This window comes from Ochrobactrum sp. S1502_03 (assembly GCF_044435015.1).
In the GTDB taxonomy this organism is placed as follows: Bacteria; Pseudomonadota; Alphaproteobacteria; order Rhizobiales; family Rhizobiaceae; genus Brucella; species Brucella chromiisoli.
Genome location: NZ_JAYEXN010000010.1, coordinates 1 through 104,465, shown reverse-complemented (window position 1 = coordinate 104,465; position 104,465 = coordinate 1). Strand labels below are relative to the sequence as shown.

Genomic DNA, 104,465 nt, shown 5'->3' with positions numbered 1-104,465 from the left:
GCTTCTTCCGAAGCGTGGGTCTACATCGCAAACATACGCTTCCTCACGCGGCGCATCGCAAGAGCCTGATATCGTTAAATTCATTATGATTCAGGCTCTTATGGAATCGGCTTGATTATGCACGTATGACTGCAAAGCTGCCTTCCCTATTAATTTTATTTGAAAGCACGACTGAATAACTGATGTTCTCAACGCCCTCGATTTGCGCAAGTTCTTCTATGAGCGCTTCAAGATCTTCAAGAAAGCCAACATGTACATGGCAGAAAATATTTGCAGGTCCACTGACCGCGTCAGCCGTCAAAATTTCTGGATAAGCTCGCAGGGTTTTAAAGAGCCTTTGCAAAACTCGCTGCGATGCATTGATAAACATATAAGCCGAAATGCTATTGTCATCTCGCGCGCGACGAACAATCGCCCGATAGCCAAGGATAACGCCGCGTCGCTCAAGACGGCCAATCCGCTCCTGAACGCTCGACCGAGCAAGACCCACGCGCCGGGCTAGCTCGCTTGCAGGCAAACGCGCGTTTTCTTCCAGGATACTGACCAGATTTCGGTCGATACTATCACCGTAGTCCATCGTGTTCCCTTATGTTTATTTTTTAGAGAGAATGCGGCTCTTTTTCATCAAATAAAAGCATTGAAAATTGGATTAAGCATGACTTAAACTCATGACGAAATTCCGAGGAAATCCGATGCGCCGCTTTCTTCCATCTCTTTCTGCGCTACACGCTTTTGATGCTTCCGTGCGTTATCTAAGTTTCACACGTGCATCCGAAAATCTCGGCATGACGCAAAGCGGCGTTAGCCGCCAGATTCAAAATCTTGAATTGTTTCTAGGGCTTAAGCTTTTTGAGCGCGCGGGCCCACGTCTGGTTCTGACGGAAGAAGGGCAGAGCTATTACGAAGAAGTGTCACGCATCCTGGCAAAGCTTGAAGAAGTCTCAATGGACGCGGTGCGTGGATACAAAACGCAAAGCTTGCTCAAGATCGGGCTACCGCCAACACTGATGCGGAAATGGGCGCCGGGCATTATCAGCGCCATCGCCAAAACGCATCCGCAAATATGGTTTGAAGTGTTTCCCTGCACCCATGACCTAGATTGGAGCAAATCCGACCTTGATCTCGCTCTCCTGCGTGGTATCGGAAACTGGGTGAATGTCCGCAGCCACCTGCTCTTCCCTGAAGAACTTGTGGTCGTCGGTTCTCCGGATATTGTTCCTGAAAACGGACTGGCAGGAGATGTCGAACTGCTCGACTTTCCGCTCATTCAAAACTCAAACCGGCCAAGCCTTTGGCTACACTGGCTGCGCGGTGCCGGCATCCATTACAATAAGCGTATTTTTGGACCGCGTCTGCCAACGCATGACATCATTATCGAATGTGCTGTCGCCGGTATGGGCCTTGCCATAGCGCCCAGAATTTTCGTGCAGGATGAGTTGCGATCAGGAAAACTCAAGCTTGCGCTTGATCGTGTGCAAACATCGGGAGAAAGCTATTTCCTCTGTGTGGCACAGGCCCGTCAGGGTTCCAAAAATGTTCACCTGTTTCGCGACGGTTTCATAGCAGAAGCGAAACGCCACAGACACTCTCTGGCTGCGGCGTCGCAAATTCAGGCGTAAGAACGCTCAACAGGCTTAAAATTGAGCGGGTCTTCGCCGCGTTTTAGAAGCCATGAATAGACCGGCGGCACACGCTCGGCGATCGATTCAACATGGACATCTATAAAACAGGGGCCGTCATTCCAAGCAAACGCTTCCGCCATCGCATTATCGAGTTGATCTGCCGTCTTGGCAGTCCAGGCCTTCAGGCTATAGGCCTCTGCAATTGCCTGCCCCTTCGGTGCCAGAAAATCCACGCCGAAACATTGATTGTGCCCTTTGAGACGATGCAGACCTTTGATCCAGCCAAAAGTGCCATTGTTAAATAGGATAAGGATCGCTGGTACCTGTAAACGCACCAGCGTTTCAAGCTCGCCTACCGTCATCCCAAAAGAACCATCGCCAAACAGCCCGATGGGGCGTTTGTTGGGATCGGCGCGCCATGCACCCACCGTTGCAGGGAGAGCTGAGCCCAGTCCGCCGAAAGCGCGGGGAATGGCAAAACGTGTTTCGCTGTCGTTGATCTTGAGAAAACGGGTCATATAGGGTGTGGGCGTGCCTGCATCCGAATAGATCAGTGCCGGTTTTCCAGACTGGCGCAGCGCTTCGTTGAAGGAACGCACGGCGCGCTCAGGGCGCAAGGGAACACGTTCATCGCTAAGAGCTTCTTCGGCATGTTCCCAGAACTCGCGGCGATGCGCATTCAGCTCCTCAATCCAGCGATCGTGTTTTTCAGGCTCAATAGTCAGCTCAATTTGCAGTAACTCATCCATAACCAGCAACGCATCACCTTGAATGGAGAGCAGGTTTTCATAGTTGTTAGCCATAATTTCTGGCGAAATATCAATCTGCGCGAGGCGTCTATTGAGTGTGATCTTCGGGAAAGTCCAACCGATTGTCACCACAGAACCGATGCGCGAACCGACAAAAAGCGTGAAGTCGGAATGTTCCAGAGCCCAGTTGGCATGCGGATGATAACCGTTATCCCCAATCACGCCGATGGCGAGACGGTGATCGTCATCAATAGCCCCCTGACCGGTCATCGTCGTGCACATGGGAATACCATAACGTTCGGCAAACTTGGTAATCAACCCGCCCGCATGGGCACGGTTGACACCGCCGCCTGCAACAATCAAAGGACGCTCAGCCCTGGCAATCAGTTCCACTAGTTCGTAGAGCTTCTTTTTTGGCGGCAGCGTCGGGAAAGCCGGGAAGGTTTTGCACTCTTCTTCCACATGCAAGGATATTCGGGTCGGATCGACATCCGCAAGCAGCATATCCTCAGGTATTTGGAGATGCACCGCGCCCGGTTTTCCGGAACAGGCGACACGGAACGCACGACGGATGATTTCTGGCAGTTTCTCGGCTGATTTTACTTGCACCGAGAGCTTTGTCACCGGTTCAAAGAGTTTGGCGCAGTCAAGTTCGGTCAGAACACCACGCCCTTCGCCCGGCAGCGGGATGTCGATCGTCAGCAGGATAACCGGGATAGACGAGCCGTTTGACTCAGCAACGGGCGGCAGCGAGTACATGGCACCTGCGCCCGACGGACATTCGAAGACCCCCGGCTTATTGGAGAAGCGTCCATAGGCATCAGCCATGTAGCCGGCAGAACGTTCATCGCGTGCCATGATATGACGGATTTCGCCTTCGCGTTGTTGCAATGCTTCATAGAATGGAACGTTGGTATCACCGGGCACCCCGAAGATTGTCTCAACTCCGTAGCCAACCAGCATTTGCACCAAAATATCCGCGCCACGCATTCCACCACTCCTTCAGAATCTGATGAGCTGAGAATAGACGCAATCGCTTTCGGCATGGACCGTCGTATCGCCGGCCATGTCCTATCGACACCGACGAAACGCAGGCACTGGCGGAAATAAACGGCTAACGTATTTCCAGCGAAAATGCGAAGCAGTTTGTGTTTCTATCGCCAGCGAAATCAGGTTTTTGCTGGCGATAGATTCTTCTGGGTGGGGATTAGAACTTTACGCTGAGCCTGGCTTTGCCAGAGTTCTGAGTAAAGTTCGAACCATATTGCCCGGAATATTCGAGCCCCAGCGTCGTCTGTTTGCCGAGATCGATATCAAACCCTGTCTTGATGATTGCAGCATCCTTGGCAATTGGATCACCTCCCACTTCAAATACTGTTCCGGCATCAAAGGCGGCTGCCACCGTTGGGACGGTATCGCCATAGGCATGCTGCCAACCAACCGTAGCGTTTAGCTTGGCATTCATGCTGTGGAACACGACTGGAGCAGAAGCGCGAAGACCAAGCGTGGTGAACGCGGCCGTCGTCGTTTCTTTTCCAATATGGAGGGCTGCATTGCCGCCATGCTCATTGAACCGGTCGGTCTGCAGACGAACCACCGCAACATTCGCAAATGGCTCTATCGCTGTTCCGTCCAGATCGAAACGGTGAGATAATTCACCAAATGCTTGGAATGCATTTGCATTGTAATCAGCATCAAGGCTTTCAGAGAACCCAGGGAATGCAACGAAGCGGTCGGTTTCGATCTTGTACCAGCTATGGGCGAGACCTGCCTTGAGCATGGTTTGGTCCCATTGCGTACCACCATAAATACCAAGATGATAATTGTCGCTGTGGCCCGACGAGCTGCGATCATTCACATCAAAACTGGTACGACTATAGCTCGCAAGTGCGCCTAGTCTCCAGTTTTCAAAGACTTCTGCATCATAACCAGCGACAAAGCCGCCGGTCGATTGCTTCAACTTGCCAGCATTTCCATCGGCTCCGGTTTCACTCCATTGACCGAGCGCTTGCCCCCAAATTGCGGCGCGCTGCGCAGAATCCGCATCCGTTGCAATAGCAGACGTATTTTCATCTCTGCCAAAGGCCGCGCCGATACGATCCATAGCAGCATTGCGAATGATGGAGCTGTCGTTAATAAGTGCAGTTCTGGTTGATGCGTGGATTTCTCCTGAAAGCGCATTGAATGCGCGCCGTGCATCGTCTGCGCTCTGTTGCATGACCACCGTATCGTAAACAGCATTACCTGCGCCAAGAGCCTCGACCGTTACCGCTACAGACTTCTGATTGCTTGTCTTTGCTGGGGCAGTGAAATCGACAGCGTTACGAGCAATGTCGAGGTAAACTTTGTTAGCATCGTAAGCCAAACCAAGGTCCACAAATGGCATGTTCTGAGTGAAATCGCTAAACGAGCCCATGATGCCGCCTTCAGCACTCAAAATGATATAGCGTTTACCCGGCATATAGGTGCCTGCTGCTTTTTCGACATAGACCTTTGCGCCGCCAAGCGTTGCAGTTCCACTGACATCGATACGATCGCTTTTACCGGAAGCGTCGATTTCAGCGACATAAGTGGCTGCTGCATCAAATGTCAGATCGCCAGCAACCTTCAGTGTACCAATGGAATTGCCAGGGGCAATGACGCTGCCAGCTCCGGCATAAAGTCCGCCGACAATGCCTTCACCGCCAAGATAAGCCCCTTTTTCCACGCTGACCATGCCGCCAAGGAACGCATTGGAATGGGATGCATCGCCAATGATGAGCCCACCCTCTTTCACAGTGGTTCCACCCGAATAAGTATTGACGCCGTTCAGAACCAAAACACCTGCGCCTGATTTGCTAAGACTGCCTGTACCATCGATATCGCCGTCGAAGCGCGTATTGACTGACTGGTTTATGGCCACTGCTGCTGAGCCAAGGCTCAAAGCACCGCCCTCGCCCGTGAGTGATGACATGGTCACATCAAAATTGTTGAGATCAAGCTTTCCGCCATTCACAACAAAGGCAGTATTGTTGACAAACGAGCCTGCAGCGCCAGCCTGAAGCATGCCAGCTTCAACCAAAGTACCGCCCGTATAGCTGTTGGCCTCACCGAGAACCAGCGTACCGGCTCCGCGCTTGAGCAAAGCGCCTTCGCCCGTGGCTTGCTGCAACAGCGTAACGCGATTATTCGCGTCAGCAATATCAATCCAGCCAAGCCCTTCAAGGGACACTGTGCGATCAAGTGTTTTCATGTCGCTACCAGTGATACGCAAGCCACCGTTGATCAGGCGCAGACGAGCATCAGCATTTCCCAAGGCTGCATCTTCATTGACAAGGATCGTCCCTCCGTCGGTTACGGCTGTTTCCCCGATGAACGAGTGATCATCAATGCAATAGTCCTTGATTGCCTCCTGGAAACGTGCATCCGTACTGTTGCAGTTAAGCAGCGTCTTCTTTTCTTCAAGTGTCAAACCATCGATGATTGGTTTGCCGTCGTCATCCGAAATCTGACCGAGATAAAGATCTGTGCGCTGATTGTTTCGGGTAAGAATGAATTCTTTGTTCTTGTCTTCGAAACCATAAGCTCCCGCCCCCCAGACAAGACGCGTTTTGCTGGCGCCGTTTTCTGTATAGGTTTGAAGCTGTGGGCCAACCCAGCGAAAATCATGTGCGACCGGCTCGTGATCGGAAATTGGTGTCTTGGTGCCATCCGGCCTGGTAACAAAGATATCCTTGACCACACCTGTATAAGGATCATTGGGATCATCGACGATTGCGTACCACTTGCCGAACGGTCGCGAAGCAAGGAAATGATCGATTTTGGCGCGGTCCCAGCTTGCCCAAACATTGGTCGCGTCTTCGCCTGCCGACGGCCATGTGGTGCTGCCATCATTAAGTTCGTGAGGCTTGAAACCTTCGCGGATCGCATCGGTCTGAAGCAGCATATACTGCTTTTTGAGCACATTCATCGTAACAGGCGTGTTGTTATCAACCGGGTAGGTTTCCTCTAAGAGACCAACATCCTTGCCTGCTTTATAGGCGCTAGAAAGAGCATCGCCCCACTCCTTCCATGACAGATTGTCGATGTTTTGTCCGGGATACGCGTCCTGAATCACTGCACGCATCGTCGACTGGTTGGCATTGAGAACGTACTGCCGCGACAGGTCACGATAAAAAGTATTGCCGTCTGACTGCTGCATCAGCCGGATCTGCGCATCAACGTGATGAAGGCCACGCTCAGAAACGTCACCCGCGTTAAAATCACCCAGCACGATAATTGGCTGCGTGGAACCTTTCGCCCAGTCATTGAGCGCTTTCGCTTCGCTAACGCGACTGTTCGAGCTGTCAGCGTAATCGAGATGAACCGTACCGATCATCGTCTGCGGGCGGGAACCTTGAGCATCAAGCTGGGTATAGCTAACGTAGCGGCCTTGCGTTGTCCCTCCCAGATTAATTGTACCGAAGGACCCCGGCAAACGGGATATAATACCTACATCACTGACCTGCACATTCCCATACTTACCGCGACCGGCAGTTTCGAGAAAATCTGGTATGCGGGTGACGTAGGTGCTGTTATTGACTTCCTGCATTCCAAGAACATCGAAATTAGCGGCAGCCATGAAATCCGCTATCAACTCCGGATTTTGCTTGAATTTATTCCAGATGTTGAGCGTCATGACGCGAATGTCATAGTTTTCCGCGGCATGTGCTGGAGCAGCGGCAATGCCTGCAATTGCGACACCACATAAGAGCCGTCCAGTCAAACCCAGAAATTTTCGGCTACTCTTTGTTGTTCCCTGTGCCATCCCTCAGTCCTTTTCTAGGAAAATTCTTCCCATCCATCACTGTGACAGCTGAATTGATCATTCAACGTCACCTGATGCTGAAATGACAGAGTTCAATGTCACTTTTATCACATTTCTCTCGCCATCTGGATTTCGATATTGGGATTTTGATATTTTCGAACAATAAATGTCATTAATATTACATTTTTATTTGCTACCAATTCAGTTAGATGCTTGCTGTCTAACCCTACAATTTCCTTGCCTATTTCAACCCGAGAATGACAGATGGATCTGAGCAACCAACCGCAAAAGGATGCGACGGCGAGCATGAGCGAACTTTCTGGATCCGGTGGCACGAAGAAGGAAATACGGCAGCAGATGCTGCTGCAATGGATTGAGAACAGCCATTATGTTTCTCTTGAAGAGATCGCCGGGCGATTCCGCGTCACCACACAGACGGCGCGGCGTGACATTGCTGATCTGGAGCGTCAGGGCAAAGTCAGAAGGCTGCATGGTGGCGTATCGCAACTCGCTCCGCTTGATCCGATAACCTATCGTCAGCGCAGACATGACAGAACAGATGAGAAGGCGCGCATTGCCGAAGCTGTTGTGGCGCTCATTCCTGACAACGCCACTATTTTTCTTGACACCGGCACCACATGCGAAGCCATTGCCAATGCGCTTATCGGCAAAACACAGCTACACATCGTCACTTACAGCCTGCGATCAGCCGCCATTATTAGTGAGAAAACGGATTTCACGCTCGCTGTTCCCGGCGGTTTCGTAAGGCCTATCGATGGTGGAATGTTTCAGGAAGATACGCCGGATTTCATCCGGCGCTTCAAGTTTGACTATGCAATCATTTCCGTCAGTGGCGTCGATGATGACGGCGACCTTTGCGACGACGATCACACAGAAGTAGCTGTCGTTTCGGCAGCTCTCCGACAGGCTGCGCACAAACTGCTCGCAGTAGACAGCTCGAAATTTGGCAAACGCGCCATGGTGAAACTCGGTTCAGTTTACGACATTACAACGGTCATCACAAATGAGAGACCGTCCCCGAATTTATCCAGTATACTTGAGCAAGCCAACATCCCGGTAATCCTCTCATCATAAGGGCACTTCTGGATTGCACTGTAAGCAACCGAACGTGAACGCCAATTATGAAAGGGAATGTAAGCCGGAACAGGCTGTTGGTACGGGGATGGGTTTTGCGTTGGGTAGTGCGTAAAAACAGGTTGATCATCTCTTGATCAAATAAAATTGTGATTAAAATTCTGGTCTTTAGTCAAAATCGTTGAAGGAAGCAACAATTCAAAAAATAAAGACCAGCATTTTAGCCTTACAGATTGATCAAACTCTTCTGGCGTCCCTATATGCCTTTTATTTTTAGTAAATTTTCATACAGGTCTACCAAAGATTTATCTACACCGCCGTCATGTATACGTTGATGAAGCTTATCAAGCTCATCCCATTGACTGACCTCGCCATCCTTTGGATTGGCAATCCCCTCCAGCATATCTGCTAACTCACTGGCGATTTCAGAATCTGATGTTCTATCGCCACTGTCACTGACAAGAGCGTAATTGGTAACGCACTCGCATATTCTGTCGGCAGTGGCAATTGCCGGCAACCATGCCAGCGCTTCCGTACTCGCAGGCGGAGGCTCTGAGGTTGAACGCTGAAGTTGAACGCGCAAATTGGACAATGCGCTGTAAGCGGCATGCCGTTTTATCGCGCTTTGATCAAAAAATTGAGGCGCGGCATCAGCTGTATCCGTTGAATTCAAAGCGGTACTGCGCAGATAATCTGCAATCATCACAAGAGCTTTGGAGAAGTTGGACTTAATTGATTTATCTATCGATTTTGGCCAAATGAGATAACCAAAAACCAGAACTATGCCCGCGCCAAGTACTGTATCGGTAAGACGCTGGACCCCATAATTGACAGTCGGGCCCGCCACGATCAAATCCATCAGGATAAGTATCAGCGGTGTCAGGAAAGTGCATTGCAAAGCATACCCTTTAAGCGCCGCCCACGGCATAACAGCGCTCAGAATTGCGATCACAAAAACCAGATAAAAATCCTTCGGCAAGATCATAAAGATCGCCGTCGCAATCAATACGCCAATAAATGTCCCTGCACTTCGCTGCACCGCCCGCACAAAAACCGATCCAAAATCCGGCTTTAGAATAACGGCCACGGAAAGCGGTATCCAATAAGAACGATAACCGGGCGCTGTAAACTCAGCCACCATCGCGATCAACATGCAGATTGCAAGCCGGATCGCAGCACCCACAACTTCAGGCCCCAGCAGCAATCGAGCCTTCAATCGGGAAAAACTGAAACCCGGCTTAGAGCGATCAAGCGAAAATAAATGCAGCAGAGAAAGTGATTGGGCAGATTGCTTAGGTGACCATATAATGTCGGATAACTGCGAGACATTATACATCAGCGGATTATTGTTCTGACTATCAATCTGCATCGGGTTCGGCGCGGCCTTATACATGATCGCTTTCGCCAGAAATTCCAATCGATCCGCAACGTATTTCAATAGAGTGGTGTTGTCGGAGGATGCACTTAAAAGAGCGGCTATCCGATCCGTTATGGAAAGAATATTCGCGCTCCAGTCTCTGGCAACCGAACGCCCATCCGCCTGAAGCTGATTATGCATCAGGGCTGCATATGCTTTTGACTGCGCATTATGGACATCGCGAATAGCCGTTTCAACACTGGTGTCACCTGGCCTTGCCTGGATGAGGGTCCGTGCAAGATTAGCCAGTGCGTCAAGCAGGCCTGATACGATCTCACGCTCCGGTCTCTTGGGACTCACAAGTGCTTCGACTGCAAGCAAAGTGGCGGCAAAGGCTGCGCCGCTGGCAAAAAGCGATGGCATCAGCCAGACTGACGCTGTCGAATGAACATGTGCCGCCACAATGGTCATAACGAGCATTTGAAGAGCACCAGCCGAAACCGCTGCGCCATAGCCACTGATCAAGCCCGACAGCAACGCAACCACCACAACACCTGCAATTGTCGCAATACCGTGACCGCCAATCAGCGAACCCATGAGATAACCGCTCATCCCCATAGGGGTCGTGATAAGCATGCGGCGAAACCGGGCAAGATAAGGATCGTTCTTTTCACTTATGCCCGTAAGCAGGCCACCCAGACAAACGAGCATTGCCGGCACAACATGCCCAGTCAAAAAGCCGATGCTCATCGGCACAGTGGTTAGCAAAGTCAATCGCAGCGAATGTCGCCACGGCCAATAAGGCGCGGGCGAAATCTGAGCCAGATTGCGTAACCATTGCGCCGGTTGATATGCCATGAATTACAACACTTCGTTTTTATCGTCGTAGAGCGGATTGAGAGCATTTCCAGCAAAAGCGCGAAGCGGTTTGCGCGGGATAATGCGTGAAAACAAAAAGATAGAGCATTTCCAATGATTCAATCAAAGCAGAAAATGCTCCAAGAGCGCCAAGCGGATTGAGCCGGAACGGCGCTCTATTGTTTGCGCTACCGATTAATGCCGATGATTAATCGGTAATCTGATTGATACTGCTACTTGAGCAGCATATCCGTTGCATCAAGCGTGTCTATTGATGAGATTTTATCCAGTGGCGCAACCTTAAGGTCCCCCTGCGCAAAAAGGCGATTCAGATCAAACTTGATAAAATTGATTGCATCATATGTGCGCACATAGAAGTCATTGTTGGTCAGATCGCCAAGCACCGTCCATGACGTATATTCGGTTTTGTATTCCTGACCACCTGTCGCTGAGAAACCTTCAATATCCAGTCCACCCGACTGCGGAGGATCAATAGTGATGCCGCGCGGACGATCAAAGTTATTCATGATATGGCCAAGCGCACGGATTGCTTTTTCTGGCGCAGTTTTTTCTGCAAAGGTTGAATAATAAGCAGCGCGCACAAAACGTCCCACGGATGTATTGGAAGCCGGCAATCCAGCCGTTGCAATCCCTGAATCCGGCTGCGAAACCTGCAAGTCCCCAAACTTGCCTGTCGACTGATCAAGATTATTCAGGAACGTATAATTGTTAAGATTGGTCAAATGCCATGTGAACTCGGGCCCGTTGGTCATCACCCCGACAGGGTTGTCATACACATTCTGCCGATCACTCGAAAACTCAATGACGATCGATTTGCCAGTGCGATCATGCACCACAAAATGGAAAGGCGTTTTTGCACCGTGTAACGGTACGAGTGACGTCAAAATCACTGTGTTTTCAGTCAATGCTGCTTTTACTTCAGCGGCTGTCGCGAACTGCGCCAGTGTCCATGCGCCAAGATCAATTGCCGCAAGCATTGCTTTTGTCTTGGCCGCATTATCGGCAGGCCCTGATGCACCTGCGAAAGCAAGCACGCTGAAAGTCAGACCGGCTTCATTCAGACCCTCGACAATTTTGAGATCAGCGATGCTTCCATTTGGAACAGCAATCGCAAAAATCCCGTATTTGCTCTGAAACTCCAAAGGATCGTGACCATCAACCACTGATGAGAACTGGTGGCCTTTCGGGATACTGGCGACCACGTATGGCAGCTCCATCGACAGTTCCATCGTACGTCCTGCATAGGCACCACCACCAGCATCGCGGAACAAAAGAGCCGTACATGCAAACCATACATCGTGGGGGATCTGATAGGTTGACACGTCCGAAAGAAATGGAACGACTGTTGAGATAAAAGACACTTTTTACTCCCCTTAGACGCTGATTTTTAATGTTCTGCTTCGCAGAAACCTTCATGAAAGGAATAACCGCCAGAGCTATAACTATCAATGAATTATCGGAAAAAAATCCGGCAATGAAAAACTTGATTAATTCGCATCCCGAAAACAGTTTCCAGTTTTCGGGATGCTTTTTCACGGACCGTCATAGTATTGGAATGAGCCCAAAAGCTTTACGATACTATTTCTGGCTTTTTGCTACATCCATATCTGGAACGATATGGTGCGTTGGCCGCGCACGTGGATGCATGAAGAAATGCCCATCCGGCGCATTATGCAACTTGATATGCACCATCTTCATCCCCGTCGATTTCCCGCGCTTGTCATGGAGTGCATAAACAATGAACGGAATATCGCCGAGATTAACACGGCCCATATCGGTGAGAATAATGCCTGAACAGATGCAGTTTGCCGCAATCCCGTAGATTCCAACTTCTTGTGCGAGTACGCGCGTAAAGCCCATGACTGCGGATTGGACTTGCCCTGCGATAGCGTGCCAACAGATCAGACAGAACGTAGCCCGCAACCAGTGACGTGACGCCGAGATGCAATGTTCTCTTTTCTGCGACTTGTTTACTTGAAAACGAACGCCGCGCATCGGAGACATCAGCCAATATCTTGGTCGCATGACGCATAAACTGATGGCCACTATGGGTAACGATCAAGCCGCGTGGATGCCGCTCGAAAAGTGTGACGTTGAGATCTGCTTCAAGCTCTTTGATTGCCTCTGTAATTGACGATTGGGAAATTAATAGCGATTGCGCAGCACGCGTAACAGAGCCCTGCTCAGCACATGCGATAAAATAACGTAACTGCCTAAGCGTGAACATTTATCTGCAACCAGTATTCTGGAAATGGCATTATGATAGCGCCATTTCATCGTTAATAGGCAACTCATAACGATTATTTGCTTACAATGACACTCGTCATCGCTTTTTCCAAAGCAGAAAATTCAGGCATCTCCCGCGCCTTTCTGTCGACGATCAAATGTGAAATTTCGTCAATTGTACAAAAGACGGAACGGGCTGGCGCGCTGATTTTGGAATGATCAGCAAGGATAATAGTCTTTGCTGAGTTGCGTACCATGGCTCTTGCTATTTCCGCACCATGGATAAAATGGTTCATCGCGCCAAGCTCTGGATCAATGCCCCAAGGGGCTAACAACGCCACATCCGCACGATAGCGATAAATATCATTGATGGTTGATGCGCCCCAGGTTTCGAGAGGATCTTGGCGCACATCACCAGAAAGCAGATGCACCTTATAACGGTGATAGGTGTCGCTTTCTTTACCCGATAGTAAACGCGCCACATCAATCGAATTGGTAAGAATATTGAGACCAGTCAGATTATGATGATTGGCCAATACCTCTGCCATCACAGTTGTTGTGGTACCCGCATCAATGAATACAGTCATGTCATTGGAAAGCAGATTAAGCGCCTCCAGCGCAATGGCTTGTTTTTCGAACAGTCTTTGTTTGATGCGCACATAATAATCAGTATCTTCCTTGGCCAGTGAAACGGCACCACCGCGGACACGCTTTAGTTTACCTGCCAGTTCAAGCTCCATAAGGTCGCGACGGATGGTTTCGCGCGAAACGCTCATTTCCTCTGTGATCTGGTCAATTGAGACGCGACCGAAAGCCGTGAGATAATCCAGAATTTTCTTATGCCGCTCGTCCTGCCACATGATCCAATCCGTTCGTTTTGCTTGACACATCAAAAAACACAAAAAAACACATATGCCAACTATTGCCACATTTTTTATTTGTTGCTAGCTTTATATAAGAGGCGTTGGGGAAATTTATTATGTCGTCGTCAGAATTGGGCAATTTTGTTGGCTTCGCTGCCGCTTTGGCGGACATAGCGCGTGAAACACTAGCCAATGAACTGTCCGGCAGCGAAAATTCAGCTTCAGATATCGAGGTGAAGCCGGATCGCAGTTTAGTGACGAAGTACGATCGCGCCATAGAACATCGTCTGCGCGTAGAAATTCGCAAACAATATCCGCATCATGGCATCATCGGTGAAGAAGAAGGCAGCGTCGATACACAAGCATCGCATGTATGGATTCTTGATCCAATCGACGGCACCGCCCCCTTCATCGTCGGTATTCCGGTGTGGGGAACACTGATCGCGCTTGCGATTGATGGCGTGCCACAGGTCGGCGTGATCGATAATCCTGTGCTCGGCACACGCTGGATCGGTGCGACTGGGCAAAACACACGCCTCAATGATCAGGCAGTAAGATGCCGCCCCTGTGAGAGCCTCGCAACTGCGCTTATGACCAATTCAAATCAGGATTATATGTCAGCGGGCCAGTTGCCTGCCCTGAATGCCCTGCGCCGCAAAACCGCCAATCGTGTTTACGGTGGCGCTTGCCTCAATTATGGCAGACTTGCTGAAGGGCGTACGGATCTTGCCATCGATGCAGGGCAACAGATTTACGATTTTGCGCCTTATCGTCCGATTATCGAAGGCGCGGGTGGAAAAATTACAGACTGGCAGGGTCAACCGCTGACTTTAGCCAGCAACGGCACCATTCTTGCGGCTGGTGATGAGCGTTGCCATGCGCAGGCGCTGGAAGTGGTTAACTCCAGCCTGAAAGAGGCTATCCCTGCCGCGTAAAACATTCGCATTGCCGCCTGCTATAACGAAATGAAAATAAAAATGGGAACGCATAAATGGGCATTAAAATCGAAAGCCTAGATGTGACTTACGGAGAAGAAAACGTCATCTCTCAATTGTCACTCAACATTCCTGAGGGGTGCTTTTTTACGCTTTTGGGACCATCCGGCTGCGGCAAAACAACATTGTTGCGCACCATCGCCGGATTTGTGGGCGCATCCAACGGCTCAATTCGTTTCGGTGACAAGGACGTCACGCACCTGCCACCGTATAAGCGCAATATCGGGATGGTTTTTCAGGATTATGCGCTTTTCCCTGACAAAACAGTGCAGCAGAATGTTGCTTATGGCTTAACCGCTCGTGGCGAAAAAGGTGAAAGCGCCAAAGCCAAAATTGGTCAGGCCCTTGAACGTGTTGGCCTGAGCCACCTTGCCCAACGTCACCCGGCGGCACTATCCGGTGGCCAGCGCCAGCGTGTGGCCCTCGCCCGCGCGCTGGTGATCAAGCCAGCCGTTCTGTTGATGGATGAACCGCTGTCTAATCTGGATGCAAAGCTGCGCATCCAGATCCGCGAGACAATCTGCGAATTGCAGCGCGAGGACAACATCACCACGGTATTTGTTACCCATGACCAGGAAGAAGCTCTGGCTATGTCAGACCAAATTGGTGTCATGAATCGTGGAGCGCTTGAGCAAATTGGTACACCCAAACAAATCTACACAACGCCGCGTACCAGTTATGTGGCTGACTTTGTCGGCTCCGCCAACTGTATTCCAGTCAAAGTGCAGTCAACCCAGACTAATTACGCCAGTGTTTGCATAGGCACACAGATAATCAGCGCGACCGATAATCGCATTGAAAAATCGGAACAGGGAGGAATTTTGATTATTCGCCCTGAAAATCTTCATATCTCCGCTATCAGCTCCGAAGGCAAACAAACGCTTCCGGGAAAGGTGTATAGTCGTCAATACTTGGGCACCAAGACAAGCTATCGCCTCGATATGCATGACGGCCTGCAACTCTTGGCCGAATTACATGGCCAAAACCATGATGCGTTCGGACCAGGCGATCAGGTTCATGTGACAATCAATCCCGATCAGGCATTGGTGATTGCATCATGAAGAAGACGCTCCACACACCTTGGTTCTGGTTGAGCCTGCTGGCTCTCGCGCTGTTATGTATCTTTATACTTTATCCGCTGCTCACCATTCTGAGCGCCAGTTTCGTGGGCGAAGGCCAGAATGGCTGGATGCGTCTTCTGGACAATCCACGCTATATAGCCGCGATACAAAATACCCTTATACTGGCCTCGGTCGTCACTGTATTCTGCACCCTTATTGGCGTTCCATTGGCATATGTGACGGCTCGCTATACTTTTCCCGGAAAGTGGCTCATCGCGCTTTTGCCATTGATCACCTTGGTGCTGCCAGAAGTCATTGCAGCCCAAACCTGGCTCATGATGTTGGGTAACAATGGTTTAGTGACGCGGTTTCTTAAGGGCTACGGCATCATCTTACCAAGCTTCTATGGCTGGTTCGGCCTCATCGTCTCCATGAGCTTCATCTATTACACCTACATCTACATCGGCGTTGTGGCAGCGATTGGTAAGTTTGATGTGCAACTTGAGGAGGCCGCTCAATCCTTGGGGACAAGCCCTGCAAAGTCCCGTTTGCGCGTCATGCTGCCGGTAATTCTTCCGACAGTGCTTGCTTCGGCCCTGCTTGTTTTCACGATGGTGGTGGGTAACTTTGCTATCTCTATGATTTTGAGCCACCGACTACCCTTGCTTTCAGTCGTCACTTATCAGGCAGCAGTGGCAGAAGGTGCAAGTGACATTACCATGCAGTCGACGCTTGCCAGCGTCTCAGTGTTAATCGTTATGCTCGTGCTTTTCTGCAACCGTTTCATTGTGTCGCGCGGGCGTTTTGAAATCGTTCAGGGACGCGGCGCAAAGCCAGTGCCGTTGCAGGGATTAAAAGGACTTCTCGTCGCTATCAGCGCAGGATTTATCGTTATCGTATCACTGTTGCCGCTTTGTGTGATCGTCGTTGGCGCATTTACAGCATCGCGTGGGCCGGTGATGCAATGGGGTAACTGGACATTTTCCAACATCGCGCGCGTTTTTGTCACTGCGCCGCAGCCGCTGGTCAACTCTCTCACCTATGCAGCAACAGCTACATTCATATCGATCATCTTCAGTGCCATCGTCAGCTATCTGGTGGTTAAAAAGCCAAATTTGGTCACCCCGGTCATCGATTACATATCAGCTATACCACTCGCCTTATCGGGTACGGTTTTGGGCGTCAGCCTCTTGGCAACCTTCCACGGTGGCTGGTTACCGCTGTCGGGTACAGCGATGATCATTGTTCTGGCCTATGTGGTGCGCCGAATGCCGTTTGGCATGCGGAACTCTCAAGCCATTTTACAGAACATACCGAATTCGATTGAAGAAGCTTCAATCAGTCTGGGTGTTCCACCCGTGCGGTCTTTCTTCAAGGTCGTGCTTCCTATGATGCTTCCAGCCATAGCATCCGCTGCAATCCTGACGTGGACAACAACAGTGGCCGAATTATCAGCATCCATTCTGGTCTATTCCGGCGGGCGAGAAACACTGCCAATTCAAGTCTTCCGGCTGCTGGATTCTGGTCTCATGGCTTACGCGTCAGCTTATGGCCTGGTGTTGGTGACTGTCATTCTTGTGCCCATCATCGTTGCCACGAAACTGTTCCGGATCGATGTCTTTGCTTCCAAATAAATCAACGAAGCAGGTCAACTGCTCAATCACTTCATCAAATGCGAGGAAAACATGAAACTATCGTCTTATCTATTAGCTGGCTCTTTGTCGCTCGGCCTCACGCTACCGGCATTGGCCAAGGATCCGGTGCTTTACACGTCCAACCCGGTTCAAGCCTATGAGGCTGTACAGTCTGTTGTCAAAGAAAAGACCGGACAAAATCTCGGTGTGATCACTGGAGGTTCTGGTGTTCTTTTGCGACGCGCGGAAGCAGAAGCATCTGCACCTCAGAGCGATATTTTCTGGTCTTCATCCGCCAATACCCTCGGCGCTTTTGAAAAGCTATTTGAACCCTATAAGGCATCTGCACTGGAGGCCATTCCGCAAAATCTGCATTACAGTGGCGATCTGTTTATTCCAGCCAATGTTCATCTGGTGACAATGCTGGTCAACTCCGATCAACTGCAAGACAATGAAGCGCCTAAAAAATGGGCTGATCTGGCCAAGCCTGAATGGAAAGGCAAGATTATCATGCCTGATCCAGTCAACAGTTCAACCGGCTATACGATTGCCTGGGGACTTTCAAAACTGCTTGATGAAGACACGTTTAAGGCTGTTGTAGCCAATATCGTAACATCGGGGGCTGCTTCCAATGTACCAAAAGGTACGGCAATGGGTGAATACACGATCGGCTTGACGTTTGAGGCAACAGCCTATCCTTACATCGACGGCGGACAGGAAGAATTGTCCCTTGTATATCCATCCGAAGGCACGTTCATGACGCCGGAATTTGCCGGATTGTTCAAGAATGCACCAAGTGGAGATGACGCGAAGAAAGCGCTCGACGCCCTTCTTTCCAAGGAGGCACAAACTGAGCTCTTGAAGGTTGCATTCCGTCGCCCAAGCCGCAACGATATCAAAGTATCCGAGTTCGTTGAACTGCCAGAACTCGCTGACGTCAAAGTATTTGAACTTGATGAGGCTGATGCTGCAAAAAGCCGCGACACATTCCTAGCCGAATGGGCTCAGTTGCCTAAAGCTGGTGATCTCCCGCAATAAAAGACTAACCAACTAAATTGCGGTCAAAACAGCTGCTCTCCCTTACCGGCTTCATATGGATATGCAAGTTAAGTGGGAGGGCGGCAAAGAAAGCTGGCTCGGCAAATCTGCACAGCTGGGATAAGTAGGATTTCCGCCGGAGTTCGGCTTGGATGCCGGCAACATGCGATAGCATGACAAGGCGCCCCCACCCTAACCATAGGCAGCTTTTAAGGCAAAAGTTACGTTCGCTGCGATCAGAGGCGAGCAGACACTTGTTGGAATTATCCAAGCCGTTTGACCTGCACGCGAGCCATATCAAACAATGGAAGGACCATCGCCCTGAGGGGACGACTGGCGTTTTCGCCGATGAGACCAAGGCTGATTCTCCGGCTCCAACCGCCGACGTTAAAACGCGTTATGCCAAGGTCGGTGCACTGACGCTAGAAAACGTTTTTTAGCCGGAGCGCTCAGCAAGACGGAATTGCTGGGCAGAAAGAAATGACCGACCACGCGCGCAAGCTGCCGGTCACATGACAAGCCAAGCTTCTCGGGTTCAGCCGAGGGTGTTTGCGCGCGCGGCATATTTCCCTGATCGTCTTTTCAGCCGCCAATGTCTGCAGCACCAACTTCCGTCTCATCATCGCTTCCTTTGATCATGCTATGATGAGCTTAGAATCCTATCTTCTCAATTAAACGAAGCTTATATCAAAAGCGCATATCCGTGAAAAACAATATTATAATAAACTTAAATTATATAAACTTTATAATTTGTTAATTTCTTTCACTGTTGTAATAATGGTACATACAAAACCACTCGTGAAACATATAAATACTTTTATTGATTCTTATTTATTGATGGAGTTATTATGTCTTTTAAAAAATTCGCCGGCGCATCTCTTTTTGCAATCATGACAGCATCTGCTGCACATGCCGCTGACGCGATCACTTCCCAGGAACCTGTGCCAATGGCTTCGGTCTTTTCATGGGGTGGCGCTTATGTGGGCGGTGAAATCGGCTGGGGCTGGGCCAAATCAAAAGTATCTGCATGGGATTTTGCCGACTCGTCGGAAAATCTCAATTCTAATGGGTTTCTCGGCGGTGTTTATGCTGGCTACAATTTTGATATGGGAAACAATGTCATTTTGGGCCTAGAAGGCAATTTCGACTACAATGACTTGAAGAAGTCGAACGATTATGCGTTCAAGAATACGCTGTCTTATACAACCAAGTCACAGCTTGAATGGTCGGGTGCGCTACGTGCTCGCGCCGGTTATGCTATTGATCGCTTCATGCCATATATCGCGGGTGGTCTTGCATTTGGTAATATTAAGACCAGCTATGCTGATTCAGCACGCGACTTCAGCAACAGCAAGACAAAAACCGGTTGGACAATCGGTGCAGGTGTTGATTACGCGGCTACCAACAATGTCATTTTACGTCTCGAATATCGTTATACCGACTTTGGGAAAGATAATTTCGATTTTGGCGATACTGCCATGCGTAATTCGGTCAAAACCAATGATATTCGCATTGGCGTAGCTTATAAATTCTAAGCCTTTGCCAGACTGAAAAATTAAAAGCCGCCGGATGAAACCCGGCGGCTTTTCTATAAGCGTCCGTCTACAAACATACTGAATGATATTCGAGCGCTGATCTGATCCAATCTGATCGCAACGCGCTCTCATCGATTGTTTTCAGAAAAATTGAAGACGCATTTTTCCATTTAGGCAGCCGTTCGTGCGCAACATTTTCTGGTAATCCAACAAGCGATACTAGCTTCTGCGATCCGAATGATGCATCAGGCGCTTTAGGCTCAAGGCCCATTAATTTGATGAAAATGGTATGAGACCATCCGTTTGGATACGAGGAAAAAAGGCGAAGGAAATGCGGGGATTCTGGAACTTTTCTTACAAAGTAGCCCAGCGGATGGTCCACATCCTTCAGACGCCAAAATGCACAGGGCTGAGCCTATGCAGAAGCCACCCGGCTATCACTCAATAGCCCGGCTTCCTCCAGTATCGGATGCGCGACAGAAACAACATGGGCGTTGATGCGTTTTAAATCGCGCAACAAGTCCAGATGGATAGAACTTGTCCGAAGACTTTCGACCTTTCCGTCACGAAGTCTTGCCAAATGCTGTTCGGAAGAAAATTTTTCCATTCGACGCACCTCAATCTTAATCTCCATCAAACGCTTCGCGAGATCAAAATCTCTGGTTGCAAAAATGGTTTGAGCCGTGCGCAGATTATCAACCGTCAGATCGAATAAACATAAAAGTTCACCAAATCCATCCTCTGAGAAGCTCAAGCCCAGTGCAGCCTTCTTCGCCAAAGTTGGCACCAGACTTTTTTCGATAATGTCACCGATATGTTCAAGATTGACCGCGTAGTCGATGATCTCAATAGACCTGCGCCCGTTTTCTTCACTCAGTTTCTGACGCCCAAGTTGCGAAAGATAGACCTTTACTTCCTGATACAGAAAATCAACACGCTGTTCGAGCTCTGAAATCGCCTCCGCAGCCACAGGATCGCTGTTCTGAAATGCGGATGACAGACGCATCAGCATGCGTTCAATCAGATCACCAATGCTAAGGACTTCCCGAGTGGCACTCGCCAGCGCCATCACCGGAGTGGACAGTTCCTGAACATCAAGAAAACACGCGCCGGTTTCACCTTGTGGCAGCTCAGGAACAAGTCTGACCATCAGCACAGACAGCACGCGCGATAACGGCCATGCGAAGACAGCAAGGGCGACATTGAACGCCAAATGCGCATCCACGGGCAGTTTAGCTGCTGAAAGAGATAAGGCTGCGGCAAGATCCGCCCCATACTGGGCAAAGGGAAGAACCAGCAAACAACCGGTCGCCCGAACGAACAGATTTCCGAGTGTTACCCGTTTTGCGGAAGCTTCCCCTCCCAGTGAGGCAATGACGGGAGGAATGGCACCACCTAAGTTAGCTCCCAGAACAAGTACAATGATCAGAGCGGAAGGCAAAACGCCGGTTGTTGCAAGCGAAAGGATCAGCACGACGGCTGCTAGACTAGACGATGAAATAAACGCAATCGCGGCGGAAAAAAGAAGTGCGACCGGCCAGGCGTTATCTAACATAGCAACGAATCCCGCCACGGCCAGTGATTGACGAACCGGCTCCGTCGCCATACTGAGAAGATGCAGTGAAAGCAGCATCAGTCCTACACCCGTGAGTACAGATCCAACGCCACGCAAACTGCCTGCTCCCTTCTTGAGCAAGATCATGCCAACCAGGATGAGCAGAGGCGACAACCATTCTATGCCAGTGGCGACGATCCACGCCGTGACAGCCGTGCCGACATTTGCGCCCAGCAAAACAATCTGTGCCATGCGTTGCTGAATAAATTTTCGTTCAACAAACGACGCAACCATCAGCGCAGTCGCCGTGGAACTTTGAAGCCCAATCGTTGCAACAAAACCTGCCACAAAAGAGCGCAACCCAGTACTGGTCCCGCTCGCCAGTCCTGTTCGCAGACTGGCTCCGAAAGCACGCTGCACACCATCCTTAACCTGCGCAAGACCGAACAGCAAAAGTGCAACTGCACCGCACAGATTAACAATGATTATTGTGGATTCCATCGACCCGCTCCGACAGTCTTTGTCATTTTACACGCAGACTGCTCGCTCAAAACTCGCTCAGATTCGCGCCTCTCACACTTGTTGAATGCCAGCAAAACAATCAGCCGTTAGCACCGTCTCGCCAAACCAGTTCAAACGGCTGACGCAAACATTTCCACGGTCAATCAGATCATTGTCATCGCCATCATGCGCCGTATGCGCGCGGCCGCGCGGGATGATAATTTCAGTCCTCTGCCCGTCTTGTGATAAGATTTCTGCACGCGTCCCGATTTTGTCGCGACCAATGCGTGGCTGCACCACAGGAGCGGGCAGAACTCCGGGGATATTGACACTTAGCCAATGCCCTTCCAGAAAAATCGCTTCACGCTGCTCCAATATCCGGCGAACGAAACCCGCAAGCCAATCAATATCATGCGGTGCCTCCAAAGCCTGTTTAACGCGCGAAAATCCGATCGCGGGAATGCCCCAAAACGTCGCCTCCCGCGCGATTCCCAGTGTGCCGGAATAAGCAAGATCTTCAGCGACATTGCGACCGTCATTGATACCGGAAAGTACGAGATCCGGTTTCTTCTGCCCGTCAAAAAGCCAGGTCATTGCAGTGACCACACAGTCCGCTGGCGTGCCTGAACAGGCGTATCGACGTTCCGCGCGCTCAACCATTGTGAGCGGCCGCCCGATGGTAATGGATGCACTCGCTGCCGTTCGCTTGCCATCGGGCGCCACAACCCACACATCATCGCTGAGGTGCTCTGCGACCTTGATGAGGTGATTAAGCCCGGGTGCATCGATACCGTCATCGTTTGCGACAAGAATTCTCATTTCATCTCCATTCAGATCGAAAGCTGCGAGCCGGACATTGCTGTCGTATCGAGCGTCGGTAGATAGGGCTTTAATTCTTCAAGCTTCTCGGATGTACAGGAATGACCGAGCGCCATGGGTTTTCCAGCCTTCTGCCAGAGTTCCTGATTCTCAGGCCGGGTCGGGTGGGTGGGAAGCCTGACCCACGTTGCGAGCCTCTTTTCGAGCAAAATCTGTGCGGGCGTATAATCCGGGACATGACCCGTCAGCAGAACCGGTACCTGTTCTACAGCGGCCTGTCTTAACGCCTCTATAGATGGCCCTGCACTGCCCATGCCGTCAAATGTCATTAACGGACAATCCGGCAAAGCCACCCCTTCATGCCAGTCCGATGCCTTATCAAGCTTTGACCGTAATATTTGCACTGTTTGAGTCGAAAGCGCGTCAGGCACCTCAATTTGCGCGATCAGCGACGAACGCATCTCACGGTGAATGGCGAAAGGCCCGGGCAAAATCGCCATCAGTTCCAGAGGTTTCCCCGATAACGGCACCGGCAGCACCAGTTTACCGCTGTGCTCGCTGATAAAGTCTCCAATCTGTCGAATGCGATCTTTAGCGGAAACAGGATCGCCACCATAAGACGCATCCAGAATAACCAGATCGCATTGAGGCAGCGGGTCCATCACAAAAACTTCGCTGTTCGGAACAACATCTGCACAATAGACAACGCGCTTTGACGCCGTGGTAACAGAAAACCAGACACCACCCGCCACATGTCCAGACCGCCCGGAGGAAATCTCGCTCCCTCCAATTCGGATGCTCTCCCCCGGATTGAACACTTTGATGGAAGCTGTGGCCAGCGGATGCATCTGCTGATGAGATGGATCAGCATACTGGCTAAGCATGCCTTCTGCATCCAGCAGTGTTTCACCGGTCATGTAAAACGTACCCTTAAAACCGCAGGCGCACAGCCAGTACAAGGCTCCGATATGGTCTTCATGGGCGTGAGAGATGAAGACAGCGTCCAGCGCCGCAACATCTTGTTCAGCGATGGTAGGGTAATAGCCGCGCCCCTTCGCCCCCACCTTAATACCCGCATCAAAAAGAAGGCGGGTGTCACTGCTGATACCGACACTGGTTCGCCCCTTTTCTCCAAAACCACCGTAGAGATCTATCAGCATTATCTCGACGCTCCTTGAGGAATGACCCAGCCCGAATTAATGGCAATATAAATGGTCTCGCCTTCCTGCCCCCCTGCCCCATCAGGAAGATCAAATGTCAATTCTATTAAAGGATGATCCGCCGGATGCGCTTCGATACGAGCGCCGCCACCGCGGTAGATGCGCCGCCGCACCTTAAGTTCTATACCGTTATCACTGCATAACTCTATATTCTCAGACCGTATGCAGATTTTCGCATCAGCTTGTACCATCTGCCCCGAGGCACAGCGCAGAACAACCCTTTGTCCGAATACTTCAACCTCGCACTGCCCGTCTTTTTCGGCACTGACGACTCTGGCAGGAAGCACCATTCCATTAGCAATGAATGAGGCGACCATTTCGCTTTGAGGGCGCTCATAAAGCTCACGCGGACTGGCAAACTGTATGAGCTTTCCCTTGTCCATAACAGCTATCCGATCGGCAAGTGCCATGGCTTCTGCCTGATCATGGGTGATGTAGACAATTGTCGTTCCTGTACGCTTGTGGAACGATGCAAATTCGTCTTCCATCGAGGCACGAAGGTGCACATCCAGATTTGCCAGGGGTTCATCAAACAGCACCAGCGACGGCGCAGCAACCAAGCATCGCGCAAGCGCCACACGCTGCCGCTGACCACCCGAAAGATTAGCAGGCCGCCGATCACCAAGACCAGTGAGATCGACCAATTCCAGCGCTTCTTTTACGCGGCGATCAAGTTCAGGCTTTGCAACCCGTGCAACGCGCAGACTGTAACCGACATTTTCGGCGACCGTCATATGCGGCCACAGCGCATAGTTCTGAAAGACGATGCCCACACGACGGTTTTCTGGAGCGACATGCCTGTCGCTTGCAGACATCACCTTTTCGCCCACATGAATTGACCCGCTGGTGATCTTCTCAAAACCAGCAATCGCGCGCAGCAAAGTGGTTTTTCCGCAGCCAGACGGTCCGAGGACGGCTACAAATTCACCATTTTTGATATCGAGCGTCACATTGGAAAGCGCATCGAAGTTTCCAAAGTTTTTTGTGAGATTTTTAATATTCAATCCCGCCATGGTAGCACTCCATCAGGCAGACGCCGTGCGAACAAATTCGTCGACAGCATAAGAAAGATTGTTACCAGTATCGTTACAATCGATGTGGCAGCGGCATATGTTGAATCTCCTCCTTGTTCGAAGGAAAAGATGACGACCCCAATCGTTTCAGAGCCTGATGCCCACAAAAGAGCGGAAACCGTCAGTTCACTGAACGCCGTCAGAAAGATAAGAACGCCGCCTGCAAGTGTTGCGGGTGCGACAAGGGGAAAGATGATCGTTCGTAAGCGCATGAACAGGCTTGCACCAGCCACCTGGGCTGCTTCTTCGAGCGACCGGTCGATCTGGTGGAGCCCGCTTACAGTCGGCCGTAAAGCAAGGACGAAAAAGCGCGCCAGATAAGCGTAAAGAATGATCCAGATTGTATTGTAGATCTGAAAGCCAAACAGCGGTAGCGGCTTCAAAAACAGCAGCAGCGAGGCTATTGCCATTACAACACCTGGCAGAGCATAAGGCAGTTCAGCGGTCAGATTAAACAGTCTTGTCCACCACCGTTTACGCCAAGTGGTAATATAGGCAAGCGGGACCGCAATCAGCACCGCAAAGAAAGACGCCGCAAGAGAAAGCCCTAGGCTGTTCATAAAAGCGCGTTTGGTGGCCGCATGTTCAAACAATATAAAGCTGTAGTTTGACAGCGTTACCGTTTCCCATCTCAACGGTGTGCCATAAGCACTGACAAGCGATGTCAGAGCGAGACCGAGGATCGGCAGACCAAGCACAGCCACCACAATCAGCAGCATTACAGCTTCAATCCAGATCCGCCAGCTTCCAAGTTCAAATGGGCTGGCTGGCAGCGAGGTTGAGGCGATGCGGTAATCACGCCAGCGGGAAACATATTCTTGTGCAACAATCCCAGCGATGGCGATGAGGCCGATCAATGTTGACAAGGTTGCAACATCGCTAAGCACAGCCGGGCCGCCACCGCTCAGCCGCTGATAAATCAATGTCGGCAGCACAAGATAGTTTGCCGGAATACCAAGAAAGGCAGGGATGCCAAAATTGCCGACACAAGACACAAATGTAAGCGCAGTGGCGCCGATAATTGACGGCACCATCAGAGGAATGATGATGGTCCGCAGAACGGTCAGCTTTTTTGCGCCGCTGCTCAGTGCTGCCTCGATGAGTTCACGCGGCAGCTTACGCAGTCCTGCCCGTACAATGAGAAAAACCAGTGGTCCATATTGGACGCCAAGGAGCATAATAATGCCGGTAGACGAATAAAGCGGATTGCGAGATCCCAGTGGTGGCGCAATTCCGATCATTTTGAGGAAGGGGCTGGCCGGGCCGAACAGTTGAAGCCAGGCGAGAGCAGTCACCTGCGGCGCGATGAGAAGCGGAGTGACATATAAGAAGATGAAAACGGGGCGTCCGCGAATATCGGTCAGGCTGACCAGCAAAGCGACAGCTGTTCCCAGAATAACCGCGAAAAGCGTTCCGAAAACACCAACATAAAGCGAGTGCCAGGTTGCGGTCCATGTGGCTGAGGAGGAAAAGACTCGCTCCATCGCTTCGATTGCTGTGCCCTGTGCGGGGAAGAAAACCTCAAGAAGGAGGCGTCCCATCGGGAGAAGCGAAAGCAACGAAACGACAATGATCGTCCCTGCGATCAGAACCGTGTCCCGGCCCTGACCGCTGGTTTCAGCGTTTTTCTGCATGTGTCTCTCGGTCCTAGCCGCCAAACATTTCTGAGAAACGCGACTTGTCCGCGTCAGTGTTCTTGAGAACCTTCTGCGTATCGATCGGCATGATTTTTACATTTAAACCATCCGGCAACCATGCGGGCTTCCCAACAGATGTTTTCGCAGGCAGATACCCCTGTTTCAGCGCCAGCTCCTGCCCCGCATCAGACAAGATAAACCGAATGAATTTTTTGGCGTCCTGAGCATTTGCGGTCGTTGACATGATGGCAACTGGTTCGGTTACTGCCGGAACCCCCTCTTGGGGAAATACAAATTCTATTGGAGAACCTTTGGCCTTTGCGTTGAGCGCCATGAAATCAACGAGAACCCCATAGGGTTTCTCACCACTCGCGATGGACTTGAGCACAGCACCATTGCCTCGGACGCTCACGACCTCGTTTGCCTTAAGACTGTCAAAAAACTTCCAGCCGAGACTATCACTGGCAACAAAACCACTTAAGAGGAAAGCAGCAGCGCCGGAATAAAGAGGGCTCGGCATGACAACCATGCCCTTATATTCCGGCTTTTCCAGATCCGCCCAATGTTGCGGCTTTTGTTCGGCCGCAGAATTATAAGCAATCCCAGTGGTAATAAGCTTGCTACCAAAATAGTATTTTTCAGGATCAACAGAGCCCGGCTCGAAGCCATCGACGCTTGCCTCAGAAAACTGCATCAGCCGGTTGTCGGCCTTCAAGCTTTCCATACTGACAGCATCGGCAATCAGAAGCACGTCTGCTTGTGGTGCACCGGCCGAAAATTCAGCGGCGAGCTTGCTCATGATATCGCTTGTTCCCGAACGATAGACCTGAACATCGACATCAGGGTTGAGCTTTCGGAATTCCTCAACCGTCCGCGCCGCGTCAGCATCAGGCTGTGACGTATAAAGCGTCAGCGATCCGGCGAGTGCAGTTCCGGTAAACATAAGACCAGCAAAGCCAACCGTGAGGATGCTTATCCTCCTGCTTAAATTCTTCATTATTTCCTCCCTTTAGCGGAACATTATTCGTGTCCTTGCCAAGCATATTATTGTTCATTTGTTCTTTGTCAAATACTTTTGAACAGTTGACGACGAGTGGCGACTTTTTGCTATAGATCAATCTGCGTTAAAAAAGCCCGGGGAGCGAAAGAAGAGATGGCAGGAAAAAACTGGCCGCTGAGATCATCCGATCTCAAGGTAAAAATAGTCTGGCTATACTATGTTGAGAGCATGACGCAGGAGCAGATTGCCGAGTTGCTGGGCATCAGTCGCGTCAAGGTAATGCGCACGCTTGCCGTAGCTTCCGCAGAAGGGATTGTTATCACCCGCATCAATGCAGCGACAGCACAGCAAATTGAGCTTGAGCGCCGCCTTGAAGAAAAATGGGGGCTGGCATCGGCCATTGTCGTCCCCTCGCCGGAGAATGGCGAGAACCTGGAAAAGGCACTTGGCAACGCTGTTGCTTCTTATCTCGACCAGGAAATGCAGAGCGGGATGACGCTTGCCATCGGCGGCGGCGCAACGCTCTATGCCAGCGTTCAGTTCCTTGAACATCGCAAACTCAAGGAGGCTTCAGTCGTGGCCCTGGTAGGCAGTCTACCGCATTCGCGCTGGATCAACCCATCTGTCGTCGCGGCGAGGGTTGCGGAAGTGTATGAGGTCGACAGTTACCAGATCACCGCCCCTGTAATCTTGGACGAACACGGTCTTCGCGACCTCTTGTGGCGACAGACAGAACTTCAAAGTCTTCAGCGCCGGGCGGCGAAAGCGGATATCGCGCTTCTAACCGTCGGTGAAGTCTCGGAAGACGCGACAATCTTTCGACATGGCATCGTCGCATCCGAACTGATAAAGCCGCTGCGCGCCTGTGGTGCTGTCGCTAATATCCTGTGTTACTTCGTCGACAAAAATGGTCATCTCGTCGATCACGAGATCAATCAACGGGTGATGTCGATTGATTTGGGTACGGTTGCCGCAATCGAACGGGTCGTTCTCGCTGCGGGGGGGAGCTCAAAGGTCGCAGCCATGAAGGCTGCGCTTAAAATCGTTTCGGCCAGTGTGCTTATCACAGACAGCCAAACGGCCACCGCCCTCCTCGAAGACTAACGGCCATGCGCATGATGACCCCGCTCATTTGATTGATGCGGGAATGCTAAACCTTACGGCTACGCAAGAAATCAACCAGACCGACATGGGTAATTGCCTCAAATTCGTGGGTGGCCTGTTCAAACCGCTGCCGCTGCGTCTGCATCATCAGCAACACTGCGCGCATTTCTGAAGAAACACCGAAACGCTCCCAGCGTCTGACTACATGCGCTGGTATTCCGGCAGCATCACAAAACCCGGATATAGTGCTATATCCAAGCTCACTCAGCAGAGCTCTCAAATCGCTCGCAGACATCCGTTCTTCAACAGCATGGTCGTGAAGCCGCTCCGCAACAAACTGAATATCTCGCGGTGAAGATTCAGCAAGTTTATTCAGAATTCCCCCTACCTCATTCAGTAGCTTTGACACTTTACGTTCTCCTCCAGTATGCAATAGAGCACTAACGGCTGTGATTGGCATAGATTTAACATCTGTTGATTGATAACAATAAGCAAGCAGATTCCCAAAAAAGCCGCGGTTTGCGATGACCTTATTCAGCCCTCACTTGGAGGGCGGCGTTGCCTGAAGGCCATTTTACGTCCGTGCACGTATTTGTAGAGCTCGCTTAGTGCGCGTTTTGACCTGATTGGATCAGATCAGCACTCTAAGCCTTTATTTTAACACGCCTCTTTGTCCGAAAACCACTTCACACTTTTCGGAATGCGCTCTAATTGCGAGGCTTGATTTTCTGAAACAGTGTCAAGAATATGCAGCGTCAAATCGCCCGTTGATCGCCACCACAAATGCCCCTTCGAGGGGGCGAGCGAAAACTTAGACTGATTTATGGCGTAAGCCTATTGCAAGCTACACTTTTAAATAGAATTCGCCGAAAAATAGACCTTATGCAAATAGAATTACATAATGTCGTTAAATTCAACTTTGCGAAGGGGTAAATTTTGCCACCAGTGCATGACTATCGCCCGGATAAGTGAAGCGCACATGCGTCACTGGCTGATCGGCATTCCATGTCTGACGTTCAACGACAAGACAAGGCGAACCAATAGGCACGCCAAGCGTCACAGCATTGTCATCCGTCGCGACAACCGCCCGAATAGAGTGCTGAGCGCTGCTCCAGGGCACACAAGCCACAAGCCACGGACCGGGTGATTGCTCTGCAAAATTGGTATCGGCTGCACTCGGCACGGCATCAAGACTGATGATGCGTTCTTCCAGCGCAAAGACCCGCTTCCCTGCATAATGACGGCAGACGAGTTCTATCAATGGCGTATGGCGCGGTATGTCGATATGGCGGGCATCGGCAGGGCCGCTCAGCCGCTCACTTCGTTTCAGCAGTTCAAAACGATAAGGTTGCCCAAGGGCTGCAACCTCATCGCGAATATCATGAATTTCAAGAATCGCGGCTTGCGATTGCGGGAAGGAAACAAAGCTGCCCGAACGGCGCTTCCGCTCAATCAGACCGGCCTTTGCCAGCTGCGTCAGCGCCTTGTTCACGGTCATGCGTGAGCAATTATAATACGCGGTCAGTTCGTGCTCAAACGGGATGCGATGACCGGGCTGCCATTCGCCGGAAATAATGCGCGTTTCAATATCATCCAGAATACGCTGATGCAGCGATATGGTCGCTTCACTTGGTCTGGATAAATTGTCCTGCACTTTGTTCCCTTTGATTAATCCAGCAATTCGCCAATCACTTTCTGGAAAGCACGCTCTGCCGCATCGCGCAAGCGGTGATGTCCGCCCTCCACCTGTTTCACGCCGCGCACCCACACATCAGAGGCACGCGCACGACCGGCAAAAATCCAGCCATCAAGCACTGCATCGCCTTTTGCATGGGGCAGACGCTCAACATCAAGCGACACAAAATCTGCCGAAACACCCTGTCTCAAACCATCGCCTTCGCGACCTATAGCGATATTGCCGCCTGTCAGCGCGCCATCAAACACCGCACGGCCGGTCGAGCCTTCGTTTTTCGCGAGCACATTACGCGCACGATGCAACAAACGCTGCGAATATTCATATTGCCGCAACTCATCGCCAATACCGATCAGCACATTGGAATCAGACCCAACACCGAACCGGCCACCATTGGCGTCGAACACGGTGGCATTGAACGTGCCATCACCGAGATTGGCTTCCGTGACTGGGCAAAGACCCGCAATCGCGCCAGCCTGAGCCATGCGAGTGGTTTCCGCATCACTCATATGCGTTGCGTGAATGAGACACCAGCGTGACGACAATTCCTGATGGTCAAGCAGCCACTCGACAGGCCTTTGGCCCGACCACGCAATACAGTCCTCAACCTCTTTGACCTGCTCGGCAATGTGAATATGCACCGGCGCCTCGGGCAAAAGCGATGCTGCGAATGTCAGCTCATCAGGGGTGACGGCACGAAGACTGTGCGGCGCCACGCCAAGCACTGCACAATCAAAGCCAGAAAGGGCTTTCTGACAACCTTCAATCAAACGTGCGAAACTCTGCTGATCATTGATAAAGCGGCGCTGGCCTTCATTGGGTTGGGCACCTCCAAAAGTCGAATGCGCATAAAGAACAGGCAACAAGGTCAGGCCGATGCCAGCGCTTTTCGCTGCCGCAACAATGCGATCCGCCATTTCCGAGATATTGCCATATGGCGTGCCGTCGCGATCATGATGCAGATAATGAAATTCGCCAACGCGCGTAAATCCGGCTTCCAACATATCGACATAAAGCCGCAATGCCACCGCTTCCGCCTGTTCCGGCGTCATGGTCAGCGCGAACTTATACATGATCTCGCGCCAACTCCAGAAACTGTCAGCCGATGGTCCGCGCCGTTCTGCAAGACCAGCCATGCCGTATTGAAACGCATGGCTATGCAGGTTCGGCATGCCCGCGACGATCACCTTATGGCGTTCGTCACCCGGCTGCGCATCAACCCCAGTCTCCACAGAAGCGATTTTTCCGTGCGCTAAACCAAGCCGCACATCCTCTGCCCAGCCCGTCTGCAAAAGTGCTTGTTTAGCATGAATAAAGTGCGTTTTCTCGACCATGGCTGGCATTCTTTTTCGCTCCTCTTTCCACCCATTTTGCACACCCGTTTTTCAACAGATCGCAATTGGATGCATTTTTTATCTTGGCGGCTTCGCCAATATGTATATACATTATCGAAAAACAGGGGAAGCGAGAAAACGCTCATGACACAGAATTCGAATTTCGTTTTAACCAACGCACGCATTGCAACGCTCAACGAGCAGGCGCAAGGCCTTGGCTTGATCGAAGCCGCAGCAATTGCCGTCCAGCATGGCAAAATTGCCTATGTCGGTGCAGAAGATTCTCTCCCTGCTGACTATGAATCTTTTGAGAAGATTGACTGCGAAAACCGCCTGATCACGCCGGGACTGATCGACTGTCACACGCATCTGGTCCATGCCGGAAATCGCGCACATGAATTCGAACTGCGCCTCAATGGCGCCACCTATGAGGAAGTTGCCCGTGCTAGCGGCGGCATTGTTTCATCGGTTAAAAACCTGCGCGCGGCCAGCGAAGACGATCTGGTGCGTGAAACTCTGCCGCGCCTTGATGCATTGATTGCAGAGGGTGTGACGACGGTTGAAGTCAAATCCGGTTATGGTCTCGATACAGACAGCGAAGCAAAGTCATTGCGTGCGGCGCGCCGTCTTGGGCATGAACGCGATGTGGCTATTCGCACCACATTCCTTGGCGCACATGCTCTGCCGCCGGAAATGAATGGCAATAAAGCAGCCTATATCGACAAGCTCGTCAACGAAATACTGCCCGCGATAGCCAGCGAAAATCTGGCCGATGCCGTGGATGGTTTCTGCGAAGGCATCGCCTTCCTGCCGGATGAAATCGCCCGCGTTTTCGATACTGCTAAAGCACATAATCTGCCGGTGAAACTTCACGCTGATCAGCTTTCCAATCTGCATGGTGCAGCGCTTGCCGCTTCCTATGATGCGCTTTCCGCCGATCATCTCGAATATACCGATGCAGAAGGTGCGGCAGCCATGGCAAAGGCCGGAACCGTCGCGGTTCTGCTTCCTGGCGCTTACTATTTCATCCGCGAAACGCAAAAGCCGCCTGTCGAGCTTTTCCGTGAGGCTGGCACAAAGATGGCACTGGCCACCGACAACAATCCTGGCACTTCACCGCTGACCTCGCTGCTGCTCACGATGAATATGGGCGCAACACTGTTTCGTATGACAGTCGATGAATGCATTGCGGGCGTTACCCGCGAAGCAGCCCGCGCCCTCGGCGTTCTGGGTCATACTGGTACACTGGAAGTCGGCAAAGATGCAGATCTCGCTATTTGGAGCGTCGAGCGTCCGGCAGAGCTTGTTTACCGCATTGGCTTCAACCCGCTCTGGAAGCGGGTTTCCAAAGGCAAAATCTAATTTAAATCGTCGATGGAGTTTTCCATGCCCCTCGTTTTGCATCCCGGCAGTGTTGCACTGAGCACGCTGGCACAGATTTATCGCGAAAAGCTCGCTGTCCGTATCGATCCATCTTTTCATGCAGGTGTTGAAAAAGCAGCAGCCCGCATTGCCGAAATTGCCGCTGGTGAAACACCAGTTTATGGCATCAACACCGGCTTTGGTAAGCTCGCCTCGATTCGTATCGCACCAGAAGATGTCGCAACACTTCAGCGCAATCTGATCTTGTCGCATTGCTGCGGCGTTGGGGAACCTCTGAGCGAAGACATCGTGCGCCTCATCATGGCGCTCAAGCTCATTTCGCTTGGTCGTGGTGCATCGGGCGTACGGCTAGAGCTCATCAGCCTCATCGAAGCCATGCTTGAAAAAGGCGTGATCCCGATGATCCCGGCCAAGGGCTCGGTCGGAGCGTCCGGCGATCTTGCACCGCTTGCGCACATGGCAGCGGCCATGATCGGCGAAGGTGAAGCCTTCTATCAGGGCGAACGTCTTCCATCAGCTGACGCCCTCAAGAAAGCCGGCCTCAAGCCCGTCGTTCTGGCTGCCAAGGAAGGTCTCGCCCTCATCAACGGCACACAGACCTCGACCGCATTGGCATTGGCCGGTCTGTTCCGTGCGCATCGCGCATTGCAGGCAGCCCTTGTCACCGGCGCGCTTTCAACTGATGCGGCGATGGGTTCAACGGCACCCTTCCATCCAGACATTCACACTTTGCGCGGCCATCAGGGCCAGATCGATACGGCCGCAGCATTGCGCAATCTTTTGTCTGGTTCGGTCATTCGTGAGAGCCACCTTGAAGGCGACCAGCGCGTGCAGGACCCTTATTGCATCCGCTGTCAGCCACAGGTGGATGGTGCAGCCCTCGATATTCTGCGCCAAGCTGCACGCACACTTGAAATCGAAGCCAATGCCGTCACCGATAACCCACTCGTCCTTTCCGATGACAGTGTTGTGTCAGGCGGCAACTTCCACGCAGAACCAGTTGCTTTCGCAGCTGATCAGATCGCGCTTGCTGTCTGTGAAATTGGTGCAATTGCCCAGCGCCGCATTGCGCTTCTGGTTGATCCGGCACTGTCCTTTGGCCTGCCAGCCTTCCTTGCGAAAAAGCCGGGCCTCAATTCGGGTCTTATGATTGCGGAAGTCACTTCGGCAGCGCTGATGAGCGAAAACAAACAAATGGCGCATCCTGCATCGGTTGATTCAACGCCAACCTCCGCCAATCAGGAAGACCATGTTTCCATGGCCTGCCATGGTGCACGCCGCCTGTTGCAAATGACAGAAAACCTCAATGCAATCATCGGCATTGAAGCATTGACCGGCGCGCTCGGCGTCGAGCTGCGCGGCCCGCTTGAAACCAGTCCTGAATTAAAAGCTGCCATCGCAGTTCTGCGTGCAAAAGTGCCGACGCTGGAAATTGACCGCTACATGGCAAACGATCTCGAAGCTGCAAGCGCCATCATCGCCGATGGCTCGCTCAATGCCAGCATCAGCGCCAATATCCTGCCTGAACTGGGGAACTAATATGAGTGCATTTGAAGTCCACCAAGGCACATCGCCTGTCATTCTCGGCCTGCCGCACACCGGAACCGATGTACCAGAAGACATCTGGGCGCGGCTCAATGACAATGGCCGTATTCTTGCCGACACCGACTGGCATATCCATCAGCTCTATGACGGGCTTCTGGACAATGTCACGACCGTTCGCGCCACCTTCCATCGCTATTGCATCGATGCCAATCGCGATCCGGCAGGCGTGAGCCTCTATCCGGGCCAAAACACAACGACACTGATCCCGGAAACAGATTTCGACGGCGTTGCCATCTGGAAAGACGGCGAAGAACCAAATGAAGCCGATATTACTGATCGTATTGCGCGCTTTCACAAGCCCTACCACGATGCGCTTTCAGCCGAAATCGAACGCGTAAAGGCCATTCACGGCGTAGCGATCCTTTACGATTGCCACTCGATCCGCTCGCATATCCCGTTCCTGTTTGAAGGCAAGCTGCCGGATTTCAATATCGGTACAGACATGGGCAAGACCTGCGATCCAAAGATAGAAACCGCAGCCGTGGAAGTGACCCAGAACGCCACCGGCTATACGTCCATTCTCAATGGTCGCTTCAAAGGCGGCTGGACGACACGCCATTACGGGCGCCCCGAAACTGGCGTCCACGCCATCCAGATGGAACTGGCGCAATCAACTCATTTAACCACCGAGGCTGTACCTTTTGCCTATGACGAGGCGAAAGCAGCAAAGCTTCGCGTACATCTCAAAACACTTTTGCAGCGTCTCGAACAGACGGCTTCCACTCTCTAAAAAGGGAAAACCATGTCCAACCCACGTCATAATGAGCGCGAAGTACGCAGCCCGCGCGGCACTGAACTCAATGCCAAAAGCTGGCTTACCGAAGCCCCCCTGCGCATGTTGATGAACAATCTCGACCCAGATGTTGCCGAGCGTCCGCATGAGTTGGTCGTCTATGGCGGCATTGGTCGCGCAGCCCGCACATGGGACGATTTTGACCGCATCGTTGCAACACTGAAAACCCTCAATGACGATGAAACCCTGCTGGTGCAGTCGGGCAAGCCAGTCGGCGTGTTCCGCACCCATAAGGATGCACCGCGCGTACTGATTGCCAATTCCAACCTCGTACCACACTGGGCTACCTGGGATCACTTCAACGAACTGGATAAAAAAGGTCTCGCCATGTATGGCCAGATGACCGCCGGTTCATGGATTTACATCGGCGCACAGGGCATTGTTCAGGGCACCTATGAAACCTTTGTTGAAGCTGGTCGCCAGCATTATGACGGCAACCTCAAGGGCAAGTGGATTCTGACCGGTGGCCTGGGCGGCATGGGTGGCGCACAGCCACTCGCAGCTGTCATGGCTGGCGCATGCTGCCTTGCAGTCGAATGCGATGAAACCCGCGCCGATTTCCGTTTGCGCACCCGTTATGTCGATGAAAAGACCCACAGCCTCGATGAAGCTCTGGCCAAGATCGACGAATGGACCAAGGCCGGTGAAGCCAAGTCCATCGCACTGATCGGCAACGCGGCTGAAATTTATCCTGAACTCGTCAAGCGCGGCGTGCGCCCTGACATCGTGACCGATCAAACCTCGGCGCATGATCCCGTGCATGGTTATCTGCCAATCGGCTGGACCGTCGCTGAATGGCGCGCCAAGCAGGAGAGCGATCCGGCAGCTGTTGCAAAAGCCGCCCGTGCTTCGATGAAAGTGCAGGTTCAGGCCATGCTCGATTTCCACAATCAGGGCATTCCGACAGTAGATTACGGCAACAATATCCGTCAGATGGCACTCGAAGAAGGTCTGGAAAACGCCTTTGACTTCCCAGGTTTCGTGCCTGCCTATATCCGCCCACTGTTCTGCCGCGGCATTGGTCCTTTCCGCTGGGCAGCGCTTTCCGGCGACCCGGAAGATATTGCCAAGACCGATGCCAAGGTGAAGGAACTGCTGCCGGACAACAAGCACCTGCACAACTGGCTCGACATGGCAAAAGAACGCATCGAGTTTCAGGGACTGCCAGCCCGTATTTGCTGGGTCGGTCTTGGAGATCGCCATCGCCTCGGTCTTGCTTTCAACGAAATGGTCCGCAATGGCGAGTTGAAAGCACCGATCGTCATTGGTCGCGATCATCTCGATTCAGGCTCGGTTGCTTCGCCAAACCGCGAAACCGAATCCATGAAGGATGGCTCGGATGCCGTTTCCGATTGGCCATTGCTCAACGCACTTCTTAATACCGCATCAGGTGCAACATGGGTATCGCTCCATCACGGTGGCGGCGTCGGCATGGGCTTCTCGCAGCATTCGGGCATGGTCATCTGCTGTGACGGCTCGGAAGAAGCAGATGAGCGCATCGGTCGCGTTCTGTGGAACGATCCTGCAACCGGCGTTATGCGTCATGCCGATGCAGGCTACGAAGAAGCGCTCGACTGGGCAAAGCAGCAAGGCCTGCGTCTGCCGGCGATCCTTGGCAATTAAGAATCTGATGAAAGGCGAGAGCGGTCTGAAACCTAAGTTTTTTCAAGTTATTAGGGAGCAGAGCAGTACGTTTTTCCAGTGCCAGATAACCTTTTGGTGGCCACTGGCACAAAACGTATCTCTAACCGGCTGCCATTCGTATCTATAGCAACGGCGACATGTCTGTCCTTATAAGTATCGAAACAACATACAATCCACGATACAAAACCACATATTGATGGAGAAATAATTTAAATAGTTCAATCTTATATGGAGCCCTTCGCCCGCTCCAGTTTTCCGTAAGCAACAAAACCCCGGCTTTGTCCGGGATTTTTGCTTTTCAGTGTCGGATAAGCTACTAAATTATTCCCGCGATAACGGCAATTTACTTCCTGCAAGGTGCCGCTCAGTCAGTGCGCGTTCCTCAACAATTGAGTAGCGGAAGCGGAACAATTTTGCAGGCCGTCCGCCTGTTTCACTGTCACTCTCTCCAGTTTCTTCAACAAGATCCTGTTGTTCAATCAGTCTCCTGAAATTCTGTTTATGAAGACGCAAGCCTGCCAGCGCCTCAACCGTTCGCTGAAGCTGAAAAAGCGTAAACGTGTCCGGCATCAATTCAAAGACAACGGGGCGGTATTTGATCTTGGCACGCAACCTTGCAATGGCCGTCGCAAGAATACGACGATGGTCAGCAAACATATGCTGACCGTTTTCAGAGCCAACCGTGCTGGCCTCATGCACAAGACCAGCTTCATAGAGAAGTTCATAGCGCTGAAGCACAAGGTCTTCATTCCAACGCTCATCATTCAGGCCGAAGGAAAAGGCAATACGCCGCAAACGCTGTGCAGTCAGCGCAGGCGATGAAGTCTGTTCTGCCCAAACACGAAGATCATTGCTAAGATGCCTGACGATCTCGGGCACACCCTGACGGTGATCTTCCCACGGCAAATAATCATACCAACCATGCCAACCGGCATAGCCATCACCACCGTCATATTCACGAACAAGGCCGAGATAACTAATTGAAATCGTTCGCTCACCAAGCTTATGTCTGTCACGATCCGCAAATGTATAAAGCTGCTCCAGATAGCCAACCGGATGAGCGGTTTCTTTCTGAACCCACGCCCGCAGGCCAGATTGTAATGATCGGTGTTCTGATTCAAACGGGCCGGATGGCAAAGCCCTGCCCTGATGAACTGTCATCACGCGTGGCTGCTCACCTGTGACAGCAGTTAAAACTGCAATCAGTTCGGTATGGGCAATATCATCAGTCAACGCAGCAACTTCTTTCTTCACTCAATAACTGACGGCATAAAGAACCGTATGAAATGGTTGTGCGTTGGATACTGCATAAAATCAATTCAAAAGCTTGCCGTACAAAAAAGCTAGAGCGTGTCGCGCTTAATCGCACCTAATATGCCCGCTCTATTTTCGTGTTTTTACGCATGACGTTCTCGGATCGTAGCGGGAATAAAAATCAGTCCGGTGAACCGATTTGCCCACAAAGGCGGTTCCCACTTTTCTGCAACATGCTTTATCCGCCATAAAAAACGCCGCCCGGTGGGCGGCGTCTCATTAGGGCTTATCTAAGCAGATTATGGTGTAACGTCGAAGCCGAACCACTTTTCGGAAAGCTTCTTAATCGTGCCGTCAGCCTTGGCAGCTTCGATGGCTTCGTTGAACTTCTGCTTGAGTTCAGGCTCGTTCTTGCGAATACCAACGGCAACGCCGCGACCTAAGATTCCACCCTTGAAGTAAGGACCGGTCATAACGATGTCTTCATTGCCCGGCTTCTTGGCTGCATCCGAAAGGTAAGCCAATGAAGCAACAATCAGATCGACGCGGCCCGACTTGAGGTCGAGGTCATGCTGGTCGGTCGTCTTGTATTCACGGATATCTGTCGAATCTTTAAAATATTTGTCCAACAGTGAAAGACCCAGCGAAGCAGTCTGAACGCCTACTGTGCGACCCTTGATTTCAGCCGCAACTTCATCAATCACTTTCTGGGAAGCAGCTTCGTCCTTGGTAAGATAAAGCGTTTCACCAGTATGCGGCAGCTTGGCAAACGGGCTGTCCTTCAGCGTTGCGAAAGTCTGTGGCGTCAGACCGTAGGAAACGGTGAAATCGATGGTTTCTTCGCGCTTTGGCGTAGCAGTCAGGCCAGCCATGATCGCATCGAACTTGCCAGCATTGAGCGCTGGAATAATGCCGTCGAAAGGCTGCGCGACCAGCGTGCATTCAACCTTCATGCGCGCACAGAGATCCTTGTAGAGATCAACTTCGTAGCCATCCAGTGTGCCATCTGGCTTGGTGAAGTTATACGGACGGAAAGCGCCTTCCGTAGCGATCGTGATCTTGTCCCACTTCTTTTCCTCTGCATGCGCAGAAGCGGTGGTGAGAACGAGTGCAGAAACGAACAGGGCTTTGAACAATCCCGTGGTCTTCATTGGACTTACCTTACGCAGTTTAATTGCTAATATGCCTTTTGGCACAAATCAGCATTGTTTGAAATGATCAGGCTGCATTTTCGTGGCTGATAAACTTGCGGAAACGCTCGGATTTCGAGTTTCCGAACACTTCTTCAGGCGCGCCATCTTCTTCGACCAGTCCCTGGTGGAAAAACACAACGCGATTGGATACATCACGCGCAAAGCCCATTTCGTGCGTGACAACCAGCATCGTGCGGCCTTCTTCAGCAAGCCCTCGCATAACGCGCAACACTTCGCCGACCAGTTCTGGATCAAGCGCCGAAGTTGGCTCGTCAAACAGCATCACTTTCGGCTTCATCGCAAGCGCACGCGCAATGGCCGCACGCTGCTGCTGACCGCCGGAAAGATGCGCTGGATAAAAATCGCGCTTGTCGGCGATACCAACCTTGGCCAGAAGCGCTTCCGCTTCTTCCACACATTCAGCGCGCGAACGGCCCTGCACATAGATCGGCGCTTCAATGATATTTTCGAGAATGGTCTTGTGGGACCAGAGATTGAAGCTCTGGAAAACCATGCCAAGCTCAGAACGGATGCGCGAGACCTGCTTCTTGTCGGCCGGATAGGCTTCGCCCTTTGAGTTCTTGGCCATGCGAATGGTCTCACCGGAAACAGTCACCGTACCGGAAGTTGGAATTTCCAACAGATTGATGCAACGCAGGAAAGTCGATTTACCTGATCCTGAAGAGCCGAGGATCGAAATGACTTCACCTTCGCGCGCTTCCAGAGATATACCCTTGAGCACCTCATTGGTACCGAAGCTTTTGCGCAGATTTTCAACTTTCAACGCCAAAGGGGCATTGGGAGATATGATTTTACTCACGATGTTTTTCCTTCGGTGGTAATCCTGACGACGGGCTGGCGCAGATAAGGTGTAAGCTTATATTCAGCAAACATAAGCAAACGTGTCAGAACGAAGTTGATAGCGAGGTAGATAGCACCCGCAATAACAAACACTTCAATCGCGCGATAAGATTCAGCGATCAGCTTGGCAGCGATGCCGGTCACTTCCATCAGAGTAATGATCGAGGCCAGCGATGTTGCCTTCACCATGGAGATCATTTCATTGCCATAGCCGGGCAAAGCCTGACGAATTGCCAGCGGCATGACGATGCGGCGGAAACAGGTGAAGCGCGACATGCCACAAGCTTTCGCAGCTTCGATCTGGCCACTGGGCACGGATAGAAGACCGCCGCGAATAATTTCGCTGGCATAGGCTGCATTGTTCAAGGTCAGTGCAATGATCGCACACCAGTAAGGCTCGCGCAGGATCGGCCAGAGGAAAGAATAACGCACCGCCGGAAACTGGCTGAGGCCGTAATAGATAATGAAGATTTGCACCAGAAGCGGCGTACCGCGAAATACAAACACGTAAAGGCGGGCAATCCAGTCGAGAACAGTTATGCCCGAAAGACGCATCAAGGCAAAAAGCAAAGCCAGCACAGCGCCAAAGACAATCGAACTGGCAGCAAGTTGAAGGGTCAGCGGAACGCCGCCAATCATCTGCATGAAGGCTTCTGAATAGAATTGAAAGTTCATGATGCTCTCCGCACGCCGCGCGAGAAGTGACGTTCAGCTTTCTGCAGGATGGTGCCGGAAACCGACGAAATCAGCAGATAAAGCGCACCGGCAATGAGGTAGAAATTGAAGGGCAATCCCGTCGATCCAGCGCCGATCTGTGCCTGACGAAGAATATCAACAACACCCACAACCGAGATCAGAGCCGACTCTTTCAACGCCACCTGCCACACATTGCCAAGGCCCGGAAGTGCATGGCGAAGCGCGAGCGGCGCAATGATGCGGCGGAATTTGAGCGCCTGTCCCATGCCGCACGCTGAGGCTGCTTCAAGCTCGCCCTTGGAGACCGCACGGAATGCGCCGCGAAAGACTTCCGTGTGATGCGCACCGCATGAGATACCGATGGCCAGCACACCGGCGAGGAATGCCGGAAAGCCGACAAAACCCTGCGCACCAAAGAAACGGCCGATCGCCGTTACAGCGGCGCTGCCGCCAAAATAAAACAGATAGATCACCAGCAGATCAGGAATACCGCGAATAATGGTGGTGTAAGCATCGGCAATCGAGCGCAGTGTACGCCCACCGGAGATTTTCGCCCAGGCTGCGAATACGCCGATGACAGCGCCCAGCAGATAACCCAGAACAGACAGCGCTACAGTGACCAGCACCGCCATCATCAGAACATGGCCCCAGCCATCCGGTCCAAAGCTCAGAATATCGAGAAAAGCCTTCATGATGCCTCAAGCCGCTTAGGAGATAAGGAAATAAACGTCATCTGTTTTCCGGGTCATTCTTTCAGGCAGGTGCTTTGTTGATCGGAGGTGGGCAAGGCTGGTTGAACATTCTCCGGGATTGGACTCACAAAGACGGCTCCATTGAGCATCGTTTATGATCTTGTTTGACTTTTGCAATCTGCTCCGGGTTGCGGAACAGCTCTGCGGCCGTACTTCTCATAATTTTGCGCCGCAGGCAGTTTACCCTGCGCAACCATCTGCCATGAATGAAGCGGCGTGCCGATTGCGCATGTTGCACCGCGCATCTGCACAGTTGGAACAACCCAGCTAACGCTGCCAATATCCGTGGAGCCCGCGAGAGACTGATCACGCCTAATCGTACCCAATACGCTCGCTCTATCTTCTTGTTTTACGCATGTCGTTCTCGGAAAACCGGTTCCCACTTTTCCGCGACATGCTTTAGAGCTACTCCAAACTTGTGGCAACAGATATAAGCGAAATTGCACAAAACACTCACCAGAAGCGACATAATGGTTAGCACCAATGCTCACCTTGACAAGAAAGACATCATATTGCGGAAATCGATTCCAAAAAAAATCCGGCGAAACCAGTTTCGCCGGATTTTATTGCGTGTCAGCTTCGCTTAAAAATCCCAGTCTTCGTCTTCAGTCGCGACTGCCTTGCCAATCACATAAGAAGAGCCTGAGCCTGAGAAGAAGTCATGGTTCTCGTCGGCATTCGGAGAAAGCGCCGAAAGGATCGCCGGATTGACCTTGCAGGCTTCCGCCGGAAACAGGGCTTCATAGCCAAGGTTCATCAGAGCCTTGTTTGCATTGTAATGCAGAAACTTCTTCACGTCTTCGGTCAGACCCACGCCATCATAAAGCGCTTCGGTATAACGCACTTCATTGTCATAAAGCTCCAACAACAGATCGAAGGCAAAATCCTTGATCTCCTGCTTTTTGGTTTCATCAAGCTTCTCAAGCGCGCGCTGATACTTATAGCCGATATAATAACCATGAACGGCTTCATCGCGGATGATCAGGCGGATGAGGTCAGCCGTGTTGGTGAGCTTGGCGCGGCTCGACCAGTACATCGGCAGATAGAAGCCCGAATAGAACAGGAAGCTTTCCAGAAACACGCTGGCAATCTTCTTCTTGAGCGGATCTTCAGCATTATAATTTTCGAGGATCAACTGCGACTTCCTTTGCAGGAATTCGTTTTCTTCCGACCAGCGATAGGCATCGTCCACATCGGGCGTTAAGCACAGTGTCGAAAAGATCGACGAGTAAGACCGTGCATGAACCGCTTCCATGAAGGAAATGTTCGACAAAACAGCTTCTTCATGCGGCGTTGAGGCATCCTCCATAAGTGTCACAGCACCAACGGCATTCTGGATCGTATCCAGAAGCGTCAGACCTGTGAACACGCGGATGGTGAGCTGCTTTTCTTCCGCTTTCAGCGTTTCCCACGACTGGATATCGTTAGAGAGCGGCACCTTTTCCGGCAGCCAGAAATTACCGGTCAGACGGTTCCAGACTTCGAGGTCTTTGTCGTCTTCGATCCGGTTCCAGTTGATGGCCCGCACGACCGCCGGCTTTTTCGCATTGTTGTTTTTAAACTGCATATTCATTTGTCTCGATCCTGATCAGAGAGCGCAAGAGACGCAGCCTTCAACCTGCGTACCTTCGAGCGCCATCTGGCGCAGGCGGATGTAGTAGATCGTCTTGATGCCCTTCTTCCACGCGTAGATTTGCGCCTTGTTGATGTCGCGTGTCGTCGCGGTATCACGGAAGAACAGCGTCAGCGACAGACCCTGATCGACATGCTGCGTTGCCGCCGCATAGGTGTCGATGATCTTTTCCGGGCCAATCTCGTAAGCATCCTGATAATATTCAAGATTATCATTCGTCATGAAGGCAGCCGGGTAATAAACACGGCCAATCTTGCCCTCTTTACGGATTTCGATCTTGGAAACAATCGGATGGATCGAAGAGGTCGAATGGTTGATGTAGGAAATCGAACCAGTCGGCGGCACGGCCTGCAGGTTCTGATTATAAAGGCCGCCTTCCATGACGGATTTTTTCAGTTCCTGCCAGTCTTCCTGTGTCGGGATCGCAATACCGGCAGCCTCGAAAATCTCGCGGACCTTATCCGTCGCAGGCTCCCAGACCTGATCGGTATATTTGTCGAAATATTCGCCCGTCGCATATTTCGACTTTTCAAAGCCCTTGAACGAGCTTTTCTGTTCAATGGCGATCAGATTGGACGCGCGAACAGCGTGATAGGCCACCGTGTAAAAATAGATATTGGTGAAATCGACGCCTTCTTCCGATCCATAGAAAATACGCTCGCGGGCGAGATAGCCGTGTAGGTTCATCTGGCCAAGGCCGATGGCGTGACTCTCATCATTGCCGCGTGCAACGGATGGCACCGAGCCGATATGGCTCATGTCTGAAACAGCCGTCAGAGCACGGATTGAGGTTTCGATGGTCTTGCCAAAATCCGGGCTGTCCATGGCTGCTGCAATATTGAGCGAGCCGAGGTTGCAGGAAATATCCTTGCCCAAATGCTCATAAGACAAATCTTCATTGAAGATGCTGGCTTCACTCACCTGAAGAATTTCCGAGCAGAGATTGCTCATGGTGATGCGGCCATCGATTGGATTGGCGCGGTTCACCGTGTCTTCAAACATGATGTATGGATAGCCGGACTCAAACTGGATTTCCGCCAGAACCTGAAAGAAATCACGCGCATTGATCTTCTTCTTGCGGATACGGCCGTCATCAACCATTTCCCGATATTTTTCGGTGATCGAAATCTCGGTCATTGGCACGCCATAGACGCGTTCAACGTCATAAGGCGAGAAGAGGTACATATCTTCGTCGTTTTTAGCGAGTTCGAACGTGATGTCGGGAATCACAACACCAAGCGACAATGTCTTGATGCGGATTTTTTCGTCCGCATTTTCACGCTTGGTATCGAGGAAGCGCATAATATCAGGGTGATGAGCGTGCAGATAAACCGCACCCGCACCTTGACGCGCACCAAGCTGGTTAGCGTAGGAGAATGAATCTTCCAGAAGCTTCATCACCGGAATAATGCCGGAAGACTGGTTCTGAATCTGTTTGATCGGTGCGCCGGATTCACGAATATTGGTCAGGCTCAGAGCCACACCGCCGCCACGCTTTGAAAGCTGAAGCGCCGAATTGATGGAGCGACCAATCGATTCCATGTTGTCTTCAACGCGTAGCAAGAAGCACGAGACCAGCTCGCCGCGCTGCTTTTTGCCTGCATTGAGGAAGGTCGGCGTTGCTGGCTGATAACGGCCCGCAATAATTTCATCGACCATTTCGCGCGCGTGCTGTTCGTTGCCACGCGCAAGCGTCAATGCCACCATGCAGACGCGATCTTCGTAGCGCTCGAGATAGCGCTTACCGTCGAAGGTCTTCAACGTATAGCTGGTGTAATATTTGAATGCGCCAAGGAAGGTCGGGAAGCGGAACTTCTTGTCATAGGCATGATCGAAAAGATCGCGCACGAAATTAAAGGAATACTGGTCCAGCACTTCCCGCTCATAATAGCCTTCAGCGACCAGATAATCGAGCTTTTCACGCAGATTATGGAAGAACACCGTGTTCTGGTTGACGTGCTGCAGGAAATATTGCTGTGCCGCCTGGCGGTCGCGATGCAGCTGAATCTTCCCCTCATCATCATAGAGGTTCAGCATTGCATTGAGCGCGTGATAATCGAGCGAGGTCTCAGCAGGTTTCTGCGGCTTGCTGCCTGATGCAGCAACCGTCGCCGCAGATGACTCCTGCTTTTGCGAAGCAGCGACTGTCTCGTGCTCACGGGTCAGGGTTGTGTCTGCCGTGTCCAAAATCGTTCCATCCCGTCTTTAACATTGCCAATGTCTTCGTCGGTTCCCAGAAGCTCAAAACGATAGAGGTAGGGAACCTGACATTTGGCAGAAATGATGTTGCCTGCGAGGCCAAAGGCCTCCCCGAAATTGCTGTTTCCAGCGGCAATGACGCCGCGAATGAAGGATCGGTTATCCGCATCATTAAGAAAGCGGATGACCGGCTTGGGAACAGCACCTTTCGCGCCTCCGCCGCCATAGGTTGGTGTTACGAGCACAAAAGGCTCGTTGACGCGCAACAGGCCCCCATTGTCTTCATAGCTTTCCAGCGGAATGCGCTTTGAGCGCATCCCCAGACGCATCACAAAGCGATGCGTGTTTTCCGAACGGCTGGAAAAATAGACGATCTGGCCCATAACAAACCCCGGCAGCGGAAGGGATTATGCCAGCGCGCTGATCATATCCGGACGAAAACCAGCCCAATGGGATTCACCGGCAACAACAACCGGTACCTGACGGTAGCCCAGTCCCTGAACGAGATCATACGCATCGCTATCCGCGGAAATGTCGATAACATCATATTCAATGCCCTGACGATCGAGCGCGCGGGTGGTTGCTGTGCACTGGACGCAGGCGGGCTTGCTATAGACGGTAACGTTCATTTTTTCCTCACTGGGGATAGATTGGTATGGGTTGCGGCTACTGGAGTAACGACGCACAAAGACGCTCGCACATGGTAAAATGCGCGCGGAAAAACTCGGAAACTGAAGAAATGCGGCTCACCCCACTGGCAAGCCATGCACACTAGCCCGTAAAGGGCGGACCGGAACTATTCTGTTTCAAATCACTCGACATGCTTTTCACCCCGAAGCTATTGAGAGGGATATACGGGGCACCAAAAAACGTGGCAGCACAGTGCCATAGTTTATCGCGCGCCAACCGGACACCCCGCCCGTGGACGTTACGTTCAAGGCAGGTCTCCTGGCTCACGGCTCACCGCCCTCATCCGTCTTCCCGGCCTGTGCCAGTGACATCTGGATTTGAGCTTGCCGCTTACAGTTGCGGGGGCAGCTACGGCTTAACAACATCCACGATGAATGCAGCGCACCGTATTCCCATCTTCGCTTTCAATTCTCACGAATCGTAAGAACCTTGAACACAATATGTAGTACCTGAAGTTAAAACTTCGTCAATGGATAGATGCTTCAAAAAAATTAAATCTAATTTTGTTGCGCTGCGGCTGTGAATAACAGGGATATTTTATGGTGCCCGACCTCAGACGGGCCAAACCAGTGAACAGGTAATCCGATAGATAGATTCGCGGCATTCGACAATCTGACAGAGACGCTCACACACAATATATAGCGAAGCCGTCCAGCACCCGGCACATAATCCGAGCCCAGCCACAGCAGCTCTCAGAAATTATGTTTCGCCTTACAAATCATGCAAAAAATCTCAACACGGGATCAATGGTTTGCGCGACTGCTCAACAGAGCGCGCCATTGAATGGCTTATGATCCTCGCTCTTCCTCGAAGGGATAATTTGACAGCCGGGCTTCATATCCTGTATCGATCCATCAAATTCTGAACATTGTTCAGCATGCTGAACAATTAAGAAGGGATCCTCCCAAGCATCTCTTCAGACGACCGATGCACCGGCGGCATCGGGAAACTGCTGGTCTGGCTTTGCTATATGTGAAAGCCAGACCATTTAAAACCCAGCGTCTCGGCACCGGCGAGGAATGAGAGACCTCGGCGCTGGGGAAATTTGGATAAGGGTGGAAAGTATGACTGTAGGGATCAAGCCATTTTCGTTCGATACCGTTGGCTCAATGCTCGTTGAGTGGAGTGCCGCGAAGCGTCTTGGCGAAATTCTGGGCGAACGGTTTTCCGAACGCAAAATCCTCATCGTAACCGACAAGGGTCTGCACAAGGCTGGCGTACTCAACGAAGCACTGGCTTCACTTGAAAAGGCGGGCTTCGTCACCAGTATTTTCGATGCTGTTGTTGCTGATCCGCCGGAATCGGTTTTGTTTGAATGTGTCAATCAGGCCAAGGCGGCAGGCTGCGATATCGTATTGGGGCTGGGCGGCGGCTCTTCAATGGATATTGCCAAGCTTGCTGCCGTGCTTATCGTTTCTGAGCAGGAACTGTCTGAACTTTATGGTATTGGCAAAGTGCAGGGCACGCGTCTGCCGCTGATCCAGATTCCGACCACCGCTGGCACCGGATCGGAAGTGACAAACATCACGATTCTGACCACCGGCGAAACCACCAAGATGGGTGTCGTTTCCCGCCAGCTTTACGCGGATTTCGTCATTCTGGATGCAGAGCTGACCTGCGGTCTGCCAGCGCTTCACACAGCAGCCACCGGCATCGACGCCATGGTTCACGCAATCGAAGCCTATACCAGCCGCATCAAGAAGAATCCGCTTTCCGACGCTTTTGCACGCGAAGCGTTGAAACTTTTGTCGGCCAATCTTGTTGCAGCCTGTGAAAACGGCAAAGATCGTCACGCCCGTGAAGCCATGCTGCTTGGTGCAAATTTCGCAGGGCAAGCTTTCTCGAACTCCCCGGTTGGTGCGGTTCATGCACTGGCTTATCCACTTGGCGGTCATTATCATGTACCGCATGGCCTCTCCAATGCCCTGATGCTAGGGCCAGTGCTGCGCTTTAACATGGCGGGTGCTGCCGAGCTTTATGCAGAACTCGCTGACCTTCTGATCGGCAAATCAGAGGGTACAACCGAAGAACGTTCAGCAGCTTTCGTTGCATATATGGAAGACCTGATGAACCGTTCCGGTGCTCCACGTCGCCTGCGCGATGTCGGCGTCACAGAAGAAAGCCTCGAAATGCTTGCAGGCGATGCAATGCTTCAGACGCGTCTTCTGGGTAACAACCCTGTTGACGTGACGGAAGCTGACGCGCTTGCGCTTTATCGCGAAGCCTTCTGAGTTAGCAAATATCATTTAAATCCAGTCGCGGAAGAGTGCTCCCAATAAGCGCTCTTCTACGGCCTGCTTCATCCTTTCGGAGTTAAAACCTTGAGCACTGAACGCATCGACGGTCAGGAGCAGCCATATTGGCCTGCCGGACCGTTTAAAATCCGCTTGCCCTTCGTTCATTATAAATTCGAATGGCCTGACTATTTCCAAGGTCTATTGATGTGCGCGGTGGATCTTTCAGCAATTCCATTGATGACAGAACTTCTTGGCATGCCCTTTGAAGTGGCGCTCGCCGTCGTCATCCTGAACGGTCTTTTCTATCTCGCGCACCATCTGCTAGGCGATCCGGTTGTGCCAGGCTGGATCACCCCCGCTATTCCCCTTCTCATGGCTTATTGCGCCACTTTCCCAGAAGGACCGGAACGCGTGCATGCCCTTGTCGCGTTCCAAATGATGCTCGGGTTGTTTTCGATCTTCATCGGGGCGACAGGGTTGGCGCATCGTGTCGTTCAGCTGATACCATCTGCCATCAAAGCAGGTGTCATCGTGGGAGCTGGTTTTGCTGCAGTTATTACTGTTTTCAAAGTCGGCGGTCGCTTTGATACATTCCCGTTTACGATCAGCATCGCTGTTGGCATGGGTTTCTATGTGATTTTTTCGCGCCAATTTGCGCGTATCAAAAACAGCAATCCTCTTTTGGCAACCATCGGCAAGCTCGGTATCTTTCCGATCATTTTGCTTGCAGTCATCATCGCGCCGCTTTTTGGCGAAGCACCATGGCCAACAATCGAATGGTCCTTCACAAGCCCGGATTTTGGCACTCTCTGGCGAGAATATACAATATTTGGTCTTGGCATGCCTCCGCTGTCCATGTTCCTCACCGCTGTTCCCACGATGCTGGCAGCCTATATCGTGCTCTTTGGCGATGTATTGCAGAGCCGAGCTATATTGAAGGAAGCTGACGAAGCGCGCCCTGACGAAAAGATCGACTATAGTCCTGACCGCGCGCACCTGATCTTCGGTGGACGCAATGCCGCAATGAGTGTGCTCGGGCCAGATGTCTGCATGTGCGGGCCACTTTGGTCGGCAATGCATGTGGTGATTGTAGAGCGTTTCTCGCAAGGGAAAAAAGCCATGCACTCGCTTTTTGGTGGCGCAGGTTCTTTCCGCTGGGGAACCAATACAGGTTTGCTCCTGATGCCGATTGTGACGCTTGTTCAGCCGATCCTGGGTGTAGCATTGGCGCTGACTCTGCTTATTCAGGGATATGTATCGGTGCGTGTTGGCATTCTGGAAGCACGTTCGCAGCGCGATCTTGGCATTGCCGGCATCGTTGGCGCCGTTCTGGCTACACGCGGGGCAGCCTGGGCATTTGCTACCGGCGTCATCCTTTGTCTGCTCGTCTATGGTCGTGATTTCTTCAAAGGCGAAACTGACAGCACTTTCGTCAAAGACCAGAAATCGCAGTGATCTGACCACGAAGCCTCCCGAATACTTATTGGGGGGCTTCTGCTTTTTATACACACAATATAGCTAAATTTGCCTCTTTAGGCAGTTTCATATAGATTTCCGCCGCAATCCGGCAACCGCATTTTTCACCGCTGCGTCTATTGTCGCGCATTGCGTGATAGTTCGGAGTAAAAATTGCGTAGTGAACAGTCTGTTCTTCAAATATCCATATCAGTTACTATTTTTATTGCAGGGTTTGGTGTTGTCTTCGGCCTTTTATCTGGGTCATTTTCGATTGTGTTTGATGGCGTCTATATGCTGGCCGATGCTGCGATGAGTGGTCTTGCACTTGTCGTTTCACGCCTGATTGCGCTTTCTGCGCTGCCAGAGCCGCCGCGCGGAAAATTGCGCGACCGTTTCACCATGGGTTTCTGGCATCTTGAGCCGATGGTTCTGGGGCTCAATGGCATCATGCTCACGGGTGTGGCCATCTACGCGCTGATCAACGCGATCGGTAGCCTGATGGATGGTGGCCGCGATCTGGAATTCAGCTATGCTATCTTCTATGCCGTGCTCGCCCTCATTGCATGTCTTGGCATGGCATTTCTTGAAATGCGCGCCAACCGCAAGCTCAAATCAGATTTTATCGCCCTTGATGCAAAATCTTGGATCATGTCTGGCGGCATAACGGCGGCACTTCTGATCGCCTTCACCATTGGCTATTTCATTCAGGAAACCCAATTCGACTGGATCACGCCTTACATCGATCCTGCCGTGCTTGCGCTTGTTTGCGTCATTATCATTCCAATGCCTGCCGCAACGATCAAACAGGCATTATCGGACATGCTTCTGGTTACGCCTGTCGACTTTAAAAAGCACGTCGATGACGTGGCAAAGCAGGTTGTGGACCGCTATGGCTTCAAATCTTACCGCGCCTATGTCGCCAAGGTCGGACGCGGTAAACAAATCGAACTCTATTTTATTGTACCAAAGGCACAACCTGCAAAGAAACTCGAAGAATGGGATGCATTGCGCGATGAAATCGGCGATGCGCTCGGCGGCGAAGGCCCTGACCGCTGGCTGACGATTGCCTTCACAACGGATGTTGAGTGGGCGGTTTAGCGCGCCGGTCTGTTTCAATCAGATCGAAATACGCTCTAAAGCGCAATTTTTGCCGACCTTCGCTTCACTACGGCAAGACCTATGCCCAAAGCGAATCCGTTGCCAGATTTCATTACTGCCCGATTTAAGCGATCATTAACCGTGTTTTTTCGAACACAAGGGCATGGCGAACGCACAACCGTCACAACTGTTGAACTCGAATTAGATCATAAAATTCAACGCATTGATAAATGTTTCATTTTTCGCGCAGAAATGTGATCGCGTTTTACGTTGACTATTAACATTTCGTTAACCACAGTTTGTTGCAATTTGTTACAAAGCGTTATTGTGGAGCGGGCACGAATTGAAAAAGATACGGCAGATAAACCAGCAGTCCCTGAGCGCAGGGAACCGCACTGCCGTGTCGCAAATGACCACTTTCTGGGGTGTGATGCGCGCCTATTGGGTTTCAGACCGCTGGAAAGAGGCATGGGCCCTTACGATCGCGATCTTCATCTTCACAGCATTCATCAGCAAGACGACGGTCTGGGTTGCGGAAGCATCCGGCCTTCTGATGAATTCCATCGTCAATGTCAAAAGTGCACCGGTGCAGGACCCGCTGATGGCCATTGCCATCAATGCCGGTATGCTGGTCATACTGATGCTTGGCAAGGATGTGCTGCTGGTCGGCTTCCGGCATCTTCTGTCCACCACCTTGCACCGGAAATGGCGCAAATGGCTCAATGACAGCTTCTCCGATGCACTGCTTGATCGCAATCACACGCATTACCATCTGCAACAGGGAAAAGGTCCAAGCCTGCCCGATAATGTCGATCAGCGTTTGCAGGAATCCATCAAGGGCATGACCGGCGGCGCCATTGGTCTTGTTATGGGCATTGTTGGTGTCCTGCTCTCAGCGTTCTTCGTTGGCCAGAAACTTCTGGAAATCTCGACAGAAGTAAACGGACTGGAGTTTCTTGGCTCTTATGGTGGTGCGGTCGTGGCTTTTGCCGCTATCATAGTCTACGTGCCGATTGGCACACTGATTGCGATCAAGATCGGCCGCAAACTGGAAAAGCTCAACCTGCGCATGCAAAAAGCGGAAGGCTCCTATCGTGGTGAATGGACCACGCTTCTACGCCGCAGCTTCCAGATTTCGGCTTCCGAAGGTGAAGCCGTACAAAGCACGGTCAACAAGCGTCTTTATCAAGACGTTGATGGAACCTGGAACCAACTCAACCGCTTTGATGCTGCCTATCTCGCCTTTTCACAGGCTTATGGCTTTCTGTCCAATCGCATCATCGCTTATATTCCGGGCCTGATCCCCTATATGAGCGGGGCGGTCAGCTTCCGCAATTATGTGACCGGTGCCGAACTGGTGGCCGCCATGATCAATGATTGCTCATGGTTCATTCAGGTCATGCCGGCAATTGCCAATCTGCGCGCAAATGCCGGTCGTGTCACTGGTCTCGCACAAGCCATTGAAGCCGTGCAGGAGCCTGCCGAATTCTATGCCCGTTCAGGTATAAACCGTTTCACATTTTCCGCGCAGCACCCACATTTTGGTCTTTCGGTCCGCAATCTTGCGCTCATGCTCGGACCCGACACGGAAGCGCCGTTTCTGCGCTCCGGTGTTATTAATATCCGCTCCGGTGACTGGGTTTATATGCGTGGCGAATCCGGCTCGGGCAAAACCTCGTTTATCAAGGCGCTCAATGGTCTTTGGCCATATGGAACCGGCGACATCATCTATCCTCAGAAGGCAAAAGCCATCTACACACCACAGGAAGCAAAGTTTCCAAGCGTGTCGCTCAAGCAACTTGTTTGTCTTCCCGAAGACGAAAGCCAGTTCAATGATCTCACGGTTGCAGCCATATTACACGAAGCAGGACTTGGCGAATTTATCCTGCGGATGAATGATGACAATGCAGATGGATCGGCATGGGACATGGTGCTCTCTGGCGGGCAAAAACAGAAGATCATGCTTGCCCGGCTTCTGCTGCATAAGCCATCAGTGATCTTCCTTGATGAAGCAACCGGTGCGCTTGATCCTGTGTCGAAGCTACGTTTCCACACAGCGCTCAAAACACATTGCCCGGATGCAATTGTCCTCTCCATCATGCATGAGGAAAAACTGCCAACGCTGGAAGACGGCCAAAACGTCTATTCGCATGTGCTCGACATTCAGAACGGCTATATGTCGCTCAAGCCGGTTGATGCTGCATCCGAGCCGCAGATTCCATTGGTCGCAGCCGAATAGTTCAGAAGGCCCTAAGTGAAACGCATCTCATTCTGGGATGCAGAATATTGTTCTTTCCTTGGGCTATTGCGGGCAGTCGTGTCGCGCAAATTTTCATTGGTCCGTTGCCGTCGGTACGGGATTTGAACACGGAATGGTTGCCAAATCTATCCAGCGCATAAAGAAGTTTCGATAAAGCATTTCCAAAAAGTGCGACGCTGCTTTGCGTCGGATAATGCGTAAAAATAAAGGACTAGAGTGCCGATTTGATCCAGTCAGATCAGCACTCTGAAAAGGGTCAGTGGAGAGCCTCCCGTCGGCCTGGCAACAGCGCGTCAATGACACTGGCGAGCCGCATTTCCTGTTGACCACTGGCGATCGTCCGCTCAAGCACATCAAGCACAACGGCACCCGCGCCGCGCGCCGCATCGACCAGCGTGCCACCATGAGCCAGATTGGCCGTCAAAAGACCGGTAAAGAGATCGCCTGTGCCAACCGGCGCGATAGGCAGGCGTGGAAATGTCAGTCTTGTGCTCGTCTTGTTCTCGAAAACGATGTTTTCCAGCAAACCATCCGGCGTGTCGGCAAGAGTGCAGCCGGTAACGACCAACCGCGCCTGGCGTTGCGCCTGTATTTTCAAAACGTCCGCCTCAAGCGCACGCCATGACGATATCCCGCTGCCCGCAATTAGGCCGACCTCAAACTGATTGGGGGTCAAGACATCCGCCATCGGAACAAGGCGACCAAGCAGACACTCGACCACCTGGTCAGCGACAAAGACACCGAGATTGGAATCGCCCATCACCGGATCGCAGATATAAACGATATCCGGGTTGATCCTGCGCGCCCGCTCAACGAAAGCGGCAACCACATCACCATTGGCGCGCGAGCCCAGGTAGCCCGAGATAATATAGCGGCTCGTTTCGATCAATCCGCGTTCCTCGACACCACGAAGCAGATCACCGACGAGCTCCGATTCGAGCACACGTCCGCGCATGGTCTCAAAATGAGGATTGTTCGATAACAATGTGGTGGGAACCGCCGCAACGGTCAGCCCCCGCACCTGCATCGGCAAAACGGCAGCGCTGTTTCCGACATGGCCATGCACGACCTGGCTTTGAATGGATATAATATTCATCAGCCTCACTCCGCTGCATCTTCGCTGATTGCCAATTTGGCACTTTCACGGCGAGGCAACCGGCCATTGAGCGCCAGATAAGCGGCCAGCCCGATCACCAGCCCCCAGAAGGCGCCACCAATACCGAGCAGGTTGATGTTTGCGGCCGATGCGAGGAAGGTTATGAGCGCCGCCTCGCGGGATGCGGGGTCTGCCATCGCATTGGCAAGGCTGCCGCCGATGGTACCGAGCAGCGCCAGACCGGCCAGCGTGGTGATAAACGTTGCCGGAAATGCCATGAAAACCGCTGCCAGCGTCACGCCAAAAACGCCCACCAGCACATAGAAAACGCCTGCCGCAATACCAGCGATCCAGCGCTTGGACGGATCTTCATGCGCCTCCCGACCCGTGGCGATTGCCGCAGTAATTGCCGCTAGGTTAAAAGCGTGCGAGCCAAAGGGGGCCATGATGAGCGAACCAAGGCCGGTTACGGTAACAATGGGATTGGCGCTTGTCTTGAAGCCATCATTGCGCAACACCAGCATTCCCGGCATGTATTGGCCGGTCAGGGTGATCAAAAACAGTGGCAGCGCAACGCTCAGAAGAGCATTAAGCGAGAATTCCGGCATGGTGAAAATCGGCGTCGCGAATTTGAGCTGCAGGCCAGACATATCGACACGCTCCTGCGTGACCAGAAAAACAAGACCAATCACCAGAATGCCAACCACAGCATAGCGCGCAGAAAAACACTTCAGCACGACATAGGCAACGATCAGCAGCCCAACCAGAGCAGGATCGACACTCGCGCCGCCAAAAGCTCCGATACCAAATTGCAGCAGGATACCGGCAAGAAGACCAGAGGCGATGCCAGAGGGGATCAACCGAATGACTTTCTCAAAGCAGCCGGAAAGACCAAGCAGAACAAAGGCCAGAGCCGAGACCATATAAGCGCCGATCGCCTCGGCATAGGGCGTTGTGGCAAGCGCTGTTACAAGGAAGGCCGCTGCCGGCGTCGACCAGGCGGTGATGATCGGTTCTCGATAACGCCAGCTCAGAAAAAGGCCGGTAAGTCCAACACCAATAGAGACAGACCATACCCAGGATGCCGTGAGTTCAGGGCTCAGACCGGCAACACGCGCGGCCTGAAAGACCAGAATGAAGGTACCGCCATAATTGACGATGACCGAAATCAGTCCTGCTATAATTGGATGGGTAAGATCATTCAGACGAATGGATGATCGTGAAGGCAAACGATGCGACATGGCTCTGTTAAAGCTCCTGAATTGTGGCTTGCGGCCCGTTTTTTGCCTTGACTTCTAGAGGACAAATGGCCTGTTGTTCCCATCCACTTACGAAGAGAGGTACAGACCATTTGTTCAAGCATTCGCAACTGGAGTCTGTGAAGGCTTGGCTTGCCCATCCCGCGCATGCGGCGATGCCACTGCATGCACGGATACAACGCGCCATCCGGCAACTGATCGTCGACGGCGCGCTGGGTCCGGGTAAACCGCTTCCGGCCTCGCGCGCGCTGGCAAAATCGCTCGGCGTTTCACGCGACACCATCGAGTCCGCTTACGCCCAGCTTCACGCAGAAGGCTTTATTGAACGGCGCGTCGGAAGCGGCAGCTTTGTCGCGGAAATGACAGAGTTCACGCCCGGCCGCCGGCTGACGCAGCGTGACGCACTTTTACGCAATCAAGCGCCGAACCTCAGCAGACGCGGTGCTGCCATGTTCGGCAGTGGCGGTGTGCGCGAAATGCTCTCTCCACGCCCGTTCGCACACGGCATACCGGAAACTCGCAGTTTTCCACTTCCATTATGGGAGCGTCTTGAGCGGCAGGTGCTCAAAGAAGTTGGCACGCAGGCTTTACATCACGGCGATCCGCAAGGAACGGAACCATTGCGCCGTGCTATTGCCGACTATGTCAATCTTGAACGCGGCGCACGCGCCACCGCCGAACGGGTGGTGGTCCTGACAAGCTCACAGCAGGCGCTGACCTTGTGCGCCAACATGCTGTTCGATCCCGGCGACCCGATCTTCATTGAAAATCCGGCCTATTATGGTGCGCGCAAGGCATTTGAAGCTGCTGGGCTTGAATGCTTGCCTGTGCGCGTCGATGGACAAGGGGTAATGGTTGACCAAATTATCGATGATCCGCGCGGTGCAAAAGCTGCTTTTTTTACACCTTCGCACCAGTTCCCGACAGGCGCAACCCTTGCGCTGGATCGTCGTCTCGCTTTGATCGAATGGCCGCACGGCATCAGAGCTGGATCATCGAAGATGATTACGACAGTGAGTTCCACTATGCTGGAAAGCCTACCGCCTGCGTTCAGGGGCTCGACCCGCATGACCGGACCATCTATATCGGCACCTTCACAAAAGCCCTCTTTCCGGGCCTTCGGATTGGCTATGTTGTGTTACCACCGCAGCTGGTCAAACCTATGACCGTGGCACGAACCCTGCTCGACGGGCATACTGCCTCCATCGCACAACTGACTTTGGCGCGGTTCATGGAAGGTGGACATTTCGGTGCCCATGTTCGCACCATGCGCAACATCTACGCGCAGCGCCTGGACGTTCTGACAACGCTGGTTCGCAAACATCTTTCAGAATTCGTCGAACCGCAAGTGCCGATCGGTGGCCTGCAAATGCCCTGCATATTGATCGGCGGACTTTCCGAACGCACGGCAATTGATGCAGCGCGGCGCATGGGGATAGAACTTCTTGGCCTTTCAGGACTTCATGCATCCGGCGACGGAAAACCCGGCTTCCTGATGGGCTTTGCTGCCTATACTCCACACGAAATCGAGGTCGCCGTCAAAAGGCTCGCAACTGCACTGCGCGCCGCCGTCGCCGCATAGCCAACGCCCGGTTCCATGGAGTATTGGCCTGATATAATGATCTAAAATCTCATAGAACAACAGGCTTAAACCTGCGGTTCCGTGCGTTGTAGATGGCGCAATCCCAATGCACTTATAGTGCCAAGCCACTGGCGCGATCGAAAACATGAACGCGCTCATTGTTGATCGCCGCCGAAAAAGCTGTGTGAACGCGCACATGCTGTTCACCATCGACAACAGCAGTTATCTGGTCTTCACCAAGTTCAAAAACCACATGTGTCTGTGCGCCGGTTGGCTCCACCAAAATTGTTCTTCCCTCAAGGCGAATATCTCCGCCGGTGGCAGAACCAATATGTTCCGGCCTAAGGCCAATCGTAACCTCCTGGCCCCGCTTTACACTCCTTTGAGATGAAATGCCTATTGCCGTACCGTCTTTCAGACGCGCTATCGGTGCATTTGCATCTGCATCAATCACTGCAGCGATAAGATTCATGGCTGGCGAACCAATAAAGGCCGCCACGAAGATGTTTGCAGGGGTTTTATAGAGTTCGAGTGGCGTTCCCTGTTGCTCAATCCGGCCCTGGTTCAGAACAACAACCCGATCCGCCAAGGTCATCGCTTCTATCTGATCATGCGTCACATAGATGGAAGTCGTTCCGACTTTCTGATGCAGGCTTTTAATTTCGCTGCGCATTTGAACACGGAGTTTTGCATCAAGATTTGATAATGGTTCATCAAAAAGGAAAACAGAAGGATCGCGAACAACCGCTCGTCCCATGGCAACCCGCTGACGCTGACCACCAGAAAGCTGCGAGGGCTTTCGATCCAGCAACTTGCCAAGATCAAGCATGCGTGCTGCTTCCGCAACCCGCTCATCAATGACATTTTTGGGCTTGCCGGCCAGCTTAAGATTAAAACCCATATTCTGTGCAACAGTCATATGCGGGTAGAGTGCATAAGACTGAAACACCATAGCGATATTGCGCTCCCGCGGCGTCATACCGTTGACGATCTGACCACCAATGGCAATTTCACCATCGGTTATTTCCTCAAGTCCGGCGACCATACGTAAAAGAGTCGATTTCCCGCAGCCGGACGGCCCGACAAGCGCAACAAACTCACCGTCATTGATCGACAGAGAAATGTCGCGGATGACTTCGACGGAGCCATAGGATTTACAAACGTTAATAAGTTCTACTGAAGCCATGATTACGTCTCCCGATCAGGATTTTACCGCACCTGCCGTCAAGCCGGCGATGATGTGTTTTTGTGCAAGGAAAAACACGATGACGGTTGGCAAAATCGTCAGTGTTATGAAAGCAAGGACAAGTTGCCATTCGGTGCCGAACTCGCCGCGATAAACCATGATGCCAAGCGGCCACGGATATTTTGATTCCGAATTGAGCATGATCAACGGTAAGAGATAGCTGTTCCAACTGCCGACAAACGAGACGATGCCCACTGTTGCGAGAATTGGACGGGAGAGCGGCAAAGAAATGTGCCAGAAGAAGCGCAGATAACCGCAACCATCGACGAATGCCGCGTGAAACAACTCTTCCGGCAGGTTTCGGAAATAATTGCGAAACAGCAATATGCTCATACCGAGACCGAATGCGACCTGCGGCAGCACAACACCCCAATAGGTATCCAGCAACCCCAGATCACGAATGCGGATAAACAATGGCAGGATTGCTGTTGCCGCAGGAAACATCAGCCCCAGCAGAAAATAATTCAGCAGGAAAGACGAGCCAAAAAACTTCACATGCGCAAAGGTGAAGGCCGCCATCGCCGACACAACCAGTGTCAGGAAAACCGTCAAAACGGCGATGATCAATGAGTTGAATATTTGCAGCCAATAACGGTGACCAAAGAGAATATCTCCGTAATTCGCCCATTGCCATTCCGCCGGAAGGCCGAATGGATTGACCCGCAGATCACCCAGCGTTTTGAAGCCACCCAGCGCTGTTGTCAGAAGCGGAACCAAAACAATAGCGGCAATGAAGCCAAGCGAAAGATAGAGATAAAGTCGGGTCTGTATCGTCATGCGGACAGCGTTTGATGTATCAGTCATGGCGCATGAAAATCCTTTTATAACCGAAGGCAAGTGTCACACAGATCACGAACAAAACGACACCAACCGCACTGCCAAGCCCAACCTGCATACGCATGACACCGTATGTGTAGAGGAAGGTCACCATCGTCTGTGTTGAATTGGATGGCCCCCCGCCTGTCAGCGGCATGATCATGTCGAAGAGCTGCAGCGAACCGATGACGGCAAAGAAAATGGACAAGCGCACGGTGGAACCAAGCATGGGCAGCGTTACATAGCGAAACTTCTGCCAGCCATTCGCGCCGTCGATTTCAGCAGCTTCCAGAACAGCTTTATCGACAGACTGAAGGCCGGCTATGAAAAGCATCATGTGAAAGCCAAAATACTTCCAGACAATGACAGCAAGCACAGCGTAAATTGCGACATCTCGGTCTGCCAGAACATATGGATTTGCGAAACCAAAGAAGTTGGAAGCCGCGGCAAACAGACCGTAGTCGCCGTCATAGACAAAGCGCCAGATCAGGCCCGCCGCAACATCTGCAAGAACGTAAGGCAAAAAGAAGATCAGCCTGAAGGCGACAACACCGGGAATGCGATGCGCCAGCATCATTGCGAGCCAGATCGCTAACGGGATTTGCACAAGGACGGAGACGAAAATGATCAGACCGTTATTGAACAGTGCCTGAGAGAAGGCTGCATTGCCAAAGAGGACCTGAAAATTTTTCAAGCCCACAAATTCCGTCGGCGTTCCATACCCATTCCAGCGGTAAAGACTGTACCACGCCGCCTCACCCATCGGCAAAATAACAAAGAGTGTAAACAGCAATAAAGCCGGAGGCAAAAAGACCAGCAAGGTCATTGTGCGGTCGTGGGCGACAGAGCTTTTTTTCTTTTTGACCAGATGTGTTTTACGTGGAGGCGAGGATGCCGAAGTCACAGACATATCCGTCATCTTTTCCGCTTTCATGATGCCAATAATTAGGATGCGGAGCGCACGTCATGTTCTAACGTGCGCTCAGAACGCGCTTAACGGAGCTCGAAAGCATCCTGAATTTGCTGCGCTGCTTCTTCGGAACTCATCTGCCCTGCGAGAATATCGACCGATACATCGTTCACGACGCGTCCGACAGCAGCACCCAATGTTTGATCAAAATAGTTCTGGTGCCATGTTGAATCCGCCAACTGACGGGCAGATTCGGCCAAAATAGGGTTTTTAACCGCACTGTCTGCACCGGCTGCAACCGGCAAGATCATGCCTGCCTCCGCCATTTTCTGCTCATTTTCCTTGTTGGTTAGGAAAAGAGCAAAATCGATGGCTTCTTTGGAAGCATTTTTGGTCACTGCCCAACCATTGATCCCGCCTAAAGTATCACTCGCTTTTCCTGCACCACCTTCGACCACAGGAAATGCAAACCGCCCTATGTTTTCCAAAGCGAGCCCTTTTCCATCGCCCGCATTCTTGCGTTGATTGGCCTCGGTATTATCAAAACCGAGGATCATTGCAGCCTTGCCATCACCAAAAACACCAAGCGCCTGCGGCCAGGTTGCCCCTAGATAGCCCGGCTGAAATGGTTCCAACTTGCCAAAGTCCGCAAGCTGCTCACCTGCCTTGAGAATGGCCGGATCCAAAAAGCCTTCACCTTCACCCTTGCTGGCAGCATCGAAGACCGCTTTGCCGCCGTTACGCATCACAAGATAGCTCCAGTAGAAGTGAAGGGGCCACTTATCACCACCCCCTCCGGCAATAGGAACAATGCCAGCGTCTTTAAGCTTGGTTACAGCGGCACTCAAATCATCCCATGTCTTGATATTGTTGGAATCTAAACCTGCTTTCGCGAAAAGTTCTTTATTGTAGAAGAAACTGACAAGACTGACTTTATAAGGAACTGCCCAGAGCTTGCCATCAAAGGAAAGACCTTCAATAGACGAACTCGTGTAAGCTTGACGCAGTTTACCGTCAGAGGCGTTGAAATCCTCTGTCAGATCCTTGAGAACACCGGTTTTTGACTGCTCCTCAAGAACACCACCACCCCAACTATAGAAAAAATCAGGGACGTCATTTGACTGTAGCAGCGTCGGGAGCTTGGCTTTGAAAGCCTCGTTTTCCAGAAATTGCAATTGGATCCGAACATCAGGATGCTGGTTTTCATAGTCTCTTGCTATTTCTTCCCAGACAGCGACCGCTTTGGGGTCCAATTCCACGTGCATCCATTTAACGGTCGTGGTCGCCGAAGCACTTGCGGTGCCTAGCATCAATGCTATGCTTGCTTTTGCGGCATAAGACATCAACTTGCCGCTCAGGCTTGCGCCTGCGTACCAATACGTCATGTTCGAGATCCTCCCTTGGGGTCATCCTCACAATTTATTCCCCAATGCGGATTAATTCATCCGACATATCTGTCGATGTCAAGGCTATTTCATAATTTTTCGCAAGCAGGCTTGACATGAACGATAGAAGTGACGCTATTTAATCCGCAATCCGATTTAAATAATATCTGATCAGCTTTGATCTCAACAGGACCTCATGAAGACCGCTGACCCCGAACTGATGCGCGCTATCAACAGGCTGAACGTATTAGATACGATCCGTCGTCATGGTCCCATTTCGCGCATTCAGATCAGCGAGCGAACTGAGATTTCCACCACGACTGTATCGGCGATAACCGCATCACTGTTGGATGATGGGCTGATACTGACACGGCATGAAGGGGATATCCGCAACGAGACGACGCGCGGGAGGCCGCGGGTCATGCTTGAGCTTAATCCTGAAGCAGCGCGTGTCGTCGGTGCAAAAATCGCGTCCAATCGCATGATTTTCGTGGTCACGGACTTTCGTGGCGAGATCCTTTCCAACCTGTCGCTTCCAATAAGAGTTGATCGTCAACCAATCAGCGTCATTGCGGATCTTATTGAAGACGGGGTACGCCGATGTGTCCTGGATGCCGGTGTGTCGCTGGAAGATGTCGACATGATCTGCCTCGGCATACCAGGCGTCATAGAGCATCGTACTGGTATCATTCGAAGCACACCAATCCTAAGAGAGCATAATTTTAATTTTGCCTCAGAAATGACAACTCGCCTGAATGTGCCCACGATTGTTGAAAGTGATGCACATGCAATAACACTTGCGCACCATTGGTTTGGCCATGCACGTGAATTTGAAGACATGGTTTTGATTTCGCTTGAGCAAACGCTTGGGCTTGGGGTCCTGCACAAAAATCAGCTGTTTCGCGGTGCTGATGGGCTCAGCCATAATCTAGGCGATCTCGTACTCGGTTATACCAATGACACGACCGTCAGGCTTGCAAGCCATGCCGGTGAAAGCGCAATTCTTGGCACTCGCCCGGATGATGCCCGTTTTGCAGAAGCCATGCGCCTCGGAAGGGGCATGAAATACGCGCATTCACTCATTAGCGCTTCCGATGAGGAACTCTTAAATGCTGCCAAACGCGCCGGCGCTGCAATAGGTCTCACACTGGCAAATATCGTAACTTTGTTTGCGCCACCGCGCGTCATCATTACGGGCACCAGTCTTGAACTTGGAGAGCCATTCATCAACAGCATTCGTGAAAGTTACAATATTGCCGTTCCACAAGCCCTGAAGGGCGTTGCTGAACTGGTTTTCGATATTGCCAGTGACGAATTATGGGCACAGGGCGCCGCTGCCGTTGCACTGCATGAACTCTACGAGTCTCCATGGAGCACGACGGGGCCTGCAATTTAACTCAGCTTAAAGTTACGGATTTCTGGGAGGAAACAAGATGGATAAGGTCGGCATTGGCATCATTGGCTGCGGAAATATCTCCAGCGCCTATCTTAAAGCGATGGCTTCGTTTCCGATACTTAATATCTGCGGTATTGCAGATATGAATATGGAAGTGGCGCAAAAACGCGCCGAAGAGTTTAACCTTCAGGCTCGAACAGTGGAGGCATTGCTTGCCGATCCAAGTGTCGAAATCATTGTCAATCTCACGATTCCAAAAGCACATGTTGAGGTGGGATTAAAAGCCCTTGAGGCCGGCAAACACGTTTATTCCGAAAAGCCGTTGGGTATCAATTTTGCCGAAGGTAAGCGGCTTTTTGAAGCTGCAAAGGCAAAGAACCTCCGTTTGGGCTCGGCTCCGGACACTTTTCTTGGCGGAAGCCATCAGGCCGTGCGTTCGCTTATAGATGAAGGTGTCTTGGGAATTCCTGTCGGTGGAACGGCAACATTTATGTGCGCAGGTCATGAGCGCTGGCATCCCAACCCGGCCTTCTATTACGAAGTGGGCGGGGGGCCGATGCTCGACATGGGACCTTATTATATTACAGAACTCGTCAACCTCCTCGGGCCGGTTGACAAAGTCGCAAGCTTCGCGACGACACCCCGGAAAGAACGCATCATTACGAGCGCCGAAAGGAACGGTGAGCATATTCCTGTTCATGTTCCTACCCATGTTGCAGGCGTTCTGGCATTTAAAAATGGCGCGGTCGTGCAAGTGGCCATGAGCTTTGATGTCGCCGGGCACAAACATGTGCCCATCGAAATTTATGGCACTGAAGGCACGCTGATCGTTCCGGACCCGAATTATTTTGGCGGCGATGTCTTGTTGCTCAAAAAAGGCGGAGAGTTTGAAGAAAAAGCAGTTTCTCAACCTTATGCCGACGGGAATTATCGCTCACTTGGAATTGCCGATATGGCATATGCCATTCGGAATAACCGGCCGCATCGCGCGAATGGCTCACTTGCACTCCATGTACTCGAAGTCATGGAAGCATTCCAGACTGCGTCTGATATGGGCAAAACAATATCTATCATGACAGACGTGGAGCGACCTGCCCCACTCGAAACGTCTCTGGTTAATAACCAGATTGCAAATTAATCCTGAGGAGGAAACAATGAAAGAAGCGCTGATCGTCTGGGGCGGCTGGAGCGGACATGAACCACAGGAATGTTCGGTAATCGTCAAAGACATCCTCGAAGAAGAAGGTTTCAAAGTCTATGTCGAGCACAGCACAGAGGCTTTTGCTGATCCGTCCGTGCATGACCTTAGCCTCGTCGTTCCCATTGTAACGATGTCGAAAATTGAAAAAGAAGAAATAAAAAACCTTGCCAAAGCCGTTGAAAATGGAGTTGGCATTGCTGGTTTTCACGGCGGAGCGGGCGACAGCTTTCGTGAATGTGTTGAATATCAGTTCATGATCGGAGGTCAGTGGGTTGCTCATCCTGGCGATATTATCGACTATCAGGTCGATGTGACCCGCCCGGACGACTCTATCATGGAAGGCATCTCAAGCTTCCCATACCGCTCAGAGCAATATTATATGCACGTGGACCCTTCCAATGAAGTGCTGGCAACGACGACCTTCACTGGTGATCATGCCTGGTGGATCGATGGGGTGGTAATGCCCGTCGTCTGGAAAAGAAAATATGGCAATGGCCGGGTATTTTATTCCGCACTGGGGCATCAAGCCAAAGAATTCTCGGTACCACAAATGCAGACGATTTTTCGGCGGGGTGCAAATTGGGCAGCACGGTGAAGGACAGGCTTCATCTTCTACGCTATGGTCTGACAGACACCCTTTATTTTTTTGAAGGGGAAGCCAGCGCAGACCGTAACGCTGCGAGGAGTGCAATCCTCTCACCATAGTCTAAGGAACAGGCGGAAGGGTAAATCATAAGACTGAAGCTCATCAAAGGCCTAATTGTACAGGAAAGCAAAAGAGCCTTTGGGAACCAGTCATCTTATCAATGTTTAAAGCTCTTGTGAAAAGCCTGCCGTAGACAAAGCGAACGATGCACCTTAAATCGGTTTTAGCCACTAAAACCCAAGCAGAAGAGCGCGTCCATGCCACAGAAAACAGATCTCCTTGCTCCCGTCATGCAAGGCCAACCCGTTATCCCGGTCCTGTTGATCGACAAGGTCGAGCATGCAGTTCCGCTGGCACGAGCGCTTGCAAAAGGCGGCTTACCTGCAATCGAAATCACATTGCGCACGGCTGCGGCACTCGACGCAATTCGTGCCGTTGCTTCCGAAGTGCCGGAAGCGATCGTGGGTGCGGGCACCATTCTCAACGCCAAACAATATGAAGATGCAGCCAAGGCAGGCTCACGCTTCATTGTCAGCCCCGGCACTACAAAATATATTATCGCCGCAGCCAATGACAGCGATGTGCCGCTGCTGCCTGCCGCCATTACGCCAAGCGAAATGCTCGCTCTTCGCGAGGAAGGCTACACGCATCTGAAATTTTTCCCTGCCGAACAGTCCGGCGGTGCGCCGTTCCTCAAAGCATTGTCATCACCATTGGCTGGCACCGTTTTCTGCCCCACTGGCGGCATCAGCCTCGCCAATGCGAAAACCTATCTCTCGCTTCCAAATGTCATCTGTGTCGGCGGATCGTGGGTTGCTCCAAAGGAATTGGTTGAGGCCGGCGACTGGGACGGGATCACCAAACTTGCAAGCGAAGCCGCTGCACTAAAAGGATAAAACCGCCCCTCCCAAATATGGTGACTCGTTTTGGGTGATCGACATCCTTAAAAATCACAAAACATGCTTATAAAAAGAGATGACTTAAAAAAGGGGCCTCGAAGGCCCCTTTTCTTGATCTGCTTTCTGATCAGTTGGTCTCGGTAAACTTTGCAACCGTCAGGAATGTAACAGCATTGCCGCTAAACTGATTGGCGCGTTCGCTCGGCAGGTCACCGCGCTGGAAGCCAGCGGTATAGACCATCGCGGGCGCAGAACGCAGGGCATCATTGCGCAACACCGGACTGGTCGCGGGTGCAGTTTGAGAGACCGAATGCGATGAAAGCGCTATCGCAGAAGCCGGTATCGCGGCAGGCTGAACAACCGGTTTTGGGTGCGAAGAAACCCTTGCCACACGACGATCGCCCTTACCTGTTGAGCGCGCACTGCTCTTGGCACCTTGACCGACAGCGGCAACGTGCTGACGCGCAGGTGCAGGCTTGGCAATCGATGCAGTCTTCACCGGTGTAATTTTTACAGGCTCGGCTTTGACTTCCGCAGCTGGTTTTGTATCAAAATCATCTTGCGGCGGCGCAATCAGCTCTCCGATTTCATCCCGCTTTGAGAGCATGGCCAATTGCGTATTGGCGCGCGGCGCTTCTTTCGGTACCGGATAAGCGGCAGGGGCTTGCTGCGCAGCTGCATTGCCAGCATCTGCAACAACCGTTGAAGCAACCGGATTGTTGTTTACGAGCTGCGCAATCGCATCCTGCGGATTGTGCTGATCACGCTCCGGCCGGGCACTTGGAACCACGGCGGCTGCAAGCTCAGTCGCAGCTTCCTGCTGTGGGCGCGTGGATGGAATTGGAACAAAACCCGTTACAAGCGGATTAGAACCTTCATCAGATGGAACCTCAGCGGGTTGTACAGCAGCAAGTGCAATCGCTTCCTGAGCTGCATTGGCCGGCTTGCGGCTTGGAATTGGAACATTCAATGCGACGACAGGTGCTTCCTCAACCGCTGCAGCCGCAACAACTGTCTCTGGGCGCGGAGCCTGTAATGGCACTGGCGCATCGCGTGCAGGCAAGGCAGCAATCATCGTTTCAGCCTGTGGAGTCTGCACAGGAGCCGCAGGGGTTGGCGCCTGACGCGCAGGCACGGCACGGGCTGGACGGGCGGCAGCAGGCGCGACATCGCCGTTATCTTCTTCCTCATCAGCACCACCGCCAAAGAGCGCACCAAAGAGTGTCTTGCTCTTACGAGGGGCGGAGTTGCTTGCCATCATGACAGTGCCACCGCTCGCTTTTCGCTGCTCAATCATTGCCAGCGCCTGCTCATAGCCCGGCAATGGCTTGCCATCGGCAGGCAAGTGAGCCGTTTTGCCATCCGGGAACAGCGCCAGCAACTCGCGGCGGCTCATCCGTGGCCAGGAGCGAACATTCCCCACGTCCATATGCACAAAGGGCGAGCCGGAACGCGGATAATAGCCAACGCCACCGATCTGGTAGCGCATACCGATGCCGCGCAGCTTGGCAAGTGGAACACCGGGAATGAAAAAATCCATCGCGCGGCCAAGCGTATGCTGGCTCTTCTTCGCAACACCTTTGGTGGTGGAACGCAACATGTTGTTGGTTGCCGGTGAACGATAGGCGGAAACCACAGTAATATACTGGCTGGAGCCAGTGGAACGATAGACCTGCCAGACCAGATCGAACAGGCGCGGGTCCATTTTGGTCGGTTCGTTGCGGCGCCAGTCGCGCAGAAATACATTCAGTTTTTTCAGACCATCAGGCAGAAAACGACCATTCTTCTTGAACGTAATCTCTGCTTTTTCGCCGGTATGCACATAATAGAGCTTCAACGTGCGGGTTTCAGCCGAAGCCTGCGACGGGGCCAGCGCCATGAGCACAGCTGCCGCGATCCAGAATAAGGACATCGACAACCTGAACCAGGCTTTCGCAAAGCGCGCTTTAATGGTCGATATACTGCTCATTGAATCGTATCGCCTTACCGTGTTGTCTGCCCTAAGGGCCGTATCAGAGATCGCACAAGTGAATATTCGAGAACCCTGATTGTCGGATTTAATGGTTAATAGACGCTTAGTGAACAACAAATGAGGAAACACCATGGCAAAAAAGCCACACAGGTGCATCTATTTTCATCATGGTAAAAAAATTATTAACAATCTTCCTTGATGCTAACATTCTAGCAACAGTGACAGCAGTGCTTTATAAGTTACTGAATTTCAATAAGTTAAGGCGCTTTACTCGTTAACAATGCGGGGGTGATCGGCGTCAATATCGCTTTCTGCACCGTATTGGCCCTTGCCCGCTACGGACGCCACATCGATGCCATATTCTTTCAATTTTCGATAAAGAGTCGTCCGCCCGATGCCCAAACGCCGGGCAACTTCGCTAATATGCCCCTCATAATGTGCTATTGCGAAGCGGATCATATCCTCTTCAGTGGCAGCAAGAGTGCGAACCTCGCCTTCGGAGGTGATTCCACGGATCGAGCGTGAACCAAACCTTTTAATGGACGCCTGATTTACAAATTCATTGTCATTGACGCGGATTGCCCCACCCTCGAATCCAAGATGACGAAAGTCGCGTATCGTCAGAGCATGTTCTTCACATAGGAGCACGGCATGGTAAATGGCATTTTTGAGTTCGCGAACATTACCGGGCCAATGATAGGACTTGAGACTTTCCAGAACGTAAGGCGTGATACCCGTGATATGGCCCAACCGTTCTTCGCCGGCAAAATGCATCAGGAACTGATGCGCAAGAAGAGGAATATCCTCGATGCGATCTCTGAGCGGCGGCATGGCAATCAGAAACGATGAAACAAGATGATAGAGGCCGGGGTGAAACCGCCCCATATGCACACGTTCAACCAGCGAATGGCTGTTGGATGCAATAATACGTGTATCGGAAAGATGATCTGCCTGCATGATCTCGAACACGCGAAGCTGCGTTCGATGAGACAAGGCGCTTATCTCATCCAAAAACAAGGTGCCGCCCTGGGCCTCGGCAAACTTGCCAGCAATCTGGATGGGCGCATTGCCGACTTGAAGGGCTGTGGGCGCGTCTGACTGCCCGAAAAGCACTTCATCGGGATTCTGCTTTGCCAATGAGCGGCAATCAATGGAGATAAATGGTCCCTGCCAGCGTTGACCACTGCTGCTGATTGCGCGCGCCAGCGTTTCTTTGCCAGTGCCAGCCTCGCCTTCGATGAGCAACGGCGTATCAAGCTGCGTCACACGGCGCGCCAGCGACACCACCTTTTCCATTTCAGAGCTTTTGGCAACCATCTCTGAAAGCAAAATATGGGATTTTTCGTAAGAACGGGTGCGCTTGAGTTCCTGTATCAGAGAATCAAGTTTGAAAGCATTGGCAAGCGAAACCTGAACACGTTCAAACGCCACAGGCTTCGTCATGAAATCCACCGCGCCAAACCTGATCGCCTGCATAGCCTTGTCCATTGTGTCATTTTGCACAAGGACAATAACAGGGGTTTGGATACCAGCTTCGCGCATTCTTGAGAGAACCGAAATACCATCCATATCCGGCATCGCCAGATCAAGGAGGATAAGGGCTATATCCTTACGGCTACAGATGAATCCGAGCGCACTGGTCCCGCCATCTGCCAGAATAGTGCGATAACCCATGCGCAAAACCGCCGCCTCAAGGTGGCGGCGTTGTATCGGATCATCATCCGCTATAAGGATACGCGTACTCATAAATGCTCTACTACCAGTGGCGTATATGTCAGAATATCCCAATATATTGTATTGATCATATTTCAGGCACTTTTTTTGAAACAGCATTTCTCATCAATGCAAGCCCTATGCGCGCACATTCGTATATCATCCTCAGAATAGTGGCGCTTTTCTGAACAAACCCGCGCACCCCTTGGCGACTTGAAGAAGACATGCGAAAAGAGGCCAACAGGAGAATGTTATGACCGTTGCCATTTATCGATTTTCAAAGTCTGTCGCGCTCGACACTGTTTCCCATATGCCCGCCGGTGATACCGGAACTGCTGCAAAAGCCGATCTTGGAAAGCTGCCCGAGTGGAATCTCGCCGATCTTTATCCTTCCGCCGAGAGCGCTGAACTGAAAGCCGACCTCGAAAAAGCGGCAAAGGATGCAGCCGATTTTGAAAACCGCTGGAAGGGCAAACTCGGTGAAGAAGCAGCCAAGGCCAATGGCGGAAATTTCGCCGATGCGATTAAGGAATATGAAGGCTTAAGCGAACTCATGGGCCGCATTGCCTCTTTCGCAGGCCTTTATTATTATGGCGATACCACCGACCCCAAGCGCATGAAGCTGTTCGGCGATGTGCAGCAGAAGCTGACAGATGCCAACACGCCGCTCATTTTCTTCAGCCTCGAAATCAACCGCATCGATGATGACGTACTTGAAAAGGCGATGGCCTCCAATCCAGTGATCGGCCACTACCGTCCATGGCTGGAAGATCTGCGCCTCGACAAACCCTATGAGCTTGACGACAAGCTGGAACAGCTTTTCCACGAAAAATCGATCACCGGCTACAGTGCATGGAACCGCCTGTTCGATGAAACCATGTCGAGCCTGCGTTTTGAAATCGATGGCGAAGAACTGGCCATCGAGCAGACGCTTAACATGTTGCAGGATGCTGATGGTGCCGTGCGCAAAAAGGCATCGGAAGCGCTTGCCAAAACTTTTGGTGCAAATCTGCGCACTTTCACGCTGATCACCAACACGCTGGCCAAGGACAAGGAAATCTCTGACCGCTGGCGCGGTTTTGAGGATATTGCCGACAGCCGTCACCTTGCAAATCGCGTCGAGCGCGAAGTGGTTGATGCGCTGGCGAGTGCCGTCGAAGAAGCCTATCCGCGCATTTCGCATCGCTATTATGCACTGAAAGCCAAATGGCTCGGTCTTGAAAAGCTGGAGAACTGGGATCGCAATGCACCGCTGCCGGAAACTCCGCAGGCACTGATCTCATGGGATGAAGCGCGCGAAACCGTGCTTTCCGCCTATGGCAACTTTGCCCCTGAAATGGCCGAAATTGCCAAAAAATTCTTTGACAAAAACTGGATCGACGCGCCGGTGCGTCCGGGCAAGGCGCCGGGGGCTTTTGCGCATCCGACCGTGCCTTCCGCCCATCCCTATGTGCTGCTCAACTATATGGGCAAGCCGCGCGATGTGATGACGCTTGCGCACGAACTCGGCCATGGCGTGCATCAGGTGCTGGCCGGCGAACAGGGTGCGCTGATGGCATCTACGCCTCTCACACTGGCTGAGACGGCTTCCGTCTTTGGTGAGATGCTAACGTTCCGCTCGCTGCTGGAACGCACCACCAACAAGCGCGAGCGCAAGGCCATGCTGGCTCAGAAGGCCGAGGACATGATCAATACGGTCGTGCGCCAAATCGCTTTCTATCAGTTTGAGCGTCGTGTTCACACCGAACGCCGCGAAGGCGAACTGACCTCAGAGCGTATCGGCGAAATCTGGATGGATGTGCAGCGCGAAAGCCTTGGCGATGCGGTCAATCTCAATCCGGGTTATGAAACCTTCTGGACCTATATTCCGCATTTCATCCACTCGCCTTTTTACGTCTATGCCTATGCTTTCGGCGATTGTCTGGTAAACTCGCTGTATGCCGTCTACCAGAACTCGGAAAAGGGCTTCCAGCAGAAATATTTCGATATGCTGAAGGCGGGTGGCACCAAGCACCACAAGGAACTGCTGGCGCCATTTGGCCTTGATGCAACCGATCCAAATTTCTGGAGCAAGGGCCTTTCAGTGGTGGAAGGCATCATCGACGAACTCGAAGCCATGGAAGACTGAGCAAATTCGTGGCCCACAAGGGTTTGAATAGGCCGCACATCCTTTTTCGGGATGACAAGGCGGGCCGCGATGTTGTATTCGCGGCTCCGTCTTCGATGATCCGCGCCGATACACCAGATACATTCGAAGCAGCATGGGAGGCGATGCAACGCGCCCATGAAGCGGGCAAATGGCTTGCAGGCTATCTCTCCTATGAGGCAGGCTATCTGCTTGAACCCAAGCTGAAAGCGCTTCTGCCGGAAGGCCGCAAAGCCCCTCTCCTGTGCTTTGGCGTCTTCGATGGTCCATCGGACGATGTCTTGCATACACGCAGCGCCGACAACATCACCTATCTGCGCGAACCCGTCGCGCAATGGTCGCTCGAAGACTACAAGCCTAAATTTAACCGCCTTCACCAGCATTTGCGCGAAGGCGATTGTTATCAGGGCAATCTGACATTTCCGGTTCATGCGCAATGGGACGGCGATCCGCTCGTGCTGTTCAACACGCTCGCAAAGCGTCAGCCGGTTCGCTATGCGAGCTATTGCGATCTGGGTGGGCCGATCATCCTGTCGCGTTCACCGGAACTCTTCTTTGAAGTGGATGGCGAAGGCTATATCGAAACACATCCGATGAAGGGCACCATGCCGCGCGGTGCCACCCCTTTTGAAGATGAGGCCAACCGCCAGTTCCTGATGAATGATCCTAAAAATCAGGCGGAAAACCGCATGATTGTTGATCTGCTGCGCAACGACATTTCATTGATCAGCGAAGTGGGATCGCTGGATGTGCCTGAACTTTTCCGGGTCGAAACTTACCCGACCGTTCATCAGATGATCAGCCGCGTGCGCGCAAAGCTTAAAAGCGATCTGCCGCTGCGCAAGATTTTTGCAGCCCTTTTCCCCTGTGGCTCCATCACCGGTGCGCCGAAAATAAGCGCGATGGAAATCCTGCGCAGGCTGGAAAGTGGGCCACGTGATATTTATTGCGGCTCGCTCGGTTGGATCGAACCGGGCGGACGTATGCGGTTCAATGTTGCCATCCGCACGATCTCGCTTCTTGAGCAAAATCGTGCAATCTTCAATGTCGGGGGCGGCGTGGTCTTCGATTCCACAGCGCAAGCGGAGTATGAGGAATGTCTTCTGAAAGCACGGTTCGCGACGGGACAGCGACCAGCCATGCGGAACCAGACTATCAACTGATCGAGACCATGCGCTGGGAGCCTCTCTCTGGCATTCTGCGGTTTGATCTCCATATGGCGCGGCTTGAAAACTCAGCGCGGGAGCTCGGTTTTCACTACAACATGGAAGCGGTGCACCAGAAAATCGCCGAGATCAGCGGCGGTGAAAATCCGCTCAAACTGCGGCTGACACTGGCACCGGATGGCCATGTCGAGATTACCGCTTTTCCTTACGAACCACTGCCGGCGCAAACTGTCTGGCGCATCGCGGTCGCAAAAACACGCCTGAAGCACGATGATCCCTTGTTGCGTCATAAGACAACAAAACGTCAGGCCTATATTTCGGCTCGCGACGAATATTCACCGGCGGAAGTGGACGAAGTCATTCTGCTCAATGAGCGTGACGAAGTGTGCGAAGGCACCATCACATCAATTTTTCTTGATATTGGCGGCACCACCTGCATTACCCCTCCCCTTTCCTGCGGCCTGCTCGACGGCGTTCTGCGGCGTGAACTTTTAAACAACAGCGTGGTTCAGGAAGGCGTAGTCACACTTGATGATCTTAGCCGTGCGCGCAACATTCTTGTCGGCAATTCATTGCGTGGCATGATCCGCGCTCAACTTCTATCCATATAAATTCGTTAAACACGTTTGCTGTCATAGGCTTGTGACGTTTCTTTCTTTCTATGAACCTGTGCTATCGTAGCAAAGTGAGCAGTTCCGCATATCGGAAATGCCAAGCGTTGCAGCCTTGCAGCAGGAGAGAGAAAAAATGGCGAAAGCGAAATGGCCAGTCTATGGCGAAATTACCGGCCCTCTTATCATGATCGGCTTTGGCTCGATCGGGCGCGGTACCCTGCCACTGATCGCACGCCACTTCAAATTCGACAAATCCCGACTGGTCGTCATCGATCCAAGCGAAAAGAACCGCAAAATTCTGGATGATCAGGATATCCGCTTCGTCAAGGAAGCGATCACCAAAGATAATTACAAAAAGATCCTTGGCCCTCTGATCAAGGAAGGCGAAGGCCAGCCGTTCATCGTCAATCTGTCGGTCGATACCGGATCGCTCGATCTGATGCGCTACAGCCGCGAACAGGGTGCGCTCTATATCGACACGGTTGTCGAGCCATGGCTCGGTTTCTATTTCGATGCGGAAGCCGATAATGCTGCGCGCACCAATTACGCATTGCGTGAAACAGTTCGTACCGAAAAGCGCAAGAATCCGGGCGGTCCGACTGCTGTTTCCTGCTGCGGCGCCAATCCCGGGATGGTTTCATGGTTCGTCAAAAAAGCGCTTATCGATCTTGCCACTGAGCTCAAGCTTGAGTTTGAAGAGCCATCAGCCGATGACCGTAAGGGTTGGGCCAAGCTCATGAAAAAGGCAGGGGTTAAGGGTGTTCACATTGCTGAACGCGACACTCAGCGCGCCAAGGAGCCGAAGCCGTTCGACACATTCTGGAACACTTGGTCGGTGGAAGGTTTTATTGCTGAAGGTTTGCAGCCTGCCGAGCTTGGCTGGGGCACCCATGAAAACTGGAAGCCGAAAAACGCCCGCAAGCAGAAGAAGGGCAACAAGGCTGCAATCTTCCTTGAACAGCCCGGCGGCAATACCCGCATCCGCACATGGTGTCCAACCCATGGCGCGCAATACGGTCTGCTTGTCACCCACAATGAAGCAATCTCGATTGCCGACTTTTTCACCGTGCACAACAAGAAGGGCAAACTGGAATACCGCCCGACCTGTAATTACGCCTATCATCCAAGCAATGTCGCCGTTCTTTCACTGGATGAAATGTTTGGCAGCGGCGGACGTGCGCAGGCGGTTCAGCATGTGCTTGAAGAAGACGAAATACTCGACGGCTCGGACGAGCTGGGCGTGCTGCTCTATGGCCACGACAAAAACGCCTATTGGTATGGCTCACAGCTGAGCGTCGAAGAGGCTCGCAAGCTTGCGCCTTACCAGAACGCAACCGGGCTGCAGGTTTCATCTGCCGTTTTGGCCGGTATGGTCTGGGCGCTTGAAAACCCACAAAGCGGGATCGTCGAAACCGACGAAATGGATTACCGTCGCTGCCTTGAAGTACAGCTGCCCTATTTGGGACCCGTCAAAGGCTATTATACTGACTGGAACCCGCTGGAGGGTCGTGGCGTTTTGTTCGAAGAGGATATCGACACCAAAGACCCTTGGCAGTTCCGCAATATTCTTGTTCGCTGAGCCGTTCGAATGCCCGGCTTCGGCCGGGTTGCCGAATGCGACAGTTGCGCAACAGTCTTGCAATCCTGATAAAAGGGGCTTGTAATCGTGTGAATTTCCATACATCACACGATAAACACTCTTACGGAGAAGATGGACATGAAATCCTTCCGCATCATTGGCTCTACGGCAATCGTATCACTCGCGCTTGCAGGTTGTGTTGCGACTGGCCCAGTCGGTGGCGGCAATGTCCCTGTCGTTAATCGTGCGCCATCCGGTATTGATGGTTCATGGGTTGATCCGAATGGCATCGTCTCATCTTTCAACGGCGGTATTTTCGAGACCCGCGCGACCGATACCAACGAAAAGCTGGCCGAAGGCAACTATCGTTACCAGTCGCCGCAGCTCGTTGAAATCGATATGCGTTCCATCGTGCGCGGCACCTCATCCCGCGTCAATTGCGCGCTCGTTTCACAGAACCAGCTCAACTGCACATCGTCTGCAGGATCGCGTTTCTCGCTGACCCGCCGCAGCTAAAAATCGTCTGAATGCAATCAAACGGCACACGCTTTTCGGCGTTTGCCGTTTTTATTTTATGGGGTTCCAGCTTAACGCCTTATAATTCAACCATACCCAGCGTTGTTAGGATTGTAATTTGTCTTTTTTTCTCTAGTTTTCCGTCAGCATAGGAACAGGAAGATGAATGAGATGGATAAAGTGACCACCACCCCAGCCAGCCATTCTGTAAAACAACCCAAAGTTGGTGTTTTACTGGTTAATCTCGGCACGCCGGACGGTACAAGTTATGCGCCGATGCGCCGTTATCTGGCCGAGTTCCTTTCGGACCGCCGTGTTATCGAGTGGCCTCGCATTTTTTGGTATCCTATCCTTTACGGCATTGTGCTCAGTGTGCGCCCGAAGCGTTCAGGCAAACTTTATGAACGCATCTGGAATTATGAAAAAAACGAGTCGCCGCTGCGCACATTCACGCGTGCCCAGGGCGAAAAACTCGCCATTGCCCTCAAAGATCATCCAAATGTGATTGTCGACTGGGCTATGCGCTATGGCCAGCCTTCAATTGAGGAAGTGACGGATCGCCTGCTCAAGCAGGGCTGCGAACGCATCGTTATGTTTCCGCTCTATCCGCAATATTCAGCAACCACCACTGCCACGGTGAATGATAAATTCTTCGAAGTGCTGATGAAAAAGCGCTTTATGCCAGCAGTGCGCACAATCCCTTCCTATGAAGTGGAGCCGGTCTATATTGAGGCGCTTGCGCAGTCGATTGAAAAGCATCTGGCAACGCTTGATTTCAAGCCGGAAGTCATCCTTGCCTCCTATCATGGCATTCCAAAAAGCTATTCCGACAAGGGCGACCCTTACCGCTCGCAATGCCTTGAAACCTCAAGGCTTTTGCGCGCACGCCTCGGCATGGACGACAAACAGTTCCGCTCCACGTTCCAGTCACGCTTTGGTCCCGAAGAGTGGCTACAGCCATACACTGACGAAACCGTTGAAGAACTGGCAAAGCAGGGCGTAAAATCAGTAGCCGTGCTCAATCCCGGCTTTGTGGTAGACTGTCTGGAAACCGTGGATGAGATCGGCCATGAAGCGGCCGAAGCTTTCCATGAGGCTGGCGGAGAAAATTTCAGCCACATACCGTGCCTTAACGATACCGAAGAAGGTATGAACGTTATCGAGACACTCGTGCGGCGCGAGTTGCAGGGCTGGGTTTAATTTAGGGGATTACATATGACTGGTTTTGACATCACGCTGCTGATTTTGGCGGCCCTTGTTCTTGCAACACTGTTCGCCGGCATCAAGACTGTACCGCAGGGCTACAATTACACAGTCGAGCGCTTTGGCCGCTACACACGCACATTGATGCCGGGCCTCAATCTCATTGTACCCTTTTTCGATCGTATTGGCGCGCGTCTCAACATGATGGAACAGGTGCTTGACGTTCCTACCCAGGAGGTCATCACCCGCGACAATGCCATTGTCGGTGTCGATGGCGTGGCCTTCTATCAGGTGCTCAACGCCGCACAGGCCGCCTATCAGGTTTCAAATCTGCAATATGCGATCCTTAACCTGACCATGACCAATATCCGCTCTGTCATGGGGTCAATGGATCTTGACGAGTTGCTTTCCAACCGTGATGCGATCAATGATCGCCTGTTGCGCATCGTTGATGAAGCTGCACATCCTTGGGGTCTGAAAATGACCCGCGTGGAAATCAAGGACATCAATCCGCCGCAAGACATTGTGACCTCGATGGCACGCCAGATGAAAGCCGAACGCGACAAGCGTGCACAGGTGCTGGAAGCCGAAGGCGACCGCAATGCGCAGATTTTGCGCGCTGAAGGTCAAAAACAGTCGCAGATTCTGGAAGCCGAAGGCAAGCTTGAGGCTGCAAAGCGCGAAGCTGAGGCGCGTGAGCGTCTGGCGGAAGCGGAGGCACGGGCGACCACGCTTGTTTCCGATGCTGTTTCGAGCGGCAATGTTCAGGCGCTCAACTACTTCGTCGCACAGAAATACACCGAGGCACTCGGCAATATCGCAAGCGCCAAGAACCAGAAAGTGGTTCTCATGCCGCTTGAAGCAAGCTCGGTGATCGGCTCGCTGGCTGGCATCGGTGCAATTGCCAAGGAAGTGTTTGGCGATGGCAGCAAGCCGGTTGATCCGGTTCCCACCGCACCTTCGCCGCGCTCGCGCAGCGTTCCCACCACGCGCAGTTAGTCAGGCAGGGCGTCATGATCATCCATTTCCTGTCGCAACTGGGGCTGTGGGGCTGGTTCGTCGCCGGACTTGTCCTGCTCATTCTGGAAATTATGGCGCCCGGTATTTTCTTTATCTGGTTTGGTCTTGCCGCGCTTGTGACCGGCATCTTTGCTTTTCTGCTCGGCTCACTCGTGGGCTTTGGCTGGCAATTGCAAACCGTGCTGTTTCTGGTTCTGGCGGTGGTTTTCGTGCTCGTTGGGCGTCGCGTTTTCGGCTTCAGCGGTCGTCAGGATGAGCCATTGCTCAATCGCCGCGGCGATCAGCTCGTCGGCCAACGTGCGACCCTGACAGAGCCAATTGTCAACGGCCGCGGTCGTATGCGCATCAATGACACGACATGGCGTATCAAAGGCCCCGATTTACCGGCTGGAACCGAGGTGCACATCGTCTCATTTGATCCTGTCACACTTGAAATGGAAGTGGCTGCATAGCGGCCACTTCTCTTCTTTACGCAACACCAATACGAAGCAGATCGTGGAAGTGCACAAGGCCGATTGGCCGACTGTCTTCGACAACAATTAACGCGCCGATATGTTTCTCATTGATGAGGCTGAGCGCAGCGCTTGCCAGCATATTCTGGTCAACGGTTTTGGGCGTGCGTGTCATGATGTCATCAACGGTCAGCTCTGAAAGACTGCGGCTCAGATTGCGTGAAATATCGCCGTCAGTGATAATACCCGCAAGTTGTCCATCGTGCTCAACAACGATCACACAACCAAAGCTCTTATGGGCCTGAACCTTCATGGCATCCGGCATCAATGTGCCCACTGTGACCAGCGGCAGACAGTCACCCTTATGCATGATTTCCCGAACATGGACGAGACTCGCACCGAGCGAACCGCCCGGATGGAAGGTTTTGAAGTCTGTCGGCGTGAAACCACGGGCCTCGAGAAGCGCAATCGCCAATGCGTCACCAATGGCAAGCTGCATCATGGTTGATGTCGTCGGTGCAAGGCCGTGCGGACAAGCTTCCTGTGCCTTTGGCAAAAGCAGAACAACATTGGCCGCGCGTCCAAGCGCCGACTCCTCGCCTGCCGTAATTGCAATCAGCGGGATACGAAAGCGCTGTGAATAATTGACAATGCCCTTAAGTTCGGCCGTTTCGCCCGACCATGAAATCGCAAGGATAACATCATCCGTACCAATCATGCCAAGGTCGCCGTGATTGGCTTCCGCCGAATGCACGAAGAATGCAGAGGTGCCGGTTGATGCGAAAGTCGCCGCAAGTTTGGAGCCAATGTGCCCGCTCTTGCCCACCCCGGTTACAACAAGGCGGCCTTTAGAACCGACAATCGTTCGCACGGCTTCTGCAAACGGTGCAGAAAGGCCATTGTCGAGCGCTTTTTCCAGCGCCACGAGACCCGCGTTTTCGGTTCTGATCGTGCGCAAAGCGGAGGCGATCAAATCCTCCGCAGGCGCGGTATTTTGTGTCGTATCAAGATTTGTCATGACGCCAACGGTTAGCGCCTTCAAAGCTGCTTGTCCAAGCATTTGTTGCCGCACAATAGAGCCACGCAGAAAGCAAATCTCAATAAAGAATTAACCATGAACGTTTACCGTTCGCTTACCACGTTGCAACGAGTTGAAGACATTATGCTTTTTGCCAAATCCACACAGGGCGGCTTATCGCCTTTTGCCAGCAGGTTAACACGCCTGTTGCTGGCAGGCTGTGTTTTGGCAATCAGCAATTCGGTGGCGTTTTCGCAGGATACCCAACTCCGTGGCATTCTTGATGACGACAATCTGTCTGTCGTATCACCCGATCAGGCAACCCTCCGCGATGGTGATGCGTTTGATCCGAATGCGTCCGCTTCGGATGACATTGCAAACGAATCTTATACACCACCCACCGAGCCACAGGCGCCCAAACCTAAACTGGTGACGCCCGTGACTGAGGAAGAGCCGCAGCGCTTTCTTGCCACCGACAATATGCCCGTGGGTGCGGTTACAATTGAAGAGCAGGACAGCACCGGACGCGTCCGCCGTGAGAACTTGCCCGCTATCCCTGAACAGGGCCGACGTTTGCCGCACGAGGCCGATCCGTTTGCGCCCGTGGGCATCCGCACAGGCAATTTCATACTGCGCCCTTCACTTGAACAAGGGATTCGCGCCACCTCCAATGGCGACAATAGCTCAACCGGTTCAAGTGCTGTTCTGTCCGAAACAACGCTCCGTCTGAAGGCTGAATCAGACTGGTCCCGTCATCAGGCAACGCTTGATGCCTCGGGCACCATGAGCAAATCCATTTCCGGGCAGGATGTTTCAGAGCCGCGCGTCGATGTTCGGGGCAATCTGCGTTTCGATCTAAGCAATGAAACAACTGTGAATGCGGGCGCAGGTTATAAATTGCGCCGTGAAAGCGCATCCAGCCCCAACGGCGTCACAGATGCTTTGAAGCGTCCGCTGGTACACACGATTAACGGCAGTCTGGGCATTGAGCGCGACACCGGACTGATTTTCGGTCGTGCAACAGGCCGCGTCGAGCATGAAACTTATGGCGATGCAGAACTTTCTTCCGGCGGCACCGTCAGCCAGAAAGATCGCGACAACACCTATTCCAGCGTAACATTGCGCGGTGGTTTTGCAATTTCGCCCGCGCTTAAGCCCTTTGCTGAGATTGAACTGGGCAAGCGTATTTTTGATGAGCGTATAGACAGCAACGGCTATGAGCGCAGCGGATCACAATATGCCTTGCGCGGCGGCCTGATGTTTGATCGCGGCGAAAAGTTCAATGGCGAAATTTCGGCAGGCTATATGCGCGCCAACAGCGATGATTCCCGTCTTGGCAGCATCAGCGGCCCATCGCTTGCAGCCAGCATCCAATGGTCGCCACTGCGCGGCACCGATGTGCAGCTTTTTGCACAAACCTTGGTCGACACCTCCACGACGCCCGGCGTTTCCGGTGCGCTTCTGCATCTTGCAAGCCTCGAGGTGACGCGGCACGTGCGCTCAAACCTGAGCTTCAACGGCAAGCTCGATCTGAATGTCCGCGACAACAAGGATGGCACAGGAACCGATTACACAATCGGCGCACAGATTGGTGCGACCTATTGGATTAACCGCTTTGTCGGCATTGATGCACGTCTGCGACATGAGTTTCAAACCAGTCAGGTTTCCTATCGCGAATATCACGCCAACAGTGTTTATGTCGGCATGAAAGTGCAGCGATAAAGCGCATGTAAAGCCCTCCGCTCCGAGGCCCTCGCATGAATTTATAGCAGCATAAAAAACCCCGCCTTCATTGCTGAAAGCAGGGTTGATTGATTCTGCCGACGGCTCAGCCTATTCCGGCTGAATGGTCTTGAGAAGATCGGCAATCGAAAATTCGACCGTTGGGCGGATATCCTTGCGCCAAAGCGCAAAAGCCACATTTGCTTCGATAAAGCCTGACTTGGAACCACAGTCAAACGTCCGGCCGTGATAATCAAAGCCATAGAATTTCTGCGCATCGGCAAGCTTGAGCATGGCATCGGTCAGCTGGATTTCATTGCCAGCACCTTTTTCCTGCTTGCTCAGCAGCTCAAAGATTTCTGGCTGAAGAATATAGCGGCCATTGATATAAAGATTGGAAGGTGCCGTTCCCTTGGCTGGCTTTTCAACCATCTGGTTGATTTCAAAGCCACTACCGATGGCATTGCCCTTGCCGACGATGCCGTATTTGTGCGCTTCGTCAGGATCACATTCCTGCACGGCAATCACATTGCCACCGGTCTGCTCATAAAGCTCGACCATTTCCTTGAGGCAGCCTTTCTTCGACTGCATGACCATATCTGGCAGTAACAATGCAAAAGGCTCGTCGCCAACCAGTTCGCGCGCACACCAGACCGCATGGCCTAGGCCAAGTGGAACCTGCTGGCGGGTGAAGCTGGTGGTGCCTGGCTGCGGCTGCAATTCCTGCAGATGCTCAAGCTCCGCTTTCTTGCCGCGCTCGGCAAGCGTGGAATAAAGCTCAACCTGCGCGTCGAAATAATCTTCGATGACAGCCTTGTTGCGTCCGGTGACAAAAATCAGATGTTCGATACCGGCTTCGCGAGCCTCATCCACCACATACTGGATCACGGGCTTGTCGACGACGGTGAGCATTTCCTTGGGGATGGACTTGGTCGCTGGAAGAAAGCGGGTGCCGAGACCGGCGACTGGGAAAACTGCCTTACGGATTTTGCGGATCGAACTCATTCGTCTCCTCGATTTGTTAAAAACAACAGGGCGCTATCAAAGCATTGAAACCACTGCATTTCAATTAGGGCGCTTTCATTAAGAAAGGACGAAATTCCGCCTTTTTCCTTATCACATTCAATAACCCGGCCTTAATGTTACTTGATTCAAATATTTTACAAAATTTCCGGCAATTTCTTTGGTGTAAGCTTGATGGTAAACCAAATGCTAACCCGAAGGCTTTAATTTTAGCGTTACGAGAGTCGGCCCCAAATTCAACACTGGATAGTATTATCAACTTAATGCAATCTGAATGACACAGGCTCGGCAGGAAAGGCAACTCGCCGTTCAACACGGCAGCAATATGATTGCAGAAGGGAAACACAGAATGCTGCGATTTCCATTCACTCTGGGACGAGGAATGCGCGCCAGGATTACGGCAACCGTTGCGGTTGCAATGCTTGCGTCTGCGCTGACAACAGGCAGCGCTTTCGCCGATGCCAATTTCAGAAAATGGGTTTCTGGCTTCCGCACCACCGCGGTTCAGAGCGGCGTATCGCCGTCGATCTTCGACCGCGCGTTCAGAGGCGTCGATTCACCTGATCCCGAAGTGCTGCGCAAAGCCCGCTTTCAGCCCGAATTCAACGAACCCGTCTGGAACTATATCGACAACCGCGTGAATGAGCATTCCGTGGCTGTGGGCCAGAGCATGGCGAAAAAATGGGGTCCGTGGCTTCAGCGCATCGAACAGCGTTTCTCGGTTGATCGCAACATCCTGCTTGCTATCTGGTCAATGGAAAGCAATTACGGTGAAATTCTCAAGCGCGACGATGTGATGATGGATACGATCCGTTCACTGGCAACGCTTGCCTATGCCGATCAGCGCCGCGCCAAATTTGCCCGCACGCAGCTGATCGCCGCGATGAAAATTCTCCAGACAGGCGATATTGATCGCGGCCACCTGACCGGCTCATGGGCGGGTGCAATGGGTCACACGCAGTTCATTCCGACCAGCTATCAGGCCTATGCAGTTGATATTGATGGCAATGGCAAGCGTGACATTTGGAATTCAGTTCCCGATGCGCTTGGCACCGCTGCCAATCTTTTACATCGCAATGGCTGGCAGCCGGGGCGTACCTGGGGCTATGAAGTCGTGCTTCCGGCAGGACGCAAATTCCCATCCGGTTCTCTCAGCGCCGCTGAATGGCAGAGGCTTGGCGTCGTTCGCGCCAATGGCCGCCCCTTCCCCGATGCCAATGAAAAAGTCACGTTGAAGGTCCCCGATGGCCGTCAGGGTCCAGCCTTCCTGATGGGCAAGAACTTCTTCGTCATCAAGCGCTATAACAATGCTGATAAATATGCGCTGGCCGTTGGCCTGCTCGCGGATCGTATCGGCGGTTATCAAGGCCTTCGTCAGGACTGGAACCGTCCTTTCACGCCAATCACCATGAACGAGCGTGAAGAATTGCAGACGCATCTCAAGGCGCTCGGCTATTACGATGGCAAGATCGACGGTAAAATCGGCTCAACATCGCGCAAAGCGATTGAAGCTTTCCAGCAGCGCAATGGCCTACAGCCAGACGGACATCCAAGCGCTGAAGTGCTTTCGGTTCTCCGCCGCCGCTAAAAGCCGCGTTAAAGCAAGGGAGCGTACATTGGTGTACGCTCCTTTTTCTTTCTGGCAAAGGACGCTACTATTCCGCAAGCAGGAAGGTAAGGCCCATGCAGCCACAACGGTTCAAATATTCGATTGGCAACATCGTGGCGACGCTGTTCATTGCCTTTTCGATGGTGCTGACAGCCCTTTCTCATGCATCGGCACAGGAACGCCCACGCACGATTTTCGACCTGCTGTTTGGATCAAAAAAGGCACAGCCCCAGCAACAAATTGAACAGCCCAAACCCAAGCGCACGCGTCCGGTAAAACCGAAGCGCGCGCCGAAGCCTGCAAGTTCCGCAACCCGCCCTGCCCCAGCGCCTGCACCTCAGCCTGAAGTGAATTTCGTCGAAAAAAAGCCCGATGCTAAAAGAGTCCTCGTGGTTGGTGACTTTATCGCTAATGGTCTTGCAGAAGGGCTTGATGTGGCCTTTGCGGACGATCCCGACATACGGATTGTAACGCGTATCAATGGCTCCTCCGGCTTTGTGCGCGACGACCATTTCGACTGGCCCGCCAATATCGGCACCATTCTCGAAGAAGAAAAGCCCGATGCGGTGGTCGCCATGATCGGCTCAAACGACCGACAGGCAATCACAACGAAAGGCCAGAATCTTGCCCCGCGCTCACCCGAGTGGACAGCGGAATATCAAAGCCGCCTTTCCAGTTTCACAAAGCAGATCACAGACAAGAACTATCCGCTGATCTGGGTCGGACAACCGCCGTTTCGCCCCCGTGGCATGTCGCAGGATATGCTTGCCCTCAATGAGATCTATCGCGCCACCTCCGAAAGGGCTGGCGGAAAATTTATCGACGTATGGGATGGCTTCGTGGATGAGGATGGCAATTTTAGCCAGACCGGCTTCGACATTAATGGCCAAACGGCGCGTTTGCGCAGCAATGATGGTATCAACACCACCACGGCAGGCAAGCGCAAGCTCGCTTTCTATGCAGAGAAACCTCTCAAAGCGCTGTTCGGTGACAATCGCGACAATCAGCAATTGCTGCCAACTGCGGAAAAACAAGACCCTTCCAAGCCCGTCGATCGCATCGCGCCGGTGAGTCTGCGCGATATCGACCATGACAAAAGCGGTATCTTGCTGGGTGGAACGCTGGCCCCTCACAAGACCAATAAAGAAAAGTCGGCAAAAGAACAAAAATCCATGCCGGGAAGAGCCGATGATTTTTCGTGGCCGCGCACTAGCGTAAATCCCTGATTACGCAACTTATTTAATGCGTATCAAAAAGGAATATTGCTGAAAAGCCGTGAAATATACGGTACTTCTAAGCCTAAATGTTGAATTTCACAGAGTTCACTTTTGAGACGGCCTCGTTTATCACAAATGCACGCGGCCTGACAAAACGTTGGGCGCATGCGTCTATATTGCATAAGAGGCATCTGAATGAATATTGCATCGAAGCCTCCCGTTGAGAACAACCGGGAGGAGGAACCCCATCTTGCACGCAACCTGTCCAACCGACATCTCCAGCTGATCGCCATTGGCGGTGCGATCGGCACGGGCCTTTTCATGGGGTCAGGGAAGACGATCTCGCTCGCCGGACCATCTATTCTGCTGGTTTATGCAATCATCGGCTTCATGCTGTTTTTCGTGATGCGTGCACTGGGTGAAATCCTTCTGTCCAATCTCGAATATCGTTCATTCGCTGATTTCGCAGGCGACTATCTCGGCCCATGGGCACAGTTCTTCACCGGCTGGACCTACTGGCTCTGCTGGATTGTAACCGGCATTGCCGATGTTGTGGCCGTCTCGGGCTATGTCTCGTTCTGGTATCCCGATCTGGCTCTGTGGATTCCCGCACTTGGCCTAATTGGTGTCTTGCTGCTGCTGAACCTGCCAAATGTGCGCAACTTCGGTGAAATCGAGTTCTGGTTTGCGCTGATCAAGATCGTGGCAATCGTCGCCCTTATTTTGGCAGGCGCCTATATGCTGATCACGAATTTCACGCTGCCGAACGGCACGCAGGCTTCGGTCACGCATCTCTGGGCCAATGGCGGCTTCTTCCCAAAAGGTTTCTTTGGCTTTGTGGCTGGCTTCCAGATTGCGGTTTTCGCTTTCGTCGGCATTGAGCTTGTTGGTACAGCTGCCGCTGAAACCGAGAACCCAATGCGCAACCTGCCAAAGGCCATCAACTCGATTCCGATCCGTGTTGTGCTTTTCTACGTCGGTGCGCTGTTCGTGATTATCACAGTTATTCCATGGGATCAGGTTGATCCAGGCTCAAGCCCGTTTGTGGCTATGTTCTCGCTGGCCGGCCTTGGTATTGCCGCCCATGTTGTGAACTTCGTGGTGCTGACGTCTGCAACATCGAGCGCCAATTCCGGCATCTATTCGACATCGCGTATGATCTATGGTCTTGCAACATCGCGTCTCGCCCCGCAGACGCTCGGCAAGCTGAACAGCCGTAAAGTGCCCGTGAATGCGCTATTCTTCTCCTGCATCTTCCTTCTTGCAGGCGTTGTGCTGCTTTATGCAGGCCAGAGCATCATCGAAGCCTTTACCATCGTCACGACGATTTCAGCGCTTCTCTTCATCTTCATCTGGTCAATTATTCTGGCTTCTTATCTTCAGTATCGCCGCAAGCGTCCTGATCTGCATGAAAAGTCAACATTCAAAATGCCGGGCGGCCGCGCTGCCGTTGCCATGGTCTTTGCCTTCTTTGCCTTCATTCTCTGGGCGCTGGCACAGGAACCGGATACGGCGGTTGCTCTGAAAATAACACCTGTTTGGTTTGTGCTCTTGGGCATAATCTATCTGGTAATTCGCAAAAACCGCCAGAAGAGCTAACACAAAGATAAAAAAGCCCGGCTTCAAGCCGGGCTTTTCATTGGAATGCTGTTCGAATTAACGCGGTAAAACTGACGACCCCATCAAATCCGCATCGATTGCATGAGCGACCTGACGGCCTTCACGTATGGCCCAGACAACCAGCGACTGGCCGCGGCGCACATCGCCTGCTGCATAGAGCTTATCGACATTGGTGCGATAATTGCGCGTGTTAGCCTTCACAGAGGTTCCGCCGCGACGATCCGTTGCGATTTCGAGCTTGTCTCCAAGTTCCTTGAGCACACTGTTTTCAGCCGGACCAAAGAAGCCAATGGCGATAAAAGCAAGATCAGCCTTGATGAAGAATTCGGAACCCGCAATCGGCTTGCGCTTTTCATCAACCTGACAGCACTTCACATGAGTGAGCTTGCCATCTTCGCCGATGAATTCAAGCGTTGCCACCTGAAACTCGCGATTAGCACCTTCAGCCTGACTGGAAGATGTGCGCATCTTGGTTGCCCAATAAGGCCAGACGCTGAGCTTGTCTTCTCGTTCAGGCGGCTGCGGACGAATATCAAGCTGCGTGACATTGACCGCGCCCTGACGGAAAGCCGTACCAACGCAGTCGGACGCCGTATCACCACCGCCGACGACGACGATATGCTTGCCTCCGGCTAGGATCGGCGCTTCGTGCCAGGCGACCGATTCAATATTTTCGCGGCCAACGCGACGGTTCTGCTGCACGAGATAAGGCATGGCATCATGCACGCCTTCAAGGTCTGCACCCGGAATACCAGCCGGACGCGGCTTTTCAGAACCGCCCGAATAAAGCACTGCGTCATAGGTATCGAGCAGACCGCGCAGCGGCTTGTCGACACCGATATTCACGCCGCAAAGAAAACGAACGCCTTCGCCTTCCATCTGCGCAACCCGACGGTCGATCAGGTGCTTTTCCATCTTGAAATCAGGAATGCCATAGCGCAGCAGACCACCCGGACGGCTTTCGCGTTCATACACATCGACCATGTGACCTGCGCGTGCAAGCTGCTGTGCAGCTGCAAGACCTGCCGGACCAGAACCGATAATCGCCACCGACTTGCCGGTCTTCTGCGCTGCTGGCTGCGGCACGATATAGCCAAGCTCATAGGCCTTGTCGCCCAGTGCCTGTTCAACCGTCTTGATCGCAACAGGCGCGTCTTCAAGGTTTAATGTGCAGGCTTCCTCGCAAGGTGCCGGACACACCCGACCGGTAAACTCGGGGAAGTTATTGGTCAGATGCAGGTTGCGGATCGCCTGATCCCAGTTGTTGTTATAGACGAGATCGTTCCAGTCCGGGATCTGGTTGTGAACAGGACAACCCGTGTCACCATGACAGAATGGAATGCCGCAATCCATGCAGCGTGCCGCCTGCTTTTGCACCTCACCATCCGTCATCGGCAGCGTGAATTCACGGAAGTGACGAATACGATCCGATGCAGGCTGATACTTTGCTACCTGCCGGTCGATCTCAAGAAAACCAGTAACTTTACCCATTATTCCATGCTCCTCTCACAATGCCGTGCGCCATTTCAGGCGCACAAGCACCGCGTCGTGATTTTGACTTTTACTCAGCTGCAACGCCGATCTGCATACGTTCCATCTCTTCCAGAGCGCGGCGATATTCGACCGGCATGACCTTCACGAATTTCGGGCGATAGCTCTCCCAATTATCGAGAATGTCCTTGGCACGCGTGGAACCAGTGTAATGCAGATGGTTGGCAATCAGCTGCACCAGACGTTCTTCGTCGTGGCGCGTCATGTTTGCCGATACATCGACACGGCCCTTGTGCATCAGATCGCCACCGTGATGATGCAGCTTTTCAAGCATGTCATCTTCTTCCGGCACCGGTTCCAGCTCGACCATCGCCATGTTGCAGCGCTGTGCGAAGTCACCTTCTTCATCAAGCACATAAGCAACGCCGCCCGACATACCGGCTGCAAAGTTACGGCCAGTCTGACCGATAACGACAACCACGCCACCCGTCATATATTCGCAGCCGTGATCACCCACGCCTTCGACAACCGTGACCGCGCCCGAGTTACGCACGGCGAAACGCTCGCCAGCCACACCGCGGAAGTAGCACTCGCCTTCAAGCGCTCCGTAAAGCACGGTATTGCCTGCGATGATCGAGTTTTCAGCCACGATCCGCGTGTCTTCCGGTGGACGTATGACAATACGACCACCCGAAAGACCTTTGCCGATATAGTCGTTGCCATCACCAATAAGTTCAAACGAGATACCGCGGGCAAGAAACGCACCAAAAGACTGGCCAGCCGTACCGCGCAGGGTAACGGCAATGGTGTCTTCTGGTAGACCCTTATGACGGAAGCGCTTGGCCACTTCGCCCGAAAGCATTGCACCTGCCGAACGGTCGACGTTCTTGATGGCGACATCAATCTTGACCGGCGTCTTGTTTTCCAGCGCTGGCATGGCTTCGGCAATCAACTGGCGATCCAGAACATCTTCAATCGGATGATGCTGACGCTCGGTCCAGAAGATTTCGTGCTTCTCGGCTTCCGGCTTGTAGAAGATACGGCTGAAGTCGAGGCCTTTGGCCTTCCAGTGATCAATCATGGTCTGCTTTTCGAGCAGTTCCGTTTCGCCGATGATCTGTTCAAGCTTGGTAAAGCCCATTTCTGCCAGCAATGCGCGCACTTCTTCTGCGAGATAGAAGAAGAAGTTAATCACATGTTCGGGCGTGCCCTTGAAGCGCTTGCGCAGAACAGGGTCCTGTGTGGCAACACCCACAGGGCAGGTGTTGAGATGGCACTTGCGCATCATGATGCAGCCAGCGGCGATCAGCGGAGCGGTCGAGAACCCGAATTCGTCGGCACCAAGCAGCGCCCCGATGATGACATCACGACCAGTGCGAAGACCACCATCAACCTGCAGCGCAATGCGCGAACGAAGACCATTGAGCACCAGCGTCTGGTGGGTTTCGGCAAGGCCGATTTCCCACGGCGAACCGGCATGCTTGAGCGATGTCAGCGGCGATGCACCGGTGCCACCATCATAGCCCGAAATGGTGATGTGATCGGCGCGCGCCTTGGCTACACCGGCCGCAACCGTACCGACACCCACTTCCGACACCAGCTTGACCGAAATATCGGCGGTTGGGTTGACGTTTTTGAGATCATAGATCAGCTGCGCCAGATCTTCGATCGAATAAATGTCATGGTGTGGCGGAGGCGAAATGAGGCCAACGCCGGGCGTCGAGTGACGCGTCTTGGCAATGGTTGCATCAACTTTATGGCCCGGCAGCTGGCCGCCCTCACCCGGCTTTGCACCCTGCGCAACCTTGATCTGGATAAGATCGGAGTTGACCAGATATTCGGTCGTCACACCGAAGCGGCCCGATGCCACCTGCTTGATCGCAGAGCGTTCAGGGTTTGGCGTACCATCCGGCAGAGGATAGAAACGATCCGGCTCCTCACCGCCCTCACCCGTGTTCGACTTGCCGCCAATGGCGTTCATCGCACGTGCAAGCGTGGTATGGGCTTCACGCGAGATCGAGCCAAACGACATGGCGCCCGTCGAGAAGCGCTTGACGATGTCGGCTGCGGACTCAACCTCTTCGATGGCGACCGGCTTGCGGCCATTTGCTTCTGCAAAACGAATATCGAACAGGCCGCGAATGGTCTTTGCCTGTGCCGCCTTCGAGTCGAGCATGGACGTGTATTCTGTGAACGTATCCGGGTTCGAGGTGCGCACGGCGTGCTGCAATTTCGCAACCGCATCCGGCGACCAGAGATGTGCTTCACCACGCATACGGTAGGCATATTCGCCACCGACTTCGAGTGCTGTCAGCAGAACCGGGTCGTTGCCGAACGCATCGGTGTGACGACGCACGGTTTCTTCCGCAATCTGTTCAAGACCAACGCCTTCGATGCTCGTTGCTGTGCCGAAGAAGAACTGATCGACAAAGCTCGTCTGCAAGCCAACAGCATCGAAAATCTGCGCACCGCAATAGGACTGATAGGTCGAAATGCCCATCTTGGACATGACTTTGAGAATGCCCTTGCCAATCGACTTGATGTAGCGCTTGACCACTTCATGTTCATCGACTTCGGGCGGGAACTCGCGGCGGCGATGCATGTCGAGCAACGTATCAAAGGCGAGATACGGATTGATTGCTTCCGCGCCATAACCGGCAAGACAAGCGAAGTGATGCACTTCGCGCGGTTCACCCGATTCAACAACCAGACCGACCGAAGTCCGCAGACCCTTGCGGATCAGGTGATGGTGGACAGCAGCCGTTGCCAAGAGCGCCGGGATCGGAATGCGATCCGGCCCAACCTGACGGTCCGACAGGATAACGATGTTATAGCCGCCATGAACCGCTGCTTCCGCACGGTCGCACAGACGCTCAATCGCACCATGCATACCCGCCGCGCCTTCACCGACATTATAGGTAATATCGAGCGTCTTGGTGTCAAAACGGTCTTCCGTGTGACCAATGGAACGGATTTTTTCGAGATCGCCATTGGTCAGGATCGGCTGACGCACTTCCAGACGCTTGCGGCGCGAGGTGCCAACCAGGTCAAAAATGTTCGGGCGCGGACCGATGAAAGAGACAAGGCTCATCACCAGCTCTTCACGGATCGGATCAATCGGCGGATTGGTGACCTGCGCGAAGTTCTGCTTGAAATAGGTATAGAGCAGCTTCGACTTGTCAGACATCGCCGAAATCGGCGTATCCGTCCCCATCGAACCGATGGCTTCCTGACCGGTGGTGGCCATTGGCGACATCAAAAGTTTGGTATCTTCCTGCGTGTAACCGAAGGACTGCTGACGGTCGAGAAGACTCACATCTTTGCGCAGCGCACGTGGTTCGACCGGATTCAAGTCTTCCAGAATGAGCTGCGTGTTTGCCAACCACTGCTTATAGGGATGCTTCTGCGCGATCTGCGACTTGATTTCCTCATCTGAAACGATGCGGCCTTCTTCCATATCGATAAGCAGCATACGACCCGGCTGAAGACGCCACTTCTTGACGACCTTTTTTTCCTCGACAGGCAAAACGCCCGCTTCGGAAGCCAGAATGACGAAATCATCGTCTGTCACAATATAACGGGCCGGACGCAGACCGTTACGGTCGAGCGTTGCACCAATCTGCCGACCATCAGTAAAGGCAACGGCGGCAGGACCATCCCATGGCTCCATGAGAGCTGCATGATATTCATAGAACGCACGGCGCTCTTCCGACATCAGCTTGTTGCCCGACCATGCTTCCGGGATCAGCATCATCATCGCATGTGCGAGGCTGTAGCCACCCTGATGCAGGAATTCGAGCGCGTTATCGAAACAGGCCGTATCCGACTGGCCTTCATAAGAGATCGGCCAGAGCTTGGAAATGTCGTTGCCAAACAGCTCCGAATCCACAGATGCCTGGCGGGCAGCCATCCAGTTGACGTTGCCGCGCAGCGTGTTGATTTCGCCGTTATGAGCGACCATGCGATAAGGATGGGCCAGACGCCATGACGGAAAAGTGTTGGTTGAAAAGCGCTGATGAACGAGCGCCACAGCACTTTCAAAACGCGGATCTTTCAGATCGTTGTAATAGGCACCCACCTGATAGGCCAGGAACATGCCCTTATAAACGACGGTGCGCGCCGACATGGAGACAATATAGAAGCCCTTATCGTCGCCGTCGTTTTCTTGATAAATGCGATTGGAAATGACCTTGCGCAGCACGAACAGGCGGCGCTCAAATTCATCGTCGCTTTCAATGATTGCGCTACGGCCGATGAAAACCTGAACGTGGAAAGGTTCAGTCGCGGCAATTTCAGGGGCTTTGGACAGCGAAGAATTATCAACCGGCACCTGACGAAAGCCGATGAAGGTTTGACCTTCCGAGCCAATCACTTCCTTGACGACTTCTTCAATATGCGCACGCAATTCAGCGTCGCGCGGCATGAACAGATAGCCGACAGCATAATGACCGGGCTGCGGCAGATCGATACCCTGACGCGCCAATTCTTCACGAAAGAAGCGATCTGGAATCTGCACCAGAATGCCTGCACCATCCCCCATCAGAGGGTCGGCGCCAACGGCTCCGCGATGGGTGAGATTTTCAAGCATCTTGAGGCCGTTTTCGACGACCTGATGCGACTTCTGGCCCTTCATATGCGCAATAAAGCCAACGCCACAGGCGTCGCGTTCATTGCGCGGATCATAGAGGCCTTGGGCGGGCGGTGTACCCGCCGAAGTTCGCATTTTTCGGGTGGCATTGGTGGAATTGGTCGCAGCTTTGAACGTTCCGTTCTGACCGTTGTGTAAATCCACATGCGATACAGATGGCGTCAAATGCGGCATCGTCATTTCCTCCAAAGAGCGCACAACCCTGCGCGCGTTACGATAATGAACCGGAACGACTATTCGTTCCGCAACTGATTACGAGGCGCGTCTGATCCGAAAACCGTTTCACGTTTTCCGGCATACGCTTTAGTTTAGATGTATGGGAGCCTTGTCGAAAAGGCGTTGGACGACGTTCCGGGGGCGTACGGTCAAAGCCGCCGCGGGGGAATATTGTTTAAGCGCCTTAGTCTTTCAGGCTCGGACAAGCGACCTCAGCCCGCCAGAACGGCGCACCAAACTCCCCTGTCTTAATTGAATGCCGCTACCGCCGGTTTGTCCGATTGCACGACACTCTCTTTCTGCGACAAGAAAATGTCCCAGCGAGACACCAGCCTATCACAGTGTTGAATTGGACAGCGCCGAACAATTAGTCAGCATTGCTGTCCTAATTACGTATGACAGAATTCAAATTCGCTCACAAGATGGAAACTTGATTTTTTTGAGCTTATTGCGAAACAAAATGTCGCAGAAACGTGTTCGACCAACATTTAGTTGCGCAAAAGACTGATTGCGTCAGTTTGGCGCGCCTCGCTGCACGCAGTAAAAGCTTCTAAAAGTGGCAGCGGCCGGCTGCTTTTTCGCGCATACTGGTCTTACGCCGGTAACCCGTTGCGTCTATATACCTCCCATAGATGATCATATTGTGAGCGGAGAACAACATGCATTTTGCTTCCGACAATTGGGCTGGTGCCCATCCGAAGATCGCTGAAAGCCTTTCGCTGCATGCCAATGGTTTTGCTGCTGCCTATGGCGCCAGCGAAATCGACAAACGCGTGGAACAGCGTTTCAACGAGTTGTTCGAACGCGAAGTCGCAGTGTTCTTTGTCGGCACAGGCACTGCGGCCAACTCTTTGGCCCTCGCCAGCGTCAACCGTCCCGGTGGCGTTTCTCTCGTGCATCGCGAAGCGCATGTGATCGAAGATGAATGCGGTGCGCCGGAATATTTCACCGGCGGTGCACGTCTGCATCCGATTGACGGGGCAATGGGTCGTATCGATCCTGAACTGCTCAAGCGCGAACTCAAGCGCTTTAATCCTGCCTTTGTCCATGCAGGCCAGCCGATGGCAGTCAGCATTACGCAGGCCACGGAAGTCGGCACGCTTTATCAGCCTGAACATATTGCGACGATCTCAAAAATTTGCCGCGATGCGGGTCTGCCGCTGCATATGGACGGTGCACGTTTTGCCAACGCTCTTGCGTCGCTGGATATGACGCCTGCCGAAATGACATGGAAACAGGGCGTCGACATCGTATCCTTTGGCGGCACCAAAAATGGTTGCTGGTGTGCGGAAGCGCTTGTCTTCATGGACCCTGCCCGCGCACGCGACCTGCCTTTCATCCGCAAACGCGCAGCCCAGCTTTTCTCAAAGACGCGCTTCATCGCAGCGCAGTTTGATGCCTATCTTGCAGATGATCTCTGGATCGAACTCGCGAAGCACTCAAATGCGCTTTCTGCGCGCCTTGCCCGTCATATCGATGTATCCAGTCAGATGCGTCTTGCATGGAAGCCGGAAGCCAATGAAGTTTTCGCGATTATGAAACAGTCGGTCTATGATCGCCTGCGGGAAGCTGGCGCAATTTTCTACGACTGGAATCCACCACATTCTGAAGTCAACCGCATCAGTGAAGGCGAGATTTTCGCGCGTTTCGTGACAAGCTTTGCCAATACAGAAGAAGAAATCGATCAGTTCGGCAAGCTGATTGCTTAACAATGAAAAAGCGGCGCACATGGCGCCGCTTTCCTTATAGATGAATATCAGCAGAGTTTAGTGAGCGGTTTTCGTCTCAATCTGCTGCGCATCGCCGACTGGCGCTTTGCTGACTTCGATCTTGCGCGGCTTCATCTGTTCGGGAATTTCGCGCTTAAGATCAATATGGAGCAAGCCATTTTTAAGGCTTGCACCGGCTACTTCAACAAAGTCTGCAAGCTGGAAGCGGCGTTCGAAAGCACGCGAAGCAATGCCGCGATAAAGCACTTCACTGGTTTCAGACGCATCGTCCTCAGCCTTTTGACCCTTGACGGTCAACTGATTGCGATGGGCTTCAATTTCAAGTTCGCTTTCCGAAAAGCCTGCAACGGCCATGGTGATGCGATAGGTGTTCTCACCGGTCCGCTCAATATTATAGGGCGGATAAGACTGCGAACCTTCTGGCGATGCGAGTGTATCGAGCATCGAAGAGAAGAGACGGTCAAAACCAACGGTGGAACGATAGAGTGGCGAAAAATCAACGTGACGCATGTGTAAGCCCTCCTTAAGAGCGACAAAGATGCACTATATTGGCGGCAGAACTCCCATTCTGGCGAATTCTTTGTGCCGGCGATCCCGTTATCGGCAACCGCAAAACTCATTTGGGAATGCTGCTTTTTTATTTCAAGAGCGATTTTTTCAGGCCGCGCAAAAAACCGACAATGCCTTTTCGTCAACAATTCGATAAAATTACACGGCTTATCACTTGCCGTAATAACTCCTGATCGTTTGGGAGCCGCAAATTGGGGTCTTTGCCACCCATGAACCAAAAATGAACATCATCTTCGGCGAGCGTTCAGGTGCTTGGGGCTATCGTCCCACTATGCCTGCCGAGAGGCGGGTTTATCAAAGGATCACGGTTATGAAAAAAGCTCTTCTTGCTTTTGCCGCACTCGCCACCATCGCGACTGGAGTCGCGACAAAGTCCTACGCAGCCAATAATGGTCTGCTTATACAGACCCAGTACTATGACGATGATGGTTATCGTCCGCCGATGCCGCCCCGCGGCGGACCGCGTCCCGGTTGGGATGGTCCAGACAGAGGCCCAGGCCGCGGACCGGGCTGGGGCGATGAAGCCATGCGTCGCGAAATCATCAGTCCGCGCCGCATCGCCCGCTCGCTTGAACGCCGCGGTTATGATGTCGGCGATATACGCCGAGATCGCGGCGCCTATTTCGTTAAAGCCACGCGCCCCAACGGTCGCCGTGTCATCGTGGTGGTTGATGCGTTCAGCGGTCGCATTCTTGATGAGCGCCGCGCCGGGCGCGGCTGGTAAGTATCAAACAGTTCAACCTGGGTAACGTCCCTTGCACAGGTTGTTTTCTGAACCGGAAGTCTGCGTTCAGGCTTCCGGTTACTTTTTGTAATAGTTTAGCCCGCTATAATGGTCTTAGAATATCGAACCTGGGCACACGAGTGAAATGCCAGATTTTCTTTTTGAGACCAACGCCAACCCCATACCGGCGGGCACACAATCTGGCATGTTCAAAACGCGGGACGGCAAGAGTCTGCGTTATGCACTGGTGAAATCACCGACAAAACCATCGCGTGGTACGATCGTTTTGCTACAAGGCCGCAACGAGTTTATCGAAAAATACTTCGAAACCATATCCGACCTGACAAACCGCGGCTTCCATGTCGCGACCTTCGACTGGCGCGGCCAAGGCGGATCGCACAGGCTGCTCAAAGACCGCTTTCGCGGCTATGTGGGCCGCTTTAGCGATTACACCAATGATCTTGATCAGTTTCTCACTGACATTGTTCTGCCAGACTGCCCACCCCCCTTTTATATGTTGGCGCATTCAGCAGGTGCACTGATTGCCTATGCGTCGATCCCAAAGCTTGCATCACGCATAACCCGGATTGTGCTTTGTGCACCCTTGATGGGACTTGGCGGATCGCAATCAAGCGATGACAAGATGCGCCGCATCACCATTGCCTTGCGCATGATCGGCTTTGGCAGGCTTTATGCCGCAGCAGGGCGCAAAATGATGAACCGGCCTTTTGCGAATAACCCGCTGACCAGTGATCCCGCGCGTTTCATGCGCAATATGGAAGTTGTCCGTAGCCATGCCGATCTGGCGCTTGGCGGCCCGACCATACGCTGGATTGCAGGCGCGCTTGAAACCGCATCGCGCATCAACCGACCAGACTTTTATCAGGGACCGGCTGTCCCTGTTCTGATTATTGCAGCCGGTAATGATCGGGTGGTTTCCACACCGGCGATTGAGCGCTTTGTAGCACGCACGCGCAATATTTCGCTCGTGGTCGTCGATGGTGCCCGCCACGAGATACTTCAGGAGGCTGACTTCTATCGTGAGCAGGCTCTGGCTGCCTTTGATGCCTTCATTCCCGGCAATTCGGAAACAGAAATAGCAAGCACAGAGCCAACTCAACTCATTTAGCTGTTGATCAGCTCCAGTGCGGCCTGATGCAGCTCTACAGATGCGGCTGCAACAATATCGCCACCCTTCTCTGCCGGCCCCCCATCGCGCTGCGTGACAACACCGCCTGCCTGTTCAATGATCGGGATCAGCGCGACAATATCATAGGGCTGCAAGCCTGCTTCAACAACAATATCCGTGAAGCCGCCCGCAAGCATGGCGAAAGCATAGCAATCGACGCCATATCGCGACAGACGCACGGAATTTTCCAGTCGATCGAACCCTTTGCGCAATTCGCCTTTGAAGAGCGCAGGCGTCGTCGTGAACATTGTTGCATCTTCAAGAGTGGCCTGTGAGCGCGTAGCTAAACGCTGCTCGACGCCATCACGCACCAGATAAGACCCTTCACCGTCGCTATAAAATAACTCGCCCGTAAAAGGCTGAGACATCATGCCTGCCTTGGCATCGCCGTCGACAGTCAGACCTACAAGCGTTCCCCATACGGGCAAACCCGAAATGAAAGCACGGGTTCCATCAACAGGATCGATAACCCAGACATGGCTGCGATCAATATTTTCGGGGCCGTATTCTTCACCGAGAATGCCGTGTTCTGGAAACTCGCGCCCGATCACTGCACGAATCGCGCGCTCCGCTGAACGGTCGGCTTCCGTCACCGGATCAAATCCCGAAGTGTATTTATTATCGATCTCGTTGAACCTGCGAAACCTTGGCAAGGTTTCAGCTGCCGCCGCCGCTGCGACCTCGGAAAAAAATGCCCTGTCGATCAGCAATTCCAATCTCCCATTTCCATAACGTGATGCATTCCTATGCAATCCATACCAACAATGCAAATAATTTGAGCAAAATAGATTTAGCTCAAAAATTATGCGTAATTTCTTGACCTATCAGGGTTTTCAGCATAACTTAAAGGTCAGACAGGCTGTCCTGTCGGTGCCTTTCGGGGCATTTCCTCCCTAGTCTTTGGCCGCGCCTTCTTCATTGGGGCGCGGCTCTTTTTATCTACGATACTTTTGGAGTTTCCAGCGTCTTTGGCAGCCCTATTCCGCTGCGAGTGACGGCATGACCAGAAGCTCACCCGGCAAAGATGTCAGGTCACTCAGAAACTGATAGAGATCAGCGCAAAGTGCGTCAAAGCCAACAAGCTTCTGTAAGCTCTGCTCGTTCATATAGAGGCTGCGGTTGATTTCGATCTGCAGGGCAAAGCACGACTGGGCAGGCCGACCATAATGTTCCGTGATAAAGCCGCCCGCATAGGGCTTGTTATGGGCAACCGTATAGCCAAGCCCCTGAAGAAGCTCCATCGCAGCCTGCGTCAGCTGCTCACTGCATGAACGGCCAAAACGATCCCCAATAATGAAATCAGGACGGTCACTTAGTTCGCCCACGCGCGTACCGCCCGGCATGGAATGGCAATCTATCAGCACAGAATAGCCAAAACGCTCATGGGTGGACTTCAGCAGATCATCGAGTGCGCGGTGATAGGGCTTATAAATATCTTCGATGCGATAAAAAGCTTCCCGCAGCGATATACGCCCCGAATAAATGGTCTGCCCCTCGCCAACCAGACGCGGCACTGTTCCCAAACCGCCTGCCACGCGTGCAGACTGGCTGTTGACGAAGGGCGGCAGCGGCTCAATGAACATGCGCGGATCAAGCTCATAGGGCTCGCGGTTTACATCGAGAAACGCCCGCGGAAAATGTGCTTTAAGCAAAGGCGCGCCCAAGCGCGGCACCGTCGCAAAAAGTTCATCCACATAGCAGTCTTCCGAATAGCGAATTGCCAGCGGGTCGAGACGCGTCTCTTCAAGGAATGAGAGCGGATAGGCGCGGCCGCTATGGGGGGAATTGAAAACAAAGGGAATGCGCTGCTGCGCAGGCGCGCAAAGCTCAAAAGGGGGGATCAGATGAAAATCGCGTTCCAGACTCATACGTCAACCCGTTTCGATTGCCTTGTGACAGCGCGCCACCCGATCAATTTGCACCAAAAGTAGCACCTTATTCTAGTCCGGCCCGATGCAATATCCAAATTTTAAGCCACCACCTTTCCTCCTATTGGCTGGCCTCTTAAATCGTGCAAAGCTGTAACACATAACAGCATGTTGCCAAACAGTGGCCATAACAATTAACATTTGCGCGAGCATTCATTTCATATTTACCAAAAGCGCGTTTTCTAGTGTGCAAAATGAGTCGTTATCTTCGCTGCACCTTGCGAACGGACGACATGAAATTCGGACGGACCAATGAAAAGAATTCTGCTAGCTGAAGACGATAATGATATGCGTCGCTTCCTCGTGAAAGCACTGGAAAAAGCAGGCTATCACGTCACCCATTTCGACAATGGCGCAAGCGCCTATGAAAGACTGCGCGAAGAACCGTTTTCGCTGCTGCTCACTGATATTGTCATGCCGGAAATGGACGGTATTGAGCTCGCGCGCCGTGCGACTGAAATCGACCCGGATCTCAAGATCATGTTCATCACCGGCTTCGCTGCCGTTGCATTGAACCCCGATTCGGACGCTCCGCGCGACGCAAAAGTGCTTTCCAAGCCATTCCATCTGCGCGATCTGGTGAACGAAATCGAAAAGATGCTGATCGCTGCCTAAACCAAACCATTCCAACACAGGAACCGGTTTTTACAAGCAATGCGCCTGTTTGTGCGTCCATACGGACGCACAATGCTTTTGAGCTGCCTGTGGCATTCCTGGCATACGATAAACTATTCACGAAAAAGACAAAAAACTTCAAAAAGAGCATTGACGGGCGCAACGCGATATGGTGTATGCGCCACATCGAATGGGCGTATAGCTCAGCGGGAGAGCACTACATTGACATTGTAGGGGTCACAGGTTCAATCCCTGTTACGCCCACCATTCGAACCTCACAAAAATTGACGTTTTATTTATATATTACAGTAACTTAGCAGTCCGCTGCGATCAGTCAAATCCCCTCACCTTCGCCCCAAAAACGGCTTTGAAAACATTAAATAATCCCATTCGTTCCCCTCACCTTTTTCTCCCTCCCTCAATGCCCCTTCTTCTGCCCTTCTCATTCCTTCCGCTTAAACCGTTCTGTGATGATTTCAAATAGAGCGTCACTGATCCACATGCCGCATACGCCGACGACGAATGCAGCTGCATGAAGCCCGACATTGGAACCGTCATCCGGTGGCAGTGGAAAGTTCATAGCTCTGAGATAATGCACAATCGGTCCGGTCAGATAACCCGCCGCCAGAGCACCACAGATTGGCGAAGCGATCGTTTCCCGCATAGATGCTTTCTTGCGGGAGAGTGCGCGAAGTATCCCCCCTGCAAAGCCAGCGATAAGCACCGAAGTTTTCAGGCCGTATTCATTGAACGGATCATTCATCACTGACCGTTGCCCCTCTTATTTCTCATCATGCTTTGCGCATTCATCTTTCGACCAGACGCCCCCGGCACAGCCTCGAACAATTGTGCGGTCAATCCTACGCTGATCGGCTTCTGTTGCACCGCGTGCACCCATTAGATCGGATCCAAGGACACTACGGACGCCTTGAACATTTGCCGGTCCTGAATGTCCACACCCCGCCAGCATCGATACACTGATCATAAGAGAGAGCAGCCCCAAGGGCTTTGTCAGTCGCTTCATTGTTCTGTCTTTCGATTTTCGTTTCGGCACTGGCTCGACCGTCACGCTTGCCGATCACATACCCAGCGGCCAGACACAAAAAAGCCGCCAGAACAGCGGCGGCGGTCATCTTCAACCAGTTCGGGATTAAGGCCCAGATCATGACAAATCGGCCTGTAGCTCTTTAACGGCTTTGAACAAATCGCGACGTCGCTTAATGCCGTAGATTGCAAAGCCGATGATCGCCGCACTGAAAACAAGCTGCACACGCCAATACAGCCCGCCAAGAAATGAACCAACGCCGCTGACTGCCGACATGATTGCAGCCCCTGCCCACGTCCATACTGTCTTACTGTGCGATGGCTTGGTGCCAAGCTCACCCGGATCAGCAACAACCGGCACCTGTTCTACGATAACCTCTGCGGCTGGCTGGACAACTCCAGCAGTCTTCACCTTGTTCAGAACAGCTTCAATTTTTGCAGGGGTAACAAGCGCCTTATTCAGCGGATCGCCAGTGTAATAGCTCTGGCCGCGTGTCAGATCACGGTGGGCACCCTTGGTTGCGGCCAGCACCGGGAAAGATGCCCACTCCTGCGCGAGACGTTTGCCAAACTCTGTCCGGCTGATCTTGCCAGAGATGAAATCATGATACCCGCGACGGATAAGCAGGTGATAGCCGAGGCGATCCTGCAAATCCGGGTCAAACACCTGTGTGCCGCGCAAGCCAAGCTCCTGAGCCAATCCTTGCAAAGTGGCTCGCATGAACTGATAGCGACCGGACGCCGACGATTTGAAGCGCTTGGGAAAAGATGCCTGGGCGTCAATCAGTTCGCCAAGCGTCATGCTGGTGATCTGCTTTGGCAACTTTCCCTGATTATGACCATAGATCACGTCATAAGATGCGCGGCCTGTGCTTCCGACTTCTGTCTGTGCAATAAAGTCGAGCAAAAGCGCCGCGCCTGCTGGCACGGTTCTGTCCATTGTGTTTACCTTTTTTTGTGATTGAGAGGGTCTTGAAAACGATAGACTTTTGACTAAATCCAAGCCGTCATTCCAACATTTAACGTTCGATCAAATGGAGGTTTCGATGAACGACCGTTTGTTTGACAGTCCTGTTTTTGTGAAGGACGGCCCCTACCTTGTTCGAGAAATTGCCAGCATCGGGGATGCGCTAGATTTTCTTTACGAATGGCCCGAACACGACCGTGGCCTCGTTTACGAAATCGCTTGGAAAGCGTGCTGCGATAGTCACGATGGCATCAAACCAGTCAACGCGGCTGAAAACGCCATTAGAGGTTTTGCCAAGAAACGCGGCATACTCGAAGAACCAGAAGTCGTGCTTCCATGGATGAAGGGCAAACAATCAGGAGGCGGCGTAGTTCAGGCTTGAAGAAGCACCATGATTTGGTTTCTGATAATTGAAGCGGCTATTCTCGCTACACTTTCATATGTGGTAGCTTCAATAGGCTGGAAAGAGATCAGGTATTACATGAACAACCGTCGTAAGTTATAGCACACGGTATGGATCAGGACCCCGGCCTCATCGCCGGGGTTTTTGTTTGTGTTTTCTTGATTTTATGGGATGATCTGTAAGCGCAGGTGAGGTGTGACCATCAAGCTAGCGCGGCCTCGGTATGTACCCCCGTGCTGCCGGGGCTTTTCTTTATTTCCTTTCGGCAATAAAAAACCGCCTCAAGGGCGGTGCGGTCTGGTGGGTTGGTTGAGTGGTCAGGCTTCAGACGGCCAGATGATGGCGTCAACGATGGCACGGGCTGCGGCTTCATCTTCCGCCGCCTCGACGTCGCGCTTGGCACCGAGGCGGATGCTTTCGATCATTGCGCCGATCTGCTGCCATTGCGCGAAAGCGCCGAGGACGATGTTGGCAACTTCATCAAGTGTTTCAGCAGTTATTCCAATTTCTGATGACAGGAGTGGATAATCTGCCGCTTGTGGGCTGGTGGCAGCTTTGAATGCCTGCGCCTCTGCCACCTTCTGTTGATACGTCATTGCCTGGCCGTTGCCCGGCGTGATGTATTTCAAGCGTTCGTTTTCTGCCGCCGTATCCACCTGTTTAGCAAGCTGTCTTTTGATGTCAGCCAGTGATGGGCTTTCGCCTCCCTGCGGATTTGCCAGTAACGCCTGATATTGCCCTTCCGTGATTTTCTTTGCCCCATCAGGTAGAGGATCGTAGCCTGCGACAATGCCGCCGTCGAGCGTGTAATAGATGCGTGTCATCTCTAAATCCCCTTAATCGTGCATCGCAAATATGTTGACGTTGGCAATATTTACCTGCCCGAAATTGCTGGCTTTCGATGCCAGAACCCTCACACGATAGGTTTTGGTTTTGTCGAAGCCTCGCCCAATCACGCGGTTATAAACGGCAGCTTTCTCATTATTGACCGAAGATGCCGCTGCCTGCGGCCCTGTGATAATCGTTGCGTTCGCGGCTACATCGAAAATGTCCATGTAAAGAACTGTATCGCCAAGCGTACCGCCGATATTGACGATGGAGCCTGCGCCGGTTGCTTCAATGTAAGTCGCTCCTGTGATTGTCACTTGAGCACATATTGTTGCACTGGTGCCGATGTCTGACGCTAGGGGTACATTAATCTGACTGTCGCGAGCACCCTTAGTCGTCAGGCGAAGGAAGCCTTCTGTCGGCGTCAGTACGGCCCATATGCCGTTAGGTTGTCGGATCAGATCAACGGTTCGCCCTGCAACCAATTCACCCGGAAACAGATCAGAACCATCAGCGTATCGAATCGCCACAGCAGCAGCGCCATTAACTGCGATAGTGGCCGCCCCGGTGTTGGTCGTAGCAACCAACACCCTGATTTTCATGCCCGTTGGCGTGGACTGAGGAACTGGATCGAGATTGACGACAAGTGCATTGGCGGAGCCTGTCGCTGCCGCATAGTTCCATTTACCGGATTGCACATCCAATGCAGGTTTCTCAATGTAAGAACCGCCCACGCGCTCGAAGATTCGACCGTCCGGCAAACTAATACCGTGACCATTCTTAGCCGAAAATATACGCCACTCACTGCCCATCCATACCGCTATCGACTGCGACTTTCCTGCCCAGACTCCTGTCGCGCCCGTTGGTATAACGTAGGAATCACCAAACGCCGGGGTTGTGGGAGGCGCAGTGATAGTCATGGAAATAACCGGCTGCCAAAACGAACCAATAGCAGTCTGAGCAGCGATAAACGCCTGCATTGCTCGTGAAAACTTTGCTTCGAAGCTATCGACATCACCATCATCCAGCACGTCTTCGTTCGAGTTTTTACCGGTAAACAAGCCAATCATTGCGGCAACAAAAGACGCCTGACGCCACACCTTATTCAGCTGCTTCGATTGAGCAACGCCTGTCGAGAAGCCATTAATCAGAGAAACAAACGCCTCATATTCGGCTTGCGTCATAACATTGGCTGAACTTCCGCCAGCGAATAATTTTAGATCATTTTTTGCCATTTCGACCTCAATAAAAAGCCCGCCGAAGCGGGTTGAAACGATGAATTTTACGCGCTGAGCTAGATTGGCGGTTTGCCCCAAGAGCCTTGATCAAACCCATCAATGAGATTGCTTTGAACGTCAAATCCGAACATTGCGGTTTCGTCCTCCGAAACAACAAGATAGTTGACCCGAACGCCGGACGGCTTGAGTGGTATGTAGCCACCGGAAAGAAGTGCGAGTGTCAATCGGCGTTTAAACGGGACCCCTTATCGGCGTCCAAAAAGTACCCCTCCTTTAGGTTGCAAGGTTTAGCGTGCGCGGGCCCGTAACTTTAAAT

83 protein-coding genes, 1 tRNA gene, 4 pseudogenes and 1 riboswitch are annotated in these 104,465 nt (G+C 52.4%); of the genes and pseudogenes, 40 read left to right on the top strand and 48 right to left on the bottom strand.

The features are described from left to right. Positions 1–115: 115 nt before the first annotated feature. On the bottom strand, positions 116–577 hold the full coding sequence (locus VBH83_RS09535; protein WP_265986050.1) for an Lrp/AsnC family transcriptional regulator: 462 nt from the start codon (positions 575–577) through the stop codon (positions 116–118). A 115-nt stretch (positions 578–692) separates the two neighbouring features. Between VBH83_RS09535 and VBH83_RS09530 the strand changes: the two genes are divergently transcribed. Then, positions 693–1,619, top strand: coding sequence for a LysR substrate-binding domain-containing protein (locus tag VBH83_RS09530; protein WP_265986049.1), 927 nt, complete (start codon positions 693–695; stop codon positions 1,617–1,619). Here the strand turns inward: VBH83_RS09530 and VBH83_RS09525 are convergent. Next, positions 1,610–3,361 (bottom strand): thiamine pyrophosphate-binding protein, encoded by a 1,752-nt coding sequence (locus VBH83_RS09525; protein WP_396997380.1) that lies wholly within the window; start codon positions 3,359–3,361, stop codon positions 1,610–1,612. The two genes, VBH83_RS09530 and VBH83_RS09525, sit on opposite strands and share 10 nt — an antisense overlap. Positions 3,362–3,578: 217 nt before the next feature. Further along, positions 3,579–7,157 (bottom strand): autotransporter domain-containing protein, encoded by a 3,579-nt coding sequence (locus VBH83_RS09520; protein ID WP_265986046.1) that lies wholly within the window; start codon positions 7,155–7,157, stop codon positions 3,579–3,581. A 264-nt stretch (positions 7,158–7,421) separates the two neighbouring features. Between VBH83_RS09520 and VBH83_RS09515 the strand changes: the two genes are divergently transcribed. Further along, positions 7,422–8,252, top strand: a complete 831-nt coding sequence (locus tag VBH83_RS09515) for a DeoR/GlpR family DNA-binding transcription regulator (protein WP_265986044.1) — start codon at positions 7,422–7,424, stop codon at positions 8,250–8,252. 256 nt (positions 8,253–8,508) lie between these two features. On the opposite strand, the gene VBH83_RS09510 is transcribed toward VBH83_RS09515, so the two are convergent. From VBH83_RS09510 to VBH83_RS09490, 5 genes and pseudogenes are all read right to left on the bottom strand, one after another. After that, positions 8,509–10,080 carry an FUSC family protein gene (locus tag VBH83_RS09510; RefSeq protein WP_396997377.1) on the bottom strand — a complete coding sequence of 524 codons (1,572 nt, stop codon included), beginning with the start codon at positions 10,078–10,080 and terminating at the stop codon, positions 8,509–8,511. 620 nt (positions 10,081–10,700) lie between these two features. Beyond that, the gene (locus tag VBH83_RS09505; RefSeq protein WP_265986043.1) at positions 10,701–11,849 is read right to left on the bottom strand and encodes a linear amide C-N hydrolase; all 1,149 of its coding nucleotides are present in this window, start codon (positions 11,847–11,849) and stop codon (positions 10,701–10,703) included. 217 nt (positions 11,850–12,066) lie between these two features. Further along, positions 12,067–12,261 carry a hypothetical protein gene (locus tag VBH83_RS09500; RefSeq protein ID WP_265986041.1) on the bottom strand — a complete coding sequence of 65 codons (195 nt, stop codon included), beginning with the start codon at positions 12,259–12,261 and terminating at the stop codon, positions 12,067–12,069. Positions 12,262–12,358: 97 nt separating this feature from the next. Continuing rightward, a pseudogene (locus VBH83_RS09495) lies at positions 12,359–12,715 on the bottom strand (LysR family transcriptional regulator); the annotation flags it as partial. 73 nt (positions 12,716–12,788) lie between these two features. After that, positions 12,789–13,574: a DeoR/GlpR family DNA-binding transcription regulator gene (locus VBH83_RS09490; protein ID WP_265986039.1), complete on the bottom strand. Its 786-nt coding sequence runs from the start codon at positions 13,572–13,574 to the stop codon at positions 12,789–12,791. A 119-nt stretch (positions 13,575–13,693) separates the two neighbouring features. Here VBH83_RS09490 and VBH83_RS09485 point away from each other — a divergent pair, with 119 nt between their 5' ends. The 6 genes and pseudogenes from VBH83_RS09485 (at position 13,694) to VBH83_RS09460 (ending at position 19,840) form a co-directional block, all read left to right on the top strand. After that, complete coding sequence (locus tag VBH83_RS09485) at positions 13,694–14,512, top strand: inositol monophosphatase family protein (protein ID WP_265986038.1); 819 nt, start codon at positions 13,694–13,696, stop codon at positions 14,510–14,512. A 56-nt stretch (positions 14,513–14,568) separates the two neighbouring features. Further along, positions 14,569–15,633, top strand: a complete 1,065-nt coding sequence (locus VBH83_RS09480) for an ABC transporter ATP-binding protein (RefSeq protein ID WP_396997374.1) — start codon at positions 14,569–14,571, stop codon at positions 15,631–15,633. After that, entirely contained in the window at positions 15,630–17,267 is a 1,638-nt protein-coding gene (locus VBH83_RS09475) for an iron ABC transporter permease (RefSeq protein WP_265986034.1), read from the top strand. Before VBH83_RS09480 ends, VBH83_RS09475 begins: the two co-directional genes overlap by 4 nt. Before the next feature lie 51 nt (positions 17,268–17,318). After that, complete coding sequence (locus VBH83_RS09470) at positions 17,319–18,305, top strand: extracellular solute-binding protein (RefSeq protein ID WP_396997372.1); 987 nt, start codon at positions 17,319–17,321, stop codon at positions 18,303–18,305. Positions 18,306–18,457: 152 nt separating this feature from the next. Then, a pseudogene (locus VBH83_RS09465) lies at positions 18,458–18,818 on the top strand (transposase); the annotation flags it as partial. Positions 18,819–19,153: 335 nt separating this feature from the next. Beyond that, positions 19,154–19,840, top strand: coding sequence for an outer membrane protein (locus tag VBH83_RS09460; RefSeq protein WP_265986030.1), 687 nt, complete (start codon positions 19,154–19,156; stop codon positions 19,838–19,840). 415 nt (positions 19,841–20,255) lie between these two features. Here the strand turns inward: VBH83_RS09460 and VBH83_RS09455 are convergent, their stop codons facing one another. The 6 genes from VBH83_RS09455 to VBH83_RS09430 all read right to left on the bottom strand — a co-directional run bounded on the left by VBH83_RS09455 (position 20,256) and on the right by VBH83_RS09430 (position 27,642). Then, on the bottom strand, positions 20,256–21,896 hold the full coding sequence (locus VBH83_RS09455; protein WP_265986028.1) for a Na/Pi cotransporter family protein: 1,641 nt from the start codon (positions 21,894–21,896) through the stop codon (positions 20,256–20,258). 72 nt (positions 21,897–21,968) lie between these two features. After that, positions 21,969–22,715, bottom strand: coding sequence for a 5'/3'-nucleotidase SurE (gene surE / locus VBH83_RS09450; RefSeq protein WP_265986026.1), 747 nt, complete (start codon positions 22,713–22,715; stop codon positions 21,969–21,971). Between the two features lie 11 nt (positions 22,716–22,726). Further along, positions 22,727–23,875: an MBL fold metallo-hydrolase gene (locus VBH83_RS09445; RefSeq protein ID WP_265986024.1), complete on the bottom strand. Its 1,149-nt coding sequence runs from the start codon at positions 23,873–23,875 to the stop codon at positions 22,727–22,729. Next, positions 23,875–24,948, bottom strand: coding sequence for an ABC transporter ATP-binding protein (locus VBH83_RS09440; protein WP_265986022.1), 1,074 nt, complete (start codon positions 24,946–24,948; stop codon positions 23,875–23,877). The genes VBH83_RS09445 and VBH83_RS09440 overlap by 1 nt, the downstream gene beginning before the upstream one ends. Beyond that, positions 24,936–26,642, bottom strand: coding sequence for an iron ABC transporter permease (locus tag VBH83_RS09435; RefSeq protein ID WP_265986020.1), 1,707 nt, complete (start codon positions 26,640–26,642; stop codon positions 24,936–24,938). Before VBH83_RS09435 ends, VBH83_RS09440 begins: the two co-directional genes overlap by 13 nt. A 13-nt stretch (positions 26,643–26,655) precedes the next feature. Next, complete coding sequence (locus VBH83_RS09430) at positions 26,656–27,642, bottom strand: ABC transporter substrate-binding protein (RefSeq protein WP_396997368.1); 987 nt, start codon at positions 27,640–27,642, stop codon at positions 26,656–26,658. 156 nt (positions 27,643–27,798) lie between these two features. On the opposite strand from VBH83_RS09430, the gene VBH83_RS09425 reads away from it, so the two are divergent. Then, entirely contained in the window at positions 27,799–28,749 is a 951-nt protein-coding gene (locus VBH83_RS09425; protein ID WP_265986018.1) for a sugar-binding transcriptional regulator, read from the top strand. A gap of 46 nt (positions 28,750–28,795) precedes the next feature. On the opposite strand, the gene VBH83_RS09420 is transcribed toward VBH83_RS09425, so the two are convergent. From VBH83_RS09420 to VBH83_RS09410, 3 genes are all read right to left on the bottom strand, one after another. Further along, positions 28,796–29,158 (bottom strand): hypothetical protein, encoded by a 363-nt coding sequence (locus VBH83_RS09420; RefSeq protein ID WP_265986016.1) that lies wholly within the window; start codon positions 29,156–29,158, stop codon positions 28,796–28,798. A gap of 504 nt (positions 29,159–29,662) precedes the next feature. Beyond that, positions 29,663–30,403, bottom strand: coding sequence for a histidine utilization repressor (gene hutC, locus VBH83_RS09415; protein WP_265986015.1), 741 nt, complete (start codon positions 30,401–30,403; stop codon positions 29,663–29,665). A gap of 14 nt (positions 30,404–30,417) precedes the next feature. Continuing rightward, the gene (locus tag VBH83_RS09410; RefSeq protein ID WP_396997365.1) at positions 30,418–31,785 is read right to left on the bottom strand and encodes a formimidoylglutamate deiminase; all 1,368 of its coding nucleotides are present in this window, start codon (positions 31,783–31,785) and stop codon (positions 30,418–30,420) included. A gap of 135 nt (positions 31,786–31,920) precedes the next feature. Between VBH83_RS09410 and hutI the strand changes: the two genes are divergently transcribed. Genes hutI through hutU form a run of 4 tightly spaced genes read left to right on the top strand, consistent with a single transcriptional unit; the run spans position 31,921 to position 37,180 of the window. Continuing rightward, entirely contained in the window at positions 31,921–33,138 is a 1,218-nt protein-coding gene (gene hutI / locus VBH83_RS09405) for an imidazolonepropionase (protein ID WP_396997363.1), read from the top strand. 24 nt (positions 33,139–33,162) lie between these two features. Next, positions 33,163–34,698, top strand: a complete 1,536-nt coding sequence (gene hutH / locus VBH83_RS09400) for a histidine ammonia-lyase (protein WP_265987189.1) — start codon at positions 33,163–33,165, stop codon at positions 34,696–34,698. A gap of 1 nt (position 34,699) precedes the next feature. Continuing rightward, positions 34,700–35,494 carry an N-formylglutamate deformylase gene (hutG, locus tag VBH83_RS09395; RefSeq protein ID WP_265987190.1) on the top strand — a complete coding sequence of 265 codons (795 nt, stop codon included), beginning with the start codon at positions 34,700–34,702 and terminating at the stop codon, positions 35,492–35,494. Positions 35,495–35,506: 12 nt separating this feature from the next. Further along, positions 35,507–37,180 carry a urocanate hydratase gene (hutU, locus tag VBH83_RS09390; RefSeq protein ID WP_396997361.1) on the top strand — a complete coding sequence of 558 codons (1,674 nt, stop codon included), beginning with the start codon at positions 35,507–35,509 and terminating at the stop codon, positions 37,178–37,180. A 342-nt stretch (positions 37,181–37,522) separates the two neighbouring features. Here the strand turns inward: hutU and VBH83_RS09385 are convergent, their stop codons facing one another. From VBH83_RS09385 to nrdH, 10 genes and pseudogenes are all read right to left on the bottom strand, one after another. After that, the gene (locus tag VBH83_RS09385) at positions 37,523–38,434 is read right to left on the bottom strand and encodes an NrtR DNA-binding winged helix domain-containing protein (RefSeq protein WP_265986825.1); all 912 of its coding nucleotides are present in this window, start codon (positions 38,432–38,434) and stop codon (positions 37,523–37,525) included. A gap of 320 nt (positions 38,435–38,754) precedes the next feature. Further along, the gene (locus tag VBH83_RS09380; RefSeq protein WP_265986824.1) at positions 38,755–39,606 is read right to left on the bottom strand and encodes a transporter substrate-binding domain-containing protein; all 852 of its coding nucleotides are present in this window, start codon (positions 39,604–39,606) and stop codon (positions 38,755–38,757) included. 67 nt (positions 39,607–39,673) lie between these two features. Further along, entirely contained in the window at positions 39,674–40,468 is a 795-nt protein-coding gene (locus VBH83_RS09375) for an ATP-binding cassette domain-containing protein (RefSeq protein ID WP_323054577.1), read from the bottom strand. After that, positions 40,465–41,184: an ABC transporter permease gene (locus VBH83_RS09370; protein ID WP_265986823.1), complete on the bottom strand. Its 720-nt coding sequence runs from the start codon at positions 41,182–41,184 to the stop codon at positions 40,465–40,467. The genes VBH83_RS09375 and VBH83_RS09370 overlap by 4 nt, the downstream gene beginning before the upstream one ends. Further along, a complete protein-coding gene (locus tag VBH83_RS09365; RefSeq protein ID WP_265986822.1) occupies positions 41,181–41,897 on the bottom strand; it encodes an ABC transporter permease in 717 nt (238 codons plus the stop codon). The genes VBH83_RS09370 and VBH83_RS09365 overlap by 4 nt, the downstream gene beginning before the upstream one ends. 53 nt (positions 41,898–41,950) lie before the next feature. Beyond that, a pseudogene (locus VBH83_RS09360) lies at positions 41,951–42,265 on the bottom strand (amidohydrolase); the annotation flags it as partial. Between the two features lie 275 nt (positions 42,266–42,540). Continuing rightward, complete coding sequence (gene nrdF, locus VBH83_RS09355; protein ID WP_265986821.1) at positions 42,541–43,530, bottom strand: class 1b ribonucleoside-diphosphate reductase subunit beta; 990 nt, start codon at positions 43,528–43,530, stop codon at positions 42,541–42,543. A gap of 15 nt (positions 43,531–43,545) precedes the next feature. Then, a complete protein-coding gene (gene nrdE, locus VBH83_RS09350; protein WP_265986820.1) occupies positions 43,546–45,777 on the bottom strand; it encodes a class 1b ribonucleoside-diphosphate reductase subunit alpha in 2,232 nt (743 codons plus the stop codon). Beyond that, positions 45,753–46,172, bottom strand: coding sequence for a class Ib ribonucleoside-diphosphate reductase assembly flavoprotein NrdI (nrdI, locus tag VBH83_RS09345; RefSeq protein WP_265986819.1), 420 nt, complete (start codon positions 46,170–46,172; stop codon positions 45,753–45,755). Before nrdI ends, nrdE begins: the two co-directional genes overlap by 25 nt. Positions 46,173–46,196: 24 nt before the next feature. Beyond that, entirely contained in the window at positions 46,197–46,418 is a 222-nt protein-coding gene (gene nrdH / locus VBH83_RS09340; protein ID WP_265986818.1) for a glutaredoxin-like protein NrdH, read from the bottom strand. A gap of 291 nt (positions 46,419–46,709) precedes the next feature. Further along, a riboswitch (cobalamin riboswitch) is annotated at positions 46,710–46,926 on the bottom strand. 617 nt (positions 46,927–47,543) lie between these two features. Between nrdH and VBH83_RS09335 the strand changes: the two genes are divergently transcribed. The 4 genes from VBH83_RS09335 (at position 47,544) to VBH83_RS09320 (ending at position 53,511) form a co-directional block, all read left to right on the top strand. After that, positions 47,544–48,710 (top strand): iron-containing alcohol dehydrogenase, encoded by a 1,167-nt coding sequence (locus VBH83_RS09335; RefSeq protein ID WP_396997356.1) that lies wholly within the window; start codon positions 47,544–47,546, stop codon positions 48,708–48,710. Positions 48,711–48,800: 90 nt separating this feature from the next. Continuing rightward, a complete protein-coding gene (locus VBH83_RS09330; protein WP_396997354.1) occupies positions 48,801–50,171 on the top strand; it encodes a hypothetical protein in 1,371 nt (456 codons plus the stop codon). A 174-nt stretch (positions 50,172–50,345) separates the two neighbouring features. Next, complete coding sequence (locus VBH83_RS09325) at positions 50,346–51,272, top strand: cation diffusion facilitator family transporter (protein WP_396997352.1); 927 nt, start codon at positions 50,346–50,348, stop codon at positions 51,270–51,272. Between the two features lie 400 nt (positions 51,273–51,672). Further along, a complete protein-coding gene (locus VBH83_RS09320) occupies positions 51,673–53,511 on the top strand; it encodes an ABC transporter ATP-binding protein/permease (RefSeq protein ID WP_265986813.1) in 1,839 nt (612 codons plus the stop codon). A 277-nt stretch (positions 53,512–53,788) separates the two neighbouring features. On the opposite strand, the gene pdxY is transcribed toward VBH83_RS09320, so the two are convergent. Both pdxY and VBH83_RS09310 read right to left on the bottom strand, forming a co-directional pair. Further along, positions 53,789–54,628, bottom strand: coding sequence for a pyridoxal kinase (gene pdxY / locus VBH83_RS09315; RefSeq protein WP_265986812.1), 840 nt, complete (start codon positions 54,626–54,628; stop codon positions 53,789–53,791). 5 nt (positions 54,629–54,633) lie between these two features. After that, positions 54,634–55,869 carry a benzoate/H(+) symporter BenE family transporter gene (locus VBH83_RS09310; RefSeq protein WP_396997350.1) on the bottom strand — a complete coding sequence of 412 codons (1,236 nt, stop codon included), beginning with the start codon at positions 55,867–55,869 and terminating at the stop codon, positions 54,634–54,636. A gap of 110 nt (positions 55,870–55,979) precedes the next feature. Between VBH83_RS09310 and VBH83_RS09305 the strand changes: the two are divergent. Continuing rightward, a pseudogene (locus VBH83_RS09305) lies at positions 55,980–57,469 on the top strand (PLP-dependent aminotransferase family protein). A 112-nt stretch (positions 57,470–57,581) separates the two neighbouring features. Here VBH83_RS09305 and VBH83_RS09300 read toward each other — a convergent pair. The 4 genes from VBH83_RS09300 to VBH83_RS09285 all read right to left on the bottom strand — a co-directional run bounded on the left by VBH83_RS09300 (position 57,582) and on the right by VBH83_RS09285 (position 61,784). Then, entirely contained in the window at positions 57,582–58,655 is a 1,074-nt protein-coding gene (locus VBH83_RS09300; RefSeq protein ID WP_265986806.1) for an ABC transporter ATP-binding protein, read from the bottom strand. A 15-nt stretch (positions 58,656–58,670) separates the two neighbouring features. Beyond that, on the bottom strand, positions 58,671–59,519 hold the full coding sequence (locus tag VBH83_RS09295) for a carbohydrate ABC transporter permease (RefSeq protein WP_265986805.1): 849 nt from the start codon (positions 59,517–59,519) through the stop codon (positions 58,671–58,673). Next, the gene (locus VBH83_RS09290; protein ID WP_265986803.1) at positions 59,512–60,450 is read right to left on the bottom strand and encodes a carbohydrate ABC transporter permease; all 939 of its coding nucleotides are present in this window, start codon (positions 60,448–60,450) and stop codon (positions 59,512–59,514) included. Before VBH83_RS09290 ends, VBH83_RS09295 begins: the two co-directional genes overlap by 8 nt. A 74-nt stretch (positions 60,451–60,524) precedes the next feature. Beyond that, positions 60,525–61,784, bottom strand: coding sequence for an extracellular solute-binding protein (locus tag VBH83_RS09285; RefSeq protein ID WP_396997385.1), 1,260 nt, complete (start codon positions 61,782–61,784; stop codon positions 60,525–60,527). Positions 61,785–62,022: 238 nt separating this feature from the next. Here VBH83_RS09285 and VBH83_RS09280 point away from each other — a divergent pair, with 238 nt between their 5' ends. The 4 genes from VBH83_RS09280 (at position 62,023) to VBH83_RS09265 (ending at position 65,965) form a co-directional block, all read left to right on the top strand. Further along, on the top strand, positions 62,023–63,222 hold the full coding sequence (locus VBH83_RS09280) for an ROK family transcriptional regulator (RefSeq protein WP_265986799.1): 1,200 nt from the start codon (positions 62,023–62,025) through the stop codon (positions 63,220–63,222). Between the two features lie 37 nt (positions 63,223–63,259). Next, positions 63,260–64,360 (top strand): Gfo/Idh/MocA family protein, encoded by a 1,101-nt coding sequence (locus tag VBH83_RS09275; protein WP_265986798.1) that lies wholly within the window; start codon positions 63,260–63,262, stop codon positions 64,358–64,360. 16 nt (positions 64,361–64,376) lie between these two features. Then, a complete protein-coding gene (locus tag VBH83_RS09270; RefSeq protein ID WP_265986797.1) occupies positions 64,377–65,018 on the top strand; it encodes a ThuA domain-containing protein in 642 nt (213 codons plus the stop codon). A 308-nt stretch (positions 65,019–65,326) separates the two neighbouring features. Next, positions 65,327–65,965: a 2-dehydro-3-deoxy-phosphogluconate aldolase gene (locus tag VBH83_RS09265; RefSeq protein ID WP_265986796.1), complete on the top strand. Its 639-nt coding sequence runs from the start codon at positions 65,327–65,329 to the stop codon at positions 65,963–65,965. A gap of 130 nt (positions 65,966–66,095) precedes the next feature. Here VBH83_RS09265 and VBH83_RS09260 read toward each other — a convergent pair whose 3' ends face one another. After that, a complete protein-coding gene (locus tag VBH83_RS09260; protein WP_396997347.1) occupies positions 66,096–67,937 on the bottom strand; it encodes a DUF882 domain-containing protein in 1,842 nt (613 codons plus the stop codon). Between the two features lie 270 nt (positions 67,938–68,207). Next, on the bottom strand, positions 68,208–69,686 hold the full coding sequence (locus VBH83_RS09255) for a sigma-54 dependent transcriptional regulator (protein ID WP_265986795.1): 1,479 nt from the start codon (positions 69,684–69,686) through the stop codon (positions 68,208–68,210). A gap of 220 nt (positions 69,687–69,906) precedes the next feature. On the opposite strand from VBH83_RS09255, the gene VBH83_RS09250 reads away from it, so the two are divergent. The 8 genes from VBH83_RS09250 (at position 69,907) to VBH83_RS09215 (ending at position 78,349) form a co-directional block, all read left to right on the top strand. Next, positions 69,907–71,781: a M3 family oligoendopeptidase gene (locus VBH83_RS09250; RefSeq protein ID WP_396997346.1), complete on the top strand. Its 1,875-nt coding sequence runs from the start codon at positions 69,907–69,909 to the stop codon at positions 71,779–71,781. Between the two features lie 8 nt (positions 71,782–71,789). Then, positions 71,790–72,962, top strand: a complete 1,173-nt coding sequence (locus tag VBH83_RS09245; RefSeq protein WP_396997344.1) for an aminodeoxychorismate synthase component I — start codon at positions 71,790–71,792, stop codon at positions 72,960–72,962. Then, the gene (locus VBH83_RS09240) at positions 72,896–73,576 is read left to right on the top strand and encodes an aminotransferase class IV family protein (protein WP_265986792.1); all 681 of its coding nucleotides are present in this window, start codon (positions 72,896–72,898) and stop codon (positions 73,574–73,576) included. The genes VBH83_RS09245 and VBH83_RS09240 overlap by 67 nt, the downstream gene beginning before the upstream one ends. A 136-nt stretch (positions 73,577–73,712) precedes the next feature. Beyond that, on the top strand, positions 73,713–75,158 hold the full coding sequence (locus tag VBH83_RS09235; protein ID WP_265986790.1) for a homospermidine synthase: 1,446 nt from the start codon (positions 73,713–73,715) through the stop codon (positions 75,156–75,158). Between the two features lie 138 nt (positions 75,159–75,296). Next, the gene (omp10, locus tag VBH83_RS09230) at positions 75,297–75,674 is read left to right on the top strand and encodes an outer membrane lipoprotein Omp10 (RefSeq protein WP_265986831.1); all 378 of its coding nucleotides are present in this window, start codon (positions 75,297–75,299) and stop codon (positions 75,672–75,674) included. A 162-nt stretch (positions 75,675–75,836) separates the two neighbouring features. Continuing rightward, the gene (hemH, locus tag VBH83_RS09225) at positions 75,837–76,874 is read left to right on the top strand and encodes a ferrochelatase (protein WP_265986789.1); all 1,038 of its coding nucleotides are present in this window, start codon (positions 75,837–75,839) and stop codon (positions 76,872–76,874) included. Between the two features lie 15 nt (positions 76,875–76,889). Next, complete coding sequence (locus VBH83_RS09220) at positions 76,890–77,876, top strand: SPFH domain-containing protein (RefSeq protein ID WP_265986787.1); 987 nt, start codon at positions 76,890–76,892, stop codon at positions 77,874–77,876. Between the two features lie 14 nt (positions 77,877–77,890). Next, positions 77,891–78,349, top strand: a complete 459-nt coding sequence (locus VBH83_RS09215; RefSeq protein WP_396997340.1) for an NfeD family protein — start codon at positions 77,891–77,893, stop codon at positions 78,347–78,349. A 16-nt stretch (positions 78,350–78,365) separates the two neighbouring features. Here VBH83_RS09215 and VBH83_RS09210 read toward each other — a convergent pair whose 3' ends face one another. Next, complete coding sequence (locus VBH83_RS09210; protein ID WP_265986829.1) at positions 78,366–79,367, bottom strand: SIS domain-containing protein; 1,002 nt, start codon at positions 79,365–79,367, stop codon at positions 78,366–78,368. A gap of 96 nt (positions 79,368–79,463) precedes the next feature. On the opposite strand from VBH83_RS09210, the gene VBH83_RS09205 reads away from it, so the two are divergent. Further along, positions 79,464–81,089 carry an outer membrane beta-barrel protein gene (locus tag VBH83_RS09205; RefSeq protein WP_396997338.1) on the top strand — a complete coding sequence of 542 codons (1,626 nt, stop codon included), beginning with the start codon at positions 79,464–79,466 and terminating at the stop codon, positions 81,087–81,089. Positions 81,090–81,200: 111 nt separating this feature from the next. Here the strand turns inward: VBH83_RS09205 and galU are convergent, their stop codons facing one another. Beyond that, positions 81,201–82,094, bottom strand: a complete 894-nt coding sequence (gene galU, locus VBH83_RS09200) for a UTP--glucose-1-phosphate uridylyltransferase GalU (protein ID WP_265986783.1) — start codon at positions 82,092–82,094, stop codon at positions 81,201–81,203. Between the two features lie 367 nt (positions 82,095–82,461). Here galU and VBH83_RS09195 point away from each other — a divergent pair, with 367 nt between their 5' ends. The 3 genes from VBH83_RS09195 to VBH83_RS09185 all read left to right on the top strand — a co-directional run bounded on the left by VBH83_RS09195 (position 82,462) and on the right by VBH83_RS09185 (position 86,537). After that, the gene (locus VBH83_RS09195; RefSeq protein WP_265986781.1) at positions 82,462–83,700 is read left to right on the top strand and encodes a lytic murein transglycosylase; all 1,239 of its coding nucleotides are present in this window, start codon (positions 82,462–82,464) and stop codon (positions 83,698–83,700) included. A gap of 95 nt (positions 83,701–83,795) precedes the next feature. Further along, a complete protein-coding gene (locus VBH83_RS09190) occupies positions 83,796–84,947 on the top strand; it encodes a DUF459 domain-containing protein (protein WP_396997336.1) in 1,152 nt (383 codons plus the stop codon). A 186-nt stretch (positions 84,948–85,133) separates the two neighbouring features. Further along, a complete protein-coding gene (locus VBH83_RS09185; RefSeq protein ID WP_265986780.1) occupies positions 85,134–86,537 on the top strand; it encodes an amino acid permease in 1,404 nt (467 codons plus the stop codon). 57 nt (positions 86,538–86,594) lie between these two features. Here VBH83_RS09185 and VBH83_RS09180 read toward each other — a convergent pair whose 3' ends face one another. After that, positions 86,595–88,049 carry a glutamate synthase subunit beta gene (locus VBH83_RS09180; protein ID WP_265986778.1) on the bottom strand — a complete coding sequence of 485 codons (1,455 nt, stop codon included), beginning with the start codon at positions 88,047–88,049 and terminating at the stop codon, positions 86,595–86,597. 70 nt (positions 88,050–88,119) lie between these two features. Further along, complete coding sequence (gene gltB, locus VBH83_RS09175) at positions 88,120–92,871, bottom strand: glutamate synthase large subunit (protein WP_265986776.1); 4,752 nt, start codon at positions 92,869–92,871, stop codon at positions 88,120–88,122. A gap of 701 nt (positions 92,872–93,572) precedes the next feature. Here gltB and VBH83_RS09170 point away from each other — a divergent pair. After that, on the top strand, positions 93,573–94,622 hold the full coding sequence (locus VBH83_RS09170; RefSeq protein WP_265986775.1) for a low specificity L-threonine aldolase: 1,050 nt from the start codon (positions 93,573–93,575) through the stop codon (positions 94,620–94,622). Between the two features lie 57 nt (positions 94,623–94,679). Here VBH83_RS09170 and VBH83_RS09165 read toward each other — a convergent pair whose 3' ends face one another. Then, complete coding sequence (locus VBH83_RS09165) at positions 94,680–95,153, bottom strand: Hsp20 family protein (RefSeq protein ID WP_265986774.1); 474 nt, start codon at positions 95,151–95,153, stop codon at positions 94,680–94,682. A 370-nt stretch (positions 95,154–95,523) separates the two neighbouring features. Between VBH83_RS09165 and VBH83_RS09160 the strand changes: the two genes are divergently transcribed. Continuing rightward, positions 95,524–95,937, top strand: coding sequence for an antifreeze protein (locus tag VBH83_RS09160; protein ID WP_265986773.1), 414 nt, complete (start codon positions 95,524–95,526; stop codon positions 95,935–95,937). Between the two features lie 145 nt (positions 95,938–96,082). Then, positions 96,083–97,066, top strand: a complete 984-nt coding sequence (locus VBH83_RS09155) for an alpha/beta fold hydrolase (RefSeq protein ID WP_265986772.1) — start codon at positions 96,083–96,085, stop codon at positions 97,064–97,066. On the opposite strand, the gene hisN is transcribed toward VBH83_RS09155, so the two are convergent. Both hisN and VBH83_RS09145 read right to left on the bottom strand, forming a co-directional pair. Then, positions 97,063–97,836 (bottom strand): histidinol-phosphatase, encoded by a 774-nt coding sequence (hisN, locus tag VBH83_RS09150; protein WP_265986771.1) that lies wholly within the window; start codon positions 97,834–97,836, stop codon positions 97,063–97,065. The genes VBH83_RS09155 and hisN overlap by 4 nt on opposite strands. Positions 97,837–98,103: 267 nt before the next feature. Beyond that, positions 98,104–98,994: an N-formylglutamate amidohydrolase gene (locus VBH83_RS09145; RefSeq protein ID WP_396997332.1), complete on the bottom strand. Its 891-nt coding sequence runs from the start codon at positions 98,992–98,994 to the stop codon at positions 98,104–98,106. 312 nt (positions 98,995–99,306) lie between these two features. Here VBH83_RS09145 and cpdR point away from each other — a divergent pair, with 312 nt between their 5' ends. Both cpdR and VBH83_RS09135 read left to right on the top strand, forming a co-directional pair. Further along, on the top strand, positions 99,307–99,669 hold the full coding sequence (cpdR, locus tag VBH83_RS09140; RefSeq protein ID WP_007877205.1) for a cell cycle two-component system response regulator CpdR: 363 nt from the start codon (positions 99,307–99,309) through the stop codon (positions 99,667–99,669). 192 nt (positions 99,670–99,861) lie between these two features. After that, positions 99,862–99,936 (top strand) — tRNA-Val (locus tag VBH83_RS09135). A 175-nt stretch (positions 99,937–100,111) separates the two neighbouring features. On the opposite strand, the gene VBH83_RS09130 is transcribed toward VBH83_RS09135, so the two are convergent. From VBH83_RS09130 to VBH83_RS09115, 4 genes are read right to left on the bottom strand one after another with little or no spacing between them, the layout of a single operon-like run. Further along, positions 100,112–100,432 carry a hypothetical protein gene (locus VBH83_RS09130; RefSeq protein ID WP_396997329.1) on the bottom strand — a complete coding sequence of 107 codons (321 nt, stop codon included), beginning with the start codon at positions 100,430–100,432 and terminating at the stop codon, positions 100,112–100,114. 18 nt (positions 100,433–100,450) lie between these two features. Beyond that, positions 100,451–100,693, bottom strand: a complete 243-nt coding sequence (locus tag VBH83_RS09125; protein WP_396997383.1) for a hypothetical protein — start codon at positions 100,691–100,693, stop codon at positions 100,451–100,453. Next, on the bottom strand, positions 100,587–100,835 hold the full coding sequence (locus tag VBH83_RS09120) for a hypothetical protein (RefSeq protein ID WP_396997327.1): 249 nt from the start codon (positions 100,833–100,835) through the stop codon (positions 100,587–100,589). The genes VBH83_RS09125 and VBH83_RS09120 overlap by 107 nt, the downstream gene beginning before the upstream one ends. Beyond that, positions 100,832–101,653 (bottom strand): hypothetical protein, encoded by an 822-nt coding sequence (locus VBH83_RS09115; RefSeq protein WP_396997325.1) that lies wholly within the window; start codon positions 101,651–101,653, stop codon positions 100,832–100,834. Before VBH83_RS09115 ends, VBH83_RS09120 begins: the two co-directional genes overlap by 4 nt. A gap of 106 nt (positions 101,654–101,759) precedes the next feature. On the opposite strand from VBH83_RS09115, the gene VBH83_RS09110 reads away from it, so the two are divergent. Next, entirely contained in the window at positions 101,760–102,062 is a 303-nt protein-coding gene (locus VBH83_RS09110; protein ID WP_396997323.1) for a DUF982 domain-containing protein, read from the top strand. Between the two features lie 338 nt (positions 102,063–102,400). Here the strand turns inward: VBH83_RS09110 and VBH83_RS09105 are convergent, their stop codons facing one another. Both VBH83_RS09105 and VBH83_RS09100 read right to left on the bottom strand, forming a co-directional pair. Beyond that, positions 102,401–102,907: a hypothetical protein gene (locus VBH83_RS09105; RefSeq protein WP_396997321.1), complete on the bottom strand. Its 507-nt coding sequence runs from the start codon at positions 102,905–102,907 to the stop codon at positions 102,401–102,403. 12 nt (positions 102,908–102,919) lie between these two features. Continuing rightward, entirely contained in the window at positions 102,920–104,146 is a 1,227-nt protein-coding gene (locus tag VBH83_RS09100) for a DUF2793 domain-containing protein (protein ID WP_396997319.1), read from the bottom strand. Positions 104,147–104,465 lie beyond the last annotated feature (319 nt).

Bases quoted from the DNA above. Each gene is read 5' to 3' on its own strand.
- VBH83_RS09535 (WP_265986050.1), bottom strand. From the start codon at position 577: ATGGACTACGGTGATAGTATCGACCGAAATCTGGTCAGTATCCTGGAA.
- VBH83_RS09530 (WP_265986049.1), top strand. From the start codon at position 693: ATGCGCCGCTTTCTTCCATCTCTTTCTGCGCTACACGCTTTTGATGCT.
- VBH83_RS09525 (WP_396997380.1), bottom strand. From the start codon at position 3,361: ATGCGTGGCGCGGATATTTTGGTGCAAATGCTGGTTGGCTACGGAGTT.
- VBH83_RS09520 (WP_265986046.1), bottom strand. From the start codon at position 7,157: ATGGCACAGGGAACAACAAAGAGTAGCCGAAAATTTCTGGGTTTGACT.
- VBH83_RS09515 (WP_265986044.1), top strand. From the start codon at position 7,422: ATGGATCTGAGCAACCAACCGCAAAAGGATGCGACGGCGAGCATGAGC.
- VBH83_RS09510 (WP_396997377.1), bottom strand. From the start codon at position 10,080: ATGACCATTGTGGCGGCACATGTTCATTCGACAGCGTCAGTCTGGCTG.
- VBH83_RS09500 (WP_265986041.1), bottom strand. From the start codon at position 12,261: ATGGGCCGTGTTAATCTCGGCGATATTCCGTTCATTGTTTATGCACTC.
- VBH83_RS09490 (WP_265986039.1), bottom strand. From the start codon at position 13,574: ATGTGGCAGGACGAGCGGCATAAGAAAATTCTGGATTATCTCACGGCT.
- VBH83_RS09485 (WP_265986038.1), top strand. From the start codon at position 13,694: ATGTCGTCGTCAGAATTGGGCAATTTTGTTGGCTTCGCTGCCGCTTTG.
- VBH83_RS09480 (WP_396997374.1), top strand. From the start codon at position 14,569: ATGGGCATTAAAATCGAAAGCCTAGATGTGACTTACGGAGAAGAAAAC.
- VBH83_RS09475 (WP_265986034.1), top strand. From the start codon at position 15,630: ATGAAGAAGACGCTCCACACACCTTGGTTCTGGTTGAGCCTGCTGGCT.
- VBH83_RS09470 (WP_396997372.1), top strand. From the start codon at position 17,319: ATGAAACTATCGTCTTATCTATTAGCTGGCTCTTTGTCGCTCGGCCTC.
- VBH83_RS09460 (WP_265986030.1), top strand. From the start codon at position 19,154: ATGTCTTTTAAAAAATTCGCCGGCGCATCTCTTTTTGCAATCATGACA.
- VBH83_RS09455 (WP_265986028.1), bottom strand. From the start codon at position 21,896: ATGGAATCCACAATAATCATTGTTAATCTGTGCGGTGCAGTTGCACTT.
- surE (WP_265986026.1), bottom strand. From the start codon at position 22,715: ATGAGAATTCTTGTCGCAAACGATGACGGTATCGATGCACCCGGGCTT.
- VBH83_RS09445 (WP_265986024.1), bottom strand. From the start codon at position 23,875: ATGCTGATAGATCTCTACGGTGGTTTTGGAGAAAAGGGGCGAACCAGT.
- VBH83_RS09440 (WP_265986022.1), bottom strand. From the start codon at position 24,948: ATGGCGGGATTGAATATTAAAAATCTCACAAAAAACTTTGGAAACTTC.
- VBH83_RS09435 (WP_265986020.1), bottom strand. From the start codon at position 26,642: ATGCAGAAAAACGCTGAAACCAGCGGTCAGGGCCGGGACACGGTTCTG.
- VBH83_RS09430 (WP_396997368.1), bottom strand. From the start codon at position 27,642: ATGAAGAATTTAAGCAGGAGGATAAGCATCCTCACGGTTGGCTTTGCT.
- VBH83_RS09425 (WP_265986018.1), top strand. From the start codon at position 27,799: ATGGCAGGAAAAAACTGGCCGCTGAGATCATCCGATCTCAAGGTAAAA.
- VBH83_RS09410 (WP_396997365.1), bottom strand. From the start codon at position 31,785: ATGCCAGCCATGGTCGAGAAAACGCACTTTATTCATGCTAAACAAGCA.
- hutI (WP_396997363.1), top strand. From the start codon at position 31,921: ATGACACAGAATTCGAATTTCGTTTTAACCAACGCACGCATTGCAACG.
- hutH (WP_265987189.1), top strand. From the start codon at position 33,163: ATGCCCCTCGTTTTGCATCCCGGCAGTGTTGCACTGAGCACGCTGGCA.
- hutG (WP_265987190.1), top strand. From the start codon at position 34,700: ATGAGTGCATTTGAAGTCCACCAAGGCACATCGCCTGTCATTCTCGGC.
- hutU (WP_396997361.1), top strand. From the start codon at position 35,507: ATGTCCAACCCACGTCATAATGAGCGCGAAGTACGCAGCCCGCGCGGC.
- VBH83_RS09380 (WP_265986824.1), bottom strand. From the start codon at position 39,606: ATGAAGACCACGGGATTGTTCAAAGCCCTGTTCGTTTCTGCACTCGTT.
- VBH83_RS09370 (WP_265986823.1), bottom strand. From the start codon at position 41,184: ATGAACTTTCAATTCTATTCAGAAGCCTTCATGCAGATGATTGGCGGC.
- VBH83_RS09365 (WP_265986822.1), bottom strand. From the start codon at position 41,897: ATGAAGGCTTTTCTCGATATTCTGAGCTTTGGACCGGATGGCTGGGGC.
- nrdF (WP_265986821.1), bottom strand. From the start codon at position 43,530: ATGAATATGCAGTTTAAAAACAACAATGCGAAAAAGCCGGCGGTCGTG.
- nrdI (WP_265986819.1), bottom strand. From the start codon at position 46,172: ATGGGCCAGATCGTCTATTTTTCCAGCCGTTCGGAAAACACGCATCGC.
- nrdH (WP_265986818.1), bottom strand. From the start codon at position 46,418: ATGAACGTTACCGTCTATAGCAAGCCCGCCTGCGTCCAGTGCACAGCA.
- VBH83_RS09335 (WP_396997356.1), top strand. From the start codon at position 47,544: ATGACTGTAGGGATCAAGCCATTTTCGTTCGATACCGTTGGCTCAATG.
- pdxY (WP_265986812.1), bottom strand. From the start codon at position 54,628: ATGAATATTATATCCATTCAAAGCCAGGTCGTGCATGGCCATGTCGGA.
- VBH83_RS09310 (WP_396997350.1), bottom strand. From the start codon at position 55,869: ATGTCGCATCGTTTGCCTTCACGATCATCCATTCGTCTGAATGATCTT.
- VBH83_RS09300 (WP_265986806.1), bottom strand. From the start codon at position 58,655: ATGGCTTCAGTAGAACTTATTAACGTTTGTAAATCCTATGGCTCCGTC.
- VBH83_RS09295 (WP_265986805.1), bottom strand. From the start codon at position 59,519: ATGACTGATACATCAAACGCTGTCCGCATGACGATACAGACCCGACTT.
- VBH83_RS09290 (WP_265986803.1), bottom strand. From the start codon at position 60,450: ATGACGGATATGTCTGTGACTTCGGCATCCTCGCCTCCACGTAAAACA.
- VBH83_RS09285 (WP_396997385.1), bottom strand. From the start codon at position 61,784: ATGTCTTATGCCGCAAAAGCAAGCATAGCATTGATGCTAGGCACCGCA.
- VBH83_RS09280 (WP_265986799.1), top strand. From the start codon at position 62,023: ATGAAGACCGCTGACCCCGAACTGATGCGCGCTATCAACAGGCTGAAC.
- VBH83_RS09275 (WP_265986798.1), top strand. From the start codon at position 63,260: ATGGATAAGGTCGGCATTGGCATCATTGGCTGCGGAAATATCTCCAGC.
- VBH83_RS09270 (WP_265986797.1), top strand. From the start codon at position 64,377: ATGAAAGAAGCGCTGATCGTCTGGGGCGGCTGGAGCGGACATGAACCA.
- VBH83_RS09265 (WP_265986796.1), top strand. From the start codon at position 65,327: ATGCCACAGAAAACAGATCTCCTTGCTCCCGTCATGCAAGGCCAACCC.
- VBH83_RS09260 (WP_396997347.1), bottom strand. From the start codon at position 67,937: ATGAGCAGTATATCGACCATTAAAGCGCGCTTTGCGAAAGCCTGGTTC.
- VBH83_RS09255 (WP_265986795.1), bottom strand. From the start codon at position 69,686: ATGAGTACGCGTATCCTTATAGCGGATGATGATCCGATACAACGCCGC.
- VBH83_RS09250 (WP_396997346.1), top strand. From the start codon at position 69,907: ATGACCGTTGCCATTTATCGATTTTCAAAGTCTGTCGCGCTCGACACT.
- VBH83_RS09240 (WP_265986792.1), top strand. From the start codon at position 72,896: ATGTCTTCTGAAAGCACGGTTCGCGACGGGACAGCGACCAGCCATGCG.
- VBH83_RS09235 (WP_265986790.1), top strand. From the start codon at position 73,713: ATGGCGAAAGCGAAATGGCCAGTCTATGGCGAAATTACCGGCCCTCTT.
- omp10 (WP_265986831.1), top strand. From the start codon at position 75,297: ATGAAATCCTTCCGCATCATTGGCTCTACGGCAATCGTATCACTCGCG.
- hemH (WP_265986789.1), top strand. From the start codon at position 75,837: ATGAATGAGATGGATAAAGTGACCACCACCCCAGCCAGCCATTCTGTA.
- VBH83_RS09220 (WP_265986787.1), top strand. From the start codon at position 76,890: ATGACTGGTTTTGACATCACGCTGCTGATTTTGGCGGCCCTTGTTCTT.
- VBH83_RS09215 (WP_396997340.1), top strand. From the start codon at position 77,891: ATGATCATCCATTTCCTGTCGCAACTGGGGCTGTGGGGCTGGTTCGTC.
- VBH83_RS09210 (WP_265986829.1), bottom strand. From the start codon at position 79,367: ATGACAAATCTTGATACGACACAAAATACCGCGCCTGCGGAGGATTTG.
- VBH83_RS09205 (WP_396997338.1), top strand. From the start codon at position 79,464: ATGAACGTTTACCGTTCGCTTACCACGTTGCAACGAGTTGAAGACATT.
- galU (WP_265986783.1), bottom strand. From the start codon at position 82,094: ATGAGTTCGATCCGCAAAATCCGTAAGGCAGTTTTCCCAGTCGCCGGT.
- VBH83_RS09195 (WP_265986781.1), top strand. From the start codon at position 82,462: ATGCTGCGATTTCCATTCACTCTGGGACGAGGAATGCGCGCCAGGATT.
- VBH83_RS09190 (WP_396997336.1), top strand. From the start codon at position 83,796: ATGCAGCCACAACGGTTCAAATATTCGATTGGCAACATCGTGGCGACG.
- VBH83_RS09185 (WP_265986780.1), top strand. From the start codon at position 85,134: ATGAATATTGCATCGAAGCCTCCCGTTGAGAACAACCGGGAGGAGGAA.
- VBH83_RS09180 (WP_265986778.1), bottom strand. From the start codon at position 88,049: ATGGGTAAAGTTACTGGTTTTCTTGAGATCGACCGGCAGGTAGCAAAG.
- gltB (WP_265986776.1), bottom strand. From the start codon at position 92,871: ATGCCGCATTTGACGCCATCTGTATCGCATGTGGATTTACACAACGGT.
- VBH83_RS09170 (WP_265986775.1), top strand. From the start codon at position 93,573: ATGCATTTTGCTTCCGACAATTGGGCTGGTGCCCATCCGAAGATCGCT.
- VBH83_RS09165 (WP_265986774.1), bottom strand. From the start codon at position 95,153: ATGCGTCACGTTGATTTTTCGCCACTCTATCGTTCCACCGTTGGTTTT.
- VBH83_RS09160 (WP_265986773.1), top strand. From the start codon at position 95,524: ATGAAAAAAGCTCTTCTTGCTTTTGCCGCACTCGCCACCATCGCGACT.
- VBH83_RS09155 (WP_265986772.1), top strand. From the start codon at position 96,083: ATGCCAGATTTTCTTTTTGAGACCAACGCCAACCCCATACCGGCGGGC.
- VBH83_RS09145 (WP_396997332.1), bottom strand. From the start codon at position 98,994: ATGAGTCTGGAACGCGATTTTCATCTGATCCCCCCTTTTGAGCTTTGC.
- cpdR (WP_007877205.1), top strand. From the start codon at position 99,307: ATGAAAAGAATTCTGCTAGCTGAAGACGATAATGATATGCGTCGCTTC.
- VBH83_RS09130 (WP_396997329.1), bottom strand. From the start codon at position 100,432: ATGAATGATCCGTTCAATGAATACGGCCTGAAAACTTCGGTGCTTATC.
- VBH83_RS09125 (WP_396997383.1), bottom strand. From the start codon at position 100,693: ATGAAGCGACTGACAAAGCCCTTGGGGCTGCTCTCTCTTATGATCAGT.
- VBH83_RS09120 (WP_396997327.1), bottom strand. From the start codon at position 100,835: ATGATCTGGGCCTTAATCCCGAACTGGTTGAAGATGACCGCCGCCGCT.
- VBH83_RS09115 (WP_396997325.1), bottom strand. From the start codon at position 101,653: ATGGACAGAACCGTGCCAGCAGGCGCGGCGCTTTTGCTCGACTTTATT.
- VBH83_RS09110 (WP_396997323.1), top strand. From the start codon at position 101,760: ATGAACGACCGTTTGTTTGACAGTCCTGTTTTTGTGAAGGACGGCCCC.
- VBH83_RS09105 (WP_396997321.1), bottom strand. From the start codon at position 102,907: ATGACACGCATCTATTACACGCTCGACGGCGGCATTGTCGCAGGCTAC.
- VBH83_RS09100 (WP_396997319.1), bottom strand. From the start codon at position 104,146: ATGGCAAAAAATGATCTAAAATTATTCGCTGGCGGAAGTTCAGCCAAT.